Source organism: Rhodococcus ruitaii (assembly GCF_055230935.1).
In genome coordinates, this window is the sequence record NZ_JBUYWC010000014.1 from 57,672 (window position 1) to 171,729 (window position 114,058).

The 114,058-nt window shown below is 65.2% G+C and carries 114 protein-coding genes and 4 tRNA genes (2 of these 118 only partly in view); 31 read left to right on the forward strand and 87 right to left on the reverse strand.

Translation table 11 applies throughout. From position 1 onward, the window contains the following. Together mftF and mftE are read right to left on the reverse strand one after the other, a co-directional pair. Positions 1 to 490 carry the 5' portion of a mycofactocin biosynthesis glycosyltransferase MftF gene (gene mftF, locus ACZI8W_RS18445; RefSeq protein WP_463369965.1) on the reverse strand. Its footprint begins 929 nt before the window's first position, so the window shows 490 of its 1,419 coding nt (coding positions 1–490); its start codon is at positions 488 to 490; its stop codon lies beyond the left edge, outside the window. Continuing rightward, positions 487 to 1,173: a mycofactocin biosynthesis peptidyl-dipeptidase MftE gene (gene mftE / locus ACZI8W_RS18450; RefSeq protein WP_463369966.1), complete on the reverse strand. Its 687-nt coding sequence runs from the start codon at positions 1,171 to 1,173 to the stop codon at positions 487 to 489. Before mftE ends, mftF begins: the two co-directional genes overlap by 4 nt. Positions 1,174 to 1,293: 120 nt before the next feature. Between mftE and ACZI8W_RS18455 the strand changes: the two genes are divergently transcribed. Beyond that, the gene (locus ACZI8W_RS18455; protein WP_463369967.1) at positions 1,294 to 2,274 is read left to right on the forward strand and encodes a GNAT family N-acetyltransferase; all 981 of its coding nucleotides are present in this window, start codon (positions 1,294 to 1,296) and stop codon (positions 2,272 to 2,274) included. 140 nt (positions 2,275 to 2,414) lie between these two features. Here ACZI8W_RS18455 and ACZI8W_RS18460 read toward each other — a convergent pair whose 3' ends face one another. Genes ACZI8W_RS18460 through mftA form a run of 7 tightly spaced genes read right to left on the reverse strand, consistent with a single transcriptional unit; the run spans position 2,415 to position 10,088 of the window. After that, the gene (locus ACZI8W_RS18460) at positions 2,415 to 4,382 is read right to left on the reverse strand and encodes a mycofactocin system FadH/OYE family oxidoreductase 2 (protein ID WP_463369968.1); all 1,968 of its coding nucleotides are present in this window, start codon (positions 4,380 to 4,382) and stop codon (positions 2,415 to 2,417) included. Positions 4,383 to 4,385: 3 nt separating this feature from the next. Then, entirely contained in the window at positions 4,386 to 5,198 is an 813-nt protein-coding gene (locus ACZI8W_RS18465) for a mycofactocin-coupled SDR family oxidoreductase (RefSeq protein ID WP_463369969.1), read from the reverse strand. A 52-nt stretch (positions 5,199 to 5,250) separates the two neighbouring features. Continuing rightward, entirely contained in the window at positions 5,251 to 7,152 is a 1,902-nt protein-coding gene (locus ACZI8W_RS18470) for a mycofactocin system FadH/OYE family oxidoreductase 1 (protein ID WP_463369970.1), read from the reverse strand. Between the two features lie 23 nt (positions 7,153 to 7,175). Further along, positions 7,176 to 8,384, reverse strand: a complete 1,209-nt coding sequence (gene mftD, locus ACZI8W_RS18475) for a pre-mycofactocin synthase MftD (RefSeq protein ID WP_463369971.1) — start codon at positions 8,382 to 8,384, stop codon at positions 7,176 to 7,178. 21 nt (positions 8,385 to 8,405) lie between these two features. Continuing rightward, positions 8,406 to 9,650 (reverse strand): mycofactocin radical SAM maturase, encoded by a 1,245-nt coding sequence (gene mftC / locus ACZI8W_RS18480; protein ID WP_463369972.1) that lies wholly within the window; start codon positions 9,648 to 9,650, stop codon positions 8,406 to 8,408. A 26-nt stretch (positions 9,651 to 9,676) separates the two neighbouring features. Next, a complete protein-coding gene (mftB, locus tag ACZI8W_RS18485) occupies positions 9,677 to 9,991 on the reverse strand; it encodes a mycofactocin biosynthesis chaperone MftB (protein WP_463369973.1) in 315 nt (104 codons plus the stop codon). Between the two features lies 1 nt (position 9,992). Further along, positions 9,993 to 10,088: a mycofactocin precursor MftA gene (gene mftA / locus ACZI8W_RS18490; protein ID WP_006553546.1), complete on the reverse strand. Its 96-nt coding sequence runs from the start codon at positions 10,086 to 10,088 to the stop codon at positions 9,993 to 9,995. Positions 10,089 to 10,214: 126 nt separating this feature from the next. Between mftA and mftR the strand changes: the two genes are divergently transcribed. Both mftR and mftM read left to right on the forward strand, forming a co-directional pair. Beyond that, the gene (mftR, locus tag ACZI8W_RS18495; protein WP_463369974.1) at positions 10,215 to 10,859 is read left to right on the forward strand and encodes a mycofactocin system transcriptional regulator MftR; all 645 of its coding nucleotides are present in this window, start codon (positions 10,215 to 10,217) and stop codon (positions 10,857 to 10,859) included. Continuing rightward, a complete protein-coding gene (gene mftM, locus ACZI8W_RS18500) occupies positions 10,856 to 11,665 on the forward strand; it encodes a mycofactocin oligosaccharide methyltransferase MftM (RefSeq protein ID WP_463369975.1) in 810 nt (269 codons plus the stop codon). The genes mftR and mftM overlap by 4 nt, the downstream gene beginning before the upstream one ends. Here the strand turns inward: mftM and ACZI8W_RS18505 are convergent. Beyond that, complete coding sequence (locus ACZI8W_RS18505; protein ID WP_463369976.1) at positions 11,614 to 12,432, reverse strand: NAD(P)H-dependent oxidoreductase; 819 nt, start codon at positions 12,430 to 12,432, stop codon at positions 11,614 to 11,616. The two genes, mftM and ACZI8W_RS18505, sit on opposite strands and share 52 nt — an antisense overlap. A gap of 86 nt (positions 12,433 to 12,518) precedes the next feature. On the opposite strand from ACZI8W_RS18505, the gene ACZI8W_RS18510 reads away from it, so the two are divergent. Then, a complete protein-coding gene (locus ACZI8W_RS18510; protein ID WP_463369977.1) occupies positions 12,519 to 12,860 on the forward strand; it encodes a winged helix-turn-helix transcriptional regulator in 342 nt (113 codons plus the stop codon). Between the two features lie 4 nt (positions 12,861 to 12,864). Here the strand turns inward: ACZI8W_RS18510 and ACZI8W_RS18515 are convergent, their stop codons facing one another. From ACZI8W_RS18515 to ggt, 4 genes are all read right to left on the reverse strand, one after another. Next, complete coding sequence (locus ACZI8W_RS18515; RefSeq protein WP_463369978.1) at positions 12,865 to 13,542, reverse strand: MadR family response regulator transcription factor; 678 nt, start codon at positions 13,540 to 13,542, stop codon at positions 12,865 to 12,867. Next, positions 13,539 to 14,915 (reverse strand): MadS family sensor histidine kinase, encoded by a 1,377-nt coding sequence (locus ACZI8W_RS18520; RefSeq protein WP_463369979.1) that lies wholly within the window; start codon positions 14,913 to 14,915, stop codon positions 13,539 to 13,541. Before ACZI8W_RS18520 ends, ACZI8W_RS18515 begins: the two co-directional genes overlap by 4 nt. Next, on the reverse strand, positions 14,912 to 16,114 hold the full coding sequence (locus tag ACZI8W_RS18525) for an iron-containing alcohol dehydrogenase (protein ID WP_463370076.1): 1,203 nt from the start codon (positions 16,112 to 16,114) through the stop codon (positions 14,912 to 14,914). Before ACZI8W_RS18525 ends, ACZI8W_RS18520 begins: the two co-directional genes overlap by 4 nt. 143 nt (positions 16,115 to 16,257) lie before the next feature. Further along, positions 16,258 to 18,243, reverse strand: a complete 1,986-nt coding sequence (gene ggt, locus ACZI8W_RS18530) for a gamma-glutamyltransferase (RefSeq protein ID WP_463369980.1) — start codon at positions 18,241 to 18,243, stop codon at positions 16,258 to 16,260. Positions 18,244 to 18,544: 301 nt separating this feature from the next. Between ggt and ACZI8W_RS18535 the strand changes: the two genes are divergently transcribed. Together ACZI8W_RS18535 and ACZI8W_RS18540 are read left to right on the forward strand one after the other, a co-directional pair. Next, a protein-coding gene (locus ACZI8W_RS18535; protein WP_463370077.1) for an IS3 family transposase occupies positions 18,545 to 19,794 on the forward strand; the annotation gives its coding sequence in 2 pieces (ribosomal slippage) (positions 18,545 to 18,875 and positions 18,875 to 19,794; 1,251 coding nt in all). 65 nt (positions 19,795 to 19,859) lie between these two features. After that, the gene (locus ACZI8W_RS18540; RefSeq protein ID WP_463369981.1) at positions 19,860 to 20,057 is read left to right on the forward strand and encodes a hypothetical protein; all 198 of its coding nucleotides are present in this window, start codon (positions 19,860 to 19,862) and stop codon (positions 20,055 to 20,057) included. A gap of 598 nt (positions 20,058 to 20,655) precedes the next feature. On the opposite strand, the gene ACZI8W_RS18545 is transcribed toward ACZI8W_RS18540, so the two are convergent. From ACZI8W_RS18545 to ACZI8W_RS18555, 3 genes are all read right to left on the reverse strand, one after another. Then, entirely contained in the window at positions 20,656 to 21,165 is a 510-nt protein-coding gene (locus ACZI8W_RS18545) for a hypothetical protein (protein WP_463369982.1), read from the reverse strand. Positions 21,166 to 21,173: 8 nt separating this feature from the next. Next, positions 21,174 to 22,511: a NucA/NucB deoxyribonuclease domain-containing protein gene (locus ACZI8W_RS18550; protein WP_463369983.1), complete on the reverse strand. Its 1,338-nt coding sequence runs from the start codon at positions 22,509 to 22,511 to the stop codon at positions 21,174 to 21,176. A gap of 81 nt (positions 22,512 to 22,592) precedes the next feature. After that, positions 22,593 to 23,762, reverse strand: a complete 1,170-nt coding sequence (locus ACZI8W_RS18555; RefSeq protein WP_463369984.1) for an LGFP repeat-containing protein — start codon at positions 23,760 to 23,762, stop codon at positions 22,593 to 22,595. A gap of 364 nt (positions 23,763 to 24,126) precedes the next feature. Here ACZI8W_RS18555 and ACZI8W_RS18560 point away from each other — a divergent pair, with 364 nt between their 5' ends. Next, positions 24,127 to 24,468 carry an LGFP repeat-containing protein gene (locus ACZI8W_RS18560; protein WP_463369985.1) on the forward strand — a complete coding sequence of 114 codons (342 nt, stop codon included), beginning with the start codon at positions 24,127 to 24,129 and terminating at the stop codon, positions 24,466 to 24,468. A 91-nt stretch (positions 24,469 to 24,559) separates the two neighbouring features. Here ACZI8W_RS18560 and ACZI8W_RS18565 read toward each other — a convergent pair whose 3' ends face one another. From ACZI8W_RS18565 to ACZI8W_RS18580, 4 genes are read right to left on the reverse strand one after another with little or no spacing between them, the layout of a single operon-like run. Then, the gene (locus ACZI8W_RS18565) at positions 24,560 to 25,369 is read right to left on the reverse strand and encodes a TniQ family protein (RefSeq protein WP_463369986.1); all 810 of its coding nucleotides are present in this window, start codon (positions 25,367 to 25,369) and stop codon (positions 24,560 to 24,562) included. 46 nt (positions 25,370 to 25,415) lie between these two features. Further along, positions 25,416 to 26,480: an AAA family ATPase gene (locus ACZI8W_RS18570; protein WP_463369987.1), complete on the reverse strand. Its 1,065-nt coding sequence runs from the start codon at positions 26,478 to 26,480 to the stop codon at positions 25,416 to 25,418. Next, positions 26,477 to 28,531, reverse strand: coding sequence for a helix-turn-helix domain-containing protein (locus ACZI8W_RS18575; protein WP_463369988.1), 2,055 nt, complete (start codon positions 28,529 to 28,531; stop codon positions 26,477 to 26,479). The genes ACZI8W_RS18570 and ACZI8W_RS18575 overlap by 4 nt, the downstream gene beginning before the upstream one ends. Continuing rightward, a complete protein-coding gene (locus tag ACZI8W_RS18580; RefSeq protein WP_463369989.1) occupies positions 28,528 to 29,250 on the reverse strand; it encodes a TnsA-like heteromeric transposase endonuclease subunit in 723 nt (240 codons plus the stop codon). The genes ACZI8W_RS18575 and ACZI8W_RS18580 overlap by 4 nt, the downstream gene beginning before the upstream one ends. Positions 29,251 to 29,448: 198 nt before the next feature. Here ACZI8W_RS18580 and ACZI8W_RS18585 point away from each other — a divergent pair, with 198 nt between their 5' ends. Continuing rightward, a complete protein-coding gene (locus ACZI8W_RS18585; protein ID WP_463369990.1) occupies positions 29,449 to 29,835 on the forward strand; it encodes an ArsR/SmtB family transcription factor in 387 nt (128 codons plus the stop codon). Beyond that, on the forward strand, positions 29,832 to 30,311 hold the full coding sequence (locus ACZI8W_RS18590) for an SRPBCC family protein (protein ID WP_463369991.1): 480 nt from the start codon (positions 29,832 to 29,834) through the stop codon (positions 30,309 to 30,311). Before ACZI8W_RS18585 ends, ACZI8W_RS18590 begins: the two co-directional genes overlap by 4 nt. A gap of 28 nt (positions 30,312 to 30,339) precedes the next feature. On the opposite strand, the gene madC is transcribed toward ACZI8W_RS18590, so the two are convergent. From madC to mdo, 3 genes are all read right to left on the reverse strand, one after another. Then, positions 30,340 to 31,866 (reverse strand): MadC family VWA domain-containing protein, encoded by a 1,527-nt coding sequence (gene madC, locus ACZI8W_RS18595; protein ID WP_463369992.1) that lies wholly within the window; start codon positions 31,864 to 31,866, stop codon positions 30,340 to 30,342. Between the two features lie 7 nt (positions 31,867 to 31,873). Beyond that, positions 31,874 to 32,989, reverse strand: a complete 1,116-nt coding sequence (locus tag ACZI8W_RS18600; RefSeq protein ID WP_463369993.1) for a MadB family AAA-type ATPase — start codon at positions 32,987 to 32,989, stop codon at positions 31,874 to 31,876. Between the two features lie 79 nt (positions 32,990 to 33,068). Next, positions 33,069 to 34,340, reverse strand: a complete 1,272-nt coding sequence (gene mdo / locus ACZI8W_RS18605) for an NDMA-dependent methanol dehydrogenase (RefSeq protein ID WP_463369994.1) — start codon at positions 34,338 to 34,340, stop codon at positions 33,069 to 33,071. Between the two features lie 307 nt (positions 34,341 to 34,647). On the opposite strand from mdo, the gene ACZI8W_RS18610 reads away from it, so the two are divergent. Beyond that, positions 34,648 to 35,703, forward strand: coding sequence for a 2Fe-2S iron-sulfur cluster-binding protein (locus ACZI8W_RS18610; RefSeq protein WP_463369995.1), 1,056 nt, complete (start codon positions 34,648 to 34,650; stop codon positions 35,701 to 35,703). A 5-nt stretch (positions 35,704 to 35,708) separates the two neighbouring features. On the opposite strand, the gene ACZI8W_RS18615 is transcribed toward ACZI8W_RS18610, so the two are convergent. Next, a complete protein-coding gene (locus tag ACZI8W_RS18615) occupies positions 35,709 to 36,968 on the reverse strand; it encodes an MFS transporter (protein WP_463369996.1) in 1,260 nt (419 codons plus the stop codon). 272 nt (positions 36,969 to 37,240) lie between these two features. Between ACZI8W_RS18615 and ACZI8W_RS18620 the strand changes: the two genes are divergently transcribed. Together ACZI8W_RS18620 and ACZI8W_RS18625 are read left to right on the forward strand one after the other, a co-directional pair. Beyond that, complete coding sequence (locus ACZI8W_RS18620) at positions 37,241 to 37,603, forward strand: SPW repeat domain-containing protein (protein WP_463369997.1); 363 nt, start codon at positions 37,241 to 37,243, stop codon at positions 37,601 to 37,603. Positions 37,604 to 37,744: 141 nt separating this feature from the next. After that, positions 37,745 to 38,377 carry a TetR/AcrR family transcriptional regulator gene (locus ACZI8W_RS18625; protein WP_463369998.1) on the forward strand — a complete coding sequence of 211 codons (633 nt, stop codon included), beginning with the start codon at positions 37,745 to 37,747 and terminating at the stop codon, positions 38,375 to 38,377. A 30-nt stretch (positions 38,378 to 38,407) separates the two neighbouring features. Here the strand turns inward: ACZI8W_RS18625 and ACZI8W_RS18630 are convergent, their stop codons facing one another. Together ACZI8W_RS18630 and ACZI8W_RS18635 are read right to left on the reverse strand one after the other, a co-directional pair. Further along, the gene (locus tag ACZI8W_RS18630) at positions 38,408 to 39,184 is read right to left on the reverse strand and encodes a glutamate racemase (protein WP_463369999.1); all 777 of its coding nucleotides are present in this window, start codon (positions 39,182 to 39,184) and stop codon (positions 38,408 to 38,410) included. 32 nt (positions 39,185 to 39,216) lie between these two features. Beyond that, positions 39,217 to 40,398 carry an NAD(P)/FAD-dependent oxidoreductase gene (locus ACZI8W_RS18635; RefSeq protein ID WP_463370000.1) on the reverse strand — a complete coding sequence of 394 codons (1,182 nt, stop codon included), beginning with the start codon at positions 40,396 to 40,398 and terminating at the stop codon, positions 39,217 to 39,219. 211 nt (positions 40,399 to 40,609) lie between these two features. Here ACZI8W_RS18635 and ACZI8W_RS18640 point away from each other — a divergent pair, with 211 nt between their 5' ends. From ACZI8W_RS18640 to ACZI8W_RS18660, 5 genes are read left to right on the forward strand one after another with little or no spacing between them, the layout of a single operon-like run. Further along, positions 40,610 to 41,071, forward strand: a complete 462-nt coding sequence (locus ACZI8W_RS18640; protein ID WP_463370001.1) for an Asp23/Gls24 family envelope stress response protein — start codon at positions 40,610 to 40,612, stop codon at positions 41,069 to 41,071. Continuing rightward, positions 41,068 to 41,391, forward strand: a complete 324-nt coding sequence (locus ACZI8W_RS18645) for an Asp23/Gls24 family envelope stress response protein (RefSeq protein ID WP_463370002.1) — start codon at positions 41,068 to 41,070, stop codon at positions 41,389 to 41,391. The genes ACZI8W_RS18640 and ACZI8W_RS18645 overlap by 4 nt, the downstream gene beginning before the upstream one ends. Continuing rightward, on the forward strand, positions 41,391 to 41,585 hold the full coding sequence (locus ACZI8W_RS18650; RefSeq protein WP_463370003.1) for a DUF2273 domain-containing protein: 195 nt from the start codon (positions 41,391 to 41,393) through the stop codon (positions 41,583 to 41,585). Before ACZI8W_RS18645 ends, ACZI8W_RS18650 begins: the two co-directional genes overlap by 1 nt. Further along, complete coding sequence (locus ACZI8W_RS18655) at positions 41,578 to 42,615, forward strand: DUF6286 domain-containing protein (protein WP_463370004.1); 1,038 nt, start codon at positions 41,578 to 41,580, stop codon at positions 42,613 to 42,615. The genes ACZI8W_RS18650 and ACZI8W_RS18655 overlap by 8 nt, the downstream gene beginning before the upstream one ends. After that, positions 42,612 to 43,175 (forward strand): hypothetical protein, encoded by a 564-nt coding sequence (locus ACZI8W_RS18660; protein WP_463370005.1) that lies wholly within the window; start codon positions 42,612 to 42,614, stop codon positions 43,173 to 43,175. Before ACZI8W_RS18655 ends, ACZI8W_RS18660 begins: the two co-directional genes overlap by 4 nt. 26 nt (positions 43,176 to 43,201) lie before the next feature. On the opposite strand, the gene ACZI8W_RS18665 is transcribed toward ACZI8W_RS18660, so the two are convergent. From ACZI8W_RS18665 to ACZI8W_RS18705, 9 genes are all read right to left on the reverse strand, one after another. After that, positions 43,202 to 43,966 carry a maleylpyruvate isomerase family mycothiol-dependent enzyme gene (locus ACZI8W_RS18665; protein ID WP_463370006.1) on the reverse strand — a complete coding sequence of 255 codons (765 nt, stop codon included), beginning with the start codon at positions 43,964 to 43,966 and terminating at the stop codon, positions 43,202 to 43,204. Positions 43,967 to 43,976: 10 nt separating this feature from the next. Next, complete coding sequence (locus ACZI8W_RS18670) at positions 43,977 to 44,639, reverse strand: TetR/AcrR family transcriptional regulator (protein ID WP_463370007.1); 663 nt, start codon at positions 44,637 to 44,639, stop codon at positions 43,977 to 43,979. Between the two features lie 41 nt (positions 44,640 to 44,680). Then, positions 44,681 to 45,871, reverse strand: coding sequence for an elongation factor Tu (gene tuf / locus ACZI8W_RS18675; RefSeq protein WP_463370008.1), 1,191 nt, complete (start codon positions 45,869 to 45,871; stop codon positions 44,681 to 44,683). A gap of 92 nt (positions 45,872 to 45,963) precedes the next feature. Then, entirely contained in the window at positions 45,964 to 48,066 is a 2,103-nt protein-coding gene (fusA, locus tag ACZI8W_RS18680) for an elongation factor G (RefSeq protein WP_463370009.1), read from the reverse strand. 144 nt (positions 48,067 to 48,210) lie between these two features. Beyond that, positions 48,211 to 48,681 carry a 30S ribosomal protein S7 gene (gene rpsG, locus ACZI8W_RS18685; RefSeq protein WP_054714779.1) on the reverse strand — a complete coding sequence of 157 codons (471 nt, stop codon included), beginning with the start codon at positions 48,679 to 48,681 and terminating at the stop codon, positions 48,211 to 48,213. Further along, entirely contained in the window at positions 48,681 to 49,055 is a 375-nt protein-coding gene (gene rpsL / locus ACZI8W_RS18690) for a 30S ribosomal protein S12 (RefSeq protein WP_132471708.1), read from the reverse strand. The genes rpsG and rpsL overlap by 1 nt, the downstream gene beginning before the upstream one ends. A gap of 330 nt (positions 49,056 to 49,385) precedes the next feature. After that, complete coding sequence (locus tag ACZI8W_RS18695; RefSeq protein WP_463370078.1) at positions 49,386 to 49,931, reverse strand: DUF3558 domain-containing protein; 546 nt, start codon at positions 49,929 to 49,931, stop codon at positions 49,386 to 49,388. Between the two features lie 17 nt (positions 49,932 to 49,948). Further along, entirely contained in the window at positions 49,949 to 50,515 is a 567-nt protein-coding gene (locus tag ACZI8W_RS18700; protein ID WP_463370010.1) for a DUF3558 domain-containing protein, read from the reverse strand. An 11-nt stretch (positions 50,516 to 50,526) separates the two neighbouring features. Next, a complete protein-coding gene (locus ACZI8W_RS18705; RefSeq protein ID WP_463370011.1) occupies positions 50,527 to 51,156 on the reverse strand; it encodes a TetR/AcrR family transcriptional regulator in 630 nt (209 codons plus the stop codon). Between the two features lie 101 nt (positions 51,157 to 51,257). Here ACZI8W_RS18705 and ACZI8W_RS18710 point away from each other — a divergent pair, with 101 nt between their 5' ends. Further along, complete coding sequence (locus tag ACZI8W_RS18710; RefSeq protein ID WP_463370012.1) at positions 51,258 to 51,794, forward strand: TetR/AcrR family transcriptional regulator; 537 nt, start codon at positions 51,258 to 51,260, stop codon at positions 51,792 to 51,794. Positions 51,795 to 51,826: 32 nt separating this feature from the next. Here ACZI8W_RS18710 and ACZI8W_RS18715 read toward each other — a convergent pair whose 3' ends face one another. From ACZI8W_RS18715 to ACZI8W_RS18760, 10 genes are all read right to left on the reverse strand, one after another. Further along, positions 51,827 to 52,627 carry an enoyl-CoA hydratase family protein gene (locus tag ACZI8W_RS18715; RefSeq protein ID WP_463370013.1) on the reverse strand — a complete coding sequence of 267 codons (801 nt, stop codon included), beginning with the start codon at positions 52,625 to 52,627 and terminating at the stop codon, positions 51,827 to 51,829. Positions 52,628 to 52,640: 13 nt separating this feature from the next. After that, the gene (locus tag ACZI8W_RS18720) at positions 52,641 to 53,801 is read right to left on the reverse strand and encodes an acyl-CoA dehydrogenase family protein (protein WP_463370014.1); all 1,161 of its coding nucleotides are present in this window, start codon (positions 53,799 to 53,801) and stop codon (positions 52,641 to 52,643) included. After that, positions 53,798 to 55,840, reverse strand: coding sequence for an acetyl/propionyl/methylcrotonyl-CoA carboxylase subunit alpha (locus ACZI8W_RS18725; RefSeq protein ID WP_463370015.1), 2,043 nt, complete (start codon positions 55,838 to 55,840; stop codon positions 53,798 to 53,800). Before ACZI8W_RS18725 ends, ACZI8W_RS18720 begins: the two co-directional genes overlap by 4 nt. A gap of 17 nt (positions 55,841 to 55,857) precedes the next feature. Further along, a complete protein-coding gene (locus ACZI8W_RS18730) occupies positions 55,858 to 57,456 on the reverse strand; it encodes an acyl-CoA carboxylase subunit beta (RefSeq protein WP_463370016.1) in 1,599 nt (532 codons plus the stop codon). Continuing rightward, the gene (locus ACZI8W_RS18735; RefSeq protein WP_463370017.1) at positions 57,453 to 58,601 is read right to left on the reverse strand and encodes an acyl-CoA dehydrogenase family protein; all 1,149 of its coding nucleotides are present in this window, start codon (positions 58,599 to 58,601) and stop codon (positions 57,453 to 57,455) included. Before ACZI8W_RS18735 ends, ACZI8W_RS18730 begins: the two co-directional genes overlap by 4 nt. Then, positions 58,598 to 60,325, reverse strand: coding sequence for an acyclic terpene utilization AtuA family protein (locus ACZI8W_RS18740; protein ID WP_463370018.1), 1,728 nt, complete (start codon positions 60,323 to 60,325; stop codon positions 58,598 to 58,600). Before ACZI8W_RS18740 ends, ACZI8W_RS18735 begins: the two co-directional genes overlap by 4 nt. Further along, positions 60,322 to 61,113: a TIGR03084 family metal-binding protein gene (locus tag ACZI8W_RS18745; protein WP_463370019.1), complete on the reverse strand. Its 792-nt coding sequence runs from the start codon at positions 61,111 to 61,113 to the stop codon at positions 60,322 to 60,324. The genes ACZI8W_RS18740 and ACZI8W_RS18745 overlap by 4 nt, the downstream gene beginning before the upstream one ends. Positions 61,114 to 61,194: 81 nt before the next feature. Further along, positions 61,195 to 61,932 (reverse strand): SDR family NAD(P)-dependent oxidoreductase, encoded by a 738-nt coding sequence (locus ACZI8W_RS18750; protein WP_463370079.1) that lies wholly within the window; start codon positions 61,930 to 61,932, stop codon positions 61,195 to 61,197. Positions 61,933 to 61,945: 13 nt separating this feature from the next. Further along, the gene (locus ACZI8W_RS18755; RefSeq protein ID WP_463370020.1) at positions 61,946 to 62,377 is read right to left on the reverse strand and encodes a nuclear transport factor 2 family protein; all 432 of its coding nucleotides are present in this window, start codon (positions 62,375 to 62,377) and stop codon (positions 61,946 to 61,948) included. A 128-nt stretch (positions 62,378 to 62,505) separates the two neighbouring features. Beyond that, positions 62,506 to 63,432: a LysR family transcriptional regulator gene (locus tag ACZI8W_RS18760; RefSeq protein WP_463370021.1), complete on the reverse strand. Its 927-nt coding sequence runs from the start codon at positions 63,430 to 63,432 to the stop codon at positions 62,506 to 62,508. Positions 63,433 to 63,476: 44 nt separating this feature from the next. On the opposite strand from ACZI8W_RS18760, the gene ACZI8W_RS18765 reads away from it, so the two are divergent. Then, positions 63,477 to 63,899, forward strand: coding sequence for a PaaI family thioesterase (locus ACZI8W_RS18765; protein WP_463370022.1), 423 nt, complete (start codon positions 63,477 to 63,479; stop codon positions 63,897 to 63,899). On the opposite strand, the gene ACZI8W_RS18770 is transcribed toward ACZI8W_RS18765, so the two are convergent. The 4 genes from ACZI8W_RS18770 to ACZI8W_RS18785 form a co-directional block, all read right to left on the reverse strand. Beyond that, positions 63,891 to 64,214, reverse strand: a complete 324-nt coding sequence (locus ACZI8W_RS18770; protein WP_463370023.1) for a DUF202 domain-containing protein — start codon at positions 64,212 to 64,214, stop codon at positions 63,891 to 63,893. The genes ACZI8W_RS18765 and ACZI8W_RS18770 overlap by 9 nt on opposite strands. A gap of 6 nt (positions 64,215 to 64,220) precedes the next feature. Beyond that, entirely contained in the window at positions 64,221 to 64,589 is a 369-nt protein-coding gene (locus ACZI8W_RS18775) for a YidH family protein (RefSeq protein WP_463370024.1), read from the reverse strand. A gap of 49 nt (positions 64,590 to 64,638) precedes the next feature. Further along, on the reverse strand, positions 64,639 to 65,079 hold the full coding sequence (locus ACZI8W_RS18780) for a Rieske (2Fe-2S) protein (RefSeq protein ID WP_463370025.1): 441 nt from the start codon (positions 65,077 to 65,079) through the stop codon (positions 64,639 to 64,641). Positions 65,080 to 65,239: 160 nt separating this feature from the next. Continuing rightward, positions 65,240 to 65,800 (reverse strand): TetR/AcrR family transcriptional regulator, encoded by a 561-nt coding sequence (locus tag ACZI8W_RS18785; RefSeq protein WP_463370026.1) that lies wholly within the window; start codon positions 65,798 to 65,800, stop codon positions 65,240 to 65,242. Positions 65,801 to 65,890: 90 nt separating this feature from the next. Between ACZI8W_RS18785 and ACZI8W_RS18790 the strand changes: the two genes are divergently transcribed. From ACZI8W_RS18790 to ACZI8W_RS18810, 5 genes are all read left to right on the forward strand, one after another. After that, positions 65,891 to 67,306, forward strand: coding sequence for an MFS transporter (locus tag ACZI8W_RS18790; protein WP_463370027.1), 1,416 nt, complete (start codon positions 65,891 to 65,893; stop codon positions 67,304 to 67,306). A 3-nt stretch (positions 67,307 to 67,309) separates the two neighbouring features. After that, positions 67,310 to 68,677, forward strand: a complete 1,368-nt coding sequence (locus ACZI8W_RS18795; protein WP_463370028.1) for an amidase — start codon at positions 67,310 to 67,312, stop codon at positions 68,675 to 68,677. Between the two features lie 309 nt (positions 68,678 to 68,986). Continuing rightward, positions 68,987 to 69,748, forward strand: a complete 762-nt coding sequence (locus tag ACZI8W_RS18800; protein ID WP_463370029.1) for a MerR family transcriptional regulator — start codon at positions 68,987 to 68,989, stop codon at positions 69,746 to 69,748. Further along, positions 69,738 to 70,466: a GOLPH3/VPS74 family protein gene (locus ACZI8W_RS18805; protein WP_463370030.1), complete on the forward strand. Its 729-nt coding sequence runs from the start codon at positions 69,738 to 69,740 to the stop codon at positions 70,464 to 70,466. The genes ACZI8W_RS18800 and ACZI8W_RS18805 overlap by 11 nt, the downstream gene beginning before the upstream one ends. Positions 70,467 to 70,503: 37 nt before the next feature. Beyond that, positions 70,504 to 71,226, forward strand: coding sequence for a CPBP family intramembrane glutamic endopeptidase (locus ACZI8W_RS18810; protein WP_463370031.1), 723 nt, complete (start codon positions 70,504 to 70,506; stop codon positions 71,224 to 71,226). A gap of 4 nt (positions 71,227 to 71,230) precedes the next feature. Here the strand turns inward: ACZI8W_RS18810 and ACZI8W_RS18815 are convergent, their stop codons facing one another. Then, positions 71,231 to 72,910, reverse strand: a complete 1,680-nt coding sequence (locus ACZI8W_RS18815; RefSeq protein WP_463370032.1) for an FAD-dependent oxidoreductase — start codon at positions 72,908 to 72,910, stop codon at positions 71,231 to 71,233. A gap of 168 nt (positions 72,911 to 73,078) precedes the next feature. Here ACZI8W_RS18815 and ACZI8W_RS18820 point away from each other — a divergent pair, with 168 nt between their 5' ends. Beyond that, positions 73,079 to 73,570: a SixA phosphatase family protein gene (locus ACZI8W_RS18820; RefSeq protein ID WP_463370033.1), complete on the forward strand. Its 492-nt coding sequence runs from the start codon at positions 73,079 to 73,081 to the stop codon at positions 73,568 to 73,570. Between the two features lie 103 nt (positions 73,571 to 73,673). On the opposite strand, the gene ACZI8W_RS18825 is transcribed toward ACZI8W_RS18820, so the two are convergent. The 26 genes from ACZI8W_RS18825 to ACZI8W_RS18950 form a co-directional block, all read right to left on the reverse strand. After that, complete coding sequence (locus ACZI8W_RS18825) at positions 73,674 to 77,645, reverse strand: DNA-directed RNA polymerase subunit beta' (protein ID WP_463370034.1); 3,972 nt, start codon at positions 77,643 to 77,645, stop codon at positions 73,674 to 73,676. A 115-nt stretch (positions 77,646 to 77,760) separates the two neighbouring features. After that, a complete protein-coding gene (gene rpoB / locus ACZI8W_RS18830; protein WP_463370035.1) occupies positions 77,761 to 81,267 on the reverse strand; it encodes a DNA-directed RNA polymerase subunit beta in 3,507 nt (1,168 codons plus the stop codon). Positions 81,268 to 81,628: 361 nt separating this feature from the next. Then, complete coding sequence (locus tag ACZI8W_RS18835) at positions 81,629 to 82,480, reverse strand: hypothetical protein (RefSeq protein ID WP_463370036.1); 852 nt, start codon at positions 82,478 to 82,480, stop codon at positions 81,629 to 81,631. Between the two features lie 91 nt (positions 82,481 to 82,571). Then, on the reverse strand, positions 82,572 to 83,171 hold the full coding sequence (locus tag ACZI8W_RS18840; protein WP_463370080.1) for a hypothetical protein: 600 nt from the start codon (positions 83,169 to 83,171) through the stop codon (positions 82,572 to 82,574). Positions 83,172 to 83,218: 47 nt separating this feature from the next. Further along, a complete protein-coding gene (locus ACZI8W_RS18845) occupies positions 83,219 to 84,466 on the reverse strand; it encodes an MCE family protein (protein ID WP_463370037.1) in 1,248 nt (415 codons plus the stop codon). Then, positions 84,463 to 85,764 carry an MCE family protein gene (locus ACZI8W_RS18850; protein WP_463370081.1) on the reverse strand — a complete coding sequence of 434 codons (1,302 nt, stop codon included), beginning with the start codon at positions 85,762 to 85,764 and terminating at the stop codon, positions 84,463 to 84,465. The genes ACZI8W_RS18845 and ACZI8W_RS18850 overlap by 4 nt, the downstream gene beginning before the upstream one ends. A 29-nt stretch (positions 85,765 to 85,793) precedes the next feature. Then, a complete protein-coding gene (locus tag ACZI8W_RS18855) occupies positions 85,794 to 87,056 on the reverse strand; it encodes an MCE family protein (protein WP_463370038.1) in 1,263 nt (420 codons plus the stop codon). Then, the gene (locus ACZI8W_RS18860) at positions 87,056 to 88,054 is read right to left on the reverse strand and encodes an MCE family protein (RefSeq protein WP_463370039.1); all 999 of its coding nucleotides are present in this window, start codon (positions 88,052 to 88,054) and stop codon (positions 87,056 to 87,058) included. Before ACZI8W_RS18860 ends, ACZI8W_RS18855 begins: the two co-directional genes overlap by 1 nt. After that, positions 88,051 to 89,130, reverse strand: coding sequence for an MCE family protein (locus ACZI8W_RS18865; protein ID WP_463370040.1), 1,080 nt, complete (start codon positions 89,128 to 89,130; stop codon positions 88,051 to 88,053). The genes ACZI8W_RS18860 and ACZI8W_RS18865 overlap by 4 nt, the downstream gene beginning before the upstream one ends. Then, positions 89,127 to 90,497, reverse strand: coding sequence for an MCE family protein (locus tag ACZI8W_RS18870; protein ID WP_463370041.1), 1,371 nt, complete (start codon positions 90,495 to 90,497; stop codon positions 89,127 to 89,129). The genes ACZI8W_RS18865 and ACZI8W_RS18870 overlap by 4 nt, the downstream gene beginning before the upstream one ends. After that, positions 90,494 to 91,354: an MlaE family ABC transporter permease gene (locus ACZI8W_RS18875; protein ID WP_463370042.1), complete on the reverse strand. Its 861-nt coding sequence runs from the start codon at positions 91,352 to 91,354 to the stop codon at positions 90,494 to 90,496. Before ACZI8W_RS18875 ends, ACZI8W_RS18870 begins: the two co-directional genes overlap by 4 nt. 4 nt (positions 91,355 to 91,358) lie before the next feature. Next, complete coding sequence (locus ACZI8W_RS18880; protein WP_132471730.1) at positions 91,359 to 92,150, reverse strand: MlaE family ABC transporter permease; 792 nt, start codon at positions 92,148 to 92,150, stop codon at positions 91,359 to 91,361. A gap of 8 nt (positions 92,151 to 92,158) precedes the next feature. Beyond that, the gene (locus ACZI8W_RS18885; RefSeq protein ID WP_463370082.1) at positions 92,159 to 93,244 is read right to left on the reverse strand and encodes an ABC transporter ATP-binding protein; all 1,086 of its coding nucleotides are present in this window, start codon (positions 93,242 to 93,244) and stop codon (positions 92,159 to 92,161) included. A 338-nt stretch (positions 93,245 to 93,582) separates the two neighbouring features. Continuing rightward, the gene (gene rplL / locus ACZI8W_RS18890) at positions 93,583 to 93,969 is read right to left on the reverse strand and encodes a 50S ribosomal protein L7/L12 (protein ID WP_169689996.1); all 387 of its coding nucleotides are present in this window, start codon (positions 93,967 to 93,969) and stop codon (positions 93,583 to 93,585) included. 126 nt (positions 93,970 to 94,095) lie between these two features. Next, the gene (gene rplJ / locus ACZI8W_RS18895) at positions 94,096 to 94,623 is read right to left on the reverse strand and encodes a 50S ribosomal protein L10 (RefSeq protein ID WP_463370043.1); all 528 of its coding nucleotides are present in this window, start codon (positions 94,621 to 94,623) and stop codon (positions 94,096 to 94,098) included. A 418-nt stretch (positions 94,624 to 95,041) separates the two neighbouring features. Then, the gene (gene rplA / locus ACZI8W_RS18900; protein WP_463370044.1) at positions 95,042 to 95,755 is read right to left on the reverse strand and encodes a 50S ribosomal protein L1; all 714 of its coding nucleotides are present in this window, start codon (positions 95,753 to 95,755) and stop codon (positions 95,042 to 95,044) included. A gap of 84 nt (positions 95,756 to 95,839) precedes the next feature. Continuing rightward, on the reverse strand, positions 95,840 to 96,274 hold the full coding sequence (gene rplK / locus ACZI8W_RS18905) for a 50S ribosomal protein L11 (protein ID WP_463370045.1): 435 nt from the start codon (positions 96,272 to 96,274) through the stop codon (positions 95,840 to 95,842). Positions 96,275 to 96,353: 79 nt separating this feature from the next. Next, positions 96,354 to 97,169: a transcription termination/antitermination protein NusG gene (gene nusG, locus ACZI8W_RS18910; protein ID WP_463370046.1), complete on the reverse strand. Its 816-nt coding sequence runs from the start codon at positions 97,167 to 97,169 to the stop codon at positions 96,354 to 96,356. 48 nt (positions 97,170 to 97,217) lie between these two features. Next, a complete protein-coding gene (secE, locus tag ACZI8W_RS18915; protein WP_463370047.1) occupies positions 97,218 to 97,643 on the reverse strand; it encodes a preprotein translocase subunit SecE in 426 nt (141 codons plus the stop codon). Positions 97,644 to 97,676: 33 nt separating this feature from the next. After that, positions 97,677 to 97,749 (reverse strand) — tRNA-Trp (locus tag ACZI8W_RS18920). Positions 97,750 to 97,928: 179 nt separating this feature from the next. Continuing rightward, complete coding sequence (gene hadB, locus ACZI8W_RS18925; RefSeq protein WP_463370048.1) at positions 97,929 to 98,354, reverse strand: (3R)-hydroxyacyl-ACP dehydratase subunit HadB; 426 nt, start codon at positions 98,352 to 98,354, stop codon at positions 97,929 to 97,931. After that, the gene (hadA, locus tag ACZI8W_RS18930; protein WP_463370049.1) at positions 98,341 to 98,913 is read right to left on the reverse strand and encodes a (3R)-hydroxyacyl-ACP dehydratase subunit HadA; all 573 of its coding nucleotides are present in this window, start codon (positions 98,911 to 98,913) and stop codon (positions 98,341 to 98,343) included. Before hadA ends, hadB begins: the two co-directional genes overlap by 14 nt. A gap of 87 nt (positions 98,914 to 99,000) precedes the next feature. Beyond that, positions 99,001 to 99,168: a 50S ribosomal protein L33 gene (gene rpmG / locus ACZI8W_RS18935; protein ID WP_031937658.1), complete on the reverse strand. Its 168-nt coding sequence runs from the start codon at positions 99,166 to 99,168 to the stop codon at positions 99,001 to 99,003. 61 nt (positions 99,169 to 99,229) lie between these two features. After that, positions 99,230 to 99,302: transfer RNA gene (locus ACZI8W_RS18940), tRNA-Met, on the reverse strand. Positions 99,303 to 99,348: 46 nt separating this feature from the next. Further along, positions 99,349 to 99,421, reverse strand: a tRNA-Thr gene (locus ACZI8W_RS18945). Positions 99,422 to 99,596: 175 nt separating this feature from the next. Beyond that, positions 99,597 to 99,679 (reverse strand) — tRNA-Tyr (locus tag ACZI8W_RS18950). Positions 99,680 to 99,829: 150 nt separating this feature from the next. Between ACZI8W_RS18950 and ACZI8W_RS18955 the strand changes: the two genes are divergently transcribed. Beyond that, entirely contained in the window at positions 99,830 to 100,321 is a 492-nt protein-coding gene (locus ACZI8W_RS18955; RefSeq protein WP_463370050.1) for a YajQ family cyclic di-GMP-binding protein, read from the forward strand. A 40-nt stretch (positions 100,322 to 100,361) separates the two neighbouring features. Here the strand turns inward: ACZI8W_RS18955 and htpX are convergent, their stop codons facing one another. After that, on the reverse strand, positions 100,362 to 101,246 hold the full coding sequence (htpX, locus tag ACZI8W_RS18960) for a zinc metalloprotease HtpX (protein WP_463370051.1): 885 nt from the start codon (positions 101,244 to 101,246) through the stop codon (positions 100,362 to 100,364). Between the two features lie 99 nt (positions 101,247 to 101,345). Continuing rightward, complete coding sequence (locus tag ACZI8W_RS18965; protein WP_463370052.1) at positions 101,346 to 102,395, reverse strand: polyprenyl synthetase family protein; 1,050 nt, start codon at positions 102,393 to 102,395, stop codon at positions 101,346 to 101,348. 156 nt (positions 102,396 to 102,551) lie between these two features. Here ACZI8W_RS18965 and ACZI8W_RS18970 point away from each other — a divergent pair, with 156 nt between their 5' ends. Continuing rightward, positions 102,552 to 103,775, forward strand: a complete 1,224-nt coding sequence (locus tag ACZI8W_RS18970; RefSeq protein WP_463370053.1) for a geranylgeranyl reductase family protein — start codon at positions 102,552 to 102,554, stop codon at positions 103,773 to 103,775. Positions 103,776 to 103,786: 11 nt separating this feature from the next. Here the strand turns inward: ACZI8W_RS18970 and ACZI8W_RS18975 are convergent, their stop codons facing one another. The 7 genes from ACZI8W_RS18975 to ACZI8W_RS19005 all read right to left on the reverse strand — a co-directional run bounded on the left by ACZI8W_RS18975 (position 103,787) and on the right by ACZI8W_RS19005 (position 110,175). After that, complete coding sequence (locus tag ACZI8W_RS18975) at positions 103,787 to 104,485, reverse strand: demethylmenaquinone methyltransferase (RefSeq protein ID WP_463370054.1); 699 nt, start codon at positions 104,483 to 104,485, stop codon at positions 103,787 to 103,789. 52 nt (positions 104,486 to 104,537) lie between these two features. After that, positions 104,538 to 105,680 (reverse strand): glycosyltransferase family 4 protein, encoded by a 1,143-nt coding sequence (locus ACZI8W_RS18980; RefSeq protein WP_463370055.1) that lies wholly within the window; start codon positions 105,678 to 105,680, stop codon positions 104,538 to 104,540. Positions 105,681 to 105,786: 106 nt separating this feature from the next. Then, a complete protein-coding gene (locus tag ACZI8W_RS18985; protein ID WP_463370056.1) occupies positions 105,787 to 106,215 on the reverse strand; it encodes a DUF3592 domain-containing protein in 429 nt (142 codons plus the stop codon). Positions 106,216 to 106,301: 86 nt separating this feature from the next. After that, positions 106,302 to 107,921 carry a 2-succinyl-5-enolpyruvyl-6-hydroxy-3-cyclohexene-1-carboxylic-acid synthase gene (gene menD, locus ACZI8W_RS18990; RefSeq protein WP_463370057.1) on the reverse strand — a complete coding sequence of 540 codons (1,620 nt, stop codon included), beginning with the start codon at positions 107,919 to 107,921 and terminating at the stop codon, positions 106,302 to 106,304. Positions 107,922 to 108,008: 87 nt separating this feature from the next. After that, positions 108,009 to 108,449: a DUF6918 family protein gene (locus ACZI8W_RS18995; protein WP_463370083.1), complete on the reverse strand. Its 441-nt coding sequence runs from the start codon at positions 108,447 to 108,449 to the stop codon at positions 108,009 to 108,011. Between the two features lie 83 nt (positions 108,450 to 108,532). Beyond that, positions 108,533 to 109,540: an o-succinylbenzoate synthase gene (locus ACZI8W_RS19000; RefSeq protein ID WP_463370058.1), complete on the reverse strand. Its 1,008-nt coding sequence runs from the start codon at positions 109,538 to 109,540 to the stop codon at positions 108,533 to 108,535. Continuing rightward, entirely contained in the window at positions 109,537 to 110,175 is a 639-nt protein-coding gene (locus ACZI8W_RS19005; protein ID WP_463370059.1) for a PaaI family thioesterase, read from the reverse strand. Before ACZI8W_RS19005 ends, ACZI8W_RS19000 begins: the two co-directional genes overlap by 4 nt. 63 nt (positions 110,176 to 110,238) lie before the next feature. Here ACZI8W_RS19005 and ACZI8W_RS19010 point away from each other — a divergent pair, with 63 nt between their 5' ends. Further along, complete coding sequence (locus ACZI8W_RS19010) at positions 110,239 to 111,132, forward strand: 1,4-dihydroxy-2-naphthoyl-CoA synthase (RefSeq protein ID WP_463370060.1); 894 nt, start codon at positions 110,239 to 110,241, stop codon at positions 111,130 to 111,132. A 65-nt stretch (positions 111,133 to 111,197) separates the two neighbouring features. On the opposite strand, the gene ACZI8W_RS19015 is transcribed toward ACZI8W_RS19010, so the two are convergent. Beyond that, a complete protein-coding gene (locus ACZI8W_RS19015) occupies positions 111,198 to 111,482 on the reverse strand; it encodes a DUF4193 family protein (protein ID WP_463370061.1) in 285 nt (94 codons plus the stop codon). Between the two features lie 222 nt (positions 111,483 to 111,704). On the opposite strand from ACZI8W_RS19015, the gene ACZI8W_RS19020 reads away from it, so the two are divergent. The 3 genes from ACZI8W_RS19020 to ACZI8W_RS19030 all read left to right on the forward strand — a co-directional run. Then, the gene (locus ACZI8W_RS19020) at positions 111,705 to 112,868 is read left to right on the forward strand and encodes a DUF418 domain-containing protein (protein ID WP_463370062.1); all 1,164 of its coding nucleotides are present in this window, start codon (positions 111,705 to 111,707) and stop codon (positions 112,866 to 112,868) included. A 10-nt stretch (positions 112,869 to 112,878) separates the two neighbouring features. Further along, complete coding sequence (locus ACZI8W_RS19025; protein ID WP_463370063.1) at positions 112,879 to 113,259, forward strand: VOC family protein; 381 nt, start codon at positions 112,879 to 112,881, stop codon at positions 113,257 to 113,259. A 133-nt stretch (positions 113,260 to 113,392) separates the two neighbouring features. Further along, positions 113,393 to 114,058 carry the 5' portion of an inorganic phosphate transporter gene (locus ACZI8W_RS19030; protein ID WP_463370064.1) on the forward strand. It continues 558 nt past the right edge of the window, so only the first 666 of its 1,224 coding nucleotides appear in the window; its start codon is at positions 113,393 to 113,395; its stop codon lies off the right edge, out of view.

Genomic DNA, 114,058 nt, shown 5'->3' on the forward strand with positions numbered 1-114,058 from the left:
CGGTTGATGTGTCGCGCAATCCGGTGTTCCGTGCGGCAGCGGGACCTCGCGACACATCGTGTCGAAGCACACGAACATTGCCGCTCTCGGGCGTCTTGATCGGAGTATCGGAGCCGTCGTCGACGACGACGACCTGGTGCCCGTGCAATGCGTGCAACAGCCGGCGCAAGCCCGCCTCGTTGTTCTTCGTGGGGATCACCACCGTCACGTCGGAGGTCGATGGCAACACGGTGGGGCGGGGGTTACCGACGCCGGAATCGAGCAATCGCCTCGCGACCACCGCCGTCTGCGAATCGACGACTTCGAGGAAATCTCCGTCGATCATGGCCGCAGCAGCGGGAGCGAGTTTGAGCATACGGGTGGGTGAACCACCGATCAGGACACGCCCGGCCGCGAACCTGCGCACGCGTGGATCGACACGCACCCCGAAGCCGTCGGGAAGCCTGGCCAGTCTGGTCTGCGCGACCCGTGGTGATGCCGCCTGACTCACCGAAGTCTCCCCTCCGTCCCCGGTTGCCACCGGGCGACCTGCGCGGTCGCCCGCTCCACCAGATTCACGAACAAGTCGGCCCCGAGTTCGGCGGTGGATCCGGCCGGATCACCCAGCACACCGTTCGCGGACACCGAAACGATACCGGCTTCACGCAGCCGCGGCATCAAGGTGCGGATCGGTTCGGTCGCACCGGCTGCAGCGCGGTCCATATCGACCATGTCGGGCGCGAGATGCAGCATCAAGCTCGTCTCGGTGATGCCCGCGTGCGCGTCGGATCCGGGAACCGCGCACGGCAACCACGCGACGTCCCGGCCCTCGTAGCGTAGCAGCGCGACCGCCTCGGCCAGTGGATAGGCATTGCCACCGTGACCGTTGACGAACAGAACCCGCTGCGCCCACCGGCACGCCGAGCGGCCGTACTCGACGAGCATCAGCTTCGTGACGTCGGCCCCGATCGACACCGTGCCCGGAAATCCCTCATGCTCCCCGCTGGCGCCGTACGCGAGCGGCGGGACGAGTGCGACGCCGGGCAGAGCCTCGGCGACAGCGACGGCAATTCGTGTGTCGGTATCGAGGGGCAGATGGGGTCCGTGTTGCTCGAACGCGCCCACCGGAACGGCAACCGTCACCGTGCCGGATTCGACGTCCGGCCAGAAGGCGGTGGCAAGCTCCCGTGTCATCGCTCCGATGCTAGGCGGTGGCGTGACCGACGCCGCATCCGGTCGATGACCAGGCATGATCAATTGCACGGACCGCGGTATGCGCGCCGGGCGCATCGGCCGGTGAGTACGCTTCGACAAGTGCAGATCGAACCTCGACCACTCGACGACCCGGAAGTCCGGGTGCTGATCGACGAAGTCCAGACCGAATACACCCGCCGCTACGGGGGCCCCGACGACACCGCCCTCGAACCTGGCGAGTTCACCGAGCCGAACGGACTGTTCCTGCTGGCACGCATCAGCGGCGCACCCGCGGCCATCGGTGGCTGGCGCGCGCACAGTTCCGCGCACCCGGGGCTGCGTGACGGCGACGCCGAGATCAAGCGGATGTACGTGCGGTCCGATGCACGGCGCCGCGGCATCGCACGGCGGGTACTCGACGCATTGGAACGCACCGCGGCCGACGCTGGTCGCCGGCGCATGGTCCTGGAGACGGGCACTGAGCAGCCCGAAGCAATCGCGATGTACGCGGCCGCTGGATACGACCCGATGCCCGAGCGTTACGGTCACTATGCCGACACGGACGTGGCGTTGTACTTCTGCAAAGACCTGCCGTCGATCCGCCGCGCCACCGAGCCCGAGCTGCCCGTCCTTCAGGACATCGAACGTGCCGCCGGACAACCGTTCACCCACATCGGGATGTCGGCGGTGGCGGACGACGAACCGCCCACGATCGCTGAGCTCCGAACCTATCTCGATGCTGCACGATGCTGGGTGCACGTCGACGAAGAGAACCACCCAGTAGGGTATCTCGTCGCTTCAGGCGTCGACGACGGAGTCCACATCGAACAGGTGTCGGTGCATCCGGATGCCGCTCGGCGCGGGGTGGGTCGAGCACTCATCGACCACGTCGCGGCAGGTGCCCGTGACCGCGGTTGCTCAGCAGTGACACTCACGACCTTCCGCGACGTCCCGTGGAACGCACCGTACTACGAGCGTCTCGGCTTCGCCGTCCTCGACGACTCGAGGCTCACACCCGAACTGAGGACGATCCTCGCCGACGAACGAGCGCGCAACATCGGGCAGTGGCCACGCGTCGCAATGCTGCGCGCGCTCGACTGATCGGCGCTACCACCCCGCCCGCGCCCGAATCTCGCACTATCGATCTGACGCCTCTTCGGCACCGCACTCCCTGTAGCGGTCCGAAATATCAGTAGGTGTCGCATATTTCGATACACCAACCAACATTCGCGGCACCTACGTCAGACTCCCAATTTCAGCGCCGCGCGGTCGCCTTCGAGGATCGCGGCGTGGGCGCGGCGCGGGGTCACGGCGTCGCCCACTCGCGACACGCAGATCCCGCTCTCCGACAGAGCTGTCCACAGTTCGTCGACCGGCGCTTGGTGTGTCGCGACGACCACTCCGTCGACCGTGAGCACCCGGGTCTGCCCGGTGGGGTGGTGTACCAGCGACACATCGTGCTGTCGCTCGCGGACCACCAGCCCCGCGACCGCCACGTCGGGGACCATCCCGATGCCCTTCTCATGTGCGCTGCGCAGCCAGCCGTCCATGTCGAGGGTGAGGCCGAGGTCCTGACCGACGATCATTCCGGGGGTACACACCGTCACGTCGCAGCCGCGGTCGGCGAGTAGTTCGGCGACCGACGTCGCCTCGTGAAATCCGAGATCATCGACGACGAGTATCCGACCGGACGGTGCCGCACGACCTTCGAGCACGTCGCGCACATCGACGACCCGCTGCGACGCACCCGCCCATGTAGGACGGAGTGGACGCGCGCCCGTCGCCACGATCACTGCGTCGGGTCGCAACTCCTCGACAATCTTGACATCGACGTCGACACTCGTCCGGATCTCGACACCCGCGCGCACGCATTCCGCCTCGAGGCTCGTCACCATCGCGAGAAGTTCACCGCGGTGCGGTGCCGTTGCCGCACCTCGAACCTGACCTCCCAGCGATGCCTCACGCTCGCACAGGGTGACGACGTGTCCCCGATGTGCAGCCGTCGCCGCGGCCTGGAGACCCGCCGGTCCCCCGCCCACCACGAGCACTCTGCGGCCCGGCGACTGCACCTCGGGCAATGGCACCGACTCCCGGCCCGCGCGCGGGTTCACGGTGCAGCCGATCCACCGGCCGAGACCGACGCGGCCGATGCATTCCTGGTTGCAGCCGGTGCACGGGCGCACTTCGTCGTCGCGACCGGAGAGCGCCTTTCCGGCGAAGTCCGGGTCGGCGATCTGTGCTCGCACCGCACCCACGAGATCACATACACCGCCGGACAGGGCTGCTCGGACCTGGTCCGGTCTCGTGAACCGCCCGACCCCGACGACCGGCAACGACACGGCGGCGCGGATCGCGCTGGGGACAAACAGCGAATAGCCGTGCGGGGTCGCCATGGGTGCCTCGATCAAATGCAGCGTCTCGGTGGCAACTCCGACGGACGTGTTCAGATAGTCGACGTGGCCGGTGGTCTCGAGCATCTTGGCAACCTGCACCGCGTCGTCGACGTCGATACCGCCGTCGGTGCCGTCGTATCCGCTCAGCCGCACCCCGACCACATGGTCCGGTCCGATCGCGGCCCGGACACGAGCTACCACCTCGAGCAGCAACCGTGCACGTCCGTGGAGGTCGCCGCCGTAGCGGTCGGCGCGCGGATTCGTGCCGGGTGCGAGAAACGCGCGCAGGATCGAGGCCTGCGAGCACTGGATCTCGACGCCGTCGAACCCGCCGTCGATGCATCGGCGCGCCACGTCGGAGTATCCCTCGACGAGTTCGGTGATCTCGGGTTCACCGATCGCCGTCGGCACTTCCCGGAACAACGGGTCCGGATCCGTTCCCGGCGACCACAACGGACGGTCGGTGTACATCGAGCTACCCTGCGCACCGTTGTGATTGAGCTGCGCGAGAATTCGGGTTCCGTGGCGATGCACCGTGTCGGTGAGGTGGCGGTACCCTGGGAGCACTGCCGGATCCCACCCGCGGATCAGCTTCTCGTAGGGCCGGTCCGAGGGGTGCACGGTGTGTTCCTCGGTGATGATCATGGCCGCACCGCCGCGCGCACGCGCGTCGTAGTACGCGATGTGCTGATCCGTCACCGTGCCGTCCACCGAGAAGTTGGTCAGGTGCGCGGGGAAGATGATGCGGTTGCGGAGCGTGAACGGCCCGATCCGCAGAGTATCCCGCGGATCGGACCCACCCGAGCCACCCGGCATCGGTCAGACCTTCGAGTTGCCCTGGTCGAGAGCCATCTGGCTACCGGTGATGGTCTTCGCCCGATCGCTCGCGAGGAACAGCACCGCATCCGAGATGTCGTCGGGGTCGGCGATGGGCTTCTCCGTGAGAATCGGGACGAAGCTCGGGCCCCAGGTGGGGTTCTTCTCGAAGAGTTTCAGGACACTCACATCGGTGCCCATAGGGGTGTTCACACCGTACGGATGGATGGAGTTGACACGGATGTTGAACTCACCGAGTTCCTTTGCTGCCGCCTGGGTAATACCGACGAGACCGAATTTGGCTGCCGCATAGTTGATCTGCCCGGGCATGGCTTTGAGCCCGGCGACCGAGCTGACGACGATGATCGAGCCGCCGTTGCCCGCCTCGATCATCGCGGGTGTCGCAGCTTTGAGTGTCTTGAACACGCCGGTGAGGTTGATGTCGACGAGCTCTTCGAATTGGTCGTCGGGCATCTCCCAGAAGCGGTTCCAGGTGCAGATTCCGGCATTGGCGACCACCGCGTCGAGCCGGCCGAACTGCGCTACCCCCTCGTCGACGACGGCCTTCAATGCGGCGCTGTCGCGGACATCTCCGATCCGGGCCACGATCTTGCCACCGGCTTCCTCGACCAACCGCACCGTCTCGTGGAAGTCGTCCTCGGTCGCCTGCTCGTACGTGGCGTACTCCGTGACCGGTTTCGCGACGTCGATTCCGATGATGGATGCGCCCTCACGCGCGAACCGCAGGGCATGGTTTCGACCCTGCCCCCGCGCGATGCCGGTGATGAAGACGACCTTGCCGTCGAATTCGCCCATTACAGCCGTTCCTTTCGATCGTCGAGTAGAACCTGTTTCAGGTTCTCTGAGATTACAGTGTGCTGCCGAGTTCGTACCCTTCCTCGACCGCTGACCGGACGGTCCTCGGCGCAACACGGTCGCCGATACGGATCGCTCCGGGAGTCGTTTCCGGAGCACCCGGCCGCAGCGGTGCGCAGTCGACGAGCACAGCTCCGTCCACCAGGATCGAATCGCTCGCGTGTCGGCGTTCCAAACGGACACCCACACCGTCGACGACGCTCACCGCGACACCGAGGTGCCGGGTGATACCCGCCCGGGCGATTCGAGCATTGGCTGCAACGAGGTCGCCGGTGGGAGCCAAGCGCGACCCGGCGATCGAGTCGCCGGTCGCGTAATGCACCTCCGCACCCCCGCCCGCGAGGTGTTCGGCCACCGCGACCGCGATCGGTCCGCCGACCGGATCCCACACCACCGCCCGCTCCACGGCTCGGCCGAGCTGCGTCAACGCCTCGACCGCAGTGAGGTAGCGGCCTTCGTCGGTGACGGGAAACACCGGGGACCGCGGTGCACCACCGGTCGCCAGTACCAGCACGGCGCCCGCTGCGGCTGCCGACTCGATCTCGGTCTCGGCAGGTTCGGTTCCCGTCCGGATGTCGACACCGAGTACACGACACCGATCCTCGAGCCAGCGGGTGAGTGCTGCGAAATCAGCGCGTCCCTGCCCGACGGATATCAGCGGTAGCAGTCCCCCGACACTGTCGTTCCGTTCGGTCACCACGACGCGGTGCCCGCGTTCGGCGAGCACGCGCGCAGCTTCGAGTCCCGCCGGTCCCCCACCGACGACCAGCACGTCCCGCGGCTGCTCTGCGGGCCGCATCGGCGGTCGCACTTCTCGCCCTGCCTCGGCGTTTCCGATACATCCGACGTGCGGATTGCGAAAATCCCGGACGAGACACGCCTGGTTGCATCGCACACACGGCCTCGGCTGTCGGCCGTCCCGGAGCGATCGCACGAGATCGGGATCGGCGATCTGGGCGCGCGTCATCTCGACCATGTCGCAGATCCCGTCGAGCGCGTGTGCCGCACGAGCCGGGTCGACGACGCTGCCCTGCAGTACCACCGGCACCGCGCCGTCGACGGCGTCACGTATCCCGCGGCACAGGTCGTCGTTGAACCCTTCGGGGGTGTGCGCGTCGGGCCGGTAGGTCTCGGGGGTGTACAGGCCACCGCGCACGACGGTGAGCAAGTCGAGATGCGGGGCGAGGTCGCGGGCCCACGCGGCAGCAGCCTGCGGGGTGATCCCTGCCCAGGGCGCATTCTCGTCGCACGCCAAGCGCAGAGCCAGTATCCGCCTGGAACCCAGTTCGTCGCGAACGACAGACAGCACCTTGCGCAGCAGGAGCAGCCTGTCGGCGCCGTATGCGTCCTCGCGGTGATTGGTGAGCCCGGACAGGAACTGGCGCAGCAGGGCACCGGGCCCGGCATCGAGTTCGACACCGTCGACATCCGCCGCTACGGCAGTCCCTGCGGCACGCCGAAATCCCTCGATGACGTGATCGATGTCGCGGCCGGTCATCTCGACCGGGAGTTCACGGGTTGCGGGGTCGGGTACACGCGACGGCGCCCAGAGGGCCGACTGCGACCAGGCGCTGGCCCCCTGCAGTCCGCAGTGCCCGAGACCGGCGAGGACGAGAGCACCGTGAGGCCGGCACGCGGCCACGATCCGCGCCCAGCCGTCACCGCCGGCTTCCGCAAGGGGTGCGCGTTCGTAGGGGCGGTCGAGCCGGTGGACCGATGCGACCTCGGTAACGACGATCCCCGCGCCGCCACGGGCCCGCCGCTGGTAGTAGGCGACGTGGCGATCTGAGAACGATCGTCCCTCACCGAGATTCGTCTCGTGCGGACCGAAGATCACCCTCGCCGGTGCAGTGCGTCCAGCGAGGGTGATCGGGTCGGTGAGCGCGCGGCTCATCTGCGTCGGACCGGCGTGAGTCGTCAGATTCCGAGGTCGCGGCGGAATCCTTCGGGAACGAACACGTCGTCCTCGGTGAGCTCGTGAATGGAGTTCTTGCCGAGCCCCATCAGGGCCGAACCGATTCCACCGCTGAGGATGTCGAGAACGTTCTCCACACCCGCCTGGCCGTTCGCGGCGAGACCCCACAGGTAGGCACGTCCGATCAGGACACCCTTGGCCCCCAGCGCAAGCGCCTTGACGACGTCGCTGCCGCGGCGGATACCGCCGTCGAGCAGCACCTCGACGTCCTTGCCGACCGCCTCGGCAATCGCCGGCAGCGCACGGATCGGCGCGGGCGTGCCGTCGAGGTTGTTGCCGCCGTGGTTGGACACCGAGATCGCGGTGACACCGGCGTCGACGGCGCGTTTGGCGTCGTCGACCCGCATGACGCCCTTGAGTACGAACGGCCCGTCGCCCCACTGCTCACGCAGCCACGCGACGTCTTCCCATGTGGGTAGCGGCGTCGTCATCCATTCGCCGTAGGCACCGAAGAACGTCGGAGCCTGCCCGCCGGGCAGCGTGAGGTTCGGGGTGGTCAGGTCGGGAACAGCACCCGTCTTGGCCCACTCGAGCAGCCACTTGGGGCGGAGAGCGCCCTCGGGGCCGAACTTGACCATCGCGCCGAGGTCCATCTTCTCGGGGATTGCCGGGCTCCCCCAGTCACGGCCGTTGGAGAACGACCAGTCGAGGGTCATGATCAAGCCCTTCGCCCCGGCTGCACGGGCACGTTCCATGCGCTGGACGAGTACCTCGCGACTGCCCACCCAGTACATCTGGAAGAACGTCTTGTCGTTGACCGCGGCAACATCCTCGATGGATTTGCTCGCGAAGGAACTCAACCCCATCGCGACACCGCGGGCCGCAGCAGCCCGCGCCACCGCGACCTCACCGTCCGGGTGCACGGCCTGCACACCGGTCGGCGAGATCATGACCGGCAGCGACACGTCCTGCCCCAGAAAATGCGTTGCCATCTCGCGCTTGTCGGACAGCCCGGCAACGTGCGGGGCGAAACCGAGTTCGCGGAAGGCAGCCGTGTTGTCGTCCACCGTGAGACCGGCTTCCGACCCGGCGACCAGTGCGCCGTAGACGGACTTGGGCAGTCGTTTGCGTGCGCGTTCCTGCGCGATCGCGACCGTTTCGAACCAGGGGTCCTGCGCCCACGGGTTCTTCAGCCAGGAAGGCTTGGCCATCTGAAGTGGTCTCCTCGGGAGTTACAGACCTGCGAGCGGATTCTCGTCGCAGAACTTGGCGGGGGGTTTGGTGAGCAACGTCAGCGGTACCGGCGCCGACGGAGTGCGGCGCTCGGCTCGTTTCCCGGTGCGCGAGTGGTCGACGCTCGACTGCGGCACGGTGCGGTCTCCTTCGAGGGCCGACTGTCCGTATCCTTGAACGCATTCCGGATCCGGTCCGTCCATCGGCAGACCGGTGAAGAACTTCGCGGCCATGCAGCCGCCACGGCACGAATCGTAGAAGTTGCACGACGCACACGCACCGGCCGACTGCGGCTCGCGCAGCGAGCGGAACAGCTCGGAGTTCTTCCACACCTGCGAGAACCCACCGTCGGTGAGGATGTTGCCGGCGAGGAAGTTGTCGTGGATCGCGAACGGGCAGGCGTACACGTCGCCGACCGGATCGATCAGGCACACGACGCGGCCCGCGCCGCACAGGTTCAGACCGGGAAGCCCGCCCGCACCGTCGGAGCCGCCGAATGCCGACAGATGGAAGAACGAGTCGCCGGTCAACACCCCTTCACCGTGTGCGACGAGCCAGTCGTAGAGTTGCCGCTGCTGCTCGTGGGTGGGGTGCAGATCGTCCCAGACATCCACGGCACGCCCGGACGGACGCAGACGGGTGATACGGAGGGTCGCGCCGTACCGATCGGCGAGGGCCTTGAACTCGTCGAGCTGATCGACGTTCTGGCGGGTGACGACCACCGAGATCTTCGCGTCGCGGAAGCCTGCCTCGGACAGATTCTCGAGGGCGCGCACAGCCATCGCGAACGAGCCGGGACCGCGCACCTCGTCGTTGACCTCGGCGGTCGCGCCGTCGAGGGAGATCTGCACGTCGACGTAGTCGGAGGCAGCGAGTCGCGCGGCGACTTTCTTGTCGATGCGGACGCCGTTGGTGGAGAACTTCACGCCGACCTGATGCTCGGTGGCGTAGTCGACGAGCTCCCAGAAGTCGGAGCGCACGGTGGGTTCGCCACCGCCGATGTTGACGTAGAACACCTGCATGCGCTGCAGCTCATCGATGATCGACTTGCACTGCTCGGTGCTCAGCTCGCGCGGGTCGCGCTTACCGGACGACGACAGGCAGTGCACACACGACAGGTTGCAGGCATAGGTCAGCTCCCACGTCAGGCAGATCGGGGCGTCGAGGCCCTTCTCGAACTGGTCGACGAGGCGGCCCACCTTCGGGGGCGCGGTGGTGACGGGTGGTTCGAGCAGAGACGTCATAGCGGGTCCTTGCTTGGGTTGGTACGTCAGGCGGGAACGATCATGTGCGAAGCGGCCAGCGTGCTGAGGGCACGCACATAGGGCCCCTCGGCGCTCTCGTCGATCCCGTGGGCGCGCAACGCCTCTCGCACCGAGTCATGGTCGCCGAGGGACTTGACGACCTCGACGATGACGGTGTTCTTCAGGAACGACAGCTTGCGGGTGCCGAAGTGGTAGAGCAACGCCCCGAAAGGTTCGGGGCGAAGCGCTACCTGCGGATGGAGCCGCCAGGTGGCACCCGGATCGAACGTTTCGGTATCCATCTTTTCGGGGGACACGTCGGTGACTCCGGGCGCGGACATGTCAGTACACGCCGCACATACCGTCGATCGACACCTCTTCGACGAGAGATTCCTCGATCAGGTCGGACTCGATCACCGCGTTGTCACGATCGGACATGCTTCCTCCTCGGATCTTCTTTCGCACTCCAGGGCTGGAGTCCGGGCACACCATACTTGCGCTGTGACCCGATTCACCACTCTAATGGCATCGAGTGCAGAATGTCACGCAGGGAGGGAATCGACGATGCGAAGCCGCCGGAAACCGTCCGCTCGGGTAGGGCGACGCCCATCCACCACGAAGGAGAGCCTGTCCGCGATCGGCATCGAACTGTTCCAGAAGGCCGGTTTCGACGAAACCAGCGTCGATGACATCGCCGAGGAGGCCGGCATCGCGCGGCGCACCTTCTTCCGATACTTCCCCTCGAAGAACGCTCTGGCCTGGGGCGATTTCGATGCCCACCTCGATCACATGCGGAATCTCCTCGCAGCCATCCCCGACGACGTCCCGCTGACCGAAGCACTCACCACCGCAATACTCGACTTCAACACCTTCCCGGATTCGGAGGCCGACCGCCACCGCGCACGGATGAGCCTGATCCTGCGCACGCCAGCGCTCCAGGGGTACTCGTCGGTGATGTACGAAGGGTGGCGACTCGTCGTCGCCGAGTTCACCGCGCGTCGCACGGGTGCGTTCCCGGACGACCACATGCCCCGCACATACGGGTACCTACTCCTCGGCGTGGCGCTCGCCGCATACGAGGAGTGGCTCGACAATCCCGCGGCGAATCTTCGCGAGCTGCTCGCTACCGGAATGCAGCCCCTCACAGCGGGACTCGACTACAGTGATCCCACCGTCTCTCCGCACCCCACCGAAGTTGGCCTACCATGACCGTGCTCGATTCCCTCGCCCCATGCCCTCCCGGACTCTGGACACACGACCACGTCACGGTCGAGCACGTTCCGTCGGGCGACCTCACCCTGCGTCGCGGCGACGACCGGTTGCACGTGACGCACTCGCTCACCGCCGACCAGCTCAGCGAACGACTCGTCGCCGCTGTCACCGCATCGGTGCGAGACGCCGCATTCGGACAGGACGAGTTCGAGCTGACCATGGTGGGTCTCGTCCGCTCCACGGTCCCCGGCGCACTCGATGCGTGGGTCACGTACTACCGTAATTCTCTGGGCGAACTCATCGACGGCACAGCTGATTTCGCCCCGATCCACGAGAAAGCGGAAGAGCTTGTCCGGGGCCACGTGCTCGATCTCGGATCGTGCTTCGGCTTCCTCCCGCTCCGTCTCGCCCGCGCCGGTACCCGCGTGACGGCCACCGACATCCTGCCCGGCACCATGCGCCTGCTCGACGCGGTCGCACCTGAGTTGGGCATCGAACTCGACACGATCGTCTGCGACGCCGCGCACGTACCCGTCCCCGACAACAGCTCCGACACCGTCACCGCCATCCACCTGCTCGAGCACGTCGACGACGAGATAGGCGACGCCGTGCTGCGCGAGGCCGTGCGGGTCGCGCGTGACCGCGTCGTGGTGGCCGTGCCGTTCGAAGACGAAGCCACCGCCTGCCACGGGCACATCCGGACGTTCGACCTCGCGGCGCTCGAAGCACTGGGCCGCGGCACAGGACTGCCCTACGAGGCGTTCGAGCACCACGGGGGCTGGCTGGTAATCGACGTCCGTTGACGCACATGGATGTCTGGCCCGCCTTCGCCGACAGGGATGTGCGGCAACAGCACGTGATCGGCGTCGTAATCACCGGAGCGTAGCGGCCGGAAATCGATTGCCGGTTCGGTGTCGAGCTCATCGAGCCGGGCGTGCAACCGCTCCTCCTCCATGTCGAAACCCTGCGCGTCGAGGACGTTCGCACTCGCGATCAGATGCGGTCGTAACACCCGCATTCCGGTGTAGAAGCCGGTGCCATGGAGCAGCGGCCAAAGGACGTGATCGATCGATCCGCTGATCCCTCTCGGACCCAGCGCCGACTCCCGATCACCCGCGGTCACCACGACGAGCATCGTCTTGCCCGCGAGGCCGCCGTCTCCGTATTTGAGGACACGCCCGCGCTCGTCGTGCACTCCGAACGCGAACCCGTTGGTGAACACGCGGTCGAACCACCCTTTGAGTATCGCGGGCATGCCGTACCACCACAGCGGGAATTGCACGACGATGTACCGTGCCGACCGCACGGCATCCTGTTCACGACGGATGTCGGCAGCAAGCCCTCCCGTTGCGGTGGCATGCTTCTGCTGCACCGACAAGGTGTCGTCCACCGGATCGACGAAATCTGCGCCGGAGAGCACCGGGTTCCAGTTCTGCGCATAGAGATCCGAAATCGACACATCATGACCGACGTACCGCAGTCGATCCGTACCGGAGTGGAACAGCGCGTAATTCAATGAGGTTCGATCGGGATGCGCGTGCACCCACAGCACGCTTTCGTTCGACGTCATACTCCCATACTCTGATATTGCAACCATGCTGTGAAGTACGCACATTTGTGTCCCATAGTGACAGAAACGTAAGCATTGGAGGTCCGATGCACAGAAAAGCAGTGGAAACGGCACTGCAGGTATGTCCGGTCGAGGTCGCGGTCGCGGTCCTCGGCGGGGCGTGGAAGCTGACAATCGTCAAGTACCTGCTCGACGGACCGCGCAGATTCGGGGAACTCGGACGGCTCGTCGGACCCGTCAGCCCGCGGGTACTCACCCGGCAACTCCGCGACCTCGAAACCGACGGCATCGTCTCGCGCACCGTCTTCGCCGAGGTACCGCCGCGGGTGGAATACACCTTGACCGATCTCGGACGGACACTCGACATCGCGGTCACCTGGCTCGACGAGTGGGGCAAGAACTTCGAGGAGCAGCTGCCCTCACCCTGACAAGTCAGATGAGGCCCTGCTTGCTCGCCGCATACACCGCCTCCGCCCGCCGACTCACTCCGAGCTTGCGCATGATGTTGCTGACGTGGAACTTCACGGTGGTCGCCGAGATATACAGCTGTTCACCGATTTTTGCGTTAGACAGCCCACCCGCGAGCAATTGCAGCACCTCGAGTTCACGCCCGGTGAGTTGTTCGGCCGAGACACCCTGCCCGTTGAGCGACCGCACGACCGCCGCGGCGCTACGCGAATCGAACGCGCTCTCCCCCCGCGACACCGCGCGGATGGCACGGACGAGTTCGGTGGTGTCGACATCTTTGACGACATAACCGCGCGCACCGGCATGCACGGCGCGGACGACGACTTGTTCGTCGAGGAAAGTGGTGAGCACGAGCAGACCGATTCCGGGGTGGGATGCAGCCAGTTGCCCACACAGCGCGAGTCCCTCGAAGTCGGATCCTGCAGACAACTTGAGGTCGAGGAGGACGATATCCGGGCGCATCCGATCGACGAGGGTGACGGCCTCGACGTCGGTCGACGCCTCGCCGATCACTTCGAGGTCGGGCTCGCGGTCGAGGATCGATCGCAACCCCTGCCTCAGGATCGCATGATCGTCGACCAGCGCAATCCGGATCGTGCCGGACGGCGCGCGCTGTGGGTGGTGTTGTTGCGTCGCGGTCATGGCTTCTCTCCTGTCGTGGCAGGGTCGGCTGGGTGCCGAACCGGAATCCGGACGGCGACGCGAACCCCGCCGATCCTGGCTCGGCGCACCTCGAGAGTGCCGCCGAGTTCGTGTGCGCGGGCCTTCATGTTGGCCAGCCCGCGATGATGGCCGTCGAGATCGTTGCCGTCTGCCAGTTTCAACATCAGCCGCATGCGTGCGGGATCGCCGTCACCGTCATCGGCTACGGACAACAGCACCCAGTCCGGACTGTAGGTCAGACGCAGGATCGTCCTGGTCGCGTTCGCATGCACGGCGGCATTGAACAGGGCTTCCCCTGCGATCCGGAGAAGGGAATGTTCGGCGTCGCCGGACAATTCGACGGGGGTGCCGCCCACCCGTACCACGATGTCGAGTTCCGCGGGTGTGTGGGCCACACGCAGTTGCTCGAGCATCTCGGGCAGCGACGAGCGGTCGGCGTCCGAGGTGCGGTTGAGGGCGTAGATGGCAGAGCGGAGTTGCTCGACGGCGCGGCGCGTCAACTCCTTGGCCAGATCGAGCCGCTCACTGCGTTCCTCGGCGGGAATGTCACTGCGACACACCTCTATCTGCATGCCGGCGGACAACACGGCCTGGGTGACGCTGTCGTGGAGTTCACGCGCGATGCGGTGCCTTTCCTCGTCGAGGGCCTGGTGCCGGTGTGCCGCGCCGAGCCTGCGCTGAGTCAGCGCCAACTCGCGGAGCGTCGCCTCGAGTTCTTCGTTGCGCGCTTGCAGGTCCGCCGCCGATCGGTTGGCCTCCCGGTACGCCTGTTCGGCACGGTGGAGCAGCAACTGCCCCCGTTGGTAGAGCGCCGAGTTCTGGAGTGCGACGGCCGTCTGGCTGGCCAGGATCGACAGCACCGCCCGATCCGTGCCGTCGAGAACCCGGTGCTCGGGTGTCCACGCGGCGATCGCTCCGGCCACACCCCCGTCGAGGACGATCGGGACGAACGCACGGTGTGGTGCCACCTCGGCGCCTTCCTGGATCGATCCACCGCGGATGTCTTCGAGGACGGAGACCACCTCGTCGGGCAGCGGCGGCCCTTCGACATTGTCGACGAGGAACGGGGTCGCGTCGGGACCGAGCACGAGCCGTCTGGGGCCCGCATCGGGCAGGGTGCCGTCGGTGAGCGCGAACGCCACCCAACGGGCACTCAGATGTGCGCGGGCGGCTTCGGCGACGGCGCAGATCAACGTTTCCGGCCCTTCGACGGTGCGAACGAGGGCCCTGGAGATGAGTTCCAACGCGGACACGACACGCTCGAGACGTTCTGCTGCGCCTCGATACTGCGGATAGAACGTCGTCTTTCCCGACCTCAGGCCGGTGAGTGCCGACAGATCTGGCGCGGTCACAGCGCTGTCCGGAACAACTCGATCATCTGCTCGTGCGTCGCGACGCGGGGGTTTGTGGACATGCAGGCATCGCGCAGCGCTCCTTCGGCGAGCCTGTCCAGGTCGCTGTCGCGCACGCCGAGTTGCCGCAGGCCCCTGGGCACCCCGACCTCCCGGGAGAGTGCATCGACGTGCGCAGCCACCGCTTCGACCGCTTGGGATGCGGGGCCGCGGGCCTCGTCGAGTCCGAGGGTCGCGGCGATCGTGACGTACAATTCCGGGTCGGTTTCGCCGTTGAACCGGATGACGTGTGGGAGCAACACACCGTTGACCACACCGTGTGGCAGGTCGAGAAGACCACCGACCTGATGGCTCATCGCATGGGTGGCGCCGAGGATCGCGTTGGTGAACGCGAGACCGGCTTCCAGGCTCGCCTGCGCCATCGCCGCACGCGCGGGCATGTGATGCGGATCCTCGATCGTGCGGACGAGCGTGCCGGTGACCATGTCGATCGCCCGCAGTGCATGGTGGTCGGTGAGGGGATTGTGCGCGATCGACACAAATGCCTCGATGCCGTGGGTCAGCGCATCGAGTCCCGTCGCCGCGTTGAGATCGTCGGGCATGGTGGTGAGCAGTCGCGGGTCTATCACCGTCAGATCGGGCACCAGAGATCGCCCGATGATGGTGATCTTGCTGCCACGCGCGGTGTCGGTGACGACGCAGAACTGTGACACATCCGCGCCGGTGCCTGATGTCGACGGCACCATCACCATCGGCGGAATGGGACTGCTGGCGCGGTCGACCCCCTCGTAGTCGAGGATGCTGCCGCCGTTCGCGGCGAGGATCGCAATACTCTTCGCGGCGTCGATCACCGAACCGCCGCCGAGCGCCACGAGAACATCGCAGCCGGCCTCGCGATACACCTCGTGGCCAGCCGTGACCTCGTAGTCCTTGGGATTCGGAGTCAGGTCCGACCAGACGGTGGGGTTCAGTCCCTGGTCGAGGAGGTGGCGTCGCATCACATCGACCCAGCCGGCCGCTTCCAGTCCGGGGTCGGTGACGAGCATCGGTCGGACCCCACCGAGGCGCGCGGTCGCGTGTGCGGCCTCGACCAGCGATCCCTCCCCGAACACGATCTCGGGGGCGTGGAACTTCACAACCGTCGGACGGTTCCCTGCCGCGTGGTGGTGGAGTGTCCCCGTGTGCCCCCGTTCCGGCATGACCACGGCCACTGTTCACTCCTGACTATCGGCAGATGTATGTGATCCAGTTTACGTTCGCCCCTCAACCCTAGGCCGCCGTGGGCAGGCGCACACCGGACCGACGGACAGGCGCCCGACCTACCCGATCGGGTAGGTGGCCGTCACTGGCCCGTATCGCCCATGACCGCACCTTCCCGGCGCGGATCTGCGCCGCCGATCCATCCGTCGCCGTCACGTCGGAGCGCGCTGAGACCGCTCGACTGCGGCGCAACCGATACTTCGTGCCCCATGTCGCGCAGTTGCGTCACGAGTTCGTCATGGGCTCCGTCGTCGGATGCATCGACTGCCGGGTGCTCGCCACCGATTCCGGTGACGGGAGTGTTCGCAGACCCGAACGACACCGCGGAGACGGCCTGCTGCGGATCGAGTCCCCAATCGAGCGAGTTGACGAGCGTCTTGACCACGAACTGGATGATCACCGAGCCGCCCGGTGATCCGACGACCATCTGCAGATCGCCGCGTCGACCGTCGGGTGTGCGTTCGAACACGAGGGTCGGCGCCATCGAGCTGCGCGGTCGTTTGCCGGGTTCGACGCGGTTGGCGACGGGTATCCCGTCCTCGTCGACCGGTTCTGCCGCGAAATCCGTGAGCTCGTTGTTGAGTAGAAAACCGTCAATCATGTGGTAAGACCCGAATGCCGACTCGATGGTGGTCGTCATCGACGCGACGTTGCCGTGGCTGTCGGCGACCGAGATGTGGCTGGTTCCGTGCTCGGGGCTCTGCGCGGGAACGCCGAGAGGCACGGGGTCGAAGTCGCCCGGCTGCGCCTCCCCTATGCTCTTGCCCGGATCGATCAGACCCGCGCGTTCTGCGAGGTAGCCCGGCTCCACAAGGGTGTCGAGTGAACCGCCGGGCAGCGGAACGAAATCGGAATCGGCGACGTACTTGTCGCGGTCGGCGTAGGCGAGTCGCTCGGCCTCGGCGACCAGATGGACGGCATCGGCGTTCGGCACACCTCCGTCGGCGTCGACATCGCTGGGCGGCAACCCGGCGAGGTCGAAGTTCTCGAGGATGCCGAGTGTTGCGGCCACCGTCACGCCCCCGGACGACGGGTTCGGCATTCCGCAGATCTCGTAGTCGCGGTACGGGGTGCACAGTGGGGTACGGACTTTCGCCTCGTACCCGGCGAGATCGTCGAGTGTCATGGTGCCGGGGGTGCGTCCGCCGGTGTCGGTTGCAGTCGCGTCGACGATGGCCTGCGCGATGTCGCCCGTGTAGAAGGCGTCGGCGCCACCCGTGGCGATCGCACTGAGAGTCTTGGCCATGGCCGGGTTCGTGAGCGTCTCTCCCGCCGGTTTCGGACTTCCGTCCGGGAGCAGGAAATACGCGCGGGCGTCTTCGTCGACCGCGAGCTGCGCCGCGGAGTCGGCGATCGACTCGGCCATCCGGTCGCTGATCACGACCCCCTGGTCGGCGAGGTCGATGGCAGGGTCGAACAGGTCTGCCCAGCCCGTCGAGCCGTGCTCGGAGTGGACCATCTCGAGCATGCGCAACACGCCCGGCACCCCGATCGACCGGCCGCTGGCGCGTGCATCGGGCTTCGGTTCCGTGCGGTCGGTGTCGCTGATCCAGCGCAGATAGTTCTCGGTCGCGGACAGCGGGGCCGTCTCGCGGCCGTCGTAGGCCTGGACGTCTCCGGAGTCGGCGTCGTAGTACACGAGGAACGCGCCGCCGCCGATGCCGGACGATTGGGGTTCGACGAGTCCGAGGACCATCTGCGCGGCCACCAGCGCGTCAGCCGCGGTGCCGCCGTCACGGAGGACCTCGCAGGCCGCCCGGGTCGAAATCGGATTTGCGGTCGAGACTGCATACGAATCGGTGGTGACCGCCGTCATGCCCGTGCGGTATCCGGTCGCGATCTCGGGGTTGGTCGAGATGTCGCGGTCGCCGGTCTCCGGCGCTGGTGCATCCTCTGTGATCGGCGTGCCGTTGGGCTCCGCAGTGCAGGTGGCGGCTGCCGCGTCGGTGCCGGCACCTGCAGCGCCCTCCGCGTCGCCGGCGCCAGCGGCGCACGCTCCGACGAGCGCGAGCGACGCTACCGCCGCCGCACACCTGATTCCCGACCGAACTCTCGCCTCCGAGATCATCCTCCGACGTTAGCCGGATGATCTCGGAGCCGTCCGGCTTTCGGCAGTCACCGGATGGTCGCGCTGTTCCGGATCGATCGGCCACTGTAGGTTCCGCTCGGACCTGTCAGTAATGCGACCTACTGACCTGCGGTTTTCCAAGTTCGTGTCAGTCAGGGATTCCCGCAATACTGTCGGAATCCTCAGAAGTTCCGCGGAGTTCGTCGGGGTAGGTTCGTCGGCATGGATACCGGGAATAGCCCCCGGGTGGTGGACACGCTGAGACTGGCCCACACTGGACCGGAGAATGCGAGACATCACCATGACGAAGAAGCAGTACTCGGATGAGTTCAAGGCCGACGCAGTCCGGCTCTACGAGAGCCGCCCGGAGGCGTCGTACTCGACGTTGGCCGCGGACCTGGGAGTCGCTCGGGGGTCGCTGAAGACCTGGGTGCACCTGGCACGCAAGAAGGCCACGTCAGCACAATCCGGGGCCACAGAGACCGCGAGAACCTCGGAGACGCCCCAGGAGCAGCTCTCCAGGATGCACGCCGAAAACGAGCAGGTCCGGGCCCGCAATCAGGCTTTGGCCGCGGAGAACGACAAGCTCACCGAGGAGCGAGACATCCTGCGGAAGGCCACAAAGTATTTTGCGGCAGAGACGAACTGGTGATCCGCTTTCAGTTCGTTGATGACTACCCGGACATCCATGAGGTGAAGCGGATGTGCACGGTCCTCGGACTCAACCGGTCGAGCTACTACAAGTGGCGAGCTGGGAAGGCCGCCCGCCGCGCCCGCCACAAGGCCGATGCGGCGCTGGTGGACCGAATACGCACCCACCACCAGGAGTGGGACCACACGCTGGGCTACCGGAGGATGACCGCCGAGCTGGCCGACGATGACCAGGTGGAGGGCCCGGTCAATCACAAGCGAGTGGCCCGGCTGATGCGAGTGAACAACATTGTCGGTGTGCACCTGCGTACACCGAAGAACACGACGATCAAGGACCCGGGGGCACAGGTCTTCGCAGACCTGCTCAACCGCGATTTTTCCGCCGACGAGCCAGGACGTGTTTTCGTTGGCGACATCACGTATCTGCCGCACAGTGGCACCGGTGAGTTCCTCTACCTGGCGACCGTGATCGACGTGTGTTCCAAGCGTCTGGTTGGCTGGTCGATCGCAGATCACATGCGCACCGAGCTGGTCGAGAACGCGCTCGGCAATGCGGCCGTAGCCAGGGGGTCGCTGGAAGGAACGGTTTTCCACTCGGATCACGGGCGTCAGTTCACCTCGTCGGGCTACCAGGCGACGTGCCGTCGGTACGGGGTGAGGCAATCGATGGGCCGGATCGGTTCGAGTGCCGACAACGCGATGGCCGAGTCGTTCAACGCGTCCCTGAAGCGGGAGACGCTTCAGGGTGTAAAACGGTGGGCCGACGAAACGCACTGCCGCACCGAGGTGTTCCGCTGGATCGCTCGGTACAACACCCGGAGGAGGCATTCGGCCCTGCAGAACCGGTCGCCACTTGACTACGAGACCGACCGTATGTCTACCCTCGATCAGGCTGCTTGACGCACACCCACGTGTCCACTATTCGGGGGCCACACCCAACTTCTCACGACGACGGGAGCATACAGGTGAGCATACTGAATCTCGACGAGGAGTTGAATGACATCAGCATGCGTATCAACGCCCTCCGCAACCAGGTAGTTGCGCTGAGCGGGCTGCTCCAGGACACAGAGAACGAGAAGGTCGTCGCCAACCTTGCGAGCGTCACACTGGCGCTGAACACCGCGGCTGAGAACATGGCAAATACGGCGAGCGAGCATCGATAGCGCCTGGCTTGCAAGGCGCGGCTGGCTGAGGCCGCCGCCATGGCACTACGGACTCGATGACCGCAGAGCTGGTGTTGATCTCGTCGCACCTCGACCGCGGTCGTTGAGGTCGAGATCGTGCCGCCGTGAACAATCGTGGTAATTGATAAAACCCTGTTCATCAGCCGGTAGTCGCGGGAGAACTCCGACGACCGGCCAGTGGTCAGTTCGACGTACGTGTCGGCGGATGCGGGTCCGGATGATCAGCTCCGCTGATGCACCCTCGACGCTTCCTGCCGTCGGCGTTGGTGACCTCGTTGCCGTTCGGGAATGAAAGCGTTCCCGAGGTAGCGCCGAGGCTCACGTACAGGTCTCGAATCTTCTGACAAACGACAAACGACAAACGACAAACGACGAACGGCGATAGTGCAGTGCAGTGCCAGGGCACCTGAAGCTAAATCACAACGGGGTCGCATGGTGCGGTCTGTGCGGAACCGCCACCGAAGCCGACGGCTGTCGCTGGTGCGCTGGCAACAGCGACAGCCGAGGTGAAGGAACGAACCACGAATTCGGCGAACGGACATCCGTGTCTTCGACCTTCGACTCCTAGAGAGAGCAGCTACCGACCGGACATGTGCTTGATCTGCACGGGTGGCCGGGATCCAATTGTTGGCCACATTTGAATCAAGTAGTCCTCTACGGGATCGCCGAAGAGGGACCCGTCAAAGCGGATGTCCCTTCCACGCGCGTAGATCCTGACACGGTAGCGTCGCTTTCCAGGAGCAGTGATATTTCGAATACTCAGTGTGCCCGTTTCTCCGTCTCTTGACTCGACGTCATCCCAGAAAGCGGCAACCTTCACGCCTTCATCCGTGTTGTGCTCGAGGTCGCCCTCAACGGAGTCTTCCCAGTCGCTGTCGTCGTAGTCGGGTGGTGTGTCATGTACCTCGATCGTGACGTTCACCGGTCCGTATCGGATTCCTACATTCACTCGAATTATGTCGTCGGCGAACATTGCGAGAGAAAGGTTCGGATACTGTCCGTGGATCAACTCGCGTAGGGGCCCGGCTTCGATGGTGAACTGGTGATAGTCGGTTTCGATTACCGATTGATATCGCTTGACAGCCATATCAGTCTTTACGGTCCGCCCGGTGTCGGTGGAGAACCCGGATAGGTCAGAACGACGTACGCATCATTTGGCAGGACCCTATTCCTGCTGTGAAACCACCTGATTGCTGAGCCGGCGCTGGAGTTCTGGGGTCCGTTGACCATGCACACACTGAACCCCGTGGGGCCGGTGCCAGGGGGGAAGAGCGTGGAACCGTTGCGAACCATCCCACAATCCGGTTCGAAAGTGCGCTCTGTGCCAACTCCGCCGTTGAGCGCGGCGCCTTCCTTGGTGGCTGCGAACGGATACTCGTCACACTCCTGCTTATTCTGTCTGATCGGATACGCGAGGGTGTCCTTACATGCGACCGAACGATTCTGCTTCTTTTCGGCGTCGGTCGCCCGGTGCAGAGGGAAGGAGGGAGACGAACCAGCAAGACCTGACTGCTGGGCCTGGTCGACGTGCCAGGAAATCTCGGGAACGTTTCTCTCAGGACCGTAATCGAGTGCCGGGACCGCCTCCGGGAAAATGCAATCCGATGTGCCGGCGAGGTCCTCATCGTCGCTCGAGGGTCGGTCACAGCGGATCGTCGGGACGTTTCCAACGTTGTAGGGCAGAATCGCCGACTTGTAGCGGTCGACCGGGGTAGCACCCGTCGACTGGTGCTGCATCTCGAAATAGACCTGCGGAGCAGTGACAGTACCCTCTGCGGATGGGCTGTCCATTGTGGTGGTGAAGCTGAACTGCACCGGTTGGCCGTTGTGGACGTTGCTGTATCCCTTGGTGGGACTGAATGTGCAGGAATTCAATGATGTGCACTTGGGGTAGATCTCAAGAATCGAGTTCACGCCGAGGCCCTCGAGGTCGGGAATCACCCGGAAGTCGACTTTGAACTTACGTCCGTGGTCGTCCTCCCGGTTCACCGAAATCTCTACGTTCTGGTAGTTCATACTGCCGCCGCTCGCACCGGTCCGATCGCTCTTGATGTTGTGGGCGTTGAGATCCGGAATGTAGACACAGGCGTAGTGACGGGTGACCATCCACTCTCCAGCGTTGCCGTTATAGCAGTTGCTGCGCAGGATGCTCCCCGGCGGCTGTATTCCCATGATCTGAGCATCACCCTGCTGCTGTCGACTCAACGGTCCGGGCGCGGGATTGAAGCACTCGTAGAACGTCTCTTCGCTGCCGGTAGGTGCCGGAAGGGAATCGCACGACGGAGTGCCCAACTGCGAAACCATCGCCACGATCGCCCGAAGCTGAGGGAAGGAATCATAGAGCTCGTCGGTGCAGATGCTGCCGCAGTATCCCTCGGATACTCGCCTCGGCCATGCGTGTGTGTCGTGCTGGAATCTCTGCTCGTAACCCACCGGTGTTACCCCGGGTGGACTGATCTGCCGCTGATCCTCGATCGGGTAGCCGGCAGGTCCTGTCTCATACCCTTGGGCAGCCTATTGAATGAGGATCTCACCATGAACGATGTGGGTCGCTGTCCCCGGGTGCCAGTAGATGACGCCACGCTCGAAGCGACTCATACGGCCCTGGCCATCGGGTAGATCCACCGGATCCTGAATCGGATAGCCGAGCAGACTTCCCGGCTCGTGCGCACCGACGGTGTTCCACTTGTCGCGGATCAGACCGTTGCGGATCGCAGAGCCGATCGCATTCTGGAAGGCAACGTAGATCGCTCCCCGCTGGAATTCCTGCCTGCGCCCGACCCCATCTGCGTGCACGATCTCATCAGTGGTGGGGTATCCGAGCATGCCGGCGGCGGACTCGTAGCCGAGGATGCCCCAGCGGTTGAGGAAGCTGTTGACCACCGGATGCGCCCCGGTGTCCGGATGGGCGTATATGGGTCCGTTCAGAAACTGGACACGCTCGCCGACACCATCCGGGTTGATGATGTTCCCGCTGGTCGGGAACGTCAGAAAGCTCGCCGGGCCGCCCAGGGAGTTGTACTTGTCGCGGATCGCGCCGCACACCTGATGGGGCGAGGGCCAGTAGGTTTGGCAGGTCACCGCCGCAATCGACATCCGCGAGAGCGCGGAGCGTTCCTGCGCCTCCATCATCTCGGCCTTGTCGGCGTCTTCCTTGGTGAACGGCGCCGGGATCTCCTCACGATCGGAGCGCATCTGACCGGGCACGACCTCGGATTTCGGATTCTCCGTCGGCGCCCAATCCAAATCCGGCTCCGCCGTCTTCGACGAGAGCTCCGGATCCTCCGGGGTGACCGGCTGATCGCCGGCCGGCGGTGCGGGCCGCAACTCTGCCGGGAGCGGCGCGAGGTTCTCTTCGACCGGCGGCGCCTGCTCTGGTGTGGGTGCCACCTCAGGTGCGGCCGGGGCCGGGACCGTGTCGGAGGCCGGGGTGACCTCCGGTGCTGCGGGTTCGGGCACCGCTGTGGCGGTGACACACTCCACCGGAACGGCAAGCGGCGTCGTTGTGGTGGTGGTCGGTGGCGGCGTCGTAGTCGTGGTTGCCGGCGGTGTGGTCGTGGGTACTGCGCACGGATCGGCCGGGACGGTCTCGACGGGCGCGTCGAGGGGGACCAGGTCCGGGGTGGGCGTCTGCGTGGTCGTCGCGGTGCTGGTGGTCGGGACGGTCGAGGTGGGCTGGGCCATGGCTGCCGACCCTCCGACGGCAACCATCATCACAGCCGTACCTGCGACCAGGCACCGGCTCATCCATCTGTGCCGGGACATGACGAAACCCCGTTGGGGGTGAGAATTCACTGCTGTTACCTACTTCTGTCGGTCCAATAGGAACAGCGGTGGCGCCATCGCTTCTTGGGAAACCTAAACGAATTCCCAAAAATTACAAATGCAACACGTAACACTTTGATAACGCCAAACTGAGACAGTTCGCATGCTGAGAGTTGGCGCGCGGAATCCGAGAATCGGTGTTAGACACTATAAGTCGCCTTCTCGGGAGGCGACTTTCTTTCACTGTGAGTGCAAAGTCGAATTCTCGTCGAGGAGTGTGTTGATGCACGTATATGCCCGTGATGTTTCGGCGGTGGCCACGGTTCGACGGAGGATGGCGAGCGGTCTCGCTGCGGCCGGAATGGCGGTGTTGTGCCTGCTCGGCGGCGCCGGTATGGCCGGTGCGCAGCCTGCCGCTCCGGTAGCGGACTGCCAGGCGTATTGGCCGTCGCCGTTCCCGGTGTGCGATCAGATCAAGGACCTGTACACCAGCCTCGGCGGGGCGGCGAGCCCGCTCGGGTACCCGTCGTCAGCGGCGCAGCCGTATGGCGTCGATGGGCTGCGGCAGGCGTTCCTGAACGGGGCGATTGTGTGGACGCCGTCGACCGGCGCGTACATCGAATAGCCACGGTCCGGCGGCCGCATTCGAGGTAAGGCCGATCTTCGAAGTGCCATCGCCTGGGGCGGAAGGGATGAACTCGGCTCTTCCCTGTCCGTTAATGCCGAACCGTCATAGGCTGCGGGTCGTCCACAGTCGGCCAGAGCTGGCTCGACGTCACTCTGTCAATGGTTTCGACGAATCGGGGGCACAGTTCGTCGAGCACCTCGCCGATGGGCATCCCGGTGGCGCCGTAGCGCAACTGTCGGCTCGGCTGAAGGTCGGCGAGGGCAGCGAACTCGATCAGATTCTGCTGGGCGGTGCACAACTTTGCCGGGGCAGCAAGGACAGCAGCGCCACGCAGATCGCGGCGACAGAAAGGACGCACGCGCCCCGGGCGGTGCGGATCGCGAGCATGGCGCTGCGGGCACTGCCACGGCGGGGCCAGCGCGCTCATCCACGCCGTCCCGGTCCACGGCACCTGACCGCAGCCTTCGCATGTCGACTGCAGATACACCTGGTGGCGTACACAGAGTGGCAGCAGCGGATTGGCCCAGTCCGCTCGCCACCACGGATCGGGTTCGGCCAGACATTGGGCGCAGAAGCGCGACCCTCCCCGGTCGGGCCGAATGTGGCGGTGGTGCACCAGGTACCGTGCCGCGGCAGCATCGATCGGCCGACCCCACAGGGCGGCGCGCAGGTCACCGGCAGGGACACCGAGGTGAGCGGCGATCCATCGAGCGTGCACGCTCAGGTGCTCGAGAACGAGGTGATATCCGGTCGGGCTCCGCGGCACGCGTAGCTCGCGCAAAATCTGGATCGGGGTCAGTTGGTAGCGACAGCCGACGCGCATCAGCCAGCCCGGCAGATACTCGTCGGGGTGTAGTTGCACGGTGATCGGCCACCGGTCGACTCTTATCGTGGCCATAGTGGTTCCCCGACCACGGAGCCGGCCAGGGCGGGACCAGCCGGTATCAGCCGGTGCGGGCGGCGGATTCGCTGGCATTGTCGACGGTCGCGGTGGTAATCAACTCAGCAGTGACGACTTCGACGCCGGTGACGATCGCGAGATACGAGATCCGGTCGAGCAGATTCGTCAACGACGCGATCCGCCCCTGGGTGCGGCGGTGCAGCAGCCGAGCATGCTCGCACAGCATCCCGGTCCGGGCGTCGGCGAGGATGAGGTGCTCTTCGGCGGTGCGCAGCAGCGCGAGCCAGCCGCGCATCCCGGTGTCGGTGTCGATGCCGAACGGGGCAACCGGGCAGCGAGTGGCGCGGCGACTGGTCTGGGCGTAGACGGTGTGCTCACCGAGCAGGCCTTCGTCGAAGAAGCGTTTGGCGGTCAGATTCACCCCGACGTAAATGAAGGTGGCCGCCATGTCGTTGGCCAAACCCTTGAGATGGTTCGATACCTCCAGGCCGTTGCGGTGCCGGAAGTCGACGAAGTGCAGATCATCGAGCACGATCAACCGGGTACCGCAGGAGGTGACACAGTCCACCGCCAAGGCCCCGAGTTTCGAGGTGGAGGCACGGTCCACCGCCGGATGGCCGTAGAACCGCAGGATCTGCTGATTGAGACCCTTGAGGGTGACCCCGGCGCTGAGCGGGATGAACGCCACCGGCCACCGTTGATGCCCCTCCACGGTGAGGGAACCGTCGCGGCGCAGAACACGGCGGTGGACGTCACGGGCATAGCGGGTGGCGATGGTGGTCTTCCCGAGGCCGGGTTCGGCGTCGATGACCACCGAGCCGCGCAGCTTGTCGCCGTCCCGATACGCCGAGGCCATCACCTGATCGCAAATTCCGTAGGCGGCAGCGAGTTGGCTGGTCTTGATCGTCGGCAGGTTCGCGTTCCACACCATCCGGGCTTCGTTGTAGTCCTCGAGCTCCTCACCAGAGAGTCGGGACATCGCGGTGCGGGAGAGGACCTCGAACGGTTCACGCGGTGGGGCGGTGACGAAAGCGTGCCAGCCCTGTTTGCGGGAAAGCTGGTAGCGGGCGGTGCCATACGTTGCCAGCCAGGTGGCCCAGGGGTTCATTCGTCGAACACCTCGAACGCGCCTTCGTCGGGACGGTCCGCGTAGTACCGGTCGAACACGTCGATGTCGTCGACCACCTCCAACCGTTGAGTTCGACTGGTGGCGAGTTCGTCGAGTAACTCGGCGACTCCCGGCACGGACGCAGTGTCACGTTCGTCGTCGATACCGGACTGCTGTCCATCGGTTCCCGGATGCGGGCGGTGAGCGCTCAAGCGGCGAGCCAAAGCGCGGTCGCGGCGGGTCGCGACGTCGTCTCGGCTCCACGCGAGCAGCAGATCACGGACCGCTGTGGCGGGATCGAGGTGGCGGTGCTCGCGCACGGCGATGCGTTTGGCGTAGTCGGCGGCGTCCTTGCTGAACGGCTGGTTCAGGCAAGCGCCGTGCTCCCACACCAACTGATGCCAGCGGTGGGTGTCCGGGTCCTGGAACCAGGCGTGCCGGATGTCGTGGTTGTCGATCAAGATCGGCCACTTGCCGGCGTGCACACCGCCGTACGGCGAACGGGTGGTGCGGTACAAGGTGAGCCCAGGCCCGTCGTAGCGCAACCCGTCGACCTCGACGCCGTAGTGCTGGATCGTGCGCCAGCGCACATCGAGGAACTCGTACGCCAGATCCGGATTCAACGGCAGCAGCAGACCACCGGCTTTGGCGACGCCGATCTCGAACATCTCACTCGGCGAGAACCCCACCCGCGGCAGTTCCGGCACGCACAGTCCGTCGTGGCGGGTGTGGTGATAGACCCGGCCGACCCATTCCCGGATGATCTGCTCGAGTTCGCTGGCGTAGTAGAACGCGGCGTCTTCGACGTCTTTGCCCCGTGAGTACACGTCCGGGCCCTTGTACGCGGGCAGGTGCTGTAGCAGTGATTCGCGCAGGGTGCGGAAGAAGCGTTCGACGGTGGGTTTGTCGGTGGGTTTGTGCGGGATCGCCGGCTGGACGGTGATGCCCAGTCGGGCGCACACCCCGATGACGTGTGAGGACAGGTATTGCTTGCCGTGATCGACGACGATCGCCTCGGGCAGACATGCCGGTAGATCCCCGATGCGTTGCTGGGAGATCCCGTCCGGGGTTTCGGTGCCGACGAGCAGGTTTCGCGGCACCCCGTGATACGGCCAGAGTTGATCCGCAGTCGGGTGGGGGTCGCGGGCGGGAGTGATGCACTGGTACAGCACATTCGCCACGTCCTGGGAACGCGTCGACAGCGGTGTCAGGCGCAGGCCGAGGATGCAGCGGGTGAACAGGTCCATCGCCACGGTCAACTCCACCCCAACCCAGCGCATGGTGACCGGTTCCATCGCGAACACATCCAGCGCGGTGGTATCGAGCACCACGTACTCCCCCGGACGGGTCGCGCGCAGTCGGCCGAGGACACCGCGGGGCCGGTCCGCCACCGACCGCCGGCCTTTCGCGCTACCGAACGCGTGCCGCCCCTTCGACAATGCCTTCACCCGCCGGTATGCCGTGCTCAGGGAGGGCAGCGGCACCATGTCCGGCCCGAATTCTGCTTCCAGGTCCTTGGCAACGGCATCGATGACCGCGCCGATCGTCGGGGTCGAGACGGTGACGTACCTATCGAGCACCCGCACACATGCTGCGTCCCACCGGTGATCGACACTGGTGGCGTAGCGGCTACGGATCCGGCTGTCCGTGAGTCCGGCAACTCCTGCCGCGCGGTATCCGGCGATCCAGCGGTACAGGGTGCGCACAGAGACGTGAAGTTCCGCGGCTCTGGAGGCCAACACCGATTCGAGTTCGGCGCCGGAGGTCGCAACCTCGGTCAGGATGCCGCGGACGTGTTCGGCTCGTGTTTCCAGTTCCTGAATCTGGGTTGCGGTCAGCGAGGAGAGCACTACGGCGGCAGGGTCAGCGGAGGCGGTGTCGTCCGGCGGTGAGATCGCTGTTCCTCGTGCCGCGATCTCGGTGACCGTGACACGCTGCATCCGCTCTCCGGACCGGAGGGTGACATCGTGTCCCTGCAGCGCCACGATTTCCCATGAGCAGCCGTCGAGCCAGACCTTGATTCCTGCACGTAGTTCGACGATGTTGGTCACGGTGTGCTCCTTACACCGGACACCTGCGACTGTCCGGACAGCGGCACCGTCAGGTCCACCGACCACAGACCGGACCACAGCTTCGCCAGCACCGCGATTCGCGAGCCGGGCCTGTTCACCGATGCGGCGAAATCGTCGATGGTCATCCCGGGCACTGCGACGCTGTCGAGTGCCCTCATCACCGCGGGGTCGATCCACTCGCTACGACGAGCGCCCCCGAGGATTCGGAGATTCGCCAGCACTACGGGGTTTGCACCGGTCCACACTTCATACGACCAGCCCCGACTCGCACACAGTCGTTCGGTCCAGGCGAACACCTGCGCTACTGCGTCGCGACGGGCGAACTCGGCGGGTTTGACGTCGACGACCGTGAATCCGCCGTCTGTGCGTTGGAGCAGCAGATCGGGCGCATGCCGACGCATGGTCCTTCCGTCCGGGCCGCACAGCCACATCGGCTGTGCGGCGATCCGCACCACTTCCGGTGCGTAGTCCGCCAGCCACAATCGGTCCAGTTCGAGTCGGCTCTCGTAGAGGACGTGGCCACGGTTGGTGGCCGACCAGAACATCCCGGAATAGTGGCGCTGATGGGGGTGACTGCGGACTTTCCGTACCGGCAGGCCCAGGATCATCCGATAGGGATCTGCCGCAGCGAGGGTCGTCGCGACAGGATCACCTGATTCCTGCACGTACCTGACCTCAACCTGGCTGGTCCGGGGCACTTTTTCAGGGTCCCGCTACTGACACGAATTTGAGAAACCGACACGCCGCTGACAGGCGACTGACATGAAATTGAGAAACTGACACCGAATCCGAGAACCTACAGCCACACGCCCTTGACAACTCCACCGACCGAGCGCAGTCTTGTTATCAACCAAAAGGTTGATAAACCAAGCGGTTGCAAAAGTGGAGGGTCCGGCATGCACGACGCGAACGACGACCAGCTCGACCTGGCGTTCACCGCCCTGGCCGATCCGCTCCGCCGCCGCATCGTCGCCCGACTCAGCCGAGGACCCGCCACCGTCAACGAACTCGCGGAACCTTTCGCGATCACCACACAGGCGATCTCGAAGCACATTCAGGTCTTGGAACACGCCGGACTCGTCACCCGCACGCGCGACGCCCAGCGCCGGCCCGTCCATCTGAATCCCGCACGGTTGGAGATGCTGACCGCCTGGATCGATCGCTACCGATTGGTCAAGGAACAGCAGTTCCGCGGTCTCGACGCCGTGCTGGCCGGGGAATCGGCCGACCCGACATCACAGAAGGTTTCCCTGAGGACCCCGCCACAGGAAGGCTCGTCATGAACAACGCCCTGACCGTCACCGTCCCCGATGACGCCCCCTTCATCGACTACGAGCGCGAATTCGACTTCCCTGTCGCCGATGTGTTCCGGGCCCACAAAGACCCCGATCTCATCGCCCAATGGCTCGGCCCGCGCGGGATGGAGATGACGATCGACCACTACGACTTCCACACCGGTGGCAGCTACCGGTACACCCACACCGACAACAATGGGTCGTACACATTCACGGGAGTCTTCCACACCGTGCGCGAGAACGAATTCGCCGTCCAGACATTCGAATTCGACGGCGTCGCCGATGTGGTGAGCATCGAATATCTGACCTTCACCGATCTCGGCGGCAGGCGTTGCCGACTCAGCGGCCACGCCGTGTACCCGAGCATGGAGGCTCGCGACGGAATGGCCTCCTCCGGCATGGAGACCGGCATGAGCGAGGGCTACGAGCAGCTCGACGAAATACTGGCGCGCGTATCGACATAGTGAACGGCCAGGCTCGGCCACGCACCGATCACCGAAGTGCGTGGCCGAGTTCCGCTGCGCGCGAGAGCAACTGTTCGCCGTCACGCGCGACGACCACGTGATCGCACACATCGGCGTACTCGGGCATCGCACATGTTGCCTGGGTCCAGTACCGTTCCGGCTCGGGCGTGATCCACGCCAGGCGGTGGACCCGTCGCCGCAATTCTTCGAGGCGGTCGACCCGAGCAGGTAGGCCGTTGCAGCGACCGTCCCCCACCACCAGAACCGACGTACGGGTGTCCAACGAGCCCGCGTGTTCGACGAGCAGTTCGTCGAGTACCCTGCCGTAATCACTGCTCGCCTCGAGATCCACGCCGGGGTGCGCAAGCACCGCCGCGAGCGCACCGTCTCCGTCCGCCGCGAGCAGTTGTTGTGTCACGTCGACCGGGCGATCCACGAACGCGACCACCCGGCAACGATGCGCGCGACCGTGCATCGCCTGCGCGAGACGCAATGTGAACGCGGTGATCGGACGGACCGACAGCGACACGTCCGCAAGCACGAGCAACCGCACGCGATCGGGACGCGGGGCGCGGACGACGAGGTGGAACGGCACTCCGTCGGTGCGCATCCCGGCCCGTGCGGTGCGGCGCATGTCGAGCCGTCCGCGAGTCAGTTCACGGGGGCGAGGTCGCGCGGGGCCGCGCATCCGCCGCAGCACCTCGTGACACGCGAGCTCGATCTCGGCTCGATCCACACCCGCCTCGTCACGAGACTCGGGGGCATCGACCTCTCCCGCACCGGACGGGCTCACACCGGCCAACGACGCCACGAACGCTTCGACTGCCTCGACGAGACGGCTCAGTTGTGCTTCGGTAAGGGGATCGTCGGGGACGTCACCGCCGTACATCCGGTGCGGGTCATAGGCATCGAGCCACGCGAGGATCGAGGCGGGATCGTCCCACGACAGCGATCCGACAACTGCGGCGCCCGGATCTGCGGACAGTTCCCCGACCGTCGTCGAACCGGCCCGCTCGACGTCGACCGTGTAGGTCACACCGCGCCGGCCCGAGTCGGCGCCGGTATCGACCGACAGCTCGGCATCGGACGACGTCATCGACACATCGTCGTCGTCCTTGTGCGGATTGAAGCCCTTCTCGGCCTCCGGAGTGTCGAAGTGATCGCCGACCTCGGCGGCACGCTCGTTGTATTCGGCGTAGCGGGCGATGCTCGGGTCGTCGTCGATCTCGAGTGCGGTGGGAAGGGCGTCGGCGAACTGTGCGCGCAGTGGGTCTCGACCGGAGCAGGCCGTAGCCGTGTCGATCGCGCCGAACAGTTCGTCGAAAGCGTGCTCGAAACCCGCGCGTTCGTGCGGATACTTCGCGCACACCGCACGCAGGCACGACCGCAGTGCCACGCGATCGCGGGCTCCCACGATTCCGAAAACCCGCCGCACTTCGATGGTTTCGGCGGGTGACGCCGCGACACCGTGCTTGCGCAGCATCAGCCCGAAGACTGCGGACACCACGTCGAGCGGATATCCGGCTCGCCGCCGCGAGGCGGCGTTCACAAGCATGACGCGATCACCGCCGTGCACCGCTGGCGGCCGTGCCGCGGCCACCACCACCACGACCCCGGAACACCGCCGTGGTGGTGTTGGCGGGACTCGAAGCCACAGTCACGCGCTCGGCGGGACTCGAAGCCACAGTCACGCGCTCGGCGGGGCTCGAAGCCACAGTCACGCGCTCGGCCTCCCCGGCAGGGACTGGCGGCGCACCAGGAACTGCGCCGTCGAGACGATTCTTCGCGAGGTCGGCGTCTCCGGTGTACTTCAGCAAGGTGGACAGCAGCACGTCGCGCATGTCGATGACGGGATCCGATTCGGGTGCACCGCTTTCCATCACGGATGCTGCGCGTGCCGCATCGATGACCTCGGAAATGGACGGGCTCTTCCGAAGCGGCAGGTCGCGCAGGGTACGCGCCAGCTCGACGACCTTCCCCGCGGTATCGGAACGCACTTCGGGTGCACGCGCGGTCACGATCTCCCGTTCCCGTTCGAGCGCGGGGTACCCCACGTGGTAGTGGAGGCAGCGGCGCTTGAGAGCAGGAGACAGTTCCCGGGTGTCGTTGGATGTGAGGATCACCCACGGCGTCGAACGGGCGGTGAACGTGCCAACCTCGGGGATCGTGACCTGGCGCTCGGCGAGGACCTCCAGCAGCAGTGCCTCCATGGACTCCTCGGTGCGGTCCACTTCGTCGACGAGGAGCACCACAGGCTCCGGCGAGAGCACGGCTTCAAGCAACGGACGGACCGAGAGGAACGACTCGGAGTAGAGACCGAAATCCTGGTCCGCAAGGAAGCGGGAGGCGTCGGCGATGTCGGGGTACTGACCGAGAAGCTCTCCGATACGGTCGCGCAGCATCTGTACGTGCAGCAATTGTTTGGCGTAGTCCCACTCGTACAGCGCGCGGCTGTCGTCGAGACCCTCGTAGCACTGCAGCCGGACGAGTTTGCGGTCTCCTACTGCGGCGAGCGCCTTGGCAAGTTCGGTTTTGCCCACACCAGCCGGTCCTTCGAGCAACAACGGGCGCTCGAGTGCGGTAGCGAGATGAACGACCGTCGCGAATTCGTCGTCGGCAATGTAGTCGTGCCGGCGCAGCGCTTCCTTCAGTTCCGCGCCGTTGGAGAAGGTGGTCATGGATCCTCCGGTGCATGTGGGATCGCACCCGGGAGCGGGCAGGGGGGCAGGCCGCTCCCGGGCGCGAGGTCTGAACGGGTCAGTACGTTTCGTTGATGCAGTGATCGACGACGGGAATCATCGATTCGACGGTGACCTCGCGGGGGTTGCCCGGGGTGCACCAGTCTCCCTGGATGTGCTCCGAGATCGCCCGCACGGTCTTCTCGTCACCCGGAATGGTGTCTCCGCGCCCGGCGTACTTCCCGGTGTTCATCCGGTTCTTCTCGTACGAGTCGGTGCGGACCTGACCGAGGTTGTCGGGAATACCGACATCCTTTGCAAGCCGGATCGCGGCCTCGACGGCTGCATCGGCTGCCTGGACGGTGGTCATGTTCCGGGTGTCGATCCCCATCGCGGTGGCGATGCGCGCGTAGTTCTCATATCGCGAGGGCAGGTTGTATTCCCACACCCGGGGAAGTGCGATCGCGTTGTTGAGACCGTGGTGGCTGTCGAAGAACGCTGACGTCGCGTGCGAGATGGAGTGCACGATACCGAGACCACCGGAGTTGAAGGCCTGCGCGGCGATGTACTGAGCGTTCATCATGCCCTCGCGTGCCTTGAGATTCCGCGGCTCGAATACGGCCTCCCTCAGGTGCTTCGAGACGAGCTCGATCGAGTACAGGGCGTTGCCGAGCGACGGCGCGAAATCCAGACGCGAGACGTAGGGCTCGGAGCCGTGTGCGAGAACGTCGAAGCCGCAGTACGCCGTGAAGTGTTGCGGGCAAGTGTAGTAGAGCAGCGGGTCGTCGATGGCCAGGGTGACGATCGTCGCCTCGTCGAAGCCGACCCATTTGTGTGGGTGATCCATGTCGGAGGTGTCGGTGATGACGTAGGCCCAGGAGGTCTCCGAACCGGTGCCGGCCGTGGTGGACACGGCGATATGGGGCGGGTTCTCCTTGTTGGTGGACTTCGCGAAACCTTCGAACTCGTTGATGTTGCGGCCGTCGTGGGCGATCACGACGCGCGCGCCCTTCGCGGCGTCGTGGCTCGAGCCACCTCCGACGGAGATGATCGAGTCGCACTTCTCCTTCTGGTACAGCGCCGCGGCTTCCATGACGTTGTAGTCCTTGGGGTTGGACTCGACCTTGTCGTAGAGGACGACCTCGACACCTTGGTACTCGATCTTGCCGACGAGTTCGTCGATGATCCCCGAGCCCCGCAGGCCGGTGGTCATCAGAAGTGTGCGCTTGAACCCCAGATTCTTGGCCTCGACACCGATGATGTCGTGAGCCCCGACTCCCATGAGAGCGCGCGGGAACGGATGGAACTCCTTGATCGGAAAGTCCCAGATCTGGTTCAACTCGATTGCCATCGTGATTCTCCTCGATTGTCGGCGGGGATGATCGGCCGGTGTGATGTACGCCTCATGCACGACCAACGATCGGCCAGGGAGTTCACACAGAGAAGGGCTGCACGCGAAAACCGTCCGGTCGCAGCGCCAGGACCGTCCGACCGGGCAGGCCGGCCGGCGCCGACCGGGTGGGCAGCGCATCCCCGCCCCGCTCCCGGTAGCGTGTCGGTGCCGCCCTTTCGGCTGGTATTCTTCAAACTAGAACACGTTCTAGAACTGTGGCGAGCCGCACATCGCGGCCCTGCGCTTGCACGAGAGGTGACCTACCATGACGACCGTCGAGGTGCCGCACGGATCGCGATCGGTGATTCTCACCGTCTCTGCCGTCATCGAGGAGACATCCGACAGCCGCTCGATCGTCTTCGCGGTGCCCGAGGACATGCGCGAGAAGTTCGAGTACAAACCCGGCCAGTTCCTGACGCTGCGCATTCCGAGCGACCGAACGGGCTCGGTCGCGCGGTGCTACTCCCTGGCGAGTTCACCCTTCACCGACGACGCCCCCAAGGTGACGATCAAGCGCACCGCCGACGGGTACGGCTCCAACTGGTTGTGCGACAGCATCTCGGCCGGCGACAGCCTCGAGGTCCTCCCTCCGTCCGGCGTCTTCACGCCGAAGTCCTTCGACCACGACTTCCTGCTCTTCGCCGCAGGCAGCGGCATCACCCCGGTCATCTCCATCCTCAAGTCCGCACTGACGGAGGGATCCGGCAAGGTCGCGCTCGTCTACGCCAACCGCGACGAGAAGTCGGTGATCTTCGCCGAGGAACTGCGCGCACTCGGCGAGAAGTACGCCGACCGGCTCACGATCGTCCACTGGCTCGAATCGGTGCAAGGTCTGCCCACGGCTACACAGCTCGCCACCATCGCAGCCCCGTTCGCCGATCGTGAAGCGTTCATGTGCGGGCCAGGACCGTTCATGGACGCGGTGCACCAGGCGCTCCACGATGCCGGCATGCCGCGCACCAGCGTGCACGCCGAGGTGTTCAATTCGCTCGCCGGTGATCCGTTCGCCGACCACGAACCCGTCGAGATCAGCGACGAGGAGGCCGCCGACGCTGCAACCGTCGAGGTCGAACTCGACGGCGAAGTCCACACACTGTCATGGCCCCGCAAACAGACACTCGTCGACATCATGCTGGCCAAAGGTATCGACGTGCCCTACTCGTGCCAGGAAGGCGAGTGCGGCTCATGCGCATGCACCGTCCTCGAAGGCAAGGTCGAGATGGAACACTGCGATGTCCTCGATCCCGAGGACATCGAGGCGGGATACATCCTGGGCTGCCAGGCGCGCCCCGTCACGGACACGCTCAAAATCGAATTCTGACGTCGTCAGTGCGCCTGCGGCGCTGACGCGGGTGCTACCTCCTCGAGGCGCACCGGCTCCGGCTTCGACCGACGCACCATCAGCACACCTCCAGCCGTGAGCGCGAGTGTGGCCACGATCGTGCTGTAACCGACGGCCGTGGCGGTGAGCCCGATCATGCCCGTGGCCACGCCGGCAGCGATCGCGGGGACCGAGAAGGCGAGGTAGCAGACCACGAAGGTGGTCGCGAAGATCTGTGCGCGCTGGTTGGGGCGCCCCAGCCCGCTGACGATGCCCATGGCACCCACGAACGTCGATCCCCAGCCGAACCCTGCAATCGCGGTGCCCACGAAGTACAACGACGCCACGCCGGACAACAGCGCGCCCACCACCACGACGACACCGACCGAGAGAAGACCCACGCCGATCACGACGACGCGTAGCTCGGCGAAACGTCGCATGGTCACCGCTGCGACCGACCCCGACGTGAACAGGGCCGCGACGGCGAGCCCGGCAACAAGCCGGTTGTCGATGCCGAACACCACATCGACAATCGACGTCCCCAACGACATGTACAGCCCGCCGAGCGCCCACGCCGACATCAGGCAGGGCAGCACCGAGAAGAACTGTGCGCGCGCGTCTCGGGGTAGCGCCACGCTCGGTTTCAGGGCGCGCAGCGCGTCGCCCCGCGAAGCGAACCCTTCGGGCTTCGACCTCTCCGGCACGAACGCGAGAGCGACGACGATCGCTGTCGCGAGGACCCCGACGATCGCATAACTCAGTACCGTCGGGAACGGAGCGAACTGCACCAGCAGACCGGCGCCCGCAGCGCCCAACCCCAACCCCAGCGACGGCGCGATGCTGTTGATCAGCGGTCCGATCTTGGGATTGGGTTGCAGATCGATCACGCCGGCGGCGAGTGCGCCCGTGGCCGTACCCACCGCCATCCCCTGGATGATGCGCGCCGCGATCAACCATCCGGCATTGTCCGCGAAGATGAACACGACCATCGAGATCGCGAGAATCAGCATCGCCGCCGCGACGATCGGACGGCGCCCGATCCGGTCGGACAGCGAACCGACGGTAAGCAGGGTGGCGAGCAGAGAAACGACGTAGATCGCGAAGACCACGGTGAGCGTGGCCGCCGAGAATCCCCACATCTGCTGGTACACGGGGTAGAGAGGCGACGGTGCCGCAGACGACGCCGTGAGGACGAATGCCCCCACCCCCATGACCGCAAAGCCGAATATGCGTGACCTGGCATCGGGTGGGGCAGGCGGAACCATCGAACCTCCATCGGGCAAACCGGCAACAATCACGCAAGAGACGAATACACATCTGCACACGGCAGTAGCGCCGCACTGCGCCGCTACTGCAGACGAAACGCTCTCCGTGAGCCGAATATTTCGCCGAGGTCACGATCGCGCCCGTGAACCCTGACTCACCTGCGGAAATGGTTATCACTGCGCAATGGTCCCGGATATTGACCGACCGGTCGATCAGGCCTATACCGAAAGTGAGGGACATCCTCACGAACACATTCCACAAGGAGGCAACCATGTTCTCCGACAGTCGGCTGCAGGACTATGTAGCCGTCGTCCTGGGCGTCTTCGCCGCCCTGTCACCACTCTGGCTGGACACGAACACCAACGCCACGTGGTCACTCATCGTCCTCGGTGTGCTCGTCGCCCTGTGCGGCATCGCGCAGATCGCGCGTCCCACGATGGCCGAGATCGACTACGCAATGGGAGTCTTCGGCGCCCTGCTGTTCCTCTCCCCGTGGGTCATGTCGTACACCGCGTTCGGCGGCGCAGCGTGGACCGCGTGGATCGTCGGCGTACTGACCGTGGTCGTCGCGGTCGCTGCGCTACCCGCCATGAACACCCGCATGCACGGAGGTCGCTTGGCAACCCACCACTGAGTGCACTACCGGCACTCACTACACCGCTGGCACTGAATCACACTGCTGGCACTGAATCCGGTCGCTGTCCCCGAAAGTGGGACCGGTCGCCTCCGACGCCACTTTCCGGGTCAGCGATCGCCTCTCCTCCGGAGGTGATCGGTGAGCACCCGGCGCGCCACCCCGAACCCCACCACCCGCATCCGCATCCTCGACGCAGCCGAGGCTCTGTTCGCGGAGCAAGGTTTCGACTCGACCGCCACCACCGCGATCGCAACTGCCGCACACGTACCGAAGGGCCTGATCTTCTACTACTTCCCCACCAAGGAAGCGATCCTCGACGCACTGATCGCCGAACGACTCCCCACCGAACCGATCTCCGACGTCATCGCACTCGTTGCACCGGGAGATCCGGCAACGAGCCTGGTCAATCTGGACGCCGCACTGAACCTCGGGCAGAACGAGTCCTCGGTGCTCCGCGTGATCGTCTGGCGGGAGGCCGAAACGCACACCGATGTGCGTACTCACGTGCAGGCTCTCCGCACGCACCTTCACGACACGACGATGCGCGTTCTGCAAGCGAGTTCACCGATACCGGTGTCGGTGAGTGCCCTGCGGACCGCGGCGACAACATGGGTATCGGCGATGCTCTCGGCGGCCACGACAGATCGTCTGTTCGGGCGCGACGGTCTACCACGGGCCCGCGAGGAACTGAGGAACGTTGCCCGCTTGATCGCAGCAGGCATGTCCGGGATGACACCGCTACCGAGGATGTTCGCCCGCGCCTGGGTGTGACAGACAGATCGGGTACCGGTCGGCCACAAGTCAGCCGATGGGGTTCGGGGTCGTCCCGAGCAGATCGCGTCCGGCCGCGAACGCGCGGGCGCCGGACGGAAGGTCGCCGCGCTCACCGCTGAGAAAGACCTCGACGCGCCCCGACCCCGCCGATACCCGGCCGAGCGCGTCGATGCGTCGGAGAGTCTGCTGCGCGACGGCTTCGGCGCTGTCGAACAGACGCACCCCGGTCGGCAGCTTCGCAACGATCGTGTCCGCGACGAGCGGATAGTGCGTACACCCGAGGACGATCCCCTCGACATCGCGGGGCGTGCGCTCGACGGCCGACGCGATCGCGGCAGACGCGCCGTCTCTGTCGCCGCGGTCGATTGCGTCGGCGAGACCGTGGCACGCGACTCCGACGACCTCGCTACCGTTCGCGAACCGGGAAATCAGATCTGCCTGATACCGGCTCGCTGTGGTCGCCGCAGTCGCCCAGATCGCGACCGACCCGCATGTCGCAGCCGCCGGTTTGATCGCGGGTACCGTGCCGACCACGGGCACACCGTCGCCGAGATCAGCGCGCACGTGCTCGAGTGCGGTGACGGACGCCGTGTTGCACGGCAGCACCACGACGTCGGCCCCCCGCTCGACTGCCCTCCGCGCCGTCGTGACCACACGGTCGATCACCCAGTCCGACGGCTTCGGGCCCCACGGAGCGCCCGCGGGATCCATCGACAGCATCAGGTCGAGGCCGGGGCGTAGGCGTCGCAACCACGCCGACGTCGGCAGCAGCCCGAAACCCGAGTCGATGAGCGCAACGATCACCCTACGAATCTAACGGGTCCGGGCCACCGGGATCACGCCATGGTAGCGAGCAACTCCTCGATGGGGGCTCCCGCCGCGATTTTCATCCGATTCTTCATCACCTGAGCCGGCATACCGCCACCGACGACACCGACGAGCCGGCCGTCGCGTTCGTAGAACGCGAGGAACTTGCGGCCATCGTCGCGCACCACGTGCACGGTGTCGTCGCCACGTACCGCACCGAGCCCCTGGATCTTGATCTCGTACTGGTCGCTCCAGAAGTAGGGCACCGCCGACGCGACACCCACGTCGCCCGAGACCAGGGCCTTCACGAGCACCGTGGCCTGTTCACCCGCATTGGTCCAGTGTTCGATGCGCTTGCGACCACCGTCGGGAAGCTGCCAGGACGCGACGTCTCCGACCGCCCAGACGTGCGGCGCCGACGCATGGCCCACCTCGTCACACACGACACCGTTGTCGAGTTCGATACCCGAACCGTCGAGCCATTCGGTGACCGGGATCGATCCGATACCGAGCACGACCAGATCGACGTCGACCTCGGACCCGTCACCGAGTACCGCAGAAGTGACGCGCTCGTCGCCGCGCAGTTCGGTCAGGCCCACCCCGGCGCGCACATCGACCCCCTCTTCCGCGTGCAGCCTCGAGACCAACGAGCCGACCTCGGTGCCGAGAACGGACGCCAGTGGGGCCTCCTGCGGCTCGACGAGTACGACCTCGACTCCCTTCGTACGCAGGCTCGCCGCCACCTCGCACCCGATGAACCCGGCCCCGACCACGAGGGCGCGGGCCCCCGGTTCGACCTCGTCCCGTAGAGCACGGCTGTCGTCCATCGACCGCAGGACATGCACGCCGGCGAGTTCCTTCAGGCCCGGGATCCGACGCGGCCGCAGACCCGTCGCAATCACCAGTTCGTCGTAGTGCAGATCCGACCCGTCGGCGAACGCAACGGTCTGCGCCGCCGTGTCCACGGACACAGCGGGGCTGTCCAGCCGCAGATCGATCTTCTGCTCGTCGAAGAACGCCTGCGGGCGCAAGGTGGTGTCGTCGCGGTCGCCCCGGAGGACATCCTTCGACAGCGGTGGACGGTCGTACGGCAGGTGTGCCTCATCGCCCACCAGGACCAGCTCCCCCTCGAACCCTGCGCGGCGTAATTCCTCCGCGGTCCGCACACCGGCGAGTCCCGCTCCGACAACGACGATCCGATCAACTGCCACCTGAGTCCATCCTCCTGAGGTCGTGACATGTGCCACGCGAGTGCTTCGGGTCTTCATACCAAATCAGGGTGACCGTGAACAGAGTGCCGTTGCTTCTGCGCGGCACATCACTCCCGATCCGGCGGATACTTAGAGTCGACGTACAACGCAGATCTCCACACACGACCGGCACAGCCCCACCGACACCAGTTACCGAACCGAGGAGTGTTTCATGACGAGCGACAGCGGCGCAGGTATCAGCCGCGTGCAATTCGGGACCGGATCCTCGCCCGGCCCCATCGACACCCAGGGGCGCACCGTCATCGCCGATGCCGTCGTCGCGAAGATCGCGGGTATCGCCACCCGCGAGATCAATGGGGTGTTCGACGTCGGCGCCGGAACCGCACGCGTCGTCGGGGCCCTGCGCGACCGCATTCCGGGAGCTCGCATCAATCACGGTCAGGGAGTCGCGGTCGAAGTCGGTGAGACCCAGGCCGCGATCGACATCGGTATCGTGGCGGAATACGGCGTAGCCCTCCACGAACTGGCCATCGCCATTCGCCACAACGTGATCGCGGCCGTCGAGCGCATGACCGGACTCGAAGTCACCGAAGTCAACATCACGGTGTTCGACGTCGTCCTCCCGGACGAGGCAGCGGACGCCGCAGCGGAGCAGAAGCCGCGCGTGCAGTGATTCCGAACAGCGGTGAAGCCGACCTCGCCGATGAGGTTGCGGACACGGTGCTGAGCATCGCCGGAATCGCCGGCCTGCACGGTGGCGAGTTCGGCGAGATCGCCACGTACCTACCCGGCCGGCGGGTCACCGGAATCCGGCTGGGCCCCGGCGGGTGCGAAGTCCATGTGACGGCCCTCTTTCCCGCCGACCTTCCCCTGCTCGGGGAGACCGTGCGCCGATACGTCGAACCCCTCGTCGACGGACCGGTGCGCGTGGTGTTCCAGGACATCCGAGATCCGCTCGCCGACCAGATCTCCGAAGAGAAACAGGTGACATGATGAATCACACCCCTACGACAAATACCGTCGTCGGACTCATCGCGGGCCTGTTGCTCGCGCTCGCCGGAATCTTCGGCGGATTCAGCGGTCTGCTGTTCGCGGTGTTGCTCGGTGCACTGGGTGCCGCCATCGGCGCGCACCGCGACGGCATCCTCGATCTGGGCGCTCTGTTGCGAAGCCGTGGCCGTGGCTGATCCTCCAGCACCGACCGCGCCATCCGATCCGGAACCGGTCGACCTCGTAGGATCACGCGGCAGCCTGACCATCAAAGACCGTGCCATCGAACGGGTGGCAGCGGCCGCCGCGCTGCAGGTGCCCGGGGTCGTCCGGCAGAGCAGCAATCTGAGCCTGCTGACGGGCCGCGAACTGCCCCGCGCCGAGGTAATCACCGCGGGCAGCGCCGTCGCGGTCAATCTGTACATCGCGGCGGAATGGCCCTACGATGCCGCTGCGCTCACGCGGCGCGTACACGGCGCCGTCGCGCGGCATCTGCACGAGTACACCGGTCTCGTGGTGCACGACCTCAATGTACTGATCGTGTCGACCGCGCAGGCAGTCGAAGACGAGCCAGCCGAGCAATCCGTGCCGGTCGAGTATCTGGAATCCGACATCGTCGCAGGCCAAAACGCGCCTCGCTCCGACATCCCCGTGGTGCCACCACTTCCGCCGCTCGCCACACCGGTCGCCGCACCCGCCGCGGCCCTCATCGCGATCGGAGCTCTCGGTCTCGCGTTCGTCGCGGCACGGGAACTGCTCATCGTGCGCGGCACCTACGCCGGCGCACCCTGGATCCGAAACTCGTTCGAATGGTTCGGCAGGCTGCACTGGCATTCGTGGATAGCACCCGTAGCGGTGATGCTGGTCCTCCTCGGCCTCACCGCGATTGCCGTCGCCTTGAAGCCGCGCAGGCGCACCCACCTGCCACTGAGGCTGTCCGGTTCGGTTCCGACCGTCTGGATGCGACGGACCGATATCGCCCGCATGTGCAGCGCACGAGCGTCCGCGTTGCCCGGGGTACTCAACGCACGGACCGTCGTCGACCGCAGGCGCGCACTCATCCGTGTGGTCGCGGCGGCCGATGCTACCGTCGACGACCTGAGTGCCACCATCCGCGCCGAAGTAGAACCGCGGCTGATGCTGCTGGCAGATCCGATTCCGCTGGTCCTGAAAGTGTCGCGCCACGAAGCGAACACCTCCTCCACTGGAACGGAAATCCTGCCGTGAAACTCCGCACCGTACTCGTCAATCGGTTCTTCGCGTTTGTGGTGGGGTGTGCACTCCTCGCCGCAGGTGCGTTCGCACTGGCATGGGTGTGGCGCGTGCCGTTCGCACGCGAGCGACTCGCCGACCTCGACCGGCCACTCATCATGGATCTACCCGATCAACCGTGGTGGACCGCGGCGTTGTGGATCGTCCTGGCCGCGGGGTGCGCGATCGGGATCGTGCTGTTGGTGGTGAACCTGTCGCGGCGACGGACCTCGACCGTGGAGTTGTACGACGAGGTCACCGACGCAACACTCGGCGTCGACCTCGGTCCGGTCGCCACCGGAGTGGCGCGAGAACTCGAAACGTTTCCCGGTGTCCGGTCGGTGCGTGGTCGCGCGGTCGTGGAACGGCACCTGCCTACGCTATCGGTGACCGTCCACGCCGAACCCGGCATCGATGTCCCCGAGTTCACGGCGGCCGCCGAGGACGCCGCGCGTCGTGCCGCTGCCGCGGTCGGTGGTGCCCGGGTCGCGACCCAGGTGCTGCTGCATCTGGACCCCGCCGGAGAGTTTCACTGATCCGCGACCGGGTCCCGGCCGTCCGGTCAGAACGGAACCTGCACGGCGAGGATGCCTGTTGCCGGACCGCGCCCCGACAGAATCCGGCAGAACTCCACCGCATCGAGTTCGATGGGATGCGCACCTGCTCCGGTACTCCACCGCCCACCCGCCGGGCCGGTCAGACGAAGATCGATCGGCTGCCGGTGGCGGACCTTCCACTCGTCGACCACATCGGCCACGAGTGCTCCGTCGTGGTCGGCCGTCAGGACCATCGACTCACCGGTCGCTCTGCAGATGTCCACCCTGTGCATCCACGGGTCGCGGGTGAGAATGACGTCGAGCAAGTACCCGATCGTCCACCGCTCCTCGACTTCACCGACCATTTGAACCTGCGGCATCGCGTGTGACCGCACGAACGACGGGGTTCGAGCACGAACTCGTGCGGCCCGCATCCCGGAAGTCCTGTAATCCGAACCCAGCCGTTCGGTGTCGCGACCCGAGAACTTCTCGACCTGATGGGCAGTGAGTGCATCGAGGAACTCGGCATCCGCGTGTCTCGCAGCGGAGAGTTGACGCACCATTTCGACGAGCGATTCGGCCATGCGGGCCATGCCGAAAGCGTGGGCGGCGACGGCGCGCACGTTCCAACCGGGGCAGTCGGTCGATCGGCTCCAGCTTTCAGGGGGAAGTCTGTCCAGCAGATCGGCGAACCTCCCGTACTCGGTCGCGGCGAGGTGCATCGCGAGATCCCGCTCCATCATCGGCCGCCGGGGTCGCATCGCGGTCTTCGGTGTGGTTGTTGCAGCCATCGGACACTCCTTACAGTCCTACGTTGTCCGCATACATGTCCACTGCCCGGTCGAGCAGGCGACGCCAGCGGTCGCCGCCGGGATCGTTCGCAAACTGAGCGTCGATCAGCCCACCGACGAGTGCGACAGCGAGATCCACGCTGGGTGCGTCGCGAACACCGAGATCTCTCAGCACATTCCGCAACAGATCGAGTGCCTGCAGGGACGGCGCGTACGACTCGGCGCTCGGTTGGAAATCGCTGATTATCCGCTGATTCATCAGCTGGTGCCGGGCAAGGTCTTCGACACAGAAGTCGAAGAAGGTGGCTGCGACGGAACGCAGCGCATCCCGGGGCGCGTCGGGCAATCGTTCTGTGCATTCCGTCATCGCGATCAGGCATTCGTTCCAGGCCTGGCCGAACATTGCATCGTAGAGTTCGTTCTTCGATGCAATGTAGCTGTACAGCGACGGTGGCCGCATACCCACTCGGTCCGCCACATCCCGAAGGGTCATAGTGGCCAGGCCGCGTTCGCGGGCGATGTCCCAAGCGGCTGCGAGAATCTCGGACCGAGCCGCCGAACGACGTTCGGAAACCCAATCCCGATTCGATCTACCTAACACAATTAGGACGATCCTCCGGGAGGAAGCGGTTGTCAATGGTTCCCGGAGACGACAACGCCGAACGGCGCCCACCCTGACGGGTGGACGCCGTTCGAGCGTCAGTGAGTACTAACTCACGCGATGATCTTCGTGACGCGACCGGCGCCGACGGTGCGGCCACCCTCGCGGATCGCGAAGCGGAGGCCCTCGTCCATGGCGACCGGCTGGATCAGCTTGACGGACATCTCGGTGTTGTCACCGGGCATGACCATCTCGGTGCCCTCGGGAAGGGTCACAACACCCGTCACGTCCGTGGTACGGAAGTAGAACTGCGGACGGTAGTTGTTGAAGAACGGCGTGTGGCGGCCGCCCTCTTCCTTGTTGAGGATGTAGGCCTGGCCCTCGAACTCCGTGTGGGGAGTCGTGGTGCCCGGCTTGATGACGACCTGGCCGCGCTCGACGTCTTCGCGCTTGATGCCGCGAACCAGCAGACCGACGTTGTCGCCCGCCTGGCCCTGGTCGAGCAGCTTGCGGAACATCTCGATGCCCGTGACCGTGGTCTTGGTGACGCCGGGCTTGATGCCGACGATCTCGACCTCTTCGTTGACGTTGACCACGCCACGCTCGACACGGCCGGTGACGACCGTACCGCGACCCGTGATGGTGAAGACGTCCTCGACGGGCATGAGGAACGCCTTCTCGGTCTCGCGAACCGGGTCCGGGATGGAGTCGTCGACGGCCTGCATGAGGTCTTCGACCGACTTGACCCACTTCGGGTCGCCCTCGAGAGCCTTCAGAGCGGAGATCGGGATGACCGGAGCTTCCTCGTCGAACTCCTGCGAAGCGAGGAGTTCGCGGACCTCCATCTCGACGAGCTCGAGGATTTCCTCGTCGTCGACCATGTCGGCCTTGTTCAGGGCGACGAGGATGTAGGGCACGCCGACCTGACGAGCGAGCAGCACGTGCTCGCGCGTCTGCGGCATCGGGCCGTCAGTGGCGGCGACAACGAGAATCGCGCCGTCCATCTGAGCAGCACCGGTGATCATGTTCTTGATGTAGTCCGCGTGACCGGGAGCATCGACGTGCGCGTAGTGGCGCTTGTCGGTCTGGTACTCGACGTGGGAGATGTTGATCGTGATACCACGAGCCTTCTCCTCGGGAGCCTTGTCGATCTGGTCGAACGCGAAGCTCTCGTTGAGATCCGGAAACTTGTCGGCCAGCACCTTGGTGATCGCAGCCGTGGTGGTCGTCTTGCCATGGTCGACGTGACCGATGGTGCCGATGTTCACGTGCGGCTTGGTCCGCTCGAACTTCGCCTTCGCCACTGGAATGTCCTCCTGGACTGTTGTTGCGTGCAGTATGCAGCAGTGCGGTTTGTATTACTTGGTCGTGCAGACGACCGGTTCCAACCCGAAGGTTACTCGCCGGTGGCCTTGGCGATGATTTCCTTCGAGACGTTCGACGGAACCTCTGCGTAGGAATCGAACACCATGGAGAAGTTCGCGCGGCCCTGGGTCTTCGACCGCAAGTCCCCGATGTAACCGAACATCTCCGAGAGCGGAACCAGCGCCTTCACGACACGGGCACCACTGCGTTCCTCCATGGCCTGGATCTGGCCACGGCGGGAGTTGAGGTCGCCGATCACGTCACCCATGTACTCCTCGGGTGTGGTGACCTCGACGGCCATGAGCGGCTCGAGGATCACCGGGGCAGCCTTACGGGCCGCTTCCTTCAGCGCCTGGGAGCCGGCAATCTTGAACGCCATTTCGGACGAGTCCACGTCGTGGTAGGCGCCGTCGAGGAGCGTGACCTTGACGTTGACCAGCGGGTAGCCGGCGAGCACACCGTACTGCAGGGCGTCCTGTGCACCAGCGTCGACCGACGGGATGTATTCGCGCGGGACGCGGCCACCGGTGACCTTGTTCTCGAACTCGTAGGTCGCGCCGTCCTCACCCGTGAACGGATGGAGGGCGATGATGACCTTCGCGAACTGACCGGAGCCACCGGTCTGCTTCTTGTGCGTGAACTCGTGCTTCTCGACCGCCTTGGTGATGGTCTCGCGGTACGCGACCTGCGGCTTGCCGACATTGGCCTCGACCTTGAACTCGCGACGCATGCGGTCGACGAGGATGTCGAGGTGGAGTTCGCCCATGCCGCCGATGACGGTCTGACCGGTCTCTTCGTCGAGCTCGACGGTGAACGTCGGGTCCTCTTCGGCGAGCTTCTGGATCGCGGTGCCCAGCTTCTCCTGGTCGGACTTGGTCTTCGGCTCGATCGAGACCTGGATGACCGGATCCGGGAACGTCATCGACTCGAGGACGATGGGAGCGTCCTGCGCACAGAGTGTGTCGCCGGTCGTGGTGTCCTTCAGCCCGATCATGGCGTAGATGTGGCCTGCGACGGCCTCGTCGACCGGGTTCTCCTTGTTGGCGTGCATCTGGAAGAGTTTTCCGATGCGCTCCTTCTTACCCTTGGTGGCGTTGAGCACCTGGGCGCCCGGCTCGACCCGGCCCGAGTACACACGAACGAAGGTCAGCTTGCCGAAGAACGGGTGCGCAGCGATCTTGAAGGCGAGAGCCGAGAACGGCTCCTCCTTGCTCGGCTTCCGCGTGAGGGTGGTCTCCTCGTCGTTCAGCTTGTGCCCGATGACCTCGCCGATGTTGAGGGGGGTCGGCAGGTAGTCGATGACCGCGTCGAGCATGGGCTGGATGCCCTTGTTCTTGAACGCGGTGCCGCACAGCACCGGGTACAGCTCGGAGTTGACCGTCAGCTTGCGGATGGCGCCCTTGATCTCGGCGACCGTGAGCTCCTCACCACCGAAGTACTTCTCCATGAGTTCTTCGTCGGACTCGGCGACGGTCTCGAGCAGCTTCTCGCGGTACTCGGCGACCGTGTCGGCGAGATCGGCAGGGATCTCCTCGACGGTGGCTTCCGTGCCGATCGCGGTGGTGCCGCGCCAGGTGAGAGCCTTCATCTCGACGAGGTCGACGACGCCGTCGAAGTCGTCCTCGGCACCGATCGGAATCTGCAGGACCAGCGGCTTCGCGCCGAGACGGTCGATGATGGTCTGCACGGTGAAGAAGAAGTCCGCACCCATCTTGTCCATCTTGTTGACGAAGCAGATGCGGGGAACGTCGTACTTGGCGGCCTGGCGCCAGACCTGCTCGGACTGGGGCTCGACGCCCTCCTTGCCGTCGAACACGGCGACTGCACCGTCGAGGACGCGCAGCGACCGCTCGACCTCGACCGTGAAGTCGACGTGGCCGGGGGTGTCGATGATGTTGATCTGGTTGTTGTTCCAGAAACAGGTGACGGCAGCGGAGGTGATGGTGATACCACGCTCCTTCTCCTGCTCCATCCAGTCGGTGGTGGACGCACCGTCGTGGGTCTCACCGATCTTGTAGTTGACACCGGTGTAGAAGAGGATGCGCTCGGTAGTGGTGGTCTTACCGGCATCGATGTGCGCCATGATGCCGATGTTGCGGACCTTGTTCAGGTCGGTCAGCACTTCCTGTGCCACAGGTAAACCCCGCTCGTAGCTCGTGTCGGTCCTTGGGTGCGGACCACATGTTCTTAGGTTGTCAGCCGGCCTTTACGGGACCGACACAGATGTGCGAGCAGCCGGCCGGGGGATCATATGACGATCCGCCCGACCAGCGTCGACTCACCAGCGGTAGTGCGCGAACGCCTTGTTGGCTTCAGCCATCTTGTGCGTGTCCTCGCGACGCTTCACAGCGGCACCGAGGCCGTTGCTGGCATCGAGAAGCTCGTTGGCGAGACGCTCGACCATGGTCTTCTCACGACGCTGGCGTGAGAAGGTGACCAGCCAGCGCAGGGCCAGCGTGGTGGAACGGCCGGGACGAACCTCGACCGGAACCTGGTAGGTGGCGCCGCCGACACGACGGCTGCGCACCTCGAGGGCGGGCTTGACGTTGTCGAGCGCGCGCTTGAGGGTGACGACCGGGTCGGTGCCGGTCTTCTCGCGAGCCTGCTCGAGCGCCTGGTAGACGATGCGCTCTGCGGTGGACTTCTTGCCGTCCAGGAGGATCTTGTTCACGAGCTGGGTGACCAGCGGCGAACCGTAGACCGGGTCGGCGATCAGGGGGCGCTTCGGAGCGGGTCCTTTACGTGGCATCAGCCCTTCTCCTTCTTCGCTCCGTAGCGGCTACGTGCCTGCTTGCGACCCTTGACGCCCTGGGTGTCGAGCGAGCCACGGATGATCTTGTAACGCACACCGGGGAGGTCCTTCACACGACCGCCACGCACGAGCACCATCGAGTGCTCCTGGAGGTTGTGGCCTTCACCCGGGATGTACGCGGTGACCTCGACCGAAGAGGTCAGGCGCACGCGAGCGACCTTACGAAGTGCCGAGTTCGGCTTCTTCGGGGTGGTGGTGTACACGCGGGTGCACACACCACGACGCTGCGGGCTGCCCTTCAGGGCCGCGCTCTTGACCTTGGCGGTCTTGTCGCGGCGACCCTTGCGGACCAGCTGATTGATAGTTGGCATCTATCGGCTTTCTCGTTGTCTGGAGCTGCTCAGGCGAGCAACACTGGCTGTTCTGAAATTAGGGATCCATCGGTTGGGGCAAGGAAGCAACTGCCCCGCACTCGCACCCCGTGCGCACACGAGGTCGGGTGTGTCGCGTACCCCCACACAGGCAGCCGGGGACTCGCACCTGCAGATATCTACAGACCGCGTGTACGGCATCGCCTCGCATAGGCACACAGATCGGTCCGGGCACGCCGGACACGACCCACAACGATACCCGGCGGCGACGCATGCGGTCAAAGCGAGACGCGTCGAATGACCGCACGTCGGCGCGGCATGGGCGAGAAATCAACTGCTGAGATTGAGGGTGAGCCGTGCCAACGTAGCAGCAGCCTCACAGGGGTCCGCGCCACCGGTCGTGTACTGCACCCACCACCCGAAGATCCCCGTGGTCGCCGCACCGGCGGAAACCCCACAGGACAACGGGTCGTTCGGCCGGCGCATCTGCAGGGCTCGTCTACCTTCGACAGTGGTGTCCTCGACCGCGTACCCGAGATTCTCGCCTGCTGCACGCTCATGCTCCAGCGAACCGGTTTCGAACCAATTGAACGTGACCTTCACAACTCCCGCGGGCCCGTCTCCTTCCCACCGGCAGATCGCCCCGAAAAATCCCCGGTAGACCGCGGTCGCACCCACCGTCTCTGCGATCTTCTCGTCGGCAACGGCGTCACATTCGGTGAGCAACTTGGCGAACTCGGCCGTAAGACCACCACCTACGCCCTGCGGCACCGCGCGGCCCTCGATGCTCTGCCCACAGCCTGCCAGCACCGACGCCACCCCGATGAAAGCGGCAATGCTCGCACCCACGCGACGGAGCCGGGTCGGAGTACCGATCACGTTCACACCCCCGATCACGGCCGCGCCCTCTCTACACTCAGTTCGGCGAGGTCACGTGCGACAACGCACGAATCAGCCGTCGGCGTGAAGTTCGCATAGGTCACCGACCAGTGGATGAAATCACCGCCGAAATCCACACCGATCTCGCACAGGACCGTCTGTCCCACCTCATTCTGGGCGGAGCCCATGAAGCCCGGATGACCACCGATCCGGACGTCGGTCGCGGGCCGCCCGATCAGGTCCGACCCCGCACGCTCGCGACCGATCGGACTACCTCGGTACCACGAGAAGCTCACACTCGGGCCACCGACGTAGGTCTCCCATTCGCATCCCACCGAGTTGCGGGTGACCGTGGAGAATGCCCCCAGAGCGAAGGCCGCTTCGACCTCGTCGTCGGTAATCGAGCCGCATTCGCCGAAGACCGGCCCGGGGTCGGTGACTTGCAGCGCGGTGGTGGCGGGGCCGGCGCTTCCCCCGTCGTCGTCCGATGCTCCGCACCCGGTCACGAACACTGCGGCGAGCGTGGCCATCGCCACGGTCGCCGGCATCCTCCCGGTGCGACCGGTCCCCTCGGCAGACATGTGCACAGACACTACCCAGCTGTCCCTCCGCTCGCTTGTCGTCTGCGCGCATCGACCAGGACGACGTCGAATTGAGCCGCCCAGTGCCGCACTATCTCGGTGCGGCGACGCGAATCATCGGTCAGGACATCCGCGAGGCCCAGTCCCCGCGCGAGGTCGAGGGTCGCCTGGACCATGCGGTGGACGACAGGGTCGGAGTCGTCGACGCCGAGTTGTTCGATCGCGGCGCGGTGCGCGACCCGTCCGAATCGTTCTTCGAGGGGGACGATACGTTCACGCAGCGCCGGATCGGCGGCTGCTGCCGTCCACACCTGCAGTGCAGCCTTGAACAAGGTCCCGGAGTACTGCTCGACGATGCCCGCGATCACCCGTTCGGTGTGCGCGAGGCCGGGGACGCGATCGAGGTTCTCATCGCGAACCTGATCCATACGACTGTCGAACATGAACTCGAGCGCCGCGGTGATGAGATCTTCCCGGGTCGGGAAATGGTGTTGCGTCGCGCCGCGTGAGACCCCGGCACGCTGCGCGACTACTCCGACGGTCGTTGCAGCCCAGCCTGATTCGGCCAGCGTATCGATGGTGGCCTCGAGCAGACGTAGACGTGTCGCCCTGCTGCGGTCCTGCTGCGGTTCGCGTGCCATCGGTTCCTTCCCTCCATCCCGAGACCGTCCGTGTCTGTCGCCGCTCCGTACACTCGTAACCCAGGACGAGACAGAAGGGCAGTTTCACTGTGGCAACGTTGGTGAGACGCGACGATTACTTCGACGCTGCGATCGAACTTCTCTCGTCGAACGACTACGGGGCGCTCAAACAGGCGCAGCTGTGCGCGCACCTCGATGTCACCACGGGTTCGTTCTACAACTATTTCGCCAGCTGGGCGCAGTTCCGCAAGAAATTCCTCGAGAACTGGCTCGAACGGCAGACGACCCGGCTCGTCGCGACCGCGCGTCTCGAAGCCTCGCCGGTCCGGCGCCTCGAGATGCTGATCGACTTCGCGTGCGGTCTCCCTCACAGCGCCGAGTCGTCGATCCGAGGCTGGGCGCACACCGATGCGGAAGTGCGTTCGGTACAGGCCACCGTCGACCATCAGCGGTACCTGGTAGTGGTCGAAGCGACGTCGGCAATTCTGGGTGACGGCGAGGCCGCCGAGGGCTTCGGGCGCACCGCCCTCTACTGCCTCGTCGGTTATCAGCAGACCGTTCCGCTGCCCGCGCCGGACACCCTGCGTTGGGGACTTCAACGAATCCTGCGCGAACTCCTGGACACAGCAGAGCGCTGAGCAGGCCCGCCCGAACACCGGAGGCCGGTTCGTCACGACCGAACCCAGGACGGCGGCCGTCGCTGCAGAAAGGCCGTCATCCCTTCGGCTGCTTCGGCCGACCCGAACAGCCGGGCCGAGTGCGCGGCGAGGTCGCCGCTGTGGCGATCGAATTCCTCGAGGATCTGTCGGGTGAGCAGCCGCTTCGACTCGGCGAGCCCCTGCGGTGAGCACTCGCGGAACTCGGCGAGCAGTTCCGCGACGGTGCCGGCCGGATCGTCCGCGGTGACGGTCACCAGCCCGTATGCGAGGGCCTCTTCCGGACCGAAACGCTCCCCGGTGAGGAAGTACCGTGAGGCCGCCCGCGACGACAATCGCGGCAACACCGTGAGGGAGATGATCGAGGCAGCCAACCCCAGACGTGCCTCGGTGACCGCGAAGGTTGTTCGCGGCCCGGCAACGACGATGTCGCACGCACCGACGATCCCTATTCCTCCGGCCCGGACGTGGCCGTCGATCTGCCCGACCACGGGTTTGGGTGTTTCGAGGATCTGTCGCAGCACATCGACCATCTCGCGGGTCCGATCCGCGGCCATTTCCTCCGGTGTCCCTCCCGAATCCTCCCGTCCTGCCTCACGCAGATCCGCGCCGGCACAGAATGTTCCGCCGGCATGCGTGAGGACGATCGAGCGCACCTGCGGATCCGCGCTTGCGTCGTCGAGCCCGCGACGGAGTTGATGTATCAGGGCGGGTGACAGGGCGTTGCGGTTGTGTGGTGAGTCCAGTGTGAGGGTCGCGACACCGTGCGCGACGTCGTAGCGCACGAGTTGCTCAGCGGATTCGGTGTGCGTCATGGTGTTCCTTGCCCTAGTAGGAGCGAGGGAGTCCCAGCGAGTGCTGCGACACGAAATTCAGGATCATCTCGCGGCTGACCGGGGCCACCCGCGCGATCCTGGCAGCACCGAGCATCGCGGCGAGCCCATACTCTCGGGTGAGGCCCCCTCCCCCGTGCGTCTGAATGGCCTGGTCCAAGCTTGCGATCGCAGCCTCACCCGCGGCGTACTTGGCCATGTTCGCGGCCTCGGCCGCGCCCGCATCGTCACCACTGTCGTAGAGCGAGGCGCCCTTCTGCATCATCAGCTTGGCGAGTTCGACTTCGATCTTGCGCTGCGCCAGCGGATGTGAGATGCCCTGGTGGGCACCGATCGGATCCTTCCAGACGATGCGTTCGTTGGCGTACGAAGTCGCGGCATCGAGCGCGTAGCGGCCCATGCCCACGGCCATCGCGGCCCCGAGGATACGTTCGGGATTGAGTCCGGCGAACAACTGCGCGAGCGCAGCATCGGGCTCGCCCACGAGCGCGTCCGCGGGCAGACGAACGTCGTCGAGGAAGAGAGCGAACTGGCGATCGGGTTCGATGATGTCCATCTCCATCGGGGTCTTGACGAACCCGGTGGTCTCAGTGGGAACGATGAAGAGTGCGGGACGAAGTTTTCCGCTCGCGGCATCCTCGGTGCGGGCGACGATGAGTACCGCGTCCGCCTGGTCGACGCCCGAGATGAACACCTTGTTGCCCGACAGGATCCAGTTGTCGCCGTCCCGCCGCGCGACGGTGCCGATCTTGTGAGAGTTCGAACCCGCTTCGGCTTCGGTGATTCCGAACGCGATGATCTTCGATCCATCGGCGAGACCGGGCAACCACTGTTGCTTCTGGTCTGCGGTGCCGTACTTGGCGATGATGGTTCCGCAGATGGCCGGCGACACGACCACAAGCAACAAGCCGCATCCGTGCGCGGCGAGTTCCTCCTGCACGAGTGCCAATTCGTAGATTCCGGCACCGCCGCCGCCGTACTCTTCAGGGAGGTTCACCCCGAGGAATCCGAGTTTCGATGCCTCCGCCCACAGTTCGGTCAGCGGCTCGTGCCTGCGCGATTTCGGCAGCACGTAATCGACGTAGTTGTAGCGCTGCGCCAGGGCCGCTACAGACGACCGGAGTGCCTGCTGTTCCTCGGATTCGGTGACGTTCATTCACGAGCTCCTGATGTTGGGGATCGTTCCTCACCCGACGGATGAGCGTCGGTGGACACCACGGCCAGCACTGCACCGACGTCGACCTGCGAGCCGGCGTGGACGTTGAGTTCGGTGAGTGTCCCTGCCCGGGGAGCGGTGACCGTGTGCTCCATCTTCATGGCCTCGAGCCACAGGATGGGCTGACCGACGGCTACCGTGTCGCCCAGGGCGGCGCCGAGCCGGATCACCGATCCCGGCATCGGAGCGAGCAGCGAGCCCACCGCGTGGTGCGACGCGGGGTCGGCGAATCGGGGCACCACGTCCAGACGTACCGGCCCCAGCGACGAGTCGACGTACACGGCATCGCCGTACCGGGCGACGGCGAACTCACGGCGCACCCCACCTCGCTCGAGGACGATGTGATCGGGAGTGCACACGACGGCGACCACGTCGGTGAAACCTTCGGTCACCAGCCCATTCCGAGTGCGGCGGTAGCGGATCTCGTGCTCTCCGTGTGTCCCGATGAACGTCTTGACCTGCGGCGCCGACGCAAGATTGCGCCACCCGGCTGGAAGCTTCGCACCGACGGTCGCGGCGGCGCGGTTGCGCTCGGAATCCGCAAGGGCGGCGGCCAGAGCCGAGATCGCCTCCGTTTCCGGGGTTGCGATCGGCTCCGACAACGCGACGAGACCGTGCGAGGCGAAGAATGCGGTGTCGGTATCGCCCGTGAGGAACGCGGGATGTCGCAGGACGTTGACCAGCAGGTCGCGATTCGTGCGGACGCCATGGATCTCAGCCCCCACAAGGGCTTTCGCGAGCAGCCGCGCAGCCTGCATCCGCGTCGGCGCGTAAGAGACCACCTTGGCGAGCATTGCGTCGTAGTGGATCCCCACGTGTGATCCGTCGACGACACCAGAGTCCAGACGGATTCCGGGACTGCGCAGTACCCCGAATTCGGTGTCCGCTCCCGGTACCGCGATCCGGTGCACCACACCGGTCTGCGGCTGCCATTCCTCGGCCGGGTCTTCGGCGTAGAGCCGGACTTCGATCGAATACCCTCGAGCCGGAGGCGGTTCGGGAGCGAGCCGGCCCCCTGCTGCGATATGCAATTGCAGGTCGACCAGATCGAGACCCGTCACGCATTCGGTGACGGGGTGCTCGACCTGCAGGCGGGTGTTCATCTCGAGGAAGTAGAACTCTCCCGATTCACCGGCAGCGAGGAACTCGACCGTGCCCGCGCCTTCGTAGCCGATGGCTTCGGCGGCGCGACGGGCCGCGTCGAACAAGTTCTCGCGCATGCCCGCAACCGAGTCCACCAGCGGGGACGGCGTCTCCTCGACAACTTTCTGATACCTGCGCTGGATGGAGCATTCCCGCTCACCGACTGTCCACACCGTCCCGTGCCGATCGGCGAGGATCTGCACCTCGATGTGTCGTCCGTGTTCGAGGTAGCGCTCGCAGAACACCGTCGGGTCACCGAATGCCGACTGCGCTTCGCGGTGGGCGGCCTCGAGCTGCGCGGGCAACTCGTCCACCGACCGCACGATCCGCATGCCACGTCCGCCGCCGCCTGCAGAGGCTTTGATGAGCACCGGAAGGTCGGCGTCGGTGACCTGGGCGGGGTCGAGTTCCGAGAGAACCGGGACCCCGGCGCCTGCCATGATTTTCTTCGCCTCGACCTTCGACCCCATCCGGGAGATGGAGTCGGGACGCGGGCCGATCCACGCCAGTCCTGCGTCGAGGACCGCCTGCGCGAAATCGGCATTCTCGGAGAGGAATCCGTACCCGGGATGGATCGCATCCGCTCCCGCTGCGTGCGCCGCCGCGATGAGTGCATCGGCCTGCAGATACGTCTCGGCCGGTGCAACACCCGGAAGCCGGACCCCGACGTCGGCATCGGCGACGTGCGGGCTGCCGGAGTCTGCGTCGGAGAACACCGCGACGGTGCCGAGACCCGCACGACGGCACGAAGCAAACACGCGGCGGGCGATCTCCCCGCGGTTGGCGACGAGCACGGTGCCCACGGTCGTGTCGTTCCCCGTCTGTGTCTGTTTCACATCACGCACTGTCTTCCTCACATCCGGAAGACGCCGAAGCCGTCGGCGCCTTCGATCGGTGCGGTGGCGATGGCCGACAAGCACATGCCCACCACCGTGCGGGTGTCGCGGGGGTCGATGATCCCGTCGTCGTACAGGCGCCCCGACAGGAACATCGGAAGCGACTCGGCCTCGATCTGATTCTCGATCGCAGCGCGCATCGCGTCGTCTGCCGCCTCGTCGAACACCTGACCGCGGCCCTCGGCAGCGGCACGGCCGACGATCGAGATGACACCGGCGAGTTGTGCGCCGCCCATCACCGCGGACCGCGCACTCGGCCACGCGAAGAGGAAGCGTGGGTCGAAGGCACGCCCGCACATCCCGTAGTGCCCCGCACCGTACGACGCACCGAGCAGGATCGAGATATGCGGCACGGTCGAGTTGGCGACCGCGTTGATCATCATCGCGCCGTGCTTGATCATCCCGCGTTCCTCGTATTCGCGGCCGACCATGTAGCCGGTAGTGTTGTGCAGGAACAACAGTGGCGTGTTCGCCCGATTGGCGAGTTGGATGAACTGGGCGGCCTTCTGCGATTCCTCGCTGAACAGGACACCGCGGGCGTTCGCGAGGATGCCGACCGGGAATCCGTGCAGTTGCGCCCATCCCGTAACGAGGGACGGCCCGTACATGGGTTTGAACTCGTCGAAGTCGGAGTCGTCGACGATCCGGGCGATGACCTCGCGTGGGTCGAACGGGCGCTTCAGGTCGGCAGGGACGATGCCGAGAAGTTCTTCGGCGTCGTAGCGAGGTTCCACCGCGTTCGCTACTGCTACGGGCCCCCGCTTGCGATGGTTGAGCCGCCGCACGATGCCACGCCCGATCCGTAGCGCGTCGGGTTCGTCGACCGCGAAGTAGTCGGCGAGCCCGGATGTGCGGGCGTGCATCTCGGCGCCACCGAGTGACTCATCGTCCGAATCCTCGCCCGTGGCCATCTTCACCAGCGGAGGCCCGGCCAAGAACACCTTCGAACGTTCCTTGATCATGACGACGTGGTCCGACATGCCCGGAACGTAGGCACCGCCCGCAGTCGAATTGCCGAAGACCAGAGCGACAGTGGGGATTCCGGCGGCGGACAACCGGGTGAGATCACGGAAGAGACGTCCACCAGGAATGAACACCTCCTTCTGCGTGGGCAGATCGGCACCACCCGATTCCACCAGGGAAATCAACGGCATCCGGTTCTGAAGAGCGATATCGTTGGCACGCAGACTCTTCCGAAGAGTCCACGGGTTGCTGGTGCCACCGCGCACGGTGGGGTCGTTGGCGACGATGACACATTCGACATCTTCGACGACACCGATACCCGTGACCACGCCGGCGCCCACGGGAAATTCGGTTCCCCAGGCTGCGAGGGGCGAAAGCTCGAGGAACGGCGAATCCGGGTCGACCAGTAGCTCGATCCGTTCCCGTGCCAGCAGCTTGCCGCGATCATGGTGCCGACGGACGTACTTCTCCCCACCACCCGCGAGCGCCTCGGCGTGCTCCGTATCCAACTGGAGAAGGTGGGCCTTCATCGCGTCGGCCGCGGCACCGAATGCTGTGGACCCGGAATCGAGGGTCGAATCCAGTGCGCTCATCCGTGGTACCCCAATCGCTTGGCAGCGAGTTCGATGAGGATCTCGCTGGTGCCACCGCCGATGCCGAGAATACGCATGTCGCGGTATTGGCGTTCCACTTCGGACTCGGCCATGTAGCCGAGCCCGCCGAACAGTTGGACCGCTTGGTGCACGACCCATTCCCCGGCCTCTACCGAGGTGTTCTTCGCGAAGCACACCTCGGTGATGAGATCCGTGTCTCCGCCGAGCACCCGCTCGACGACCGCCCGTGAATAGACCCGGGCAACGTCGATCCGACGCGTCATGTCGGACAGCGTGCGTTGCACGGCTTGCCGGGCGATCAACCGCTGGCCGAACGTCTCCCGGTCGCGGCACCACGCGACGGTGAGGTCGAGGCACCGCTGGGCGCTCGAGTAGGCTTGGGCAGCGAGAGCGATGCGCTCGGAAACGAAACCCTGCGCGATCTGGAGGAAGCCGGTGTTCTCGGCACCCACGAGGTTGGTAGCCGGCACACGAACGTCGACGAACGACAGCTCCGCCGTATCGGAGGAACGCCAGCCCATCTTGTCGAGCTTGCGGGAGACCGTGAAGCCCGCTGCACCCTTCTCGACCACCAGCAGCGAGACACCCCCAGCCCCCGGTCCTCCGGTGCGGACTGCGGTGACGACGAAATCGGCTCGGCAACCGGACGTGATGTACGTCTTCGCGCCGTTGACGATGTAGTGGTCGCCGTCGCGCACCGCGGTCGTGGTGAGATTCCCGACGTCGGAGCCGCCACCGGGTTCCGTGATCGCGAGCGACCCGATGAGCTCACCCGCGAGCGTGGGCTTCACCCATCGATCGATCTGCTGCGCGTTCCCCGCGCTGATCAGGTGGGGTAAGGCGATACCGCCGGTGAACAACGACGCGAACACACCGCCGGAAGCTCCGGCTTCGTGGAACGCCTCGCACACTGTGAGGGTGTCGGCGCCGTCTCCGCCGGAGCCACCGACCTCGTCGGGAAAGCCCACACCGAGCAGCCCGAGCGCAGCAGCTTCCTTGTGGAGCTCGCGAGGAAGTGCGCCGTCGCGTTCCCATTCGTCCAGGTACGGCAGCACATGGCGTTCCACGAAGCCGGTGACGGTCTCGCGCAGTTCACGGCGCTCGGGGGTGTTCCAGATGCTCACGTGTGGTCCTCCAGGAAGGCGATCGGAATGTCGAGATGGCGGGATCGCAACCATTCGCCGAGTCCCTTGGCCTGCGGATCGAATCGGGCGCGGGATGCCACTCCGCGACCGAGGATGCCTTCGATCACGAAGTTGACCGCGCGCAGGTTCGGCAGCAGATGGCGGGTGACGGTCAGGGGCGCCGTTTCGGGAAGAAGAGCCTTGACCGTGTCGACGGTGAGGGTATGGACCAGCCAGCACCATTCGTCGTCATCGCGCACCCACACGCCGATGTTGGCGTCACCGCCCTTGTCACCGCTTCGTGCACCGGCGATCGTCCCGAGCGGTACGCGGCGGGTGGGGCCTTCCGGCCAGGGGCTGGGCAGGCCGGGGGCATCGAGTGCGTCGAGCACGGTGGTCCGGTCGGCCGGCGGCACGTCGACTCGAGTGCCGTCCGGCAGTACTGCCACATGAGGTACCCGTGCGGCATCGACGTAGCCCGCGGCGTACACCCCGTAGGCGCCACCAGCACCGGGCGGCGCGGTCAACGACAGTCCGGGATATCCGGCGAGTGCGAATTCCACTGCAGTGGCGGTGAATCCGCGACCGACAACCTTCGGGTCAGGATCACGTACAGTGCAGCGCAACAAGGCACTCGCAGCCTCTTCGGTGTCGGCGTCGGGGTGGTCGGTGCGGGCGAGGGTCCACTCGAGTTCAGCAGGACGCGTCGACAGGTTCGCCTCGATCTGGCGTCGCATGAGGTGCGCCTTGGCTTCGATATCGAGTCCGGTGAGCACGAATTCGACCTGGTTGTGGAATCCCGCGAGCGCGTTGAGGCACACCTTGAGTGTGGGAGGGGGCACCTCGCCTCGCACCCCCGTGAGCATCACGCGGTCGGGTCCGACCTGCTCCAGGTGGACGGTGTCGATGCGTGTGGTGACATCCGGACCCGCGTATCTGCCACCCGTGACCTCGTACAGCAGTTGCGCTGTCACCGTTCCCACGGTGACAGCGCCACCGGTTCCGGGGTGTTTGGTGATCGTCGACGAGCCGTCCGCCTCGATCTCGGCGATCGGGAATCCTGGCCGGTCGAGGTTGTCGAGTTCGGTGAAGAACGCGTAGTTGCCTCCGGTCGCCTGAGTGCCGCATTCGATGACGTGTCCAGCAGCAACAGCACCCGCGAGCGCATCGAACTCGTCTCGTGTCCAGCCGAAATGAGCTGCGGCAGGACCGACGATGACGGACGCGTCGGTGACACGCCCGGTAACGACGATGTCGGCACCCGCGTTCACACAGTCGGCGATCCCCCAGGCGCCGAGATACGCGTTCGCGGTGAGCGGCGGAGGATCGGTGGTCAGACCCAATTCGCCCACGCGGGCGATGAGGTCGTCACCTTCGACGTAGGCGATGCGCGGAGCGAGACCGAGCGTACCTGCGAGATCCTGCAGTGCGGCAGCGAGACCCGCGGGGTTGAGACCGCCGGCATTCGCAACGAGGCGCACTCCCTTGTCCAGCGCGAGACCCATGCACTCCTCGGCCTGACGCAGGAAGGTCTTGGCGTAACCCGTGGCAGGGTCGTTCATGCGGTCACGACCGAGAATCAGCATGGTCAACTCGGCGAGGTAGTCGCCGGTGAGGTAGTCGAGTTCACCGCCCTCGAGCATCTCGCGCATCGCAGACAACCGGTCGCCGTAGAATCCGGAGCAGTTACCGATTCGCACCACCGCGGGTTGCTTCCGGTTCATTGCGCTCCCCCACCCTGTTCGCGTCCGGACCCTGGCGGCCCTGCAAATGCCTGCGCGATGTCGAGCCAGGCATCGGCGTCCGGGCCGTGCGCGACGAGCGCGGTGTCGGCGCGGTGCACGCGCTGGGTGACGAGTAGACAGAAGTCCTCAGCGGGCCCGGTCACCGATTGCGCGGCACCGGCCGGCCCCCACTCCCAGGTGTCACCGTCGGGTGCGGCGAGTTCGACGTGGAAGGGCTCGATCGGAACCGCACGATCGTTGATCACGAAGGCGAAGTCGCGGGTGCGGACACCGAGGTGTGCGACGTGCCGCAGGCGCTGCGTCGGCCGGGGCGCCACCCCGAGCGCAGCCGCGACATCACCTGCGTGCGCCCAGGTCTCCATGAGCCGTGCCGTCGCCATCGAGGCCGCCGACATGGGTGGTCCGTACCACGGGATCTTCACCCCGGCCGAGACCTCAGCGAGAGCACGGCCGAGGGATTCGCGACACCGACGCCAGCCGGCGAGTAACTCCTGAGGCGGCAGCGCCGCATACTCGGCGGCACCTTCGTCCACGAATGTGGCGGGATCGGTGACGTTTTCGAGTTCAGCGACGAAGGAGTCGGGGGCGTCGACCGCGGTGAGTGCCGCGCGGTCGGTCCACAGCAGGTGGCCTATCTGGTGCGCCACGGTCCATCCGGCCGCCGGGGTGGGGCGCCGCCAGTCGTCGTCGGACAGATCGGCGACGAGGGCGTCGAGGGCAGCACCTTCGGCGTGCAGATCGTCGAAGAGTTCGGACAAGTCCGCCATGCGATCAGCGTCACATGCCGCATCCATAAAATCAAGCACTCATGATTGTTTTATTCGATCGTTCTGTACTGTGGCGCCGGATCACACACCGTATCCACCGTCCACGTCGAGCTTCTGGCCGGTGACGAACCCAGCCTTCTCCGACGCCAGGAACAGCACCGCCTCCGCGATGTCCTGAGCCCTTCCGAAGCGACGCAACGGGATATTACGTTCGGCCACGTCGAGCGCCCGGGCGTCGAGATCACCGGACGAGATCAGCCGATCCGCCATGCCGTCGACGAGCATGCCGGGACCCACGCTGTTGAACCGCACACCGAACCGGCCCTCTTCCACTGCCAGCGCCCGGACCAGCGATTCGACGGCAGCTTTCGGCCCCGCAGAGAGTCCGTCTCGGACCGGATAGCGTGTCGTGGCGGCGGTCGTGACGGCGACGACCGCCCCCGCAGTACGACGCAGTTCCGGCAGAACCGCAGATGCGAGATTGAAGAACGCCTTCGCCTCACCATCGATCGCGTCACCGAATTGCGCGGGCGACACCGCGGAAAGGTGCACCATCGGAACGTGCGGACCCGCCGCGTGCACAACCACCCGAAATCCCTCGAACTGCTCGGACACAGCGCGAACCCAACGGTCGGTGGCCACGGAATCGGACAGATCGAGAGCATCCGCTCGGGTGAGTGCGCCCAGTTCCGCAAGCTCTGCGGACAGCCGTTCGGCGGCGTCCACCCGGCTGCGATAGGTGAAGGCGATGTCATGGCCGGTGGCGGCGAATTTCCGGCAGATCTCGGAACCGATCCCGCCTGTACCACCGGTCACCAGAACTGTCTCCCGTTCAGTCGACACTGATCCGCCGAGACGCCAGTTGCCAACCGTCTGCGGTATGCACGAACCGATCCCGATAGATTCCGCTCGATCGGACGGTCGGAGTGCGGCCCACACCTGTGACGAAATGCCAGTACGCCATCGATGTCGCCTCATCGTCGCCGGGAGCGACCGACACATTGGTGATCACGTGCATCGTTCCCGTACCCGGCCCCTGGAGACCGGACTCCCTACGTTCACGGGCGCCGGCGAGTGCGTCCTCCCGCCCACGCCGGATCTGAGCTGCGAGCCCGGACCCGGTATCGCCGGGGAACTCCCACACAAGATCCTCTGCCAGGAGCGCACCGTATTCCTCGAGCGTCCCGACATCAGCGGCCTGGGCGAGACGTGAGATCACGTTCGTGACGAATGTGATCCGAGCGGCTCGTTCGAGCTCGTCCACGCGTGTCCTCCTTGTGTGGTGTACTTCTGCGCACTCTGCTCTCAGCAGCGATTCCCTCTCCGTACAGGGAAGGTGCCGTGACCGTACCGAGAGGCGACCGAGCCGGGGAGCGTGATCCCGGACAGCGGTCATTCCGCCCGGCTGCCCCGAGCAGATCCGGCCTGCCTGTCCCGGACGATCAGCCGCAGGAGTTCGCCGGCGGGTCCTTCGAGCGTGCGTGGTGGCCGCCACACCGCACGTAGCACCCGCGACAGATCCAGCCCGTCCACGTCGACTATTCGCAGTTGTCCCGATGCGACGTGTTCGGAGACAGCGAACGTGCTCAGCACCGCCGGCCCCACCCCGCCGAGTGCGCTGGTGCGCACTGCGGCTCCACTGCCCAGTTCGAGCAGTGGTGCCGGCCGACGGTATTTCTGCAGCGCCAAGTCGAGTGTGCGGCGGGTACCGGACCCTTCCTCGCGCACTACCAGGGGCGTCTCGGCCAGCTCGGCCACAGTGAGTGGTCTTTCACGTCGAGCCCACGGGTGTTCGGGGGCCACCACAACCACCAGCTCGTCGTACGCAACGGCGACGCTGTGCAGTCCTGGGGGGACCACCGGGCCCTCTACGAACCCGACATCGCATTCCCCGGATTCCGTGATCTCGCATACCTGCACCGAGTTGTGCACCTGCAGCTGGATCTGCACGTCGGCACGCACCGCACGGAATCTTCCGAGCCACCGCGGAATCAGGTGTTCCGCGACGGTCATCGACGCCGCGACGACGAGTTCGGGATGATGCTCGGCACTCAACGCCGCCGCCGCGTCGAGGAGCCGTTGGGCGTCGGCGAGAGTCTCCCTGGCCCAGTGCGCCACCACCGTCCCTTCGGGTGTCAGCACGGATCCGGCACGGCCGCGGCGAACGAGTGTGGCACCGAGCTGCTTCTCGAGGCGACGCAGCGACCGTGTTGCATTGGGCTGGGCGACACCGGACGCACGCGCCGCCGAACCGAGGCTGCCGTGGTCGTCGACACCGACGAGAAGCTGCAACGCGGAGAGATCCGGCCATTCGGTCATGCCGAAACGATATGCCGGGACGACCGCTGAGGCACAATGCACCCATGTCATCATTCGGGATCGACCAGGCCCAGGAAGTCCTCGCCGCACAGCCTTTCAGCACGCTGGTGGGTGCACGTCTCACCGCCTATGGCCCCGGCGGGGTGTCGCTCGAGGTGCCACTGAAGCCCGAGTTGCTCCAGCAGTTCGGCTTTGCGCACGGCGGCGTCGTCTCGTACGCAGCCGACAACGCCATCACGTTCGCAGCAGGTACAGCACTCGGTCCGTCGATCGTCACCACCGGGTTCACTATCGACTATCTGCGCCCCGCGCAAGGAACACTGCTGCGCGCCGACTCCCACGTCGTCCACTCCACGAAGCGGCAGGCGCTGTGCAGATGCGAGATCGTCGTCGTCATCGACGACGGATCCGAGAAGGTGTGCGCCGCAGCGCAGGGCGGTGCCCGGCTGATCGAACTCTCACGCTGATCCGGCGATAAGGATCAGAAGGAGAGCAGAGCACCCGAGCACGACAACGGTGCCTGCGAGGACTACGTTGCGCCACCAGAAATAGGCGCCACTGCCCGCCAGCAACCCACGTACCCTCGCTCGGTACCCCGTCTGCGCAGTGAGCATCAGGATCACCACCGGCACCAGACATGCGAAGCCGATCGACGCGACGAGGATTCTCGGTCCTGGGACGAATCGCATGAAGCCGAGCACAAGCGCCCCGAGCACGACCTCGGTGCGTAGCCATGCAAGAGACGTTCGTTCAGGCTGCAGACCGGGATCGTCGTGCCGCACGCGTGATCACACCACGATCGCCACGGCCAGAACGACGCCTGCGACCGAGAGGGTGCCCGCGAGCAGGTAAGCCATCCAGGGAAACGGCAACGGCTGCTGCGCGCGCATTGCCTTCTCCACGCTGACCCAGCGTCCGACAGCGACCACGGAAAGCACCACAGCGAATGCCAGCAGCAAACACGCCAGTACCGTACGCAGTACGGGATCGACGATGTCGGTGGCGAACGTTTCGAGCGCGACCGCCGCAGCGATGAGCCCCAGAGCGGTCCGAATCCACGCAAGAAATGTGCGTTCGTTGGCAAGGGTGAACCGGGGATCCGGCTCGACTCCTTCGCGGAGCGCCCGAGGCCTCCGATCACGTGGTGACGAACTCACACAGCGGACTCTAGTCGCCCGCGTCCGGTTCATCGGATATCTCGACGCGTCACCCGACGACCACATCGCTGCCGCGGGCTTCTACAGGACGCGACTTCAACGGCTTCTCCGCCGGCCCCGCCACCGGGAGTCCGTCGAGCGCGAACCTACTGCCGTGGCATCGGCACACGATCAGATCGTCTTCCACCTCGGTGATGTTGCATCCCTGATGGGTACAGATCGCCACGAATGCGTGGAAGTCCCCTGCCGTCGGCTGGGTGACGACGAGCCGCTTACCCTCGAGGTACACACCGCTCCCGACGGGCACGTCGGTCACCACGGCGACGACCTCGGCATCCGGCTCGGGCGGCGCGGTCGTGGTCGCGACAGGCTCGGATACCGGGCCCTGCGACACCGATGCACCGCACGCGGTCAATGCTCCCGCTGCCACCGCGGTACCTGCGCTCGACAACACTGCTCGCCGGGAGAACGGGGTGAGGTCGCTACTCATTCGCACTGTCCATTCCGATTGCTGACACATCCCGGCTCAGGGTAGACCCGCAAGGACACCGGGGACCGCGAACGACTCAGTGCACCCCAGAGAAGACGAGATCGACTCACGAAATCCGCACTCCGCGGGCCCAGCCTGACCACTCGTGAAATCGAGGCCGTCAACCCAGATCCGCGGCCAGAAATGTGTCGACCAATCGCGTCGAATACCCGGACGGAATCCGGTCCGGGTCGAACACGATGCGATACATCATCGGCGCAACGATGTAGTCGAGAATCGCCTCCACGCTCGGTCGCCCCACCTCAGGCACTCGCCCCACTATTTCCTCTACGGCCCGCCTGGCGTACTCGACACAGAGTCCTGAATTCTCTCCGTCCTTGTCACCAGCAAGGACATCCACGATGTATCTGCGCCCCGGAGTCGATCCCATCTCGTCCAGGAACTGCTCCGCCCAGGCAGTGAGGTCGCCGCGAAGCGTTCCCGAGTCGAGCGGAGTCTCCGTCGTTTTGAAGCGGTCAGCCGCAATGTCGGACATGAGCACCGACAGATCTCCCCACCGACGGTAGATCGTCGACGGTGTCACCCCAGCCTCTGCGGCAATGACGGGAACGGTGACACCCTCTCGCGGCACCGTCCGGAGCAACTTGTGTACCGCGTCGTGTACAGCATGCTGAATGCGGGCACTTCGCCCACCTGGCCTTGATCCACCCGTTGCACTCACACACCTCACTCTAACGCGAATTATTTGCGTTTGCATCACCGGCGGCCTATCGTCCTTAAAAGCTAATTCTTCGCCTTTTGAAGGGTGCACATGACCGTCTCAGCCCAATCCACGCGTCCGTCGGCCGATTCGACATCTACGCGAAGCCACGGCAGCAACCGAGCCTTCGTCGTCGTAGCCGCCATCACGATCACCTTCCTCGCCGCATCCGCCGCACCCACTCCCCTCTACTCCCACTATCAAGTCGAGCTGTCGCTCTCAGCAGCCACAGTCACCGTGATCTTCGCGGCATATGCTGTCGCGCTGCTGATCTCACTACTCATCACAGGCAGGCTCTCCGACTTCGTGGGGCGAAAACCCGTTACGATCACAGCAATCGGAGTTCAGGTGGTCGCCATGATCGTCTTTGTCTTCGCGGACTCCGCCGGCGATCTCATCTGCGCACGACTACTCCAAGGCCTCGCAACCGGCACTGCAATGGCCGTCACCGGAGCGGCACTGTCCGACCTCAGACCCGAACGAGCACCGGTCATCGCCAGCGTGTCGCCGGTGGTTGGAATGGCCCTGGGAGCGCTGGGCGCCAGCATCCTCGTTGCGTACGCGCCAGCGCCTGACGCACTCGTGTACCTCGTATTTCTCGCGCTCTTCGTCATTCTTGCATGGGCAGCAAGTGCACTGCTTCCGGAAACCGCGCCACGCAGGCATGGAGCGCTGCACTCACTGCGACCGCAAGTATCCGTCCCACCGAGGGCTCGGACGCCGCTGATCGTGGCCGCGCCGATCTTGATCGCCGTGTGGTCACTCGGTGGGTTCTACCTCTCCCTCGGCCCGAGTCTCGCCCGCGAAATCAGCGGAATCGAATCGCCCGTGATCGGAGGACTCCTGGTGTCCGCCCTCACTTTCAGCGGAGCCGGATCGATTCTCGCACTGCGCTCTCAGCCACCTGTCAAGGTCTTCAAGATCGGCGCGCTGACGTTGATGGTGGGACTCGCAACCACACTCGTCGGCATTCTTGTGTACTCACTCTTGCCGCTGCTTCTTGGAACGGTCATTGCTGGAGTCGGCTTCGGCGCAGGCTTCCAGGGTGCAATGCGCACCATCATGCCCACTGCACGTCCCGAGGAACGAGCAGGGCTTCTCTCCACGTTCTATATCGTCAGCTACCTGTCGATGGGTCTACCCGCCATCGTCGCCGGGCTGCTGACAACACGGTGGGGAATCGAATCGACCGCGCTTGCCCTCGGATCAGTCGTCATCGCCCTTTCTGCTATTGCGCTCGGCACTGTCACGGTCACTCACCGCAGGAGTGCCGTTACCACCGAATCGCTCCCGACCGCACACGATGTTCGTCGGCACGCGAACCGAACCGGGTTGAACGTACCCACCGAGCGAGAGCAAGCAATCGCCGCGACCGCCCAATACATCTTCTCGGTCACAGATTCTTTGCGGTCGATCGAACTATCTGAAACCCCACCTGCACAAGCCTTCTCGACAGAAAGACCATAAAGTATGACGCACATTCCGGCCAACTTGACCGAGGCGAGCGCAGCAATCGCAGCGGGACACCTCACTCCCCTGGATCTACTCGACCAGTCACTGGAGTCCATCCGAACCTCTCACAGCCTCGGCGCCTTCGCCCACGTCGATGTCGACGGCGCCCGCGAGCAGGCAACCCGAAGCACTGCCGAACTCGAGCACGGCCCACGTCGCAGCATTCTGCATGGGATTCCGTTCGGTATAAAAAGCCTGATCGACATCGCCGGCGTCGAGTCGAACTCGAGTTCCGCAGTCAGAAAGGGACGGATCCCGACCCGCGACGCCGAGGTGGTCACATCGCTACGCCGTGCAGGAGCCGTCATCGTCGGTTCAACTCACAGTCACGAGTTCGCGTACGGACTCACGACCCCGACAACACGAAATCCCCATGACATACTGCGCATTCCGGGCGGATCGAGCGGTGGATCCGCTGCCGCCCTCGCATCCTCTCAAGTGCTGGGTGCGCTCGGGACCGATACGGGCGGATCGATCCGGGTGCCGGCCGCCCTCTGCGGAGTCGTCGGCCTCAAACCAACATATGGACTGGTCCCACGCACCGGAATCGCCTCGCTTTCATGGTCTCTCGATCATGTCGGCCCGATGGCCCGCACAGTGCGAGATTCAGCAGCAATTCTCTCGGTCATTTCTGGATACCACCCAGACGACACCGCCAGCGTGCGACAGGATCCCGTCCATTACCCAGATACCGTAGATTCAGGTGTCGCGGGACTCAGAGTTGGTGTACCAATCAATTTCTTCTTCGACAACGTGCAGCCTGATGTCGAGAACGCAGTGAGAGGAGCTGTCGAGCACCTTGCCCGCGGCGGCGCCACGCTCGTACCCGTGCAGATCCCGATGCCCGAGCTGTACCACCCAACTCAATGGGGATTGATGGTTCCCGAAGCCACTGCGTACCACCAGACACACATGGAAAACAGCGCCGACGACTACGGCGCTGACGTACGGATCCTGCTCGAAGCAGGCGAGCTGGTACCTGCGACAGACTACATTCGGGCACAGCGTGTTCGGACAATGATCACTAGGGAATGGAATGCGTTGTTCGAGTCGATCGAGATCTTGATCGCCCCCTCCACCCCCGCCACGGCCGCGCTTGTGGGCCAAGAAACCTTCAGCTGGACAGACGGTTCCACTGAGGCTGTATCCGACGCATACGTTCGTCTCTCGGCACCCGCGAATCTCACCGGCCGACCCGCTATCTCGATTCCGGTGGGCACCGATGCCGGCGGCCTCCCCATCGGCGCGCAGATCATCGGTACAGCATTCGGCGAACACACTGTCATCCAAGCCGCTGCCGCACTCGAAAGCGCTTACGTTACTTGATGTAGTGCCGGTCGGCTGGCAGCCTGACCGCACAGGCCCTGCCGCCGGGGCGCATCTGAGCTATCGTGGGAATCTGGGCGTGTCAGTTTCCGATGGATTCGATTCTGGTGCATAGGCTTATGCTTGGCGCGCTCGAGTTCACGCTCGTCGATGCGGCGACGAGCGGCTACCTACCGGGGGTGGCCATGGATCTCCCTCGCGGCCGGCCTCGTCGGCCTCTGTCGTAGCCGCGACTTGACTATGCCGCGGCGGCATAGTCTTCACTGAAGCCATCACGGCGCAACTCGCCGACGACGATAGGGAATCAGTATGGGGTGGAGCACACGGGAGGTGGCGCAACTCGCGGGTACCACGCTGCGGGCTGTGCGGCACTACCACGAGATCGGTCTGCTCGAAGAGCCGCCGCGGCGTGCAAACAACTACAAGGAGTACGAGGTCCGCCACCTGGTGCGCCTCATGCGCATCCGTCGTCTGTCTGCTCTGGGGCTTTCGCTCGAGCAGATCGCCGCGCTACCTGCCGGTGATGTCGACCCCGTCGACGAGTTGGATGCCATCGACGCCGACCTCGCTCAGACGATCGAGAACTTGCAGCGGATGCGCGCCGAGATCGCGGCCGTGCGTGAGCACAGAGTGAGTATCGATCTGCCAGCGGGTTTCGGGCGGGTTGCATCGGGTCTCACCGACGCCGATCGGTCTCTCATCACGGTGTACTCCAGTGTGTTCGCGGATGAAGCGATGAATGACCTGAGCGAGATGCTTCCCAGCGAGATGACCGAGCTCGATCAGCAGTTCGCAGATCTCACCGAAGACGCCGATGTCGCGTCGCGGGTGCGTCTTGCCGCCGAACTGGCGCCCGGGCTGCGCGCGCACTATGCCGAGCACCCGTGGCTCGCCGATCCAGCGCCGAACGCGGCGGTCGGCTCGAAGGCCGCCCTGCGCGACGCAGTCGATCAGGCCATGACCGAGCTCTACAACATGGCCCAGATCGAGGTGGTCTATCGCGCTCACCTGCTCGCCACCGACCAGACCGACGACCGACTTGAACGAATCGAGGACTCCGATGGACGCTGACCATCTGAAACCGGAGCCGGACGCGGCATTGCCGACGCCCGCGCCCGCGTCGCTGGCCCAAGACACCTTGCTGGTGCTGTTCGATCCGGCCTCGGGCACGGTGCGAGGCGAAGGCATGCCGCTGTCGGTGGTGCTTGCCGGTGCCGCGCTCGTCGACCTGGCCTTCGACGAACACATCACTTTGGACCAGCGCGGACTGCTGCGAGGAGACGAGGTGCGTGTCATCTCAGACGTTCCGCCAGCCGAGCCGGTGCTACGAGACGTGTGGGAACGCCTGGCGACCGGGCCCATGGAAGTGCACGGCCGTGTTGCCCAGATCGGTCCGCGGCTGCGTGCCCCACTGCTGGACGCACTGGTGCGGGACGGGCATCTGCGACGCGAGCGGCGGCGATTGCTCGGCGTCTTCCCGGCCACCGTCCTCGTCGACGGCGAGACCGGGCACCGGTCACGATTGGTGGCCGCCGTACGTGACGTGCTGGTGAACGAAGCCGAGCCCGACCGCCGTACCGCCGCGCTCGTGGCACTTCTCTCGGCGAGCGGCACGCTCCCTCAGTTCGATAAGGAAATTGGCTGGTCGAGCACAGTCGCGATGCGCGCTCAGCGGTTCCGCAAGGGCGAGTGGGGAACCGCGGTGGCGGCAGAAGCTGTCACGCGGATCGCCGCATCCCTCGTCGCCTCGTCTCTGTTCACCTCCGTCATCGCCGGTCGCGACGACTGAATCCTCTCCTCACCCGACCCATCCCTCAGGAGACCCCGTGTCGTCCTCTTCCTCCGATCTCGCCGACCCCGCCACCACGAACAAGCACCTCACTCGGCCCGGCTGGCCCGAGATCGTGGTCGGAATGGGCGTGGCCTTAGCTTTTCTTACGCTCACTCCGCTCGTCATCACTCTCGTCCCCGACGACGACTCGCAGTTGCTCGGTCTCGTGCTCATGTGCTGGTCAGTGGCCGTACCGTTCGCCGGCTTCACCGCTGCGACGCTGATCCGCATCCGCTCGTGGGGAGCGTTCGGCATCCGCCGGACGACCTGGCGTTGGATGCTGGCCGCCGTTGCGCTCGGCATCGGGGCGTTCCTCGTCAAAGGACTTGTCAACATGGCGATCATCGCCATCGTCGGTGTCGACGCGAACGCTCAGGTGCCGTACTACGACGCCGCAGAGAGCGGTCTGCTCCCGCTCATCGCGACCTTCGTGACGATCTCGCTGCTCGTGCCGCTCGGCGAAGAGTTCCTGTTCCGCGGGGTGCTCATGCGAGGGCTGCTGCGCTACGGTGCGGTGATCGCCGTTGTCGGTAGTTCCGTGGTGTTCGCACTGTTTCACGGCGTCAACATGGCACTGCCCTCCGCACTGGTGGTGGGACTGGTCGCCGCTGAGGTCGTGCGCCGCAGCGGGTCGGTGTGGCCCGCAGTGGTGATTCATGTGATCAACAACCTCGCGGCACCGGTGTTCGTCTTGCTGGGCGGTGCCGCCGCAGCGTAGGGATCTATCGCCGCGCGACTCCGATCAGCGGAAGACGGCGTCGGCGACGGCCGAGTTCGACGAGCGCCGCCCGATTCGTGATCTTGATGCGTGGCCGGCCACTCGCCCGACCCGCCGCGCGTTCGGCTGCGTCGATGGCCCGCCACCCGTTGAGATCGACGCGGTCGGGACGCCGCTCGGCCAGAAGCTTCCCGAGACTCCGACGGTCGCCCCGCGGCTCGGTCAGCCGTCCGGCGTCGAAGTCGGCGAGTAGCGCGGCCACGCTCTCTTTGGCGCACGCCTTGTTCGTGCCGATGACGCCGCTCGGCCCCCGCTTGATCCAACCCGCGACGTAGACGCCGGTCTCGACGCGCCCACCGGTGTTGGGAACGACGGCGCGTCGGTCGTCGAACGGCAGATCGGGAACGCGCACACCCCGGTATCCGATCGACCGGAGGATGAGGCCTGCGTCGATCAGTTCGGTGTCGTCGGTTACCTGGGCAACGAGCGCACCCTCCGAATTCTCTACCAGCTCGGTGCGGGCCACGCGGACGCCGTCCACCCGTCCCGAGCCGAGTAGTTCGTCGGGAGCGGCGTGGTAGCGGAAGACGATGCGCCGATTACCCTCCCTCACCTCACGCGCCGCGTATTCACGTGCGAGCTGCACCCGCATCGCCACGGCGGGGTCGTTCGCCACGGCACGTTCGCTGGCCTCGTCGAGCTCCAGAGCAGATTCGTCGACGACGACGTCCACGCCTGCCAGGTTGCCGAGCGCGAGGAACTCGGGGTTGCTGTACGCGGCCTGCGCTGGGCCTCTGCGACCGAGGAGGACGACCTCTCGGATATTGCTGTGCCGCAAAGCTTCGAGGGCGTGGTCGGCGATGTCGGTGTGCGCGAGGTCGTCGACGTCCATCGTGAGGATGCGCGCAACATCGAGCGCGACGTTGCCGTTGCCGACGATGACGGCGCGCTCACCCGACAGATCGAAGGTGCGGTCCACGTGGTCGGGATGGCCGTTGTACCAAGCCACGAATTCCGTGGCGGCGTGACTGCCCGAGAGGTCCTCGCCGGGAATGCCGAGACGGCGGTCGGCGGAGGCACCCACCGCATACACCACCGCGTGGTGGTGGTCGAGCAGCTCCGCGTGGGTGAGGTCGCGGCCGATCTCGGTGTCGAGATGCAGCGCGAAGGCGTCGCGGCGGAAGGACCATTCGAACGATTCGGTGACCGACTTCGTGCCGGGATGGTCGGGAGCAACACCGGCGCGGACCAGACCGAACGGTGTCGGCAGCCGGTCGAACATCTCGACCTCGACATCCGAACGTTCGAGCAGTTCCTGCGCCGCATAGCAGGCCGCGGGCCCGGCGCCGACCACAGCGACTCGCAGGGTTCCGCGATCCCGTGGCGCGGCGGGTGTCGGCACGAGAGGATTCCAGCCGTCCGGCATAGGGTGCGCCCGGTAGTAGTCGGCATTGATCTCGGCGAAGCGGACCTGGGACGGTTCGAGTTTGTCGTCCGGAAGGATCGCTTCGACCGGGCATGCGTCGGCACACGCACCGCAGTCGATGCAGGTCTGTGGGTCGATGTGCAGCATCTCTGCCGCCCCGAACTCACGCTCTTCGGGGGTGGGATGAATGCAGTTGACCGGGCAGACGGCGACGCAACTCGCGTCGTTGCAGCACGTCTGGGTGATGACGTAGGCCATGTCGATATCCTCCGGAGCTGGGCAACCAAGTTTCATGTAACACTTAGTAACAGTTACATAGACTGTAGCCGCGTCTTCTCGTGCTTCGCAAGACACACTCGGCCATGCGCGACGCAGGAAGTCGGCGTCGGCGTACCGGTTCGGGCACGCAGCCCCTACGGTGGGATGATGACCCGCACCCTGATCTTGCTGCGCCACGGGAAGTCCGCGTATCCGGACGACGTGGACGATCACGAGCGCCCCCTCTCTCCACGCGGCCGACGAGAGGCAGGGCTCGCCGGTCGATGGATACGAGCCAACCTGCCCGAGATCGACGCAGTGCTGTGCTCCGACGCGACACGCACTCGGAAAACCCTCGCGGAAGCCACGATCGACGCACCCGCCGACCATCGCGCGACGCTCTACGGGGCCACTCCTGAAGGTGTCATCGCGGAGATCCGCTCGGTGGACCCGAAGATTCACACCCTGCTCGTGGTCGGGCACGAGCCGTCGCTGTCCGAGACAGCGCTGTCCCTGGCCACCGACCACAACAGCGACATCGCGCAGCAGCTCGCCGAGAAGTTTCCGACCTCCGCACTTGCGGTCCTCACCGTTCGAGGCAGCTGGGAAGACCTCGAGCCGGGCCGTGCCGAACTGACAGACTTTCACATCGCCCGCTGAGCGGCGTGTCGGGACAGCCCGCTGAGCACGGCTTTGCCCCCGGAAACCACAAAGGTCCCGCCCTGAAGAGAGAGGGCGGGACCTTTGTGACTACGGCAGTGAGCTACCGGTAGTCGTTGGAGTAACCGTAGTCATCCAGTGGCACTGCAGCACCGGTGTTCTGGCCGAAGCCGTCCGGTGAGTAGTACTGGTCGTCGTACGCCGGGATGGCGTACGCGGCAGCACGGGCTTCCTCGGTCGGCTGAACCTGGATGTTCCGGTACTTGTTGATGCCGGTACCGGCCGGGATCAGCTTGCCGATGATCACGTTCTCCTTGAGACCGATCAGCTTGTCCGAGCGGCAGTTGATGGCCGCGTCGGTCAGCACGCGAGTGGTCTCCTGGAACGAGGCGGCCGACAACCACGAGTCGGTGGCCAGCGACGCCTTCGTGATACCCATGAGGACCGGGCGACCGGCAGCCGGCTCGCCACCTTCCGTGACCACACGACGGTTGGCAGACTCGAAGTCGCTGCGTTCGACAAGCGAGCCGGGCAGGAACTCCGTCGCGCCCGAATCGATGATCGTCACGCGACGCAGCATCTGACGAACGATGACCTCGATGTGCTTGTCGTGGATCGACACACCCTGGCTCCGGTAGACCTCCTGGACCTCGTGGACCAAGTGGATCTGAACCTGGCGGGGACCCATGACGCGCAGCACCTCGTGCGGATCGGCAGCACCTTCGAGGAGCTGCTGACCGACGTCCACGTGGTCGCCGTCGCCGAGGACGCCCTCGGTGCCGTCGGCCTTGCGGATCACGTGCAGACGCTGCCGCTTCGACAGTTTGTCGTAGACGACCTCTTCGCCACCGTCGTCGGGGATGATCGTGATCTTGTAGAAACGATCGTCGTCCTCGAGGCGGATGCGTCCGGAGACGTCGGCGATCGGGGCCTTGCCCTTCGGAATGCGGGCTTCGAACAACTCCTGAACGCGGGGCAGACCACCGGTGATGTCCTCACCGACGCCACCCTGGTGGAACGTACGCATCGTCAGCTGCGTGCCGGGCTCACCGATCGACTGGGCTGCGACGATACCGACGGCCTCACCGATGTCGACGAGTTTGCCCGTCGCCATCGAGCGACCGTAGCAGGTCGCGCAGACGCCCGTGCCGGTGTCGCAGGTGAGAACCGAGCGGACCTTGACTTTCTGGATACCGGCTTCGAGGAGGGCCTCGATTGCGGGATCGCCGAGGTCGGAGCCGCGTTCGACGACGACGTTGCCAGCGGCGTCGAGTGCATCCGTCGCCAGCGTGCGGGCGTACGTGCTCGTCTCGATGTGGGCGTCGCGGACCAGCTTGCCGGTCTCGTTGCCCTGTGCGTCGCGCTCGGGCTCGGCGATGACCATCTCGATGCCTCGCGGCGTGCCGCAGTCGACCTCGCGGACGATGACGTCCTGCGAGACGTCCACCAGACGGCGGGTCAGGTAACCCGAGTCTGCGGTACGCAGAGCGGTATCGGCCAGACCCTTGCGTGCACCGTGCGTGTTGATGAAGTACTCGGCGACGGTCAGGCCCTCGCGGAACGAAGACTTGATCGGGCGGGGAATGAACTCGCCCTTCGGGTTCGTCACCAGGCCCTTCATGCCCGCCAGTGAGCGGATCTGGGTCATGTTGCCTGCAGCGCCGGACTTCACGATCGTCGGGATCGGGTTGTCGTCCGGGTAGTGCGCCTCCATGACCTGGCCGACCTCTTCGGTCGCTTCCTGCCACAGCTTGACGAGCGAATCACGACGCTCGTCCTCGGACAGCTTGCCTCGGTCGTACTGTCGCTGGATCGAGTCGGCCTGTCCCTCGTAGCGCTCGAGGATGTCCTTCTTCTCCGGCGGAACCAGCACGTCCGACATCGCGATGGTGACACCCGAACGCGTGGCCCAGTAGAAGCCCGCGTCCTTGAGCTTGTCGACGGTCTGCGCGACGACGATCATCGGATAGCGCTCGGCAAGATCGTTGATGATCCCGGCCTGACGCTTCTTCGGCATGATGTCGTTGACGAAGCCGTAGTTCACCGGCAGGAGCTCGTTGAACATCACGCGACCGAGGGTGGTCTCGGCGAGCCAGTCCTCGCCGTGATGCCATCCTTCGGGGAACAGTTCGTTCTCGATCTCCCGCGGCGGACGCTGCTGCGACAGACGCACCCGGATGGGAGCCTGCACCGAGAGCGCACCGCGGTCGACGGCCATGATGGCCTCGGCCGGCGACGAGTACACGCCCAGCTCCGGCTCGTCCGCCGACGCAGGCTTGTACGCGCCCACGGCGTCCTCGACGAGTCGGGTCAGGTGGTACAGACCCGTCACCATGTCCAGACGCGGCATCGCGAGCGGGCGCCCCGATGCCGGCGACAGGATGTTGTTCGACGACAGCATCAGGATGCGTGCCTCGGCCTGGGCCTCCGCCGACAGCGGCAGGTGCACGGCCATCTGGTCACCGTCGAAGTCGGCGTTGAACGCCTCACACACGAGCGGGTGGAGCTGGATGGCCTTACCCTCGACGAGCTGCGGCTCGAACGCCTGGATGCCGAGGCGGTGCAGCGTAGGTGCACGGTTCAGCAGCACCGGGTGCTCGTTGATGACCTCTTCGAGGACGTCCCACACCTGCGGGCGCTGCCGCTCGACCATGCGCTTGGCCGATTTGATGTTCTGTGCGTGGTTCAAGTCCACGAGGCGCTTCATCACGAACGGCTTGAACAGCTCGAGAGCCATGAGCTTCGGCAGACCGCACTGGTGCAGCTTGAGCTGCGGACCGACGACGATGACCGAACGGCCCGAGTAGTCGACACGCTTGCCGAGCAGGTTCTGGCGGAAACGACCCTGCTTGCCCTTGAGCAGATCGGACAGTGACTTGAGGGGGCGGTTGCCCGGTCCGGTCACCGGCCGGCCGCGACGACCGTTGTCGAACAGCGCGTCGACGGACTCCTGGAGCATCCGCTTCTCGTTGTTGACGATGATCTCGGGAGCACCGAGGTCGATCAGTCGCTTGAGGCGGTTGTTCCGGTTGATGACACGGCGGTACAGGTCGTTCAGATCGGAGGTCGCGAAGCGGCCACCATCGAGCTGCACCATCGGACGCAGCTCCGGCGGGATCACCGGAACCGCGTCGAGAACCATGCCCATCGGCGAGTTACCGGATTGCTGGAACGCCGCCACGACCTTCAGACGCTTGAGCGCACGGAGCTTCTTCTGCCCCTTACCGCTGCGGATGATCTCGCGCAGCAGTTCGGCCTCGGCGTCGATGTCGAAGGTCTCGATGAGCTTCTGGATCGCCTCGGCACCCATCGCACCGGTGAAGTACTCACCGTAGCGATCCTGCAGCTCGCGGTAGATCAGCTCGTCGACGATGAGCTGCTTGGACGCGAGCTTCGTGAACGTCGTCCAGATCTCGTCGAGACGATCGAGCTCACGCTGAGCGCGGTCGCGCAGCTGACGCATCTCGCGCTCGCCACCGTCCTTGACCTTGCGACGGACGTCAGATTTCGCGCCCTCTGCCTCGAGCTCGGCCAGGTCGGCTTCGAGCTTCTGTGCGCGGGCCTCGAGATCGGCGTCGCGCTGATCGGCGACACCCTTCTTCTCGACCTCCATCTCGGCTTCGAGCGTCGAGAGCTCGTTGTGACGGAGCTCGTCGTCGACCGAGGTGATGACGTACGCGGCGAAGTAGATGATCTTCTCGAGATCCTTCGGGGCGAGGTCGAGCAGGTAGCCGAGACGGCTCGGCACACCCTTGAAGTACCAGATGTGGGTCACGGGTGCGGCCAGTTCGATGTGACCCATCCGCTCACGACGCACCTTGGCGCGGGTCACCTCGACACCGCAGCGCTCGCAGATGATGCCCTTGAAGCGGACACGCTTGTACTTACCGCAGTAGCACTCCCAGTCCCGGGTGGGGCCGAAGATCTTCTCGCAGAAGAGGCCGTCCTTCTCGGGCTTGAGCGTGCGGTAGTTGATGGTCTCCGGCTTCTTGACCTCGCCGTACGACCAATTACGGATGTCGGCCGCGGTGGCCAGACCGATCCGGAGTTCATCGAAGAAGTTGACGTCGAGCACGTAACTTCCTTTCCCCTGTGCGGGCTTTGTTGCTGCTAGTTGTCGCTATCGCTGCCGGGGCTCGATGCGGCACGCGCCCGGTGTGACTCGGTGGCGTACCGCATCGGTTCGGCTCCTAGTTCGCGAGGTCGTCGACCGTGGCCGACTCGTTGCGGGAAAGGTTGATGCCCAGATTGGCTGCTGCCCGCTCCAGATCCTCGTCGTCACTGTCGGCCATCGCGATGGCAGCGCCGTCGCTGGACAGCACCTCCACGTTGAGGCACAGCGACTGGAGTTCCTTGAGGAGCACCTTGAACGACTCCGGGATGCCGGGCTCGGGGATGTTCTCGCCCTTGACGATCGCCTCGTACACCTTCACGCGACCCACCACGTCGTCGGACTTGATCGTGAGCAGCTCCTGCAGCGTGTATGCGGCGCCGTAGGCCTGCATGGCCCAGCACTCCATCTCACCGAAGCGCTGGCCACCGAACTGGGCCTTACCACCGAGAGGCTGCTGCGTGATCATCGAGTACGGACCGGTCGAACGCGCGTGGATCTTGTCGTCGACCAAGTGGTGCAGCTTGATGATGTACATGTAACCGACCGCCACCGGGTACGGGAACGGCTCGCCCGAACGACCGTCGAACAGCGTCGCCTTGCCGTCGGCGCCAACCATGACCTCGCCGTCGCGGTTCGGCAGCGTCGACGACAGCAGACCCGTGAGCTCCTCTTCGCGAGCACCGTCGAACACCGGCGTGGCGATATTCGAGTCGGACTCGGCAGCGAGCATCTCTTCGGGCAGGTTCTGTGCCCAGTCGGGACGCGACCCGTCGCCGGCGACCTGCACGTTCCAACCGGCCTTGCCGATCCAGCCGAGGTGAGTCTCGAGGATCTGGCCGATGTTCATACGACGCGGAACACCGTGCGTGTTCAGGATGATGTCGATGGGAGTGCCGTCGGGCAGGAACGGCATGTCCTCCTGCGGGAGGATCTTGCCGATGACGCCCTTGTTACCGTGGCGGCCGGCGAGCTTGTCGCCGTCCTGGATCTTGCGCTTCTGCGCCACGTACACGCGGACGAGCTCGTTGACACCCGGAGGCAGGTCGTCGTCGTCCTCGCGGGAGAACACGCGAACACCGATGACCTTGCCGGTCTCGCCGTGAGGAACCTTGAGCGAGGTATCGCGGACCTCGCGGGCCTTCTCACCGAAGATCGCGCGGAGCAGGCGCTCTTCCGGGGTCAGCTCGGTCTCGCCCTTGGGAGTGACCTTGCCGACCAGGATGTCGCCGTCGCGGACCTCGGCACCGATACGAACGATGCCGCGCTCGTCGAGGTCTGCGAGGACCTCGTCGGAGACGTTCGGGATATCGCGAGTGATCTCCTCGGCACCGAGCTTGGTGTCGCGGGCATCGATCTCGTGCTCCTCGATGTGGATCGAGGTCAGGACGTCCTCTTCCACGAGGCGCTGCGACAGGATGATCGCGTCCTCGTAGTTGTGGCCTTCCCACGGCATGATCGCGAGGAGCAGGTTCTTGCCGAGTGCCATCTCACCGTTCTCGGTGCAGGGTCCGTCGGCCAGAACCTGGCCGGCCTCGACACGCTGGCCCTCGTCGATGATCGGGCGCTGGTTGGAGCAGGTGCCCTGGTTCGACCGGTCGAACTTGCGCAGGCGGTAGGTACGGCGGGTGCCGTCGTCGGCCATCACCGTGATGAAGTCGGCGGAGACCTCCTCGACCACACCGGGCTTCTCGGTGACGATGACGTCGCCGGCATCCACCGCGGCGCGCAACTCCATGCCGGTACCGACGACCGGGGCCTCGCTGCGGATCAGCGGCACAGCCTGACGCTGCATGTTTGCACCCATGAGGGCACGGTTGGCGTCGTCGTGCTCGAGGAACGGGATCATGGCCGTCGCGACAGACACCATCTGGCGCGGCGAGACGTCCATGTACTCGACGGCGTCGGCGCCGACGTACTCGATCTCCGCACCCTTCTTACGGACGAGCACGCGATCCTCGGCGAACGTGTTGTCCGCTGCGATCGGCGAGTTCGCCTGCGCAATGAGGAAGCGGTCTTCTTCGTCTGCCGTGAGGTAGTCGACCTGGTCGGTGACGACCCCGTCGACGACCCGGCGGTACGGGGTCTCGATGAAACCGAACGGGTTGACCCGCGCGTACACGGACAGCGAACCGATCAGGCCGATGTTCGGGCCTTCAGGGGTCTCGATCGGGCACATGCGGCCGTAGTGCGACGGGTGAACGTCGCGGACCTCGAGGCCGGCACGTTCACGCGACAGACCGCCGGGGCCCAGTGCCGAGAGGCGACGCTTGTGCGTCAGGCCCGACAGCGGGTTGTTCTGGTCCATGAACTGCGACAGCTGCGATGTTCCGAAGAACTCCTTGATCGCGGCCACGACCGGACGGATGTTGATCAGGGTCTGCGGTGTGATCGCCTCGACGTCCTGGGTCGTCATGCGCTCACGAACGACGCGCTCCATGCGGGACAGGCCCACGCGGATCTGGTTCTGGATGAGCTCGCCGACGGTGCGCAGACGACGGTTACCGAAGTGATCGATGTCGTCGACCTCGACCGGGACTTCGACTCCGTCCGGAGCGGTCATCCAGTTCTCGCTCGCGTGCAACCGCACGAGGTACTCGATGGTGGCGACGATGTCTTCCTCGGTGAGGGTCGACGCCTCGATCGGACGGCCGATGTTCAGGCCCAGCTTCTTGTTGATCTTGTAACGACCCACGCGCGCCAAGTCGTAGCGCTTGTCCTTGAAGAAGAGGTTCTCGAGGAGCGTCTGTGCGCTCTCCTTCGTCGGCGGCTCACCCGGACGAAGCTTGCGGTAGATGTCGAGGAGAGCCTCGTCGGTCCCCGCCGTGTTGTCCTTCTCCAGCGTGGACATCATGATCTCGGAGAAGCCGAAGCGCTCCACGATCTGCTCGGTCGACCAGCCGAGCGCCTTGAGCAGCACGGTGACGGGCTGACGACGCTTGCGGTCGATTCGCACACCGACGGTGTCGCGCTTGTCGACGTCGAACTCGAGCCATGCACCGCGACCGGGGATGACCTTGACGCTGTGCAGGTCCTTCTCGGTGCTCTTGTCGACGGACTTGTCGAAGTACACACCGGGCGAACGCACGAGCTGCGACACGACGACACGTTCGGTGCCGTTGATGATGAAGGTGCCCTTGCCGGTCATCATCGGGAAGTCGCCCATGAAGACCGTCTGGCTCTTGATTTCGCCGGTGTTGTTGTTGATGAACTCGGCCGTGACGAACAGCGGAGCCGCGTACGTCATGTCCTTGTCCTTGCACTCCTCGACGGAGGCCTTCACCTCGTCGAAGCGCGGGTCGGAGAAGGAGAGGGACATCGAGCCCGAGAAGTCCTCGATCGGCGAAAGCTCGGCGAGGATCTCTTCGAGACCACCGGCGACGCTGCCGTCACCACGATCAGCAGCCTTCGCGCGCCAGCGCTCCGACCCGATCAACCATTCGAAGGAATCTGTCTGTAGATCGAGGAGCCCGGGAACTTCGAGTGGTTCGCGAATCTTCGCGAACGAAACCCTCTTCGGGGCTCCGGGGATTCCGGCAACTGCCTTGGTCTGGCTAGAGACTGCCAAGATGCGTCCTTCCAGCACCTCACGCGGGTCGCTCCAACCGGTGCGACCGCCGCTGTACCTGCTTCTTCATGTGGGGCGTTTCGGCTGGTCGCAACCCGAACGAAACCCCGCCGAAGAATCCGATGAAGTCGCTCTCGACGAACGATTCACGGGCTCACAGGTCGAGGTGTGGACAGGAGGCAGCCAGCGCAAAGAACCAACTTACACCGAACACACGAAAATGTCCACGGGGGTGCCTCAAAGAAACCTGGAGGCGACATTGCGGAGTCGGTATCGCACAGGCGTACCGATAGAGTGACGTCTCACGTCGTTCCCGTCAAGAGTCCTCAGCCCCCGGTGTCACACCCACAACGCGACCGACTGTCCGAGTGGGACCTGCCTACTGATCACGTATTTCCGAGACGAGCCAGCGACCATCCGCCTTCTCCATCCGCACCAGCAGCGGCGCCGCCGCACTCCCCTGCGCCACTCCGTCCCCGGTCGCGCTGACGTTGATGTATGCCGCGACCTCGGCGTGGGACTCATCGACCATCCGTGCGCCGATGTGCGCCACATTCACCTCCGTGACGGTGCGGGTCTGCACTGCGGCGTCTTTGGTGACCTGCGCGGTCGAGTCGAATTCCGCGCGGCGCTCGTCTGAGAGCAGATCACGGATCTCGGCGAAATCCTCGTCGATCGTCTCGAAGTCGTATCCGTGTATCGCCTCGATCGCGTGTGCCGCGGCGTCGGTCACCGCTGCGGTATCAGCCTGGTCGACCCACGCAACATTGCTGTCGGATACTCCCGGGCGAAGGGCTGCCACCACCGCGAGCACACCCAGGACGACGGCCACCGCGCCCACCGCGAACACCGGCATCCATGTCGATCTCGGCTTCTTCTCGTAGGGGGCCTGGGGCGGAGGGTCGGTCTGCAGTGGAGTCTCGTCCGGCGAAGTCTCGTCCGGCGGAGTCTCGTCCGGCCTCGGTGCGACCGTCCCTTCCGGAGGCGCCGTCCTCACCGGATCTACCGACTCTGTCGGTTCGGCCGACGCAACCTCGGCCTTCTCATCCGGGCCGGACGACTCGAGCGCGTCGACCCGGTCGGGCTGCTCGATACGATCGGATTCACCGCTCGACGAAGCCGGGCCGCTCGGGGTGATCGGGCTGCTGCTCGATTCGGTCCGGGGGCGGGACGTACCGGCGATCTTCGGTCGACGGCGCGGCGGTCCGGGATTGCGTCGCTGCGGTGGCACTAGTCGTTCTCCTTCATCGGCTCCCTGTCACTGCTGTACGAGCCGTCACTGCTGTACGAGCCGTCACTGCTGTACGAGATGGTGCTGTCGATCATGGCGCTGGAGCCTGCTCCGCTGGTACAGATTCTGCGGGCCCAGGTTCCGCAGGCACAGGTTCTGCAGGCACAGTCCCTTCCGGCGCCGGCTGCGCTCCCGGAGCCGGGCCCTCCTCCATCCCGACCGACCCGAGAGGCTCGATCGTCACCGCTTTCCAGACGTCGCCGTCCTTCGCCATCGAAGCGTTCACCGAGACCTTGTTGACGGTGAAGTACTCGGGGGTCGACGTACGCACCGCGAGCACGACGAGCGCTTTCGCCTCATCGTCGTCGGTGTTCAGTTCGGTCAACGACCCGAACAGCACCTCCGCAGACATGCTGGTGCCGGTCGCGGCTACCTGATCCCGGATCTGCTGCTCGGTCGCGGCGAGATCGCCCAGCAGCGCATCGCCGGTGATCGACGAGCGCATGTTGTCGAGCGAAGCATCGACATCCTGCGCGTCGACACTGTTGAGGTTGATCGTCGCCTGAAACGCCCCTGCCAACGCGGCATCGCGCGTGTCGGCCACCGAACGATCGACGATCAGCGCCTTCGCCCATCCGAATCCGAACCACGCGACGGCCACCAAGGCGACCACCGCCAGCACGCTCACGATCGACAGGGCGACGGTTCTTGCTCTCACTCCAATAACCTACTCACTGCTCACTTCGGGGTGACTCCGAGAAGCGGCGCCAGCTGCGTCGCCACCGGATTCAGATTGAGCTTGTCGGGATCCTTTTTCGGCGTGAAATCCCATGGCTGGATCGTCGCGGGATCGGCAAACACGATTCGGTTCGCGCTGCGCACGCCCGTCACACTTCCCTGCGGCGCCTCACACGACGCTTCCGTGTTGAACGGGAAGTCCTGCGCGTGATCGTCGAAGTTCGGGTCCTCCGCACGCATCTGCTCGATGATCTCGTACGTTCCCTCGTATCCGAGCGTGCACGACGGCGGGTTGTTCGTCTCCAGCACGATGCCCTGCCTCACCGTACCGTCGCCCGGGGCCACCGTTCCGGCGCTGGCAGCCACGGCCGGAAGAAACGCCAGCAGTGGTTGCAGTGCAATCGCTTGAGGCGCAAGGGTCTCACCGAGCGCGGCGAGGTTGGTCAGGTCCGCGGTCAGTCCCGGGCCGGAGTCTGCGATCAAGCGGTTCAATTCATCGCTCGCGGAGGTTCCGGTCTCGATGAGCCGGCGGATATCGGGGTCACTGTCGCGCAGTTGCGCGGTGATCAGGTCGAGATCGGAGCTGAACTGCTCGATCGCGGACGACTGCTCGGACTGGGTGTCGAGCACGGTCCGGCTGTCGCGGATCAACGTGACGGTCTGCGGCAGGTATTCGACACCCGAGTCGCTGAGCTGCGCGAGTGAATCGACGAGTACCTGCAATTCGTCGCCGCGGCCGTCGAAGGCGGCGCCGAGTTCGGTGACGACGGTGTGCAGCGCGTCCGTCGGCACCGAGCGGGTCAGTTCGTTGGTGCTCACCAGCAGGTCCTCGACGGGCACGGGAAGATCTTCGGCTGTCGATTCGATCACCGAGCCGTCGACGAGGTACGGACCGTCGTCGGTGGGTGGCCGAAGATCGACATACTGCTCGCCGATCGCCGATCGGTTCGCGACCACTGCCTGAGCCGATGCGGGGATGTGCGGTCCGCCGTCGTCGAGTTTCAATTCGACGTCGATGCCGTCGCTGGTCAGCGAGAGGGTACCCACCCGACCGACCGGGACACCTCGATAGGTGACTTCCGCATTCTTGAATACACCACCCGAACTGGGGAATCGGGCATTGACGGTGTATTGGCCGAACCCCATGAGATTGTCCAGTCGCACGTAACGGGCGCCGACGAACACCGTGCCGAGCAGTGCGATGACGACGAAGACCACAAGTTGAATCCGTACCAGGCGCGATCTCATCGGTCACCCCCGATTCCGAGCTGATCCATCAGGCCCTCCAGCGGATTGGGCGGCGGGGGCGGTGCGGGCGCACGGCTTCCGCCGGCCTCCCCGATGCCGGGTATCTCTATGCCCTCCGGCAGTGCAACACCGTCCGGGAGGGTCAGGAGGTCGGGGAGAGTCGGAGCGGGCAGCAGTGGCACCAACGACACCGTCGGCCACCCCACATGCGGCCCGTTTCCGTCGTAGTAGGGGTTGGACGGGTCGATGACAGGTTTCGGATTTCCGAACTTGGGCTGCCGGTAGACGGGCTCGCCCTGCCCCACCCCCAGTGAGGCGAGCGCGTCGCCGATCTGCAGGTCGACGACCAGGAACAGGTTCATGGAACCGCCCACGATGATGTCTTCGACGCTGTCCGGGAACGGAACCGTCGGGATGAACGACAAGGACTGCACGAGATCGTCGCCCGACGCAGCGAGTGCCTGCAGAGTCGGACGCAGCGCGAGCAGGTCGGCGATGAGATCGTCCTTGGACTGATCGAGAATATCCGTGCCGACCGTACCGAGGCGATCGAGCTGCACCAAGAGTTGTGTGAGCTCCGGCCGCTGCTGTTCGAGTACCTCCGTCGCCACCGGTAGGTCGTCGAGGATCGCGGCGACCTGATCGTTCTGCGCTGCAACCCGCTCGGACAACGCATCGAGGCCATCGATCGCGCGGGTGATGTCGTCTCGCTGCTGGTCGAGTCCGGTGATCAGAGTTTCGGCCTCTTCGATGAGACTGCGCGTCGTGCCTTCACGACCTTCGAATGCCATCGACAACTCGTCGATCACCGGAGCGAGCTGACCGACACCGCCACCGTTGAGCAGCAGCGACAGGGCTCCGAGCACGGGCTCGATCTCGGTGGCGTGCCGTGTGCGTTCGAGGGGAATGGTGGCGCCGTCGACGAGTTCGCCTGTCGCCGGCTCGTTCGACGGCGGTGCGAGCTGCACGAACTTCTCACCCAGCAGACTGCTCTGCTCGACGACAGCGACGGTGTTTGCTGGCAGAGCAGCCTCGGAGTTGAGGACGATCCCTACGTCGGCGGTCCATCCCTCACCCGCCACGTCGATCGACTCGACGCGACCCATCGGCACGCCGTCGACCTTGACGGTCGACTGTGGCACCAGATCGAGGACGTCGTCGAATTCGATACTGACCCGGATCGGATCGTCGCCGAGACCAGCGCCGCCGGGCAGCGGAACATCGTATATTCCTCCGCAACCCGAGACCGTCACTGCGACGACGCATGCCCCCACACCTGCGATCGTCGAACGCGGCAGGCTCGTCCGTCCATGGGCCACCGTGCGCCTCACTGGCCGCCTCCCTGTCCGCTCAGGTCCAGCCGCGGCGACACGACGCCCGGTACCGTGCCCGGGACGACCTGCCGCTGGATGTTCTCACCGCTCATGATTCCGAACGGCAGGATCAGATCCGGGGACCTCGTATCCTCGGTGATCTGCCCCATGATCTCGCCGCAGTGGTCGATCACGGGCTGCATCTGTCGCCCCAGCGCTTCGAATTCGGGATCGCCGGGCATCAGCTTCCCGACGTCGATGAGCTTGCATACGGCCCCTGCGGGGTCCTGCAGATCCGGCAGCACCAGGCGCGACGACAACGAACCTGATTCCGCGTCGTACGAGTTGACGAGATTGCTCACCGCGAGCGGGAGCAGCGTCAAGGAGTTCACGAGCGACTCGCGATTGTTCGCGAGGTTCTCCGTGACGGGAACCAAGGCGTCGACGTTGTCCTTGATCGCGTCCTGGTTGTCGCGCACGAACGTCGTGACGTCCCCGAGGGTCATGGAAAGCTGCTCGAGGGCTTCACCGAGATTCTGGCGTTCCCCTGCGAGGAAGCCCGACAGGTCGGCGAGTTGGGTGTTGAACTGTCGTACCTGCTGGTCGTTGGCCGCGAGCGCACTGACGAAGACCTGCAGATTCTCGATCGTTCCGAACAGATCGCCACGCGATTCGTTGAGTGTGCGAGCGGCAGCAGACAACTCGTCGATGGTCTGGCCGAGAGCCGCACCGTTGCCTTCGAGGTTCTCAGCTCCGACCTCCACGAATTCGGTCAGTGCACCGTCGGAGTTCGCGCCCTCCGGCCCGAGCGCCCGCGCCAGTTCGTCGATGCTCGCGTACAGCTCGTCGACTTCGACGGGAGTGGCGGTCCGTTCGCGATCGATGACGGCGCCGTCACTCATCGTCTCGCCGCCGGAGTAGGCAGGGGTGAGCTGGACGTAACGGTCGGCGACCACGGAAGGCGTGATCTGCACTGCCCTGGCATCGACCGGGATGTCCACCCCGCGATCGATGCGCATCTCGACCTCGACGAGCTCGCCCTGGGGTTCGACCGAGGTGACGCTTCCGACCTCGACCCCGAGAACCCGCACGTCGGATCCTTCGTAGATGCCGACGGCCTTGTCGAAGTAGGCGGTGACCGTCGTCGTTCCGGCTCTGGTGAACACCCACCACAGCGCACCCGCGACCACGAGCGCCGCGGTCACCGCGAGGGCGACGAGCGCAATGCGGGCGCGACCGCTCCGATTCGGAGAATCAGTGTTGTCGGCGTGTGCCATCAGTTCCCACCTCCCAGGGTGCGACCCGGCTCGCGGTAGCCCGGAATCTCGGGCAGGCCCGGCGGGGTGAGGTTCACGACGACCTGATCGAACCAGCGCCCGTTGCCCACCACGTTGGAATACAGACGCACGAACGGCTCGTACAGCTTCATGGCCCGGTCGAGGTTGTCGTTGTTGTCCTGCAGGATCTGCACCACACCCCGCAGGTTGTCGAGAGCAGGACCGATCTGTTCCTGGTTCTCGACCACGAGCGCCGAGAGTTCCGTCGAGAGCCGTTTGGTTCCGTCGAGCAACTGCGAGATGGCTTGCTGACGGTTGTTGAGCTCGGTGATCAGCAGAGCGCCGTCGCTGAGCAGGCGATTGAACTCGGTGTTCCGGTCGGCGAGGATCTGCGACACGTTTCCTGTGGCTTCGAGGAGTCGCTTGAGTTCCTTGTCGCGGCTCGCGATCGTCTCCGACAACCTGCTCACACCGTCGAGTGAGGCGCGGATGTCGTCGGGGGTCTCGGAGAACGCGTCGGCCAGGGTCTCGAAACTCGTTGCGAGCTGATCGGAGTCGATGTCGCCGAGCGTCGTGGCCGCGGACGAGAACGCCTCGATCACGTCGTAGGGCGCGACTGTGCGGTCCAGCGGAATGCGGTCGTCCGGGTCGAGGACCTCGGCGCCACTGGGATTGAGCGCGAGGTATTTCTGTCCCAGGATCGTCTTGATCTGAATCGAAGCCGACGTGTTGTCGCCGACCCACGCGTCCTGAACCCGGAAGGAAACGACGACGCGATCACCTTCGAGTTCGACGGCGTTGACGGTGCCGACCTTGACACCGGCAATACGGACCTCGTTGGTGGGCTTGAGCCCTGCGGCCTCGCTGAACTCGGCCTTGTAGGTCGCCCCGGCTCCGATGATCGGCAGCGAGTCGAGAAAGAAGGCGGACAGTGTCGCCAGCAGAATCACGACGATGCCGAGGGCACCGGAGGCTGCCGGACTGCGGCGTGTACTCATCGTCCCTGCAACTCCTGCATCCCCTCCTGCGAGCACCGCTGCGCCGCATTCGTATAGATGGGCTGGTTCACGGTGGGTAGCCCTGTGGGGAGATTCAAGTAGGGCACCGAGCCGGGTCCTGCGATGATGTCGATACCGCACAGGTAGAACTGGAACCACGACCCGTAGCTCGCGACACGGCCGAGTTTCTCGAGCTTGACCGGCAGATTCGCGAGCACGTCGTTCACCTCACCGCTGTTCGCGTTGAGATTTCCGGTCAGCTCGTCGAGCGCGGTGATCGACTGAGTGACCGACGAACGGGTCGGCTCCAGTACGTCCGCCACCGCATCGGTCAGGCCCGCGAGGGACTGCACCGACGAACCCACGGTGTCGCGATCCGCGGCGAGACCGCTGACGAGTGCCTGCGTGTTCACCAGGAGCGAGTCGAGTTGTTCGTCGCGCTCGTCGATCGTGGTGAGGACGGTGTTCAGGTTGTCGATGACGGCACCGATCACCGCGTCCTTGTCGGCGATCGTGTTCGTCAGGCTTGCGGTGCTGCGCACGAGATCGCCGATGGTGCCCGCTTCGCCTTGGAAGACCTGGATGATCTGGAACGAGAGTTTGTTGACATCGTCGGCGCTGAGCGTCTGGAACAGTGGGCGGAACCCGTCGAACAACGTTGTGAGGTTGACGGCGGGCCGCGTCCGTTCGATGGGGATGGTCTCCCCTTCGGTCATGCGTAGCCCCTGGTCGCCGTCGCCTTGCCCCAGCGCGATGTAGCGCTGACCGACGAGATTGCGGAAGCGCAGAGCTGCGGTCGATGTGGCGGGAAGCCAGTCGCGCTGTTCGACGGAGAACGTCACGCGGGCCTCGCGTTCGTTGACGATCGCGATGTCGTCGACCTGCCCGACCTTGACGCCGGCGATGCGCACGTCGTCGCCCTCGTTGAGTGAGGTGACATCGGAGAACACGGCGTGGAACTTCGTTCCGCCGCTTCCCCCGATGCTTGCGATGGTGGCGGCGAGAACCCCGGTCGCGAAGATGGTGACCACGGCGAACACGATCAGTTTGATCAGCGGTGCGGCAAGACCTCTCATCGGAAACTCACCTCCGCGCCACGAAGTGCGGGGGCGCCCAGCCGTGTCGTCCACGCCGGGACATCCTGCGGGGCGATCCCGGTGGCCTGACCGTAGATCACGTCGAGGGTGTCCTGCTCGGCCCGCGAACCCTCGTACGACACCGGGGTCGCGGGGTCCGAACCGGACAGTCCGATGATGGTGTCCACGTCGTCGGGCACACCAGATCCCTCGGGTGCCGGGAGCATCGGGATCGATTCGGGGCCCGGATTGCGGGAGGGTACCTGGTAGGAGCCGTCGTTGATCGAGCCACCGGGGTACTGCGGAAAGAACCGGCCAGGCTCGGTGACCTGGTCGTAGCAGGCGGGACCGCGGGTGTCCAGCAGGCGCGGTTCGTCTTGATTCGGCAGGTAGCGACCCTTGGGATTGGTGAACTGGATGTTTGCGCGCGCAGCGGGGAACGGCTTGTCGGCGTTGAGCAGCGCCACCGCGGCCGGCTTGGCTTCGGCGAACCCCCGGAACGTGCATTGGAACGACGGCGAGTACCGCGCGAGCAGCTGCAGTGCTTCTTTGGAGTCCGCGGCAATGCTGATCAGCGAGTTCGCGTTGGTCTGCAGGAAATCCGCGGTCGCCGCGGAGGCACTCGTCGCGCTGGCCAGCAGGGTCTGGATCTGATTCTGTTGCTCGACGACGGTGGCACCGGTGGTGCGGAGGTTGTCGAGTGCGTTGATGAGGTCCGGAGCTGCTTCGGAATAGGTCTGAGTGAAATCGGCGAGCCCGCGCAGGTCTTCCTGCAGTGTCGGTAGTTCCACGTTGACCTCTCGGAAGATCCGCTCGAGGTTGTCGACTGTTCGGCCGAGAGTCTCGCCTCGACCGCTGAGCCCCTGGGCAAGTGCACCGAGGGTGTTGGCGAGGTCCTGCGGGGGAATCGCCTGCAGCAGCGGCAGCAATCCGTCGAGTACCTCGCCGAGTTCAGCGGTCTTCTCGCTGGTGTCCTGCACGAGAACATCGCCTGCCTGCAGCGAACGGCCGGGATCGTCGGGGATGATCAGCGACACGTACCGCTCACCGAAGAGCGTCTTCGGCAGAAGCTGACCCGTTGCATTCGCCGGGACGAGATCGGCCTGGTTCGGGTCGATCGCGAGCTTCAGGGTGACCTGGTCGCCCGATGCGCTCGCCGACCGCACCTCCCCCACGATCACACCCCGCACCTTGACGTCGGCATTCTTGGGCAGTGCGTTGCCGACACTGTCGGTGAGGAGTTCGACCTCGACGACCGTCTTGAAGGTCTTGTTGTACATCGCGATGGTGCCGGCCACGAACAGCGCGAGCACCAGGAAGAAGACCAGACCGAGCGTGCGGCGCCGCAGAGTCGTTGTGTCGCTCATCCGGCCACCCTCACCGTCGTGCTCGTGCCCCAGATCGCAAGACTCAAGAAGAAATCGAGCACCGCGATGGTGACGATCGCCGTCCGTACCGCACGCCCGACAGCCACACCGACACCCGCGGGTCCGCCGCTCGCGTGGAATCCGTAGTAGCAGTGGATGAGAATCAGCACGAACGCGAACACGAGCACTTTCGCGAACGAATAGAGTACGTCTTCCGGTGGGAGGAACAGGTTGAAATAGTGGTCGTAGGACCCGGCCGATTGCCCGTTGAACAGGGTGCTGATCGTCCTGGTCATGAGATACGCGGCCAGCAGGCCGACGATGTAGAGCGGGATGACCGCGACGAAACCGGCGATCATTCGGGTGGTCACGAGGAACGGCACCGACGGGACGGCCATCACTTCGAGGGCATCGATTTCTTCGCTGATCCGCATCGCACCGAGTTGGGCGGTGAAACCACAGCCGACAGTCGCCGACAAGGCGAGTGCCGCGACGATCGGCGCGAGTTCACGGGTGTTGACGTAGGCGGACAGGAAGCCGGTGAGCACCGACGACCCGAGTTGTTCGAGAGCCGCGTAGCCCTGCAACCCCACGACGACACCGGTGAATCCGGACATCATCGCAATGACGCCGATGGTGCCGCCGATCACGGCCAGCGCACCGCTGCCGAAGGTGACCTCGGCCAGGAGCCGCAGCACCTCTTTGCGGTAGTGCGTGATCGTCCGCGGAATCCACCCGACCGCACGCGCGTAGAACGACATCTGTTCGCCGGCGCGGTCGAGCATGTTCAGTGGTGCGCGCAGCACTCTCCGACCGCGGATCAGAACGAGATCCCCGCGTCCCTTGGCGATTGTCATCGGTTCAGGACCCCTTCGCCGGAACGACCTGCAGATACACCATCGTCAGGATCAGATTTGCAAAGAACAGCAACAGGAAGGTGATGACGACGGTCTGGTTCACCGCTTCGCCGACGCCTTTCGGACCGGGACCCGGGTTCAGGCCCTTGTACGACGCGACGACGCCGGCAATGACTCCGAATACCGCCGCTTTGAGTTCTGCCACGTACAGGTCGGGAAGTTGCGCCAGGGCCGAGAAGGACGCCAGGTACGCGCCCGGAGTTCCGTCCTGCAGGATGACATTGAAGAAGTACCCACCCGCAATGCCGACGACCGAGACCAGTCCGTTGAGCAACAGGGCGACCAGCACCATCGCGAGTACGCGCGGCACCACCAGTCGCTGGATCGGGTCGATGCCCAGCACCTTCATCGCGTCGATCTCCTCGCGTATGGTGCGAGACCCGAGATCGGCCGTGACTGCCGAACCTGCCGCACCCGCGATCAACAATGCGGTCACGATCGGGCTGCCCTGCTGGATCACTGCGAGCACACTTGCTGCACCGGTGAACGATTCCGCGCCGAGTTGCTTGATCAGCGACCCGGTCTGCAGCGACACGACGGCACCGAACGGAATGGCCACCAGCGCAGTGGGGAGGATCGTGACGCTGGCGATGAACCAGGCCTGTTCGATGAATTCCCGGAACTGGAACGGACGCCGGAAGGTGTTGCGAACGACATCGACGAACAACTCGAAGATGTTTCCGGCTTGCGTGAGCGCGCCGTGCACTGGGCGCACGAGCGAGGTACTTCCCCCCATCTGGTCTCCTACTTCAGGCCGTGAGGCTGGTCGTATCCTTCTGGCGAGTACACGGGAATCACCTGGGTGTCGTCGTCGCGGTAGTCGTGATCGGGGTAGGCCGTCGCTGCGCTCTCCCCCTCGAGCGACTCGACGATCGCGGCCTGAGCCGCGGGCGGCAGCGTGTGCAGGATCTGCCGCACGCGTTCCTGTCGACGCCGCACCGCTTGGCGTTCCGGCATCCCCGGGGTGGCGTGCATCTGCGGAACGATGCCCTCGACATCGTCGACTCCACCGGCGTGGTGACCGGCATCCACGAGCGCCTGCTCGTGGGCCATCTGCGCTTCGTCCTTCTCTTCGGACATGCCGATGGGGCCGATCATGGTGCCGTTGAGGAACTGCTTGACCACCGGCTCATCGGACGTGAGCAATACTTCGCGCGGGCCGAACATCACCAATTGCCGGCGGAACAACATCCCGATGTTGTCGGGCACTGTACGAGCCAGATTGATGTTGTGCGACACGATCAGAATCGTCGCGTCGATCTCCGCGTTGATATCGATCAACGTCTGCGAGATGTACGTCGTACGCACCGGATCGAGACCCGAGTCCGGCTCGTCGACGAGGATGATCTCGGGATCGAGAACCAGTGCGCGGGCAAGCCCGGCGCGCTTGCGCATACCTCCGGAGATCTCACCGGGAAGCTTGTCCTCCGCGCCGAGCAGACCGACGAGTTCGAGCTTGCTCATGACGATCTTGCGGATATCGGATTCCGATTTCTTGGTGTGCTCACGCAGCGGGAAGGCCACGTTGTCGTACAAGTTCATCGAACCGAACAGCGCGCCGTCCTGGAACAGGACGCCGAAGAGCTTCCGGATCTCGTACAGATCCTTGCTCGAGCACTGAAGGATATCGGTTCCGTCGATGGTGATCGAGCCTTGTTCGGGCCGCAGCAGGCCGATCAGCGACTTGAGAAACACCGACTTGCCCGTACCGGACGGACCGAGCAGCGCACTGACCTCGCCGGCCGGAAGTGTCAGCGACACGTCCTGCCAGATCCGCTGCGAGCCGAAGGACTTGGTCAATCCTTCGACGGAAACCTCTACGCCCACGATTACCTCCACACTGTTACGACACCGTCTACCCCTGTGGGTTGGGCCACTCTATCGCATCGAAGTGGTAACTGTGACAGTGAATACTACTAGTGAGTAAGTTGGCAAATTATCGCGCCTCGCATAGGCAGACTTACGCCATGACCTGCACAGATACATAGTAAGTACCGTATTCGGAAAACTTCCCAGATGGGGTCGGAACACGCTGAGGATGCCGAAATCGGAAACAGATTCGGCACGAACGACGAAAGCCGCCCCCGCGGATTCGACATCCGTGGGGGCGGCTTCACGTTCGCGCCGCTACGCGGGCGCACACTCGCGTGCGAGTGTGAGGGACCGTCCTACTTGACGGAAACCTTGGCGCCGGCCTCTTCGAGCTTGGCCTTGGCAGCGTCGGCCGCGTCCTTGGCAACCTTCTCGAGGATCGGCTTCGGAGCACCCTCGACGAGGTCCTTGGCTTCCTTCAGGCCCAGGCCGGAAACGAGCTCGCGCACGACCTTGATGACCTGGATCTTCTTCTCGCCGGCACCTTCGAGGATGACGTCGAACTCGTCCTGCTCGGACTCGGCCTCAGCAGCAGCGGCCGGAGCGCCGGCAGCAGCAACGGCAACCGGAGCAGCAGCGGTGACCTCGAAGGTCTCCTCGAATGCCTTCACGAACTCCGAGAGCTCGAGCAGGGTCAGTTCCTTGAACGCGTCGAGCAGCTCTTCGGTGGTGAGCTTCGCCATGGTGGCGGTCCTTCCTGGTAAGTCCCACGTCGCTGATCCGCGACCGATTGGGAGGGTGCGTGCCGGAGCACGCATGGTTGTATCTGTTTTCGCGGTGATGCAGATTCGCGGTGATGCGGATCAGCGTCAGGCGGCTTCTTCTGCCGCCTTCTTCTCCTGCAGGGCGGCCGCGAGGCGAGCCACCTGGGAAGCGGGAGCGTTGAACAGGCTTGCGGCCTTTGCCAAGTTGCCCTTCATCGCGCCGGCGAGCTTGGCCAACAGAACCTCGCGGGACTCGAGGTCCGCGATCTTGTTGACCTGGTCCACGGACAGCACGTCGCCGTCCATGTACCCGCCCTTGATGACGAGTGCCTTGTTGTCCTTCGCAAAGGCCTTGAGGGCCTTCGCAGCGTCCACCGGCTCGCCCTTGACGAACGCGATGGCGGTCGGACCGACGAACAGATCGTCGAGACCCTCGACGCCCGCCTCAGCGGCGGCGCGCTTGACCAGGGTGTTCTTGGCGACGGAGTAGGTCGCACCCTCTCCGAGCGCGCGACGCAGCTCGGTCAGATTTCCCACCGACAGGCCACGGTATTCCGTGACCACAGCGGCCGTCGAGGTCTTGAACTGCTCGGTGATCTCCTCAACTGCGGAGACCTTCTCGGGCTTTGCCATACTTCGCCTCCTCTCAGTTTCAGTCGTTTTCCCGGCGTCCCGAACGGGACGTCCCACCTGCGACAGGCGTTGGGCCGAGAAACGACGAACGCCCCGGCGCAGGGCGCACGGGGCGTAGAGGGAGAAGGCGGTGAATCCGGCGTACGCCCGAAGGCTCGGTGTACGAATTCTCTCGCATCTCCCCTAACCTCGTCCTCCTGCGTGGGCCGCCGGACAAATCCGGACCTTCAACCGATTCCGAACGCGGAAAAGGTGACCAACGGTCTTGGGTAGAACATGATCGGGGTGAAGATCGGCACAATGCCGAACTACGTCGTAAACAATAGCGGAGAGCAGGGCCGGAATGCAAAACGGTCGGCACGGAGCGATCCGTGCCGACCGGAGAGTGCGTCTGTACGACGAAAGGTGCTCCCGCAGCCTATTCGGCGGCCTCGAGGAGGTTACGCGTGCGCGCCGGATCCACCGGGATGCCCGGTCCGGTGGTCGTCGCGATCGTGACCTTCTTGACGTAGCGGCCCTTCGCGCTCGACGGCTTCGCACGAAGCACCTCGTCGAGAGCAGCAGCGTAGTTCTCGACCAGCTTTGCCTCACCGAACGAGGCCTTGCCGATCACGAAGTGCAGGTTCGAGTTCTTGTCGACGCGGAAATTGATCTTTCCGCCCTTGATGTCCGTCACAGCCTTCGCGACGTCCGGGGTGACCGTACCGGTCTTCGGGTTCGGCATGAGGCCGCGCGGACCCAGAACACGAGCGATCCGGCCGACCTTTGCCATCTGATCGGGGGTCGCGATGGCGGCGTCGAAGTCCGTCCACCCACCCTGGATCCGCTCGATCAGGTCCTCGGCACCGACGACATCCGCACCGGCAGCCTCGGCCTCTGCGGCCTTCTCGCCGACAGCGAAGACGACGACGCGGGCAGTCTTACCCGTGCCGTGCGGCAGGTTCACCGTGCCGCGGACCATCTGGTCCGCCTTGCGCGGGTCCACACCGAGACGCATTGCGACCTCGACCGTGGCGTCGTAGTTCTTGGACGTCGTTTCCTGAACCAGCTTCGCTGCATCGAGCGGGCTGTAAAGGGTGTCCGGGTTGATCTTCTCGGCGGCGGCGAGGTAAGCCTTGCTGCGCTTTGCCATGTTGTTTCCTAACTCTCACCCAGGGTGAATGGTTCGGGAGTGGTGCGGGCCTGGCCGGCCCTCCCACACGTGCTTGTCGCCAGGTCAGCCCTCGACGGTGATCCCCATCGAGCGCGCCGTGCCGGCGATGATCTTCGCGGCGGACTCGATGTCGTTCGCGTTGAGGTCTTCCTGCTTGGTCTTCGCGATCTCGCGCACCTGATCCATGGTCACCTTGGCGACCTTGGTCTTGTGCGGCTCGCCGGAGCCCTTCGATACACCGGCAGCCTTGAGCAGCAGCTTGGCAGCCGGAGGAGTCTTCAGCTTGAAGTCGAAGGAGCGGTCTTCGTAGACCGTGATCTCGACCGGCACCACATTGCCGCGCTGCGACTCGGTCGCCGCGTTGTAGGCCTTGCAGAACTCCATGATGTTGACGCCGTGCTGACCCAGCGCGGGACCGACCGGCGGAGCCGGGTTGGCCTGGCCGGCCTGGATCTGGAGCTTGATGAGCCCGGCGATCTTCTTCTTCTTGGGGGGCATCTCTATTCCTAGTTTCTTGCTCGGTGTGGTTCTTGCGTATTCCTACTGCAAGCTTTCGGGTGTCGACACGCTCAACGGATCAGAGCTTCGAGACCTGAGTGAAGGACAGCTCCACCGGAGTCTCGCGACCGAAGATCGACACCAGGACCTTGAGTTTCTGCTGTTCGGCGTTGACCTCGCTGATCGACGCGGGCAACGTGGCGAACGGACCGTCCATGACGGTGACCGACTCTCCGACCTCGAAGTCGACCTCGATAGCCGGCTTGGTCGCGACTGCGGGCGCCTGCTCGTCCGCCGCGGGCGCGCCTGCGGCGGGCTTCTTCTTCGCCTGCTGCGGAAGGAGGAACTTCACGACTTCTTTGATCGTCAACGGCGACGGCCGGGAGGTCGCACCGACGAATCCGGTGACACCGGGCGTGTTGCGCACCGCGCCCCACGATTCGTCGTTCAATTCCATGCGCACCAGGATGTAGCCGGGCAGCACCTTGCGGTTGACCTGCTTACGTTGTCCGTTCTTGATCTCGGTGACCTCTTCGGTGGGAACCTCGACCTGGAAGATGTATTCGCTCAGGTCCAGATTCTGCACGCGGGTCTCGAGATTGGTCTTCACCTTGTTCTCGTAACCGGCGTACGAGTGGATCACGTACCAGTCGCCCGGCTCGAGGCGCAGCTGCTTCGCGAGCGCATCTGCAGGATCGACCTCGTCGGCGGTCTCGGTTTCGACCGACGCGCCTGCCTCCGCTGCCTCGTCGGTCGCGGGGTCGTCGACGACCGCCTGATCCGCAGCTGCCTCGTCGACAACTGCCTCGTCGACAACTGCTTCGTCGACAACGACCTCGTCCGAAACGCGCTCGTCGGCCGAGGGCTCGTAGGAGTCGTTCTCGGGGGTGCTCACCGGGGCACTTTCCTCTCGTCGATCACAATTTGCCGGCGCGCGTACGCGCTAGCCGAACAACCAGTTGACGCCCTGACCGAAGGCCAGATCCAATCCGAAGATGATCGCGGTCATGACGGTCACGAATGCAATGACGACGAGCGTGTAGGTCGTCAACTGCGCGCGATTCGGCCAAATCACCTTGCGGAGTTCCGCGATGACCTCACGAATGAACCTACGCAAGCGTTTGAAGATGTTCTCGGGCTTCTGCTGACCGGCCCGGTCGGCCGATCCGACCGCGGACCGGCGGGAATGTGAACCCTCGTTGTCGACAGAATCCGATGTCTGCGCTGCGCCGGATCGGCGAACTGCGCGCTTACCACTCGGACGCGATACCGAAGAGGAAGCGTCGGGGGTTGCGCCGGTTTCCGTTCCAGCGTCACCGGGTGCAAACCCTCCGGTGTCGCCTTCGCGCCTACCGCGCTCCTCGCTCACATCGTTCCTCTCGGTCGCTGGGCAGTCCGGGTGCAGGGGCGACAGGACTTGAACCTGCAACCTGCGGTTTTGGAGACCGCTGCTCTGCCAATTGAGCTACGCCCCTTTGGCCGATCATCGGTATCGAATCCTCGACACCTCGCAGATCGGCCGATCTGCGACCACATGACACGCGCGCCACTCCGCCGGTACGTCCAAGTACCGAAGAGCAGCGCGCTGCGCTATGCGATCCCAGAAGCCCAAGTGTACTTCATTGCCCCGGGACTACCCAATCCGCTCGGCCCGTCAGGCCAGGCGGACCGTTGCCGTGGCCCGCCCGAAGATCTTGCGTCCTTCGGACTTCGCCACGATCGCGACCACTGCTGTCTTACTGTCCGGGTCCACCGACTTGATCTTGCCGGTGAACTCGATTGCGGCGGCCTTGTCGGCCTCCACGAACACAGGGCTCGTGAACCGAACGTTGTATTCGTCCACGGCACCCGGGTCACCGAGCCAGTCGGTGACGAAGCCGGCGGCGATACCCATGGAGAGCATGCCGTGCCCCACCACGTTGCGCAAACCGGCAAGTTCGGCGATCTGGTCACTCCAGTGGATCGGGTTGGGATCACCCGACACACCGGCGTAGTTGACCAGGTTTCCGCGTGTCAGCGTCACGACGCGCGAGGGTAGTTCCTCGCCGACCGTCACGTCGTCGAAACTACGGCGTGTCATGCATCATCACATCCTTGACGGCCTCCGCGATGTTCGCGTCGACCTCACCTCCCGTGCGACCGACAAGCGTGGTCCACGTGGTCAGCACAAGGTTGTCGTACTGATCCGTGATGACGTTCTTGGTGGTGATGATGTCGCTACCGGCCGCCTGACGGAATCCGTCGAGGTGCACGTCGCAGAACAACCGATCGCCGACCTGGATGGGGCGGTGGAAGACCAAACGCTGATCGGTCTGCATGATCTGGCTGAGATCGTAGCCCGGAACTATTTCCTCGAACAGCTTTCGCTGCGCGATCATCCCGATGATCGACACGAAGGTCAGCGGCGCGATCAGTCCGTCGTATCCGAGACCTTTGGCCGCCTCTTCGTCGTGATGAGCCGGGTGCGAGTCGAGGACGGCGCGAGCGTATTCACGGACCTTCTCGCGGCCGACCTCGTAGAAGTCATCGACCCGGTAGTGGTGTCCGACCATGGACGCGGCGTGCGCCGAGACATCGAACGGGATCCCGGCCCGTTCGGTCACGTCCACGGGTTGCTCATTCACAAGAATGTCTGTCATACGCAAAACCTCCGCAATTCCGCTCGACGCCTAACGGCGTGGGCGGCACTGCGGAGAGCTCACGCGTCGACGTCGATCCCGAACAGACTACTTCGACTCGCGATGAGCCTGGTGGGTTCCGCAGTTCGGGCAGAACTTCTTCAGCTCGAGGCGGTCGGGGTCGTTGCGACGGTTCTTCTTGGTGATGTAGTTACGGTGCTTGCACACCTCGCAGGCCAGGGTGATCTTCGGCCGAACGTCGGTGGAGGAGGCCACGGGATGCCTTCTTTCGCGTGAATCTGATCGCGTCGGATCAGGGTGGTTCGTTCTACTTCGGTAGCGGTGACCGGACTTGAACCGGCGACGCAACGATTATGAGTCGTTTGCTCTACCAACTGAGCTACACCGCCTCGGTGTCGAGTGTCGCAAATACAGGGGCGTCACTCCAATCCAGCGAGCCCCCTGACGGAATCGAACCGTCGACCTTTTCCTTACCATGGAAACGCTCTGCCGACTGAGCTAAGGGGGCGCGGCCACCGTGAGCATCTCTGCTCCCTGCGGCCTCCAAAAGATTACACACAGTCACCGTGAGTACAAAATCGGCAGGTAGTTGCGTGAAAACGCACCTTGCGGGGCACCAACGAACGGTACCGCACCCCTAGAAAGCAGAACAGCCCCGATCCGAAGACCGGGGCTGTTCTGTGTGGCAGATGTAGGATTCGAACCTACGTAGGCATACGCCGACGGATTTACAGTCCGCTCCCATTGGCCGCTCGGGCAATCTGCCGGGTGCGATCGGGGCGTGCCCTCGATGCGTTTGGAAGAATACAACGCAGACCCCCCTCAATTGCAAACCGGGTGGTTACGAGATTGCGCGAAGCGTTACCGTCGGCTGACTACCGCCCCTACCGACCGACCCGAAGTGGAGATACTCAACGTGGCTGATTCGTCTTTCGATGTGGTGAGCAAGGTCGACCGCCAGGAGGTGGACAACGCCCTGAACCAGGCGGCGAAGGAAATCTCGAATCGCTTCGACTTCCGGAACACCGGCGCATCCATCGTGTGGGCAGGCGAGGAATCCATCACGATCACCGCCGACACGGAAGACCGCGTGCTCGCGGCACTCGACGTGTTCAAGGAGAAGCTGATCCGGCGCGACTTGTCGCTCAAGGCGTTCGACGCCGGTGAACCGGCCCAGTCCGGAAAGTCCTACAAGCTCACCGGTTCGCTCGTGGAGGGCATCTCGCAGGAGAACGCGAAGAAGATCTCCAAGCTGATCCGGGACGAAGCACCCAAGGGTGTCAAGGCGCAGATCCAGGGTGACGAGCTGCGGGTGAGCAGCAAGAAGCGCGACGATCTCCAGGCAGTGATCTCACTGCTCAAGAACGCAGACCTCGACATCGCACTGCAGTTCGTCAACTATCGCTGAACGGCCCGGAGCAGACTCCGGCAGGACCGGATCGAGAGGCTCAGCGCTGGCCCGCCATGCGTTCGAGCCGCTCGATCCGATCCGCCATGGGCGGGTGGGTCGAGAACAGCCGCCCCACCTTGTCGCCGGCCCGGAACGGGTTCGCGATCATCATGTGCGATTGAGCGGCCAGTTTGGGTTCGGGCGGCAGCGGTGCGGCCTGGGTGCCCATGTCGAGCTTGCGCAGCGCCGACGCCAGCGCCAGCGGGTCGCCGGTGAGCTCGGCACCCGACTGATCGGCCTGATACTCCCGGGAGCGCGACACTGCCAGCTTGACGACCGAGGCCGCGACCGGCCCGAGCAGCGACACCAGCAGCAGCGCGAGCGGGTTGGCACCGCCCCCACGGTTTCCACCGAACGCACTCGCGAAGAAAGCGAAGTTCGCCAAACCGGAGATCACGGCGGCCATGGCGCCGGCGACCGACGAGATCAGAATGTCGCGGTTGTACACATGCGACAGCTCATGGCCGAGGACCGCGCGGAGTTCGCGTTCGTCGAGGATCTGCAGAATGCCGGAAGTGCAGCACACTGCGGCATGGCGGGGGTTTCGTCCGGTCGCGAACGCATTGGGTGCGTTGGTCGGACTGATGTACAGGCGCGGCATGGGCTGGTGCGCGGTCGTCGCGAGTTCACGCACGATGCGATAGATCTGCGGCGCCTCCACCTCGGTGATCGGCTGGGCGTGCATCGCCCGCAGGGCGAGCTTGTCGCTGTTGAAGTACGCGTAGGCGTTCATGCCGACGGCCATGACAACCGAGATCACCAGGATGGTGGTGTTCTGGAACAACGCACCGATGAACACGATCAACGCGGACATCCCGATCAGCAACGCTGCCGTCTTCAGGCGGTTGGCATTTCCGTGCACGTCACGCCTCTTCCCGAACATCGCCCGGACAGGACAGCCATGTCCGCTGCCCGGCCCCGCAATGTCTGTCCCATCTACTTGCCCGTTCAACGGACGAGCAGATCCGGAGGTTCCCGGTGCCTACCCGACGCGGGCGACCGTGAAATCGACCAGACGCCGGAGCGCCTCGTTGGCAGGCCCCTGAGGCAGTGCCCCGAGCTCGGCATGCGCTTGATCGACGTAGGTCTGCAGGGTCTTCTTGGCGGCATCCATACCCGACGACCGCTTGAGCAGCCCGAGCGCTTCCACGACCAACGCTTCGTCTTCGAGTGGACCGACGAGGAGTTCGCGGAGGCGGTCGGCGTCGGCTCCCTCATCCGTCAGGGCGTACAACACCGGCAGCGTGTGAACGCCCTCGCGCAGGTCGGTACCGGGAGTCTTGCCCGAGTCGGTCGTGTCCGACGCAATGTCGATGATGTCGTCGACGATCTGGAATGCGACGCCCACCGCGTCTCCGAGGCGCTCGAGCCGCTCGATCTGCTCGTCGTCGGCACCCGAGAAGGTGCCTCCGAACCGGCCGGCAGCGGCGATCAGCGACCCGGTCTTCTCCCAGACCACACGCAAGTAGTGCTCGACCGGGTCTTTCCTGTCGCTCGCCCCGATGGTTTCACGCATCTGTCCGGTGACCAGTTCGGCGAAGGTCTTCGCGATGACCTCCACTGCGGATGGTCCGAGTGTGGAGGTGAGCCGCGACGCGTGGGCGAACAGGTAGTCGCCGGCAAGAATCGCCACGCTGTTGCCCCATCGCACGTTCGCGCTGGGTGCACCGCGGCGCACGGTCGCCTCGTCCATGACGTCGTCGTGGTAGAGCGTGGCGAGGTGGACGAGCTCCACCACCGTGGCGGCCGTCACAATCGACGGGTCGTTCGGATTCGGCCCCAACTGTCCGGTGAGCACCGCGAACAGCGGCCGGAACCGCTTCCCCCCGGCCTTCGCGAGGTGCAGGGCCGCTTCCGTCAGGAAGTCCTCCCCGTCGGACAGTTCAGCGACCATCAGCGTTTCGACAGCGGCCAGCCCGTCGCGCACGTTCTCGGCCAGGTCCGGGTCGCCGAGTTCCACACCTGCGACCATGGTGTTCGACGCCGTGCCGGCGATCGGCGCCGTCCCCTCAGTGCTCACAGAAGTACCCATCCTGTCTGTCGGCTCCACGGTAGTGAACGCTCCACGGTAGTGAACCTAGCCGCTCGTTTCGTCGCCCACCTCGCCGAGTCGCCGATCCACGCCTGACAAGATGGACGCGTGGTGACCGACAATTCCGCGGGAGAACCGCACCGATCCCTGTCCTCCATGCCCGACAATACCGACGTGCTCGTCGTCGGCGCTGGTCCAGCCGGGTCGTCGGCCGCAACGTGGGCAGCCCGCTCCGGGCGCGAGGTGCTTCTCGTCGACGCCGCCACATTCCCGCGCGACAAGACGTGCGGCGACGGTCTGACGCCCCGGGCCGTGGCCGAGCTGGATCGGCTCGGACTGGGCGAGTGGGTGCGCACCCGCACCGTCAACCGCGGTTTGCGGCTCGAGGGGTTCGGAGGCAGCTTCGAACTTCCGTGGCCGTCCGGGTCGTTCCCGTCATCGGGCAGCGCGGTCCCCCGCACCGAACTCGACGATCGGATCCGCCGCACCGCTGTGGAGGCCGGCGTGCAGATGGTCGAGGGCGCCAAAGCTGTCGATGTGGAGCGTGAGGGCGATCGAGTGACCGCTGTGACCTTCCGCACCGAGGCCGGTCCGCGCACCGTCGCCTGCCGGCGTCTCGTCGTCGCCGACGGCGTCCGTTCCCCCCTGGGAAAGGTGCTCGGCCGCCGATGGCATCGCGACACCGTCTACGGCGTCGCGGCACGCGCATACGCGACGTCCCCTCGCAGCGACGATCCGTGGATCACGTCGCACCTCGAGTTGCGCGACGATGCCGGAGCCTTACAGGCCGGATACGGGTGGGTGTTCCCCCTGGGGACCGGTGAGGTCAACCTCGGCGTAGGAACGCTCGCGACGGCCGCACGGCCCGCGAACGGGTCGCTGCGTCCGTTGATCGAGCTGTACGCGACGAAGCGACGCTCCGAATGGGGCCTCGGCGACGTGACGCGCGTGGCGTCCGCGTTGCTGCCGATGGGTGGTGCCGTCTCGGGCGTGGCCGGATGCAACTGGGCACTCATCGGAGATGCCGCCGCCTGCGTGAATCCGCTCAACGGTGAAGGAATCGACTACGGGCTCGAGGGCGGCCGGCTGATCTCCGACGTCCTCGACTCGGATGATCTCACCGAGATGTGGCCGGCGATGCTGCGCGAGCACTACGGCCGGGCGTTCTCCACGGCCAGGCGGCTCGCGGGCCTGCTCACACGACCGAGGTTCCTTCCCTCGACCGGGCCGGTGGGGATGCGCTCACGTGCCTTGATGACGGTCGCGGTACGGGTGATGGGTAACCTCGTCACCGACGAGGACGACGACCTGGTCGCCCGCATGTGGCGGACCGGTGGACGCCTGTCGATGCGATGGGATCGACAACCGCTCTTCTTCTGAAGAAGAGGCCGCTACCGGACCGCGTGGTGCAACACGGTGATACCGCCCGTGAGGTTGCGCCACCGCACCTCGCTCCATCCGGCGGCCTCGATGCGCTTCGCGAGGTCTTCCTGCGCGGGCCACGCGCGGATCGATTCGGCCAGGTACTCGTAGGCGTCGGGGTTGCTGCTCACCGCTTGGGCCACGCCCGGGAGCACCCGCATGACCAGTTCCAGGTAGACCGACCGCAACGGCTCGCGCACGGGTGTGGAGAACTCGCAGACCACGAGTCGACCGCCGGGCTTCGTCACGCGCGCGATCTCGCGCAGTGCCGCATCGGTGTCGGCGACGTTGCGCAGACCGAACGAGATGGTCGCAGCATCGAACACGGCATCGGCGAACGGCAGCCGCATGGCATCGCCCGCGACCATGGGCACCTTCCGGAACTCACCGGCGTGGAGCATTCCTTTGGAGAAGTCGGTTGCGACGACCCATGCACCGGACCGACCCAGTTCGACGGTCGAGACACCGGTTCCGGCGGCGAGGTCGAGCACCCGCTCCCCCGGTTCGAGATCGAGCGCCGCTCGGGTGGCGCGACGCCACTCCCGGTCCAGACCGAACGTCAGCACCGTGTTGGTCAGGTCGTAACGTGCGGCGACCCCGTCGAACATGGACGCGACCTCGCGCGGCTCCTTGTCGAGAAATGCGCGCGATCCGTGAGTTTTTGGCACGGCCGAAACGTTACCTCGCCGCGCCGCGTGTCCTCCCCGACACCACCCACCGTTACGCGCTACGCGACAGCCTCGAACGGGGGCCTCCTTGCACCTCGTCATAGTGGTCGAGGAGTTGCTCACAGATCACCGGCCAGGTCCGACCCAGGACGCTACGACGGGCCGCACGACCGAACTCCGCTCGCAGTTGCGCGTCGGTGAGCGCACTGAGCGCCCCCGGCAGTAATTCTGCGAACCGGTCGGTCGGCAGCCGGTACCCGTTGCGACAGTGCGCGACCAGATCCCGTGGGCCTCCCGCGTCGGGCACAACGGCCGGCAGACCGCTGGCCTGCGCTTCCTGCACCGCCTGGCAGAACGTCTCGTGCTCGCCCGGATGAACGAAGACATCGAGGCTCGCGTAGGCGCGGGCCAGATCGTCGCCATCCAATTGGCCGGTGAACACCGCCTCGGGCATCAGCGCTTCGAGCCGTGGACGCTCGGGTCCATCGCCCACCACAATGAGCCGGTACGCACCGTCTCTCGCGACGGAAGCGAGCCGCTCGACGTGCTTTTCCGGTGCGAGACGACCGACGAATCCGAGGATCGGCCGCCCGTCCGGAGACCACTGCGCGCGAAGCGCGTGGTCCCTCTTCGACGGTGCGAATCGGTCGATGTCGACACCGCGACCCCACCGGTGGACACGTGGGATGCCGTTGGCGACGAGCGCCTCGACCGCCGCCGACGACGGTGCGAGAGTTCGGTCACATCCCTTGTGGAGTCGCCGTGTCCACCGCCATGACGCGCGTGCCGCGACTCCGAGCCCGTAGCTTTCCGCGAACCCTGCGACATCGGTCTGATAGATCGCAACAGTCGGCACGAGCAACCGCTTCGCCGACGCGAGGCCGCCGGCACCGAGGAAGAACGGCGACGCGAGGTGAATCACATCGGGGTCGAACGCGCGCAAAGTGGAAACCATCTCGAACTGCGGCACCCCGACGGGCAGCGAGCTGATCTTCGGAACCCGCACCGCCGGGACCCTGTGCACGCGAACACCGAGATGCTCGGTCGGGGCAGGAGCGCACCCCGCAACAGTGTCCGGTGCCACGATGACTGCATCGTGACCTGCTCGATCGAGGTGCTCGAGCACCCGCAACACCGAGTTCGTGACGCCGTTGACGTTCGGGAGGAAGGATTCCGCGACGATGGCTACTCGCACCACGCCACTATGACCGACTCACCGGTCGACGAGGTGCGCTCGAGCTGACCGGCCGACGAAGACGAAGCGAACGTTTCGCGCTCGGGCGGTTCCGTGGGTGTCGTGCTCAACCGTGAGGAGCCGGTGCCATCCCGACTTTGGCGAACCTCCGCAGGTACACGAGAAGTCCACCGGCGATCACCCATGTGGCGGCGATCACCGATCCGGCGGGCACGATCGCGATACGTGCGTCCCGACCGGTGACGCGAACCAGATCCGGATCGCTGCGCGCGTACTCCACGGCGATGCGCTGCCCCGCGGTGAGATCAGTGGGGTAGAGCACACCGAGTTCGGGATTGTGCGTCACGCCGTCGGGAGTGACGAAACTCACCGCCGAGCGGAGCGACCCCGCCGATAGCACTTCGGCCGTGGCCGTGCCCATGTCGGACCGGATCGTGTGATCGTTGCGCCACGCACCGAGTACCAGGATCACCGCGAGCACGGAGATTCCGACGGCGATGACGAGAACGGCCCGCCGCGCGCGCCGCGCCGCCACCGCTGTGCGCCCGTTCGAAGTTGTGTTCGGGGCCGAGTCGCGTTCGTCCGCAGTGCGCCCAACACTATGAACATCGGATTCTCGCGTCACAGCTGCGACCGCACCGCCGCATGAAGTTCGCGCAGCCCGGCACGGTCGGTGGTGACCTCGACCACCCGGATTCCCCCGGCGGGCGGAGTGGCATCGGCGAGTGCGATCGCGAGGCCGTGGAGGTCCACACGGCTGTGCGGGACGCGGTACGCCGCGCACAGCGCTGCCAGATCCATCCCGTGAGGAGTGCCGAAAACGCGTTCGAAGACGCCCGCGTATTGAGGATCACCCTGTTCCAGAAGTTCGAAGATTCCACCGCCGTCGTCGTTTGCGACAACGATGGTCAGGTCGCGTGGGCGGGGTTCCGGTGTACCGACCAGCAGGCCCGACGCGTCGTGCAGGAAGGTGAGGTCGCCCATCAATGCGATCGTGCGTCCCGCGTCGTAGGCAAGGGCCGCACCCACCGCCGTCGACACCGTCCCGTCGATCCCCGCGACACCACGGTTGGACAGCACCTTCACGCCCGGCTTCGGATAGCTCACGAGCGCTGCGTCCCGCACCGGGTTGGAGGCGCCGAACAACATCTGGTCTCCGTCGCACAGCGCATCGGTCACGACCGCGGCGACATGCAGACCGGTCGCCTCAGGGTGCGCGTCGAGTTGGGTCCGTACCGCCTTGTCGGTATCCGCAGACAATTGGCGGCACCGTTCGAGCCACGCCTCGTCCGGTGAACCGGAGATCACCGCGCGGGTCCCCGTGGCGACAACGTTTCCGGAGACATCAGGCCAGCGCGGACCGGTCGTCAGCGCGTACACCGCGACATTCGGGTCGGCGAGTAGACGCGACACCGGCCGGTGCAGAGTGGGCCGGCCCGTGATGATGGCCTGCTTCGGCGCGATCCGAGTGAGGGTCAGCGGGTGAACCGGGAGCCCGTGCAACGGTGCGGTGGGCTCGGCGACGGTCGGCAGGCCCGCGAGTTCGGACCGGAATGCCGAACCGTGCCCGGACACCACGATGGTGTCCGGGGTGATGTCGATCTCCACAGGCACGTCGAGCGTCGCATGCACCGTTGCGGTCCATGCCTGGCCATCGGGGCGTCCCTCCGGCACCGCACCTTGCGGACCCACGTCGGGTACCAGCGGTTCGCGGAGTGGAATGTCGAAATGTACGGGGCCGGCGTTGCCGGATCGGGTTCCGCGCGCGGCGGCCAGAACGCGACTCACTGCCGAACGCCACTGGCTGTTCTGTTCGATCCCCTCCGCGAGGCCGAGGCTGATGGTTGCCCGAACCTGACTGCCGAACAATCCGAGCTGCTCGACGGTCTGGTTCGCGCCCGATCCGAGCATCTCGTACGGCCTGTTGGCGGAGAGCACAACGAGCGGGATCCGCGCATAGTTCGCTTCGAGGACCGCGGGTCCCAGGTTCGCCACCGCGGTGCCGGAGGTCATGACGACGGGTACCGGACGTCCGGATGCGAGCGACAAGCCGAGTGCGAGGAAACCTGCGGTCCGCTCGTCGATGCGCATATGCAGCCGCAGGCGCCCGACGTTGTCGGCAGCCTGGAGCGCGAACGCGAGCGGGGCGTTGCGTGAACCGGGGCACAACACGACGTCCCGGACACCGCCCCGAGCGAGTTCGTCGACGACTGCGGTGGCCTGGGCGGTGGACGGGTTCACGGCGTCCAGCGTAATGCGGGACGGGAGCCCGGCGCGGTGTCGGGTCCGAAGGTCCGCCACCACACCGGGCCGAAGCGCTGTTCGCGCCTAGGCCGCGTGCTTCTGGATGAGGGCACCCAGACGCGGCAGTGCCTCGACGACGTGCTTGTGAGCCGAGCCGCGGAGCGAATCGTAGACCTTCTTGACAGCGGCCTTGTCGGTTCGCGCGATCTTGTCGTCGGTCACGCCCAGGAGTGCGTTCGCGACGTCGTCTCCGCGTGCGGTGAGGTAGTCGGCGAACGAGCCATTTCCTGCGAAGTCTGCCCAGAACGGCTGGAGCCGCTCGACGAAGTCGGGCAGGAGGCCTTCGACAGCACTGGGCACGATCGACGGGCCGACCTTCTTCACGGCGCCGTATCCGCCCTTGAGCGCGAGACCCGACGCGCCCTTCTTGTCCGACACCTCAGCGTCGATGAGTGCGAGGACGTCGCTCTGAACTGCCGGGAGTTTATCGGCGCCGAGCAGGGCATCACCGAGAGCTGCAACCACTTCCATGCCTCCGTTTTGTGAAGAATGTGACTGTTGGGACGCCCGAACGATATACGACGATGCACACCGCGCCTACTCCGCACTCACCTGAGCAGCGAATGACATCGGCGCACCCGATCGAGCCACCATCGTTCCCGCTCCGCGTCCACGCGCACAGCGTCGAGTGCGGACCGGGTCGGCGCAACCCTACCGACCGGCAAAGCGCCGCTCGACATGCCCCGAGCGGGCGCCACATCCGCCGTGAAGAAGCCGCCGGTGCCGAGGCCACATGCGAACGGAAGGTCCGGAAGCGCCGCTGCCGCAGCGAGGCCTGCCCCTATCCCCACGGCCGAGTCGAGGGCGCTCGACACGACGACCGGCACACCGTGCTCGGCGAGCTCTCCGGCCAGTGCCAGCAGTCGGCGGACGCCCCCGAGCGGAGCCACTTTGACGATCGCGACATCCGCACCGCCGGCCTGCACCACACGCATCGGATCGTCGGCCCGCCTGATGCTCTCGTCAGCCGCGATCCGAATGTCGCCCGCACCGCGGTGTTGCAGCCTCCGACGGACTTCGACGAGTTCAGGCACGGTGGCACAGGGTTGTTCGGCATATTCGAGGGGAGCATCGGCGGTCAGCGCCGTCAGCGCCGTCAGCGCATCGTCGACGCTCCACCCGCCGTTCGCGTCCACTCGCACGCGGGGAACGAGATCGCGTACCGCGCGGACCCGCGCGAGATCCTGCGCAAGATCCTGACCGCGTTCGGCAACCTTCACCTTCGCTGTACGCGCACCGGGAAACCTCTCCAGTATGCCGGGAACATGCTCTGGATCGACGGCGGGCACCGTTGCGTTGACGGGGACGTGCGAACGCACCGGCGCGGGATCGGTGAGCCATGCCGATTCGAGTGCCGAGCGCAGCCATTCCGCTGCCTCGGCGTCGTCGTACTCGACGAACGGTCCGAATTCACCCCACCCGGCCGGACCCTCGACGAGGACGACCTCCCGCTCGACGATGCCCCGGAACCGCACCCTCATCGGCAGAGCGACGACCACAGCTGTGGCCAACACCTCGTCGAGCGGTGGAATCGCCTCGGCCCCGTGTGGGGTCACGGCTGCCCCGGAAGCAATTCGATCATCAACGCCTCGGAGTCAGCGAGGACCGTTCCGTTCAGATCACGCAACTCGGCACTGCAGAATGCCTTTCGCCCGTCGACGCTGTCCACGCGCCCCTCGACGACGAGTTCATCCCACAACGGCGTGATCTTGCGGTAGTTGACGTGCAGATAGCCGGTGCGGGCGATGGGTCGTCCGGATGCGTGGATGATCATCCCGAACAGATCGTCGAACAGCAACGGAATGGTGCCGCCGTGCACAGCGCCGTTACCCCCGAGGTGGTAGCGGCGGAAATGGCCCCGTTCACGTACGCCGTCGGCGTCGAACTTCTCGAGCGTCCACGGCGGCAGCAACAGGCTGCCGCGTCCGGGAAGGTCGACATTGAACCCGGCCGGCGACTTCCCCTCGCCGACCTGGTACGACTCGAGTAAGTCGCCGAGAGCCTCCGCCTGCGCAATCGCCTGGTCGACGATCTCGTCCGGTGCGTGCGTGGAGACCGCCAGATCCTGCAGGCGACGAAATGCGTCGACGAAGCGGCCGTAGTTCGGTCCGGCCTTCACCGGCTCGTAGACGGGGAAACCGCCGTGATGCTCGTGCGCGTCGTCGCCGTCCCGATGGTTGTGCTCGCTCATGATCCTGCACGGTATCCGCCCCGACCCGCGCACAACGGCACAACCCGGCCTTAAGGTGGCGACGTGACCTTCAATCCTGAACAGTGGCGCCCCATTGCGGGCTTCGAGAACCTTACCGACATCACCTATCACCGTCATGTCGCGCAGGGCACCGTCCGTATCGCATTCGATCGTCCCGAAGTGCGCAATGCGTTCCGTCCGCACACCGTCGACGAGCTGTTTGCCGCACTAGATCACGCACGGACAACCTCCGATGTGGGTGTGGTGCTGCTGACCGGCAACGGCCCGAGCAGCAAAGACGGCGGCTGGGCATTCTGTTCGGGCGGCGATCAACGCATCCGCGGCCGCAGCGGCTATCAATACGCCAGCGGCGAGACCGCCGACACCGTCGACAAGGCTCGCGCGGGTCGCCTGCACATCCTCGAGGTGCAGCGCCTCATCCGGATGATGCCGAAGGTCGTGATCGCGCTCGTGAACGGCTGGGCTGCAGGCGGTGGGCACAGTCTGCACGTGACCTGCGATCTGACGCTCGCGTCGCGCGAGCACGCCCGCTTCAAGCAGACCGACGCCGATGTGGGGAGCTTCGACGGCGGCTACGGCAGCGCGTACCTCGCGAAGATGGTCGGGCAGAAATTCGCCCGCGAGATCTTCTTCCTCGGCGATACGTACACCGCCGAGGATATGCACCACATGGGTGCGGTGAATCGGGTCGTCGACCACGACGAGCTCGAGACTGTCGCGCTCGAGTGGGCCGAGAAGATCAACGGCAAGTCACCGCAGGCCCAGCGGATGCTCAAGTACGCATTCAATCTGCAGGACGACGGTCTCGTCGGCCAGCAGTTGTTCGCAGGTGAAGCTACCCGTCTGGCCTACATGACCGACGAAGCGGTCGAGGGGCGCGACGCCTTCCTCGAGAAGCGCGACCCCGATTGGTCGCCGTACCCGCACTACTACTGAGCGGCACACCGGGCCGAGGACCACTCGGCCCGGTCGTGACACACGGCAGGCCCCCGCGGAAATGGTCAGGCGCAGTCGCGACAGTACGGATCCTCGGTCGGCGCCGACGCCTTCCGGCTGTGATGCTGAACCAGGAAGCAGCGCTGGCAGGTGAACTCGTCCTCTTGGACGGGCACGACGTTCACGCTGAGCTCTTCACCCGACAGATCTGCACCGGGCAGATCCGGCGATTCGATGACCTCGGCTTCGTCGGCGTCGGCAAGTCCCTTCGGCTTCAGTGCGAGCTCGTCGATCGCAGTGCTGGTGCCGGCGACATCGTTGGTGCGTCGGACGTCGTAATCAGTGGTCATCGCAGTCTCCTGGTCCGTGCGGGGCAAGTGTCGTCCCGCCCCGAGGCCGGGGCGTGTCGGTGCAGTTGCGGCACCTCGCGTGCAGGGTGTCCCGTCGCGCGCTTCGTCAAACATCGCGGCGCGACTCGTCTGCGGGACCGGTGCGCATCATCCGATGTGATGACCCGCGGTCCTTCTGCTGCCCGATGCCGAGACAGCGAGTGGTGCCGCAGGGTCGAAGGCATGAGCACCGTCGACACCGCCAGGCCCCGCACCCGGATCGTTGCGCTCGATGTGGCTCGGGGTATCGCAATCCTGGGCACGCTGGGAACGAACATCTGGATCCTCACCGACCCTGCCGGGATCGTCGGCTACCTCGAGACTGCTGGATCGGGCCCGTGGCCGCAGCGCCTCTTGATGCAGCTCGCACAGGGCAAGTTCCTCGGGCTTCTCAGCCTGATGTTCGGGATCGGGCTCGCGATCCAAGCGGCATCGGCCCGCCGCGCGGGACGCCCTTGGCCCGGAAGTTACCGGACCCGAGCATTTCTGCTGTTCGTCGACGGACTCGTGCACTTTTTCCTGGTTGCCGAGTTCGATGTGCTGATGGGGTATGCGCTGGTCTCCATGCTCGTGTGCGGCGTGGTGGTGTCCTCGCGTCGCACCCGGATATGGATTGCCTGCACCGCGGCCGTCGTGCACATGCTGCTCGTGACGGCCCTCGTGGTCGCGCTCACGGCAGCGCCCGACCCGGGTGGTTCCTCGGGCGAGCCGACGGACGTCTACGCGACCGGTAGCTGGTGGGACCTGGTGGTGTTCCGCACCGAGAATTTCCTCGCGTTCCGCGCCGAAGTGATCTTCCTGGTGCCCTTGACGATCGTGTTGTTCCTCGTCGGCGCTGCACTGTTCGAAGCCGGTGTCTTCGACGAGCGAGGTGCTCGACTGCGCCGTATCTTGCTTCTGACCGGCGCTGTCGCGGCACCCGTCGATATCGCGGTGGGCCTGTTCGGCGGCACCGCGGGAACGTTCGCGGCGCGCTACGCGATCGCACCGTTCGTGGCAGTGGGGCTGCTGGCACTGATCGCGCAGTGGTACTCGACTCGCGACCACGTCGGCACCGTCGGCGGATGGCTGCAGGGCGTCGGCCGGACGGCATTGAGTTGCTACATCCTGCAGAACGTTATCGCGTCCCTGATCTGCTACGGGTGGGGATTCGGCCTCGCCGCGCAGATCGATCCCGCGTACCGGACGCAGTTCACGGTGGCCGTGTACATCGTCGTGTGCGCGATTCTCGTCGTCGTGGCCCGGCTGTGGCTCCGCCGCTTCCCGCAGGGGCCGGTCGAGTGGCTGTGGAAGATGTCGTTCGAATCGCTCACCCGTGTCGGTTCCGGCGAAGGGAGCAGACAGTGATCATGGAGACATGGAGATCTTGAGCAGCCGGACGATCCTGCGTCCGCGCGACTACGACGTCACACTGCAGTTCTACGGCCGGACACTGGGCCTTGCGATCGCCCGGGAGTATCCGGGCGGCACCGTGTTCTTCGCGGGCCAGGGGTTGATCGAGATCGCCGCACACGGCGATCATGATGGCGCTCAGCACTTCCATGGAGCGCTGTGGCTTCAGGTTCGGGACGTGTACGCAGCGCAATCGGAACTCACGCTGGCGGGTGTCCCGATCACCCGATCAGCACAGCAGGAGCCGTGGGGGTTGCACGAGATGTGGATCGATGATCCGGACTCGATCCCCATAGTTCTGGTGCAGATCCCGGCAGATCATCCGATCCGCCGCGATCTACGGTGACCTTGCCCGAGTGACGTTGCCCACCACCAGAACCTCCGACCTCGCGTTCGAGTGCAGATCGCGCCCCGGGCACCCGCGAGAAACACCCCATTAGCTGTACATTCACCGCCTGTTTACCTCACAATCAGAAGACGTGACCGCAGAGTTCGTTGTCCTACTGGTAGTGGTCGCCACTGCCCTCGCATTCGATTTCACGAACGGCTTCCACGACACGGGCAACGCGATGGCCACATCCATCGCCACCGGGGCGTTGAAGCCTAAAGTCGCAGTCGGCCTGTCTGCCGTACTCAACCTCGTCGGAGCATTCCTCTCAGTCGAGGTCGCCGCGACAGTCGCCAAGGGTGTGGTGAATCTCGACAACACCGGCGGCTCGGCGCTGTTGCTCATCGTGTTCGCCGGACTCGTCGGCGGTATCCTCTGGAATCTCGCAACCTGGCTGTTCGGCCTGCCCTCGAGTTCTTCGCATGCCCTGTTCGGCGGCCTCATCGGTGCCGCCATCGCCGCCCTCGGCGTGAGTGGCGTGGTGTGGGACGGCGTCCTGGGCAAAGTGATCATCCCCGCCCTGCTCGCGCCTGTCGTCGCCGCACTGGTTGCGACGGTGGGCACGTGGTCGGTTCATCGCCTGACCCACGACATTCCCGAAGAGACTCGCGGTAAGGGCTTCAAGATCGGCCAGATCGGCACCGCATCACTCGTCTCACTCGCGCACGGCACCAACGACGCGCAGAAGACGATGGGCGTGATCTTCCTGGCGCTCGTGGCGTACGGAACCATCACCCCCGACACCGAGATGCCGTTC

Coding starts and splice junctions, on each gene's coding strand:
- ACZI8W_RS18870 (WP_463370041.1), bottom strand. CDS start 90,497: ATGAGCGACACAACGACTCTGCGGCGCCGCACGCTCGGTCTGGTCTTC.
- ACZI8W_RS18505 (WP_463369976.1), bottom strand. CDS start 12,432: ATGACGTCGAACGAAAGCGTGCTGTGGGTGCACGCGCATCCCGATCGA.
- ACZI8W_RS18965 (WP_463370052.1), bottom strand. CDS start 102,395: ATGGGTACTTCTGTGAGCACTGAGGGGACGGCGCCGATCGCCGGCACG.
- ACZI8W_RS18865 (WP_463370040.1), bottom strand. CDS start 89,130: ATGAGAGGTCTTGCCGCACCGCTGATCAAACTGATCGTGTTCGCCGTG.
- ACZI8W_RS18820 (WP_463370033.1), top strand. CDS start 73,079: ATGACCCGCACCCTGATCTTGCTGCGCCACGGGAAGTCCGCGTATCCG.
- ACZI8W_RS18875 (WP_463370042.1), bottom strand. CDS start 91,354: ATGACAATCGCCAAGGGACGCGGGGATCTCGTTCTGATCCGCGGTCGG.
- ACZI8W_RS18515 (WP_463369978.1), bottom strand. CDS start 13,542: ATGACCGCGACGCAACAACACCACCCACAGCGCGCGCCGTCCGGCACG.
- ACZI8W_RS18705 (WP_463370011.1), bottom strand. CDS start 51,156: ATGGCACGCGAACCGCAGCAGGACCGCAGCAGGGCGACACGTCTACGT.
- hadA (WP_463370049.1), bottom strand. CDS start 98,913: ATGACAGACATTCTTGTGAATGAGCAACCCGTGGACGTGACCGAACGG.
- ACZI8W_RS19015 (WP_463370061.1), bottom strand. CDS start 111,482: ATGACCACTGATTACGACGTCCGACGCACCAACGATGTCGCCGGCACC.
- ACZI8W_RS18745 (WP_463370019.1), bottom strand. CDS start 61,113: ATGGCGGACTTGTCCGAACTCTTCGACGATCTGCACGCCGAAGGTGCT.
- ACZI8W_RS18795 (WP_463370028.1), top strand. CDS start 67,310: ATGACGCACATTCCGGCCAACTTGACCGAGGCGAGCGCAGCAATCGCA.
- ACZI8W_RS18880 (WP_132471730.1), bottom strand. CDS start 92,150: ATGGGGGGAAGTACCTCGCTCGTGCGCCCAGTGCACGGCGCGCTCACG.
- rplL (WP_169689996.1), bottom strand. CDS start 93,969: ATGGCGAAGCTCACCACCGAAGAGCTGCTCGACGCGTTCAAGGAACTG.
- ACZI8W_RS18860 (WP_463370039.1), bottom strand. CDS start 88,054: ATGAGTACACGCCGCAGTCCGGCAGCCTCCGGTGCCCTCGGCATCGTC.
- ACZI8W_RS18720 (WP_463370014.1), bottom strand. CDS start 53,801: ATGAACGTCACCGAATCCGAGGAACAGCAGGCACTCCGGTCGTCTGTA.
- ACZI8W_RS18465 (WP_463369969.1), bottom strand. CDS start 5,198: ATGGGCGAATTCGACGGCAAGGTCGTCTTCATCACCGGCATCGCGCGG.
- mftC (WP_463369972.1), bottom strand. CDS start 9,650: ATGACGTCTCTGCTCGAACCACCCGTCACCACCGCGCCCCCGAAGGTG.
- ACZI8W_RS18620 (WP_463369997.1), top strand. CDS start 37,241: ATGTTCTCCGACAGTCGGCTGCAGGACTATGTAGCCGTCGTCCTGGGC.
- ACZI8W_RS18600 (WP_463369993.1), bottom strand. CDS start 32,989: ATGACCACCTTCTCCAACGGCGCGGAACTGAAGGAAGCGCTGCGCCGG.
- ACZI8W_RS18545 (WP_463369982.1), bottom strand. CDS start 21,165: ATGGCTGTCAAGCGATATCAATCGGTAATCGAAACCGACTATCACCAG.
- rplJ (WP_463370043.1), bottom strand. CDS start 94,623: ATGGCAAAGCCCGAGAAGGTCTCCGCAGTTGAGGAGATCACCGAGCAG.
- ACZI8W_RS18615 (WP_463369996.1), bottom strand. CDS start 36,968: ATGGTTCCGCCTGCCCCACCCGATGCCAGGTCACGCATATTCGGCTTT.
- ACZI8W_RS18970 (WP_463370053.1), top strand. CDS start 102,552: ATGCCCGACAATACCGACGTGCTCGTCGTCGGCGCTGGTCCAGCCGGG.
- madC (WP_463369992.1), bottom strand. CDS start 31,866: ATGCTTGTGAACGCCGCCTCGCGGCGGCGAGCCGGATATCCGCTCGAC.
- ACZI8W_RS18565 (WP_463369986.1), bottom strand. CDS start 25,369: ATGGCCACGATAAGAGTCGACCGGTGGCCGATCACCGTGCAACTACAC.
- mdo (WP_463369994.1), bottom strand. CDS start 34,340: ATGGCAATCGAGTTGAACCAGATCTGGGACTTTCCGATCAAGGAGTTC.
- ACZI8W_RS18700 (WP_463370010.1), bottom strand. CDS start 50,515: ATGTCTGCCGAGGGGACCGGTCGCACCGGGAGGATGCCGGCGACCGTG.
- htpX (WP_463370051.1), bottom strand. CDS start 101,246: ATGTTCGGGAAGAGGCGTGACGTGCACGGAAATGCCAACCGCCTGAAG.
- ACZI8W_RS18470 (WP_463369970.1), bottom strand. CDS start 7,152: ATGAGCCGCGCGCTCACCGACCCGATCACCCTCGCTGGACGCACTGCA.
- ACZI8W_RS18780 (WP_463370025.1), bottom strand. CDS start 65,079: ATGAGTAGCGACCTCACCCCGTTCTCCCGGCGAGCAGTGTTGTCGAGC.
- mftA (WP_006553546.1), bottom strand. CDS start 10,088: ATGTCCGATCGTGACAACGCGGTGATCGAGTCCGACCTGATCGAGGAA.
- ACZI8W_RS18590 (WP_463369991.1), top strand. CDS start 29,832: ATGAACAACGCCCTGACCGTCACCGTCCCCGATGACGCCCCCTTCATC.
- ACZI8W_RS19025 (WP_463370063.1), top strand. CDS start 112,879: ATGGAGATCTTGAGCAGCCGGACGATCCTGCGTCCGCGCGACTACGAC.
- ACZI8W_RS18610 (WP_463369995.1), top strand. CDS start 34,648: ATGACGACCGTCGAGGTGCCGCACGGATCGCGATCGGTGATTCTCACC.
- rplA (WP_463370044.1), bottom strand. CDS start 95,755: ATGGCAAAGCGCAGCAAGGCTTACCTCGCCGCCGCCGAGAAGATCAAC.
- ACZI8W_RS18815 (WP_463370032.1), bottom strand. CDS start 72,910: ATGGCCTACGTCATCACCCAGACGTGCTGCAACGACGCGAGTTGCGTC.
- ACZI8W_RS18790 (WP_463370027.1), top strand. CDS start 65,891: ATGACCGTCTCAGCCCAATCCACGCGTCCGTCGGCCGATTCGACATCT.
- ACZI8W_RS18760 (WP_463370021.1), bottom strand. CDS start 63,432: ATGACCGAATGGCCGGATCTCTCCGCGTTGCAGCTTCTCGTCGGTGTC.
- mftE (WP_463369966.1), bottom strand. CDS start 1,173: ATGACACGGGAGCTTGCCACCGCCTTCTGGCCGGACGTCGAATCCGGC.
- ACZI8W_RS18510 (WP_463369977.1), top strand. CDS start 12,519: ATGCACAGAAAAGCAGTGGAAACGGCACTGCAGGTATGTCCGGTCGAG.
- ACZI8W_RS18525 (WP_463370076.1), bottom strand. CDS start 16,114: ATGCCGGAACGGGGGCACACGGGGACACTCCACCACCACGCGGCAGGG.
- ACZI8W_RS18855 (WP_463370038.1), bottom strand. CDS start 87,056: ATGGCACACGCCGACAACACTGATTCTCCGAATCGGAGCGGTCGCGCC.
- ACZI8W_RS18730 (WP_463370016.1), bottom strand. CDS start 57,456: ATGAGCGCACTGGATTCGACCCTCGATTCCGGGTCCACAGCATTCGGT.
- ACZI8W_RS18650 (WP_463370003.1), top strand. CDS start 41,391: ATGAATCACACCCCTACGACAAATACCGTCGTCGGACTCATCGCGGGC.
- rpsL (WP_132471708.1), bottom strand. CDS start 49,055: ATGCCAACTATCAATCAGCTGGTCCGCAAGGGTCGCCGCGACAAGACC.
- mftR (WP_463369974.1), top strand. CDS start 10,215: ATGCGAAGCCGCCGGAAACCGTCCGCTCGGGTAGGGCGACGCCCATCC.
- ACZI8W_RS18585 (WP_463369990.1), top strand. CDS start 29,449: ATGCACGACGCGAACGACGACCAGCTCGACCTGGCGTTCACCGCCCTG.
- hadB (WP_463370048.1), bottom strand. CDS start 98,354: ATGACACGCCGTAGTTTCGACGACGTGACGGTCGGCGAGGAACTACCC.
- ACZI8W_RS18665 (WP_463370006.1), bottom strand. CDS start 43,966: ATGGCTGCAACAACCACACCGAAGACCGCGATGCGACCCCGGCGGCCG.
- ACZI8W_RS18845 (WP_463370037.1), bottom strand. CDS start 84,466: ATGAGATCGCGCCTGGTACGGATTCAACTTGTGGTCTTCGTCGTCATC.
- ACZI8W_RS18460 (WP_463369968.1), bottom strand. CDS start 4,382: ATGCCGGGTGGCTCGGGTGGGTCCGATCCGCGGGATACTCTGCGGATC.
- mftM (WP_463369975.1), top strand. CDS start 10,856: ATGACCGTGCTCGATTCCCTCGCCCCATGCCCTCCCGGACTCTGGACA.
- mftD (WP_463369971.1), bottom strand. CDS start 8,384: ATGGCCAAGCCTTCCTGGCTGAAGAACCCGTGGGCGCAGGACCCCTGG.
- ACZI8W_RS19020 (WP_463370062.1), top strand. CDS start 111,705: ATGAGCACCGTCGACACCGCCAGGCCCCGCACCCGGATCGTTGCGCTC.
- ACZI8W_RS18560 (WP_463369985.1), top strand. CDS start 24,127: ATGCACGTATATGCCCGTGATGTTTCGGCGGTGGCCACGGTTCGACGG.
- ACZI8W_RS19005 (WP_463370059.1), bottom strand. CDS start 110,175: ATGAGCGAGCACAACCATCGGGACGGCGACGACGCGCACGAGCATCAC.
- ACZI8W_RS18805 (WP_463370030.1), top strand. CDS start 69,738: ATGGACGCTGACCATCTGAAACCGGAGCCGGACGCGGCATTGCCGACG.
- ACZI8W_RS18555 (WP_463369984.1), bottom strand. CDS start 23,762: ATGGCCCAGCCCACCTCGACCGTCCCGACCACCAGCACCGCGACGACC.
- ACZI8W_RS18570 (WP_463369987.1), bottom strand. CDS start 26,480: ATGAACCCCTGGGCCACCTGGCTGGCAACGTATGGCACCGCCCGCTAC.
- ACZI8W_RS18765 (WP_463370022.1), top strand. CDS start 63,477: ATGTCATCATTCGGGATCGACCAGGCCCAGGAAGTCCTCGCCGCACAG.
- rpsG (WP_054714779.1), bottom strand. CDS start 48,681: ATGCCACGTAAAGGACCCGCTCCGAAGCGCCCCCTGATCGCCGACCCG.
- ACZI8W_RS18740 (WP_463370018.1), bottom strand. CDS start 60,325: ATGAACCGGAAGCAACCCGCGGTGGTGCGAATCGGTAACTGCTCCGGA.
- ACZI8W_RS18800 (WP_463370029.1), top strand. CDS start 68,987: ATGGGGTGGAGCACACGGGAGGTGGCGCAACTCGCGGGTACCACGCTG.
- rplK (WP_463370045.1), bottom strand. CDS start 96,274: ATGCCCCCCAAGAAGAAGAAGATCGCCGGGCTCATCAAGCTCCAGATC.
- ACZI8W_RS18640 (WP_463370001.1), top strand. CDS start 40,610: ATGACGAGCGACAGCGGCGCAGGTATCAGCCGCGTGCAATTCGGGACC.
- ACZI8W_RS18715 (WP_463370013.1), bottom strand. CDS start 52,627: ATGACGCACACCGAATCCGCTGAGCAACTCGTGCGCTACGACGTCGCG.
- mftB (WP_463369973.1), bottom strand. CDS start 9,991: ATGTCCGCGCCCGGAGTCACCGACGTGTCCCCCGAAAAGATGGATACC.
- ggt (WP_463369980.1), bottom strand. CDS start 18,243: ATGATCTCGGAGGCGAGAGTTCGGTCGGGAATCAGGTGTGCGGCGGCG.